This is a genomic window from Paraburkholderia sp. BR13444 (genome assembly GCF_040948755.1).
GTDB classification, from domain to species: Bacteria; Pseudomonadota; Gammaproteobacteria; order Burkholderiales; family Burkholderiaceae; genus Paraburkholderia; species Paraburkholderia youngii.
In genome coordinates this window covers 115,344-230,686 of record NZ_JBFPKM010000008.1, presented here as the reverse complement: position 1 = coordinate 230,686, position 115,343 = coordinate 115,344, and the positions used below count along the sequence as shown (strand labels likewise).

General features: G+C 62.5%; 104 protein-coding genes, 2 tRNA genes and 3 pseudogenes (2 of these 109 cut by a window edge). 58 read left to right on the top strand and 51 right to left on the bottom strand.

Translation table 11 applies throughout. The features are described from left to right. Nucleotides 1–232 carry the end of a cytochrome c gene (locus AB3X95_RS23330; RefSeq protein WP_176125048.1) on the top strand. It extends 575 nt beyond the left edge of the window, so 232 of the gene's 807 nt are visible here — the last part of the coding sequence; the start codon falls outside the window, past its left edge; its stop codon occupies nt 230–232. 37 nt (nt 233–269) lie between these two features. On the opposite strand, the gene AB3X95_RS23325 is transcribed toward AB3X95_RS23330, so the two are convergent. After that, nucleotides 270–1,916: a methyl-accepting chemotaxis protein gene (locus AB3X95_RS23325; protein WP_176125049.1), complete on the bottom strand. Its 1,647-nt coding sequence runs from the start codon at nt 1,914–1,916 to the stop codon at nt 270–272. A 261-nt stretch (nt 1,917–2,177) separates the two neighbouring features. Here AB3X95_RS23325 and AB3X95_RS23320 point away from each other — a divergent pair, with 261 nt between their 5' ends. Further along, a complete protein-coding gene (locus AB3X95_RS23320) occupies nt 2,178–2,978 on the top strand; it encodes a hypothetical protein (protein WP_176125050.1) in 801 nt (266 codons plus the stop codon). Nucleotides 2,979–3,124: 146 nt separating this feature from the next. On the opposite strand, the gene AB3X95_RS23315 is transcribed toward AB3X95_RS23320, so the two are convergent. Both AB3X95_RS23315 and AB3X95_RS23310 read right to left on the bottom strand, forming a co-directional pair. Next, complete coding sequence (locus AB3X95_RS23315) at nt 3,125–3,655, bottom strand: single-stranded DNA-binding protein (protein WP_152851823.1); 531 nt, start codon at nt 3,653–3,655, stop codon at nt 3,125–3,127. A 146-nt stretch (nt 3,656–3,801) separates the two neighbouring features. Further along, nucleotides 3,802–4,989, bottom strand: a complete 1,188-nt coding sequence (locus AB3X95_RS23310) for an MFS transporter (RefSeq protein ID WP_176368416.1) — start codon at nt 4,987–4,989, stop codon at nt 3,802–3,804. A gap of 309 nt (nt 4,990–5,298) precedes the next feature. On the opposite strand from AB3X95_RS23310, the gene uvrA reads away from it, so the two are divergent. From uvrA to AB3X95_RS23295, 3 genes are all read left to right on the top strand, one after another. Further along, nucleotides 5,299–8,172, top strand: coding sequence for an excinuclease ABC subunit UvrA (gene uvrA, locus AB3X95_RS23305; RefSeq protein WP_176125053.1), 2,874 nt, complete (start codon nt 5,299–5,301; stop codon nt 8,170–8,172). 35 nt (nt 8,173–8,207) lie between these two features. Then, nucleotides 8,208–9,293, top strand: coding sequence for an AI-2E family transporter (locus AB3X95_RS23300; RefSeq protein ID WP_176125054.1), 1,086 nt, complete (start codon nt 8,208–8,210; stop codon nt 9,291–9,293). Nucleotides 9,294–9,566: 273 nt separating this feature from the next. Next, entirely contained in the window at nt 9,567–10,793 is a 1,227-nt protein-coding gene (locus tag AB3X95_RS23295) for a PepSY-associated TM helix domain-containing protein (protein ID WP_368622665.1), read from the top strand. 58 nt (nt 10,794–10,851) lie between these two features. Here the strand turns inward: AB3X95_RS23295 and purU are convergent, their stop codons facing one another. The 5 genes from purU to AB3X95_RS23270 form a co-directional block, all read right to left on the bottom strand. Further along, complete coding sequence (gene purU, locus AB3X95_RS23290; protein ID WP_176125056.1) at nt 10,852–11,721, bottom strand: formyltetrahydrofolate deformylase; 870 nt, start codon at nt 11,719–11,721, stop codon at nt 10,852–10,854. Nucleotides 11,722–11,802: 81 nt separating this feature from the next. Continuing rightward, the gene (locus AB3X95_RS23285; protein WP_368622664.1) at nt 11,803–12,684 is read right to left on the bottom strand and encodes a DUF4743 domain-containing protein; all 882 of its coding nucleotides are present in this window, start codon (nt 12,682–12,684) and stop codon (nt 11,803–11,805) included. Between the two features lie 71 nt (nt 12,685–12,755). Then, a complete protein-coding gene (locus tag AB3X95_RS23280) occupies nt 12,756–13,370 on the bottom strand; it encodes a LysE family translocator (RefSeq protein WP_176109611.1) in 615 nt (204 codons plus the stop codon). A gap of 160 nt (nt 13,371–13,530) precedes the next feature. After that, complete coding sequence (locus AB3X95_RS23275) at nt 13,531–14,097, bottom strand: adenine phosphoribosyltransferase (protein ID WP_176125059.1); 567 nt, start codon at nt 14,095–14,097, stop codon at nt 13,531–13,533. 82 nt (nt 14,098–14,179) lie between these two features. Beyond that, nucleotides 14,180–16,177 (bottom strand): cation:proton antiporter, encoded by a 1,998-nt coding sequence (locus AB3X95_RS23270; protein ID WP_184226285.1) that lies wholly within the window; start codon nt 16,175–16,177, stop codon nt 14,180–14,182. Nucleotides 16,178–16,382: 205 nt separating this feature from the next. Here AB3X95_RS23270 and kdsD point away from each other — a divergent pair, with 205 nt between their 5' ends. From kdsD to AB3X95_RS23215, 11 genes are all read left to right on the top strand, one after another. Further along, nucleotides 16,383–17,366 (top strand): arabinose 5-phosphate isomerase KdsD, encoded by a 984-nt coding sequence (gene kdsD, locus AB3X95_RS23265; RefSeq protein WP_176368418.1) that lies wholly within the window; start codon nt 16,383–16,385, stop codon nt 17,364–17,366. Next, nucleotides 17,366–17,926, top strand: coding sequence for an HAD family hydrolase (locus tag AB3X95_RS23260; RefSeq protein WP_176109614.1), 561 nt, complete (start codon nt 17,366–17,368; stop codon nt 17,924–17,926). Before kdsD ends, AB3X95_RS23260 begins: the two co-directional genes overlap by 1 nt. Continuing rightward, entirely contained in the window at nt 17,923–18,510 is a 588-nt protein-coding gene (gene lptC, locus AB3X95_RS23255; RefSeq protein ID WP_368622663.1) for an LPS export ABC transporter periplasmic protein LptC, read from the top strand. Before AB3X95_RS23260 ends, lptC begins: the two co-directional genes overlap by 4 nt. A gap of 39 nt (nt 18,511–18,549) precedes the next feature. Beyond that, nucleotides 18,550–19,221 carry a lipopolysaccharide transport periplasmic protein LptA gene (lptA, locus tag AB3X95_RS23250; protein WP_176109615.1) on the top strand — a complete coding sequence of 224 codons (672 nt, stop codon included), beginning with the start codon at nt 18,550–18,552 and terminating at the stop codon, nt 19,219–19,221. A gap of 17 nt (nt 19,222–19,238) precedes the next feature. Beyond that, the gene (gene lptB / locus AB3X95_RS23245) at nt 19,239–20,015 is read left to right on the top strand and encodes an LPS export ABC transporter ATP-binding protein (protein ID WP_176110652.1); all 777 of its coding nucleotides are present in this window, start codon (nt 19,239–19,241) and stop codon (nt 20,013–20,015) included. A 191-nt stretch (nt 20,016–20,206) separates the two neighbouring features. Then, nucleotides 20,207–21,724: an RNA polymerase factor sigma-54 gene (locus tag AB3X95_RS23240; protein WP_176110653.1), complete on the top strand. Its 1,518-nt coding sequence runs from the start codon at nt 20,207–20,209 to the stop codon at nt 21,722–21,724. A gap of 170 nt (nt 21,725–21,894) precedes the next feature. Then, a complete protein-coding gene (gene raiA / locus AB3X95_RS23235; RefSeq protein WP_008921708.1) occupies nt 21,895–22,251 on the top strand; it encodes a ribosome-associated translation inhibitor RaiA in 357 nt (118 codons plus the stop codon). Nucleotides 22,252–22,593: 342 nt separating this feature from the next. Beyond that, nucleotides 22,594–23,109: a PTS sugar transporter subunit IIA gene (locus AB3X95_RS23230; RefSeq protein ID WP_368622662.1), complete on the top strand. Its 516-nt coding sequence runs from the start codon at nt 22,594–22,596 to the stop codon at nt 23,107–23,109. Nucleotides 23,110–23,189: 80 nt separating this feature from the next. Continuing rightward, nucleotides 23,190–24,158, top strand: a complete 969-nt coding sequence (gene hprK, locus AB3X95_RS23225; RefSeq protein WP_008921706.1) for an HPr(Ser) kinase/phosphatase — start codon at nt 23,190–23,192, stop codon at nt 24,156–24,158. 98 nt (nt 24,159–24,256) lie between these two features. After that, a complete protein-coding gene (rapZ, locus tag AB3X95_RS23220) occupies nt 24,257–25,150 on the top strand; it encodes an RNase adapter RapZ (RefSeq protein WP_041734268.1) in 894 nt (297 codons plus the stop codon). A gap of 39 nt (nt 25,151–25,189) precedes the next feature. Continuing rightward, entirely contained in the window at nt 25,190–25,825 is a 636-nt protein-coding gene (locus tag AB3X95_RS23215; protein ID WP_013088324.1) for an LON peptidase substrate-binding domain-containing protein, read from the top strand. 21 nt (nt 25,826–25,846) lie between these two features. On the opposite strand, the gene mutY is transcribed toward AB3X95_RS23215, so the two are convergent. After that, complete coding sequence (mutY, locus tag AB3X95_RS23210; RefSeq protein WP_368622661.1) at nt 25,847–26,980, bottom strand: A/G-specific adenine glycosylase; 1,134 nt, start codon at nt 26,978–26,980, stop codon at nt 25,847–25,849. Between the two features lie 7 nt (nt 26,981–26,987). Further along, nucleotides 26,988–27,818, bottom strand: a complete 831-nt coding sequence (mutM, locus tag AB3X95_RS23205) for a bifunctional DNA-formamidopyrimidine glycosylase/DNA-(apurinic or apyrimidinic site) lyase (RefSeq protein WP_176109617.1) — start codon at nt 27,816–27,818, stop codon at nt 26,988–26,990. Nucleotides 27,819–27,905: 87 nt separating this feature from the next. Here mutM and AB3X95_RS23200 point away from each other — a divergent pair, with 87 nt between their 5' ends. The 8 genes from AB3X95_RS23200 to hisC all read left to right on the top strand — a co-directional run bounded on the left by AB3X95_RS23200 (nt 27,906) and on the right by hisC (nt 35,173). After that, the gene (locus tag AB3X95_RS23200; protein ID WP_176382476.1) at nt 27,906–29,747 is read left to right on the top strand and encodes a tetratricopeptide repeat protein; all 1,842 of its coding nucleotides are present in this window, start codon (nt 27,906–27,908) and stop codon (nt 29,745–29,747) included. Next, a complete protein-coding gene (gene lolB, locus AB3X95_RS23195; protein WP_368622660.1) occupies nt 29,747–30,379 on the top strand; it encodes a lipoprotein insertase outer membrane protein LolB in 633 nt (210 codons plus the stop codon). Before AB3X95_RS23200 ends, lolB begins: the two co-directional genes overlap by 1 nt. 87 nt (nt 30,380–30,466) lie before the next feature. Beyond that, nucleotides 30,467–31,348, top strand: a complete 882-nt coding sequence (gene ispE, locus AB3X95_RS23190; protein ID WP_176368422.1) for a 4-(cytidine 5'-diphospho)-2-C-methyl-D-erythritol kinase — start codon at nt 30,467–30,469, stop codon at nt 31,346–31,348. Nucleotides 31,349–31,400: 52 nt separating this feature from the next. Then, nucleotides 31,401–31,477 (top strand) — tRNA-Gln (locus AB3X95_RS23185). Nucleotides 31,478–31,550: 73 nt separating this feature from the next. Next, nucleotides 31,551–32,507 (top strand): ribose-phosphate pyrophosphokinase, encoded by a 957-nt coding sequence (locus AB3X95_RS23180; protein WP_008921698.1) that lies wholly within the window; start codon nt 31,551–31,553, stop codon nt 32,505–32,507. 163 nt (nt 32,508–32,670) lie between these two features. Beyond that, complete coding sequence (locus AB3X95_RS23175) at nt 32,671–33,288, top strand: 50S ribosomal protein L25/general stress protein Ctc (RefSeq protein ID WP_368622659.1); 618 nt, start codon at nt 32,671–32,673, stop codon at nt 33,286–33,288. A gap of 149 nt (nt 33,289–33,437) precedes the next feature. Beyond that, nucleotides 33,438–34,043 carry an aminoacyl-tRNA hydrolase gene (gene pth / locus AB3X95_RS23170; RefSeq protein WP_176368423.1) on the top strand — a complete coding sequence of 202 codons (606 nt, stop codon included), beginning with the start codon at nt 33,438–33,440 and terminating at the stop codon, nt 34,041–34,043. A gap of 50 nt (nt 34,044–34,093) precedes the next feature. Beyond that, nucleotides 34,094–35,173: a histidinol-phosphate transaminase gene (hisC, locus tag AB3X95_RS23165; RefSeq protein ID WP_176125066.1), complete on the top strand. Its 1,080-nt coding sequence runs from the start codon at nt 34,094–34,096 to the stop codon at nt 35,171–35,173. Between the two features lie 77 nt (nt 35,174–35,250). Here the strand turns inward: hisC and AB3X95_RS23160 are convergent, their stop codons facing one another. Next, nucleotides 35,251–35,508 carry a YfhL family 4Fe-4S dicluster ferredoxin gene (locus AB3X95_RS23160; RefSeq protein WP_176125067.1) on the bottom strand — a complete coding sequence of 86 codons (258 nt, stop codon included), beginning with the start codon at nt 35,506–35,508 and terminating at the stop codon, nt 35,251–35,253. Between the two features lie 238 nt (nt 35,509–35,746). Between AB3X95_RS23160 and AB3X95_RS23155 the strand changes: the two are divergent. After that, nucleotides 35,747–36,014 (top strand): annotated as a pseudogene (locus AB3X95_RS23155) (winged helix-turn-helix domain-containing protein); the annotation flags it as partial. A gap of 57 nt (nt 36,015–36,071) precedes the next feature. On the opposite strand, the gene coaD reads toward AB3X95_RS23155, so the two are convergent. Beyond that, on the bottom strand, nt 36,072–36,581 hold the full coding sequence (coaD, locus tag AB3X95_RS23150) for a pantetheine-phosphate adenylyltransferase (RefSeq protein WP_176109624.1): 510 nt from the start codon (nt 36,579–36,581) through the stop codon (nt 36,072–36,074). Nucleotides 36,582–36,681: 100 nt separating this feature from the next. After that, the gene (gene rsmD / locus AB3X95_RS23145) at nt 36,682–37,296 is read right to left on the bottom strand and encodes a 16S rRNA (guanine(966)-N(2))-methyltransferase RsmD (RefSeq protein ID WP_176125068.1); all 615 of its coding nucleotides are present in this window, start codon (nt 37,294–37,296) and stop codon (nt 36,682–36,684) included. Nucleotides 37,297–37,545: 249 nt separating this feature from the next. Here rsmD and ftsY point away from each other — a divergent pair, with 249 nt between their 5' ends. Beyond that, a complete protein-coding gene (ftsY, locus tag AB3X95_RS23140) occupies nt 37,546–38,700 on the top strand; it encodes a signal recognition particle-docking protein FtsY (protein WP_368622658.1) in 1,155 nt (384 codons plus the stop codon). Between the two features lie 121 nt (nt 38,701–38,821). Here the strand turns inward: ftsY and maiA are convergent, their stop codons facing one another. Together maiA and AB3X95_RS23130 are read right to left on the bottom strand one after the other, a co-directional pair. Then, complete coding sequence (maiA, locus tag AB3X95_RS23135; protein ID WP_368622657.1) at nt 38,822–39,466, bottom strand: maleylacetoacetate isomerase; 645 nt, start codon at nt 39,464–39,466, stop codon at nt 38,822–38,824. A 34-nt stretch (nt 39,467–39,500) separates the two neighbouring features. Next, nucleotides 39,501–40,199 (bottom strand): fumarylacetoacetate hydrolase family protein, encoded by a 699-nt coding sequence (locus AB3X95_RS23130; protein WP_176368426.1) that lies wholly within the window; start codon nt 40,197–40,199, stop codon nt 39,501–39,503. A gap of 221 nt (nt 40,200–40,420) precedes the next feature. Here AB3X95_RS23130 and ybiB point away from each other — a divergent pair, with 221 nt between their 5' ends. Together ybiB and AB3X95_RS23120 are read left to right on the top strand one after the other, a co-directional pair. Beyond that, nucleotides 40,421–41,392, top strand: coding sequence for a DNA-binding protein YbiB (ybiB, locus tag AB3X95_RS23125; RefSeq protein ID WP_176368445.1), 972 nt, complete (start codon nt 40,421–40,423; stop codon nt 41,390–41,392). Between the two features lie 377 nt (nt 41,393–41,769). After that, nucleotides 41,770–42,756 (top strand): annotated as a pseudogene (locus tag AB3X95_RS23120) (2-isopropylmalate synthase); the annotation flags it as partial. 194 nt (nt 42,757–42,950) lie between these two features. Here AB3X95_RS23120 and AB3X95_RS23115 read toward each other — a convergent pair. Both AB3X95_RS23115 and AB3X95_RS23110 read right to left on the bottom strand, forming a co-directional pair. Then, nucleotides 42,951–43,334, bottom strand: coding sequence for a nuclear transport factor 2 family protein (locus tag AB3X95_RS23115; protein ID WP_008921685.1), 384 nt, complete (start codon nt 43,332–43,334; stop codon nt 42,951–42,953). Between the two features lie 41 nt (nt 43,335–43,375). Next, nucleotides 43,376–43,939, bottom strand: coding sequence for an acyloxyacyl hydrolase (locus AB3X95_RS23110; RefSeq protein WP_368622656.1), 564 nt, complete (start codon nt 43,937–43,939; stop codon nt 43,376–43,378). 353 nt (nt 43,940–44,292) lie between these two features. Here AB3X95_RS23110 and rpoH point away from each other — a divergent pair, with 353 nt between their 5' ends. From rpoH to cydB, 4 genes are all read left to right on the top strand, one after another. Continuing rightward, the gene (gene rpoH, locus AB3X95_RS23105) at nt 44,293–45,228 is read left to right on the top strand and encodes an RNA polymerase sigma factor RpoH (RefSeq protein WP_176125074.1); all 936 of its coding nucleotides are present in this window, start codon (nt 44,293–44,295) and stop codon (nt 45,226–45,228) included. A gap of 416 nt (nt 45,229–45,644) precedes the next feature. After that, entirely contained in the window at nt 45,645–45,905 is a 261-nt protein-coding gene (cydP, locus tag AB3X95_RS23100; RefSeq protein WP_368622655.1) for a cytochrome oxidase putative small subunit CydP, read from the top strand. After that, nucleotides 45,895–47,487, top strand: a complete 1,593-nt coding sequence (locus tag AB3X95_RS23095; protein WP_176368428.1) for a cytochrome ubiquinol oxidase subunit I — start codon at nt 45,895–45,897, stop codon at nt 47,485–47,487. The genes cydP and AB3X95_RS23095 overlap by 11 nt, the downstream gene beginning before the upstream one ends. A gap of 34 nt (nt 47,488–47,521) precedes the next feature. Next, the gene (cydB, locus tag AB3X95_RS23090; protein WP_368622654.1) at nt 47,522–48,658 is read left to right on the top strand and encodes a cytochrome d ubiquinol oxidase subunit II; all 1,137 of its coding nucleotides are present in this window, start codon (nt 47,522–47,524) and stop codon (nt 48,656–48,658) included. 124 nt (nt 48,659–48,782) lie between these two features. On the opposite strand, the gene nagE is transcribed toward cydB, so the two are convergent. The 5 genes from nagE to AB3X95_RS23065 all read right to left on the bottom strand — a co-directional run bounded on the left by nagE (nt 48,783) and on the right by AB3X95_RS23065 (nt 56,251). Beyond that, nucleotides 48,783–50,600, bottom strand: coding sequence for an N-acetylglucosamine-specific PTS transporter subunit IIBC (gene nagE, locus AB3X95_RS23085; protein WP_368622653.1), 1,818 nt, complete (start codon nt 50,598–50,600; stop codon nt 48,783–48,785). A gap of 131 nt (nt 50,601–50,731) precedes the next feature. Beyond that, nucleotides 50,732–53,326, bottom strand: coding sequence for a phosphoenolpyruvate--protein phosphotransferase (gene ptsP / locus AB3X95_RS23080; RefSeq protein WP_368622652.1), 2,595 nt, complete (start codon nt 53,324–53,326; stop codon nt 50,732–50,734). Between the two features lie 11 nt (nt 53,327–53,337). Further along, on the bottom strand, nt 53,338–54,354 hold the full coding sequence (locus AB3X95_RS23075; RefSeq protein WP_176125079.1) for an SIS domain-containing protein: 1,017 nt from the start codon (nt 54,352–54,354) through the stop codon (nt 53,338–53,340). Further along, a complete protein-coding gene (gene nagA, locus AB3X95_RS23070) occupies nt 54,338–55,441 on the bottom strand; it encodes an N-acetylglucosamine-6-phosphate deacetylase (protein ID WP_368622651.1) in 1,104 nt (367 codons plus the stop codon). The genes AB3X95_RS23075 and nagA overlap by 17 nt, the downstream gene beginning before the upstream one ends. A gap of 75 nt (nt 55,442–55,516) precedes the next feature. Further along, complete coding sequence (locus AB3X95_RS23065) at nt 55,517–56,251, bottom strand: GntR family transcriptional regulator (RefSeq protein WP_013088293.1); 735 nt, start codon at nt 56,249–56,251, stop codon at nt 55,517–55,519. A gap of 368 nt (nt 56,252–56,619) precedes the next feature. Here AB3X95_RS23065 and AB3X95_RS23060 point away from each other — a divergent pair, with 368 nt between their 5' ends. Then, nucleotides 56,620–57,546 (top strand): GNAT family N-acetyltransferase, encoded by a 927-nt coding sequence (locus tag AB3X95_RS23060; protein WP_368622650.1) that lies wholly within the window; start codon nt 56,620–56,622, stop codon nt 57,544–57,546. Nucleotides 57,547–57,623: 77 nt separating this feature from the next. Here AB3X95_RS23060 and AB3X95_RS23055 read toward each other — a convergent pair whose 3' ends face one another. Continuing rightward, nucleotides 57,624–58,436, bottom strand: a complete 813-nt coding sequence (locus tag AB3X95_RS23055) for a MetQ/NlpA family ABC transporter substrate-binding protein (protein WP_176125082.1) — start codon at nt 58,434–58,436, stop codon at nt 57,624–57,626. 271 nt (nt 58,437–58,707) lie between these two features. Here AB3X95_RS23055 and AB3X95_RS23050 point away from each other — a divergent pair, with 271 nt between their 5' ends. Beyond that, nucleotides 58,708–58,998 (top strand): YciI family protein, encoded by a 291-nt coding sequence (locus tag AB3X95_RS23050; RefSeq protein ID WP_176109643.1) that lies wholly within the window; start codon nt 58,708–58,710, stop codon nt 58,996–58,998. Between the two features lie 75 nt (nt 58,999–59,073). On the opposite strand, the gene AB3X95_RS23045 is transcribed toward AB3X95_RS23050, so the two are convergent. Genes AB3X95_RS23045 through AB3X95_RS23025 form a run of 5 tightly spaced genes read right to left on the bottom strand, consistent with a single transcriptional unit; the run spans nt 59,074 to nt 63,205 of the window. After that, nucleotides 59,074–59,703 (bottom strand): SCO family protein, encoded by a 630-nt coding sequence (locus tag AB3X95_RS23045; protein WP_368622649.1) that lies wholly within the window; start codon nt 59,701–59,703, stop codon nt 59,074–59,076. 4 nt (nt 59,704–59,707) lie between these two features. After that, nucleotides 59,708–60,613: a heme o synthase gene (gene cyoE, locus AB3X95_RS23040; protein WP_013088288.1), complete on the bottom strand. Its 906-nt coding sequence runs from the start codon at nt 60,611–60,613 to the stop codon at nt 59,708–59,710. Between the two features lie 5 nt (nt 60,614–60,618). After that, on the bottom strand, nt 60,619–61,728 hold the full coding sequence (locus tag AB3X95_RS23035) for a heme A synthase (RefSeq protein WP_368622648.1): 1,110 nt from the start codon (nt 61,726–61,728) through the stop codon (nt 60,619–60,621). Between the two features lie 22 nt (nt 61,729–61,750). Beyond that, a complete protein-coding gene (locus AB3X95_RS23030; protein ID WP_368622647.1) occupies nt 61,751–62,437 on the bottom strand; it encodes an SCO family protein in 687 nt (228 codons plus the stop codon). A gap of 51 nt (nt 62,438–62,488) precedes the next feature. Next, nucleotides 62,489–63,205, bottom strand: a complete 717-nt coding sequence (locus AB3X95_RS23025; RefSeq protein WP_368622646.1) for an SURF1 family protein — start codon at nt 63,203–63,205, stop codon at nt 62,489–62,491. A gap of 111 nt (nt 63,206–63,316) precedes the next feature. On the opposite strand from AB3X95_RS23025, the gene AB3X95_RS23020 reads away from it, so the two are divergent. Further along, nucleotides 63,317–63,526 (top strand): twin transmembrane helix small protein, encoded by a 210-nt coding sequence (locus tag AB3X95_RS23020; RefSeq protein WP_368622645.1) that lies wholly within the window; start codon nt 63,317–63,319, stop codon nt 63,524–63,526. 191 nt (nt 63,527–63,717) lie between these two features. Here the strand turns inward: AB3X95_RS23020 and AB3X95_RS23015 are convergent, their stop codons facing one another. The 8 genes from AB3X95_RS23015 to AB3X95_RS22980 all read right to left on the bottom strand — a co-directional run bounded on the left by AB3X95_RS23015 (nt 63,718) and on the right by AB3X95_RS22980 (nt 71,088). Next, on the bottom strand, nt 63,718–64,575 hold the full coding sequence (locus AB3X95_RS23015) for a cytochrome c oxidase subunit 3 (RefSeq protein ID WP_176109649.1): 858 nt from the start codon (nt 64,573–64,575) through the stop codon (nt 63,718–63,720). Nucleotides 64,576–64,700: 125 nt separating this feature from the next. Next, the gene (locus AB3X95_RS23010; RefSeq protein WP_018419310.1) at nt 64,701–64,910 is read right to left on the bottom strand and encodes a DUF2970 domain-containing protein; all 210 of its coding nucleotides are present in this window, start codon (nt 64,908–64,910) and stop codon (nt 64,701–64,703) included. Nucleotides 64,911–64,961: 51 nt separating this feature from the next. Next, a complete protein-coding gene (locus AB3X95_RS23005; RefSeq protein ID WP_176125089.1) occupies nt 64,962–65,588 on the bottom strand; it encodes a cytochrome c oxidase assembly protein in 627 nt (208 codons plus the stop codon). A 42-nt stretch (nt 65,589–65,630) separates the two neighbouring features. Beyond that, nucleotides 65,631–65,765, bottom strand: a complete 135-nt coding sequence (locus AB3X95_RS23000; protein ID WP_217710909.1) for a cytochrome oxidase small assembly protein — start codon at nt 65,763–65,765, stop codon at nt 65,631–65,633. A gap of 125 nt (nt 65,766–65,890) precedes the next feature. Beyond that, entirely contained in the window at nt 65,891–67,504 is a 1,614-nt protein-coding gene (gene ctaD / locus AB3X95_RS22995) for a cytochrome c oxidase subunit I (RefSeq protein ID WP_176125090.1), read from the bottom strand. Between the two features lie 44 nt (nt 67,505–67,548). Then, a complete protein-coding gene (coxB, locus tag AB3X95_RS22990) occupies nt 67,549–69,186 on the bottom strand; it encodes a cytochrome c oxidase subunit II (protein ID WP_368622644.1) in 1,638 nt (545 codons plus the stop codon). Between the two features lie 64 nt (nt 69,187–69,250). Continuing rightward, the gene (locus AB3X95_RS22985) at nt 69,251–69,727 is read right to left on the bottom strand and encodes a DUF2244 domain-containing protein (RefSeq protein ID WP_368622643.1); all 477 of its coding nucleotides are present in this window, start codon (nt 69,725–69,727) and stop codon (nt 69,251–69,253) included. Nucleotides 69,728–70,122: 395 nt separating this feature from the next. Further along, entirely contained in the window at nt 70,123–71,088 is a 966-nt protein-coding gene (locus AB3X95_RS22980) for a methyltransferase domain-containing protein (protein ID WP_184226066.1), read from the bottom strand. Nucleotides 71,089–71,170: 82 nt separating this feature from the next. Between AB3X95_RS22980 and AB3X95_RS22975 the strand changes: the two genes are divergently transcribed. Continuing rightward, complete coding sequence (locus tag AB3X95_RS22975) at nt 71,171–71,956, top strand: double zinc ribbon domain-containing protein (protein WP_368622642.1); 786 nt, start codon at nt 71,171–71,173, stop codon at nt 71,954–71,956. Nucleotides 71,957–71,974: 18 nt separating this feature from the next. Beyond that, nucleotides 71,975–72,445, top strand: a complete 471-nt coding sequence (gene trmL / locus AB3X95_RS22970) for a tRNA (uridine(34)/cytosine(34)/5-carboxymethylaminomethyluridine(34)-2'-O)-methyltransferase TrmL (RefSeq protein WP_176125095.1) — start codon at nt 71,975–71,977, stop codon at nt 72,443–72,445. Here trmL and AB3X95_RS22965 read toward each other — a convergent pair. The 5 genes from AB3X95_RS22965 to AB3X95_RS22945 all read right to left on the bottom strand — a co-directional run bounded on the left by AB3X95_RS22965 (nt 72,418) and on the right by AB3X95_RS22945 (nt 75,408). After that, the gene (locus AB3X95_RS22965; RefSeq protein WP_368622641.1) at nt 72,418–72,978 is read right to left on the bottom strand and encodes an O-acetyl-ADP-ribose deacetylase; all 561 of its coding nucleotides are present in this window, start codon (nt 72,976–72,978) and stop codon (nt 72,418–72,420) included. The two genes, trmL and AB3X95_RS22965, sit on opposite strands and share 28 nt — an antisense overlap. Nucleotides 72,979–73,075: 97 nt before the next feature. Continuing rightward, nucleotides 73,076–74,074, bottom strand: a complete 999-nt coding sequence (locus AB3X95_RS22960) for an NAD(P)H-dependent glycerol-3-phosphate dehydrogenase (RefSeq protein ID WP_368622640.1) — start codon at nt 74,072–74,074, stop codon at nt 73,076–73,078. A gap of 22 nt (nt 74,075–74,096) precedes the next feature. Then, nucleotides 74,097–74,576 carry a protein-export chaperone SecB gene (gene secB, locus AB3X95_RS22955; protein ID WP_176109659.1) on the bottom strand — a complete coding sequence of 160 codons (480 nt, stop codon included), beginning with the start codon at nt 74,574–74,576 and terminating at the stop codon, nt 74,097–74,099. A gap of 149 nt (nt 74,577–74,725) precedes the next feature. Continuing rightward, a complete protein-coding gene (gene grxC, locus AB3X95_RS22950; protein WP_013088272.1) occupies nt 74,726–74,986 on the bottom strand; it encodes a glutaredoxin 3 in 261 nt (86 codons plus the stop codon). Further along, nucleotides 74,983–75,408, bottom strand: a complete 426-nt coding sequence (locus AB3X95_RS22945; RefSeq protein WP_129963020.1) for a rhodanese-like domain-containing protein — start codon at nt 75,406–75,408, stop codon at nt 74,983–74,985. Before AB3X95_RS22945 ends, grxC begins: the two co-directional genes overlap by 4 nt. Nucleotides 75,409–75,545: 137 nt before the next feature. On the opposite strand from AB3X95_RS22945, the gene gpmA reads away from it, so the two are divergent. The 3 genes from gpmA to AB3X95_RS22930 all read left to right on the top strand — a co-directional run bounded on the left by gpmA (nt 75,546) and on the right by AB3X95_RS22930 (nt 79,135). Further along, complete coding sequence (gpmA, locus tag AB3X95_RS22940; protein ID WP_176368442.1) at nt 75,546–76,292, top strand: 2,3-diphosphoglycerate-dependent phosphoglycerate mutase; 747 nt, start codon at nt 75,546–75,548, stop codon at nt 76,290–76,292. A 262-nt stretch (nt 76,293–76,554) separates the two neighbouring features. Further along, entirely contained in the window at nt 76,555–78,132 is a 1,578-nt protein-coding gene (locus tag AB3X95_RS22935; protein ID WP_176125098.1) for a S41 family peptidase, read from the top strand. 244 nt (nt 78,133–78,376) lie between these two features. After that, nucleotides 78,377–79,135 (top strand): molybdopterin-synthase adenylyltransferase MoeB, encoded by a 759-nt coding sequence (locus AB3X95_RS22930; protein ID WP_176125099.1) that lies wholly within the window; start codon nt 78,377–78,379, stop codon nt 79,133–79,135. Nucleotides 79,136–79,236: 101 nt separating this feature from the next. On the opposite strand, the gene ptsP (AB3X95_RS22925) is transcribed toward AB3X95_RS22930, so the two are convergent. The 7 genes from ptsP (AB3X95_RS22925) to AB3X95_RS22895 form a co-directional block, all read right to left on the bottom strand. Next, nucleotides 79,237–80,982, bottom strand: coding sequence for a phosphoenolpyruvate--protein phosphotransferase (ptsP, locus tag AB3X95_RS22925; protein ID WP_176126623.1), 1,746 nt, complete (start codon nt 80,980–80,982; stop codon nt 79,237–79,239). Nucleotides 80,983–81,367: 385 nt separating this feature from the next. Next, nucleotides 81,368–81,637 carry an HPr family phosphocarrier protein gene (locus AB3X95_RS22920; RefSeq protein WP_013088266.1) on the bottom strand — a complete coding sequence of 90 codons (270 nt, stop codon included), beginning with the start codon at nt 81,635–81,637 and terminating at the stop codon, nt 81,368–81,370. 124 nt (nt 81,638–81,761) lie between these two features. Then, on the bottom strand, nt 81,762–82,280 hold the full coding sequence (locus AB3X95_RS22915) for a PTS sugar transporter subunit IIA (protein WP_368622639.1): 519 nt from the start codon (nt 82,278–82,280) through the stop codon (nt 81,762–81,764). A gap of 227 nt (nt 82,281–82,507) precedes the next feature. Continuing rightward, the gene (gene gshB / locus AB3X95_RS22910) at nt 82,508–83,464 is read right to left on the bottom strand and encodes a glutathione synthase (protein WP_368622638.1); all 957 of its coding nucleotides are present in this window, start codon (nt 83,462–83,464) and stop codon (nt 82,508–82,510) included. Between the two features lie 103 nt (nt 83,465–83,567). Then, the gene (gshA, locus tag AB3X95_RS22905; protein ID WP_018434736.1) at nt 83,568–84,857 is read right to left on the bottom strand and encodes a glutamate--cysteine ligase; all 1,290 of its coding nucleotides are present in this window, start codon (nt 84,855–84,857) and stop codon (nt 83,568–83,570) included. A gap of 248 nt (nt 84,858–85,105) precedes the next feature. After that, entirely contained in the window at nt 85,106–86,617 is a 1,512-nt protein-coding gene (locus AB3X95_RS22900) for an ammonium transporter (RefSeq protein WP_184226070.1), read from the bottom strand. 46 nt (nt 86,618–86,663) lie between these two features. Further along, complete coding sequence (locus AB3X95_RS22895; RefSeq protein ID WP_013088261.1) at nt 86,664–87,002, bottom strand: P-II family nitrogen regulator; 339 nt, start codon at nt 87,000–87,002, stop codon at nt 86,664–86,666. A gap of 387 nt (nt 87,003–87,389) precedes the next feature. On the opposite strand from AB3X95_RS22895, the gene AB3X95_RS22890 reads away from it, so the two are divergent. The 6 genes from AB3X95_RS22890 (at nt 87,390) to AB3X95_RS22865 (ending at nt 94,372) form a co-directional block, all read left to right on the top strand. Next, nucleotides 87,390–87,644, top strand: coding sequence for an accessory factor UbiK family protein (locus AB3X95_RS22890; RefSeq protein ID WP_176109667.1), 255 nt, complete (start codon nt 87,390–87,392; stop codon nt 87,642–87,644). A gap of 120 nt (nt 87,645–87,764) precedes the next feature. Further along, nucleotides 87,765–88,022, top strand: a complete 258-nt coding sequence (locus tag AB3X95_RS22885) for a magnesium chelatase domain-containing protein (protein WP_368622637.1) — start codon at nt 87,765–87,767, stop codon at nt 88,020–88,022. Between the two features lie 76 nt (nt 88,023–88,098). Next, nucleotides 88,099–90,129, top strand: coding sequence for a hypothetical protein (locus AB3X95_RS22880; protein WP_368622636.1), 2,031 nt, complete (start codon nt 88,099–88,101; stop codon nt 90,127–90,129). A 28-nt stretch (nt 90,130–90,157) separates the two neighbouring features. Continuing rightward, nucleotides 90,158–92,308, top strand: a complete 2,151-nt coding sequence (locus AB3X95_RS22875; protein WP_368622635.1) for a hypothetical protein — start codon at nt 90,158–90,160, stop codon at nt 92,306–92,308. Nucleotide 92,309: 1 nt separating this feature from the next. Further along, a complete protein-coding gene (locus AB3X95_RS22870) occupies nt 92,310–92,843 on the top strand; it encodes a hypothetical protein (protein ID WP_368622634.1) in 534 nt (177 codons plus the stop codon). 257 nt (nt 92,844–93,100) lie between these two features. After that, on the top strand, nt 93,101–94,372 hold the full coding sequence (locus AB3X95_RS22865; RefSeq protein WP_368622633.1) for a tyrosine-type recombinase/integrase: 1,272 nt from the start codon (nt 93,101–93,103) through the stop codon (nt 94,370–94,372). A 97-nt stretch (nt 94,373–94,469) separates the two neighbouring features. Here AB3X95_RS22865 and AB3X95_RS22860 read toward each other — a convergent pair whose 3' ends face one another. Further along, nucleotides 94,470–94,598, bottom strand: coding sequence for a hypothetical protein (locus tag AB3X95_RS22860; RefSeq protein WP_368622632.1), 129 nt, complete (start codon nt 94,596–94,598; stop codon nt 94,470–94,472). Between the two features lie 149 nt (nt 94,599–94,747). Here AB3X95_RS22860 and AB3X95_RS22855 point away from each other — a divergent pair, with 149 nt between their 5' ends. Next, on the top strand, nt 94,748–96,070 hold the full coding sequence (locus tag AB3X95_RS22855) for an IS5 family transposase (protein ID WP_368622631.1): 1,323 nt from the start codon (nt 94,748–94,750) through the stop codon (nt 96,068–96,070). A gap of 161 nt (nt 96,071–96,231) precedes the next feature. Here AB3X95_RS22855 and AB3X95_RS22850 read toward each other — a convergent pair whose 3' ends face one another. Both AB3X95_RS22850 and AB3X95_RS22845 read right to left on the bottom strand, forming a co-directional pair. Continuing rightward, on the bottom strand, nt 96,232–96,810 hold the full coding sequence (locus AB3X95_RS22850; protein WP_368622630.1) for an HAD domain-containing protein: 579 nt from the start codon (nt 96,808–96,810) through the stop codon (nt 96,232–96,234). A 12-nt stretch (nt 96,811–96,822) separates the two neighbouring features. Further along, the gene (locus tag AB3X95_RS22845; protein WP_368622629.1) at nt 96,823–97,299 is read right to left on the bottom strand and encodes a hypothetical protein; all 477 of its coding nucleotides are present in this window, start codon (nt 97,297–97,299) and stop codon (nt 96,823–96,825) included. Between the two features lie 328 nt (nt 97,300–97,627). Between AB3X95_RS22845 and AB3X95_RS22840 the strand changes: the two genes are divergently transcribed. From AB3X95_RS22840 to AB3X95_RS22790, 11 genes and pseudogenes are all read left to right on the top strand, one after another. Next, on the top strand, nt 97,628–97,852 hold the full coding sequence (locus tag AB3X95_RS22840) for a helix-turn-helix domain-containing protein (RefSeq protein ID WP_368622628.1): 225 nt from the start codon (nt 97,628–97,630) through the stop codon (nt 97,850–97,852). Between the two features lie 1,172 nt (nt 97,853–99,024). Beyond that, complete coding sequence (locus AB3X95_RS22835; protein WP_368622627.1) at nt 99,025–100,221, top strand: hypothetical protein; 1,197 nt, start codon at nt 99,025–99,027, stop codon at nt 100,219–100,221. A gap of 96 nt (nt 100,222–100,317) precedes the next feature. Further along, nucleotides 100,318–100,393 (top strand) — tRNA-Ala (locus AB3X95_RS22830). 377 nt (nt 100,394–100,770) lie between these two features. Next, complete coding sequence (locus AB3X95_RS22825; RefSeq protein WP_368622626.1) at nt 100,771–101,175, top strand: hypothetical protein; 405 nt, start codon at nt 100,771–100,773, stop codon at nt 101,173–101,175. A 34-nt stretch (nt 101,176–101,209) separates the two neighbouring features. Next, nucleotides 101,210–101,425 (top strand): annotated as a pseudogene (locus AB3X95_RS22820) (hypothetical protein). 344 nt (nt 101,426–101,769) lie between these two features. Then, a complete protein-coding gene (locus AB3X95_RS22815; RefSeq protein ID WP_368622625.1) occupies nt 101,770–103,761 on the top strand; it encodes a UvrD-helicase domain-containing protein in 1,992 nt (663 codons plus the stop codon). Next, nucleotides 103,755–107,090: a helicase-related protein gene (locus AB3X95_RS22810; protein WP_368622624.1), complete on the top strand. Its 3,336-nt coding sequence runs from the start codon at nt 103,755–103,757 to the stop codon at nt 107,088–107,090. Before AB3X95_RS22815 ends, AB3X95_RS22810 begins: the two co-directional genes overlap by 7 nt. After that, entirely contained in the window at nt 107,090–108,991 is a 1,902-nt protein-coding gene (gene drmB / locus AB3X95_RS22805; protein ID WP_368622623.1) for a DrmB family protein, read from the top strand. Before AB3X95_RS22810 ends, drmB begins: the two co-directional genes overlap by 1 nt. A 7-nt stretch (nt 108,992–108,998) precedes the next feature. Continuing rightward, entirely contained in the window at nt 108,999–110,732 is a 1,734-nt protein-coding gene (locus tag AB3X95_RS22800) for an NERD domain-containing protein (RefSeq protein ID WP_368622622.1), read from the top strand. 57 nt (nt 110,733–110,789) lie between these two features. Then, entirely contained in the window at nt 110,790–113,921 is a 3,132-nt protein-coding gene (locus AB3X95_RS22795) for an SNF2-related protein (protein ID WP_368622621.1), read from the top strand. Nucleotides 113,922–113,956: 35 nt separating this feature from the next. Further along, nucleotides 113,957–115,343 carry the 5' portion of a hypothetical protein gene (locus AB3X95_RS22790; RefSeq protein WP_368622620.1) on the top strand. Its footprint extends 374 nt past the window's final position, so the window shows 1,387 of its 1,761 coding nt (coding positions 1–1,387); the start codon lies at nt 113,957–113,959; its stop codon lies beyond the right edge, outside the window.

Below are 115,343 nucleotides of genomic sequence, written 5' to 3'. Positions count from 1 at the left end.
CGATCCGCAACGCAATATCGCGCCGTGCGCGGCGTGTCATGGACAGCTAGACCGCAAAGGCGCGGCACCGTGGCTCGGCGGACTGGCGGCGGCCTATCTGAGCGCGCAGTTGCAAGCGTTCGCTTCGGGCGCTCGGCACAACGACATCAACGAGCAGATGCGCCATGTCGCGCGGCAGATGACGCCCGAGGAAATGGACGCCGTGTCGAGGTATTACGCGGCCATGCAGTAGTAGGAAGATGCGCGGTGACGCAGCGCAACGGCTCGCGTCACGCCGCCACAAACTCGCTATCCAGGCTCCGCGCGCCGACACCGCCCGCGCGCTTCGTGCCCGGCGCCGCAACACCGCCGCGCGACTCGCTGCCGGTCCGGAACACCGCCACCGCCGCCGACAGGCGCCGTGCCTGATCTTCCAGCGAACTCGCCGCCGCGGCCGCCTGCTCGACGAGCGCCGCGTTCTGCTGGGTGACCTCGTCCATCTGACCGACCGCGCGATTGACCTGATCGATGCCGGTGCTCTGTTCGAGCGCTGCCGCCGCGATTTCGTTCATGATCGAACTGACGCGCGCGATCGCGCCGACGATGTCGTTCATCGTCGTGCCCGAGCGTTCGACGAGCTGCGAGCCCTGCTCCACGCGCGCGGTCGACGCATCGATCAAGCCCTTGATCTCCTTGGCCGCCGCCGCGCTGCGCTGGGCGAGCGAGCGCACTTCGCTCGCGACGACCGCGAAGCCGCGTCCCTGCTCGCCGGCGCGCGCCGCCTCGACCGCGGCGTTCAGCGCGAGGATGTTGGTCTGGAACGCGATCCCCTCGATCACACCGACGATATCGGCGATCCGCCGCGAATCGTCGACGATGCCGTGCATCGTGCCGACCACCTGCTCGGTCAACTCGCCGCCCTGCGCGGCCAGCGTCGAGGCGCCCTGCGCGAGCGTGCTCGCCTGCTTCGCGTTGTCGGCCGTCTGCTTGACCGTCGAGGTCAGCTCTTCGATGCTGGCGGCCGTTTCCTCGAGCGCCGCGGCCTGCTCCTCGGTACGTTGCGACAGATCGGCATTGCCCGCTGCGATCTCGGTGACACCGGTATCGATCGATTCGGTGCCTTGACGAACCGCGTTGACGGTCGCGATCAGCGACTCCTGCATCTTGCGCAGCGCGGCCGCGAGACGACCCATTTCGTTGCCACCGAGCACTTCGACGCGGCCGCTCAGGTCGCCGTTGGCGATGCGCTGGAACTGCGCGATCGTCGCATCGACCGGCGCGACGATCGCGCGCACGAGCACGAAGCGGGCGAGCAAGCCGCCGACCAGCGACAGCGCAATGCCGATCGCCACCGCGGTGCAGATCGCGTAGAACAGCTCCTGCGCATCCTGATAGCGCTGTGCGCCATGATCGAGCTGCAACTGCTCGAGCGCGAGCATGGCCTTCTCGTACGCGCTGTACAGCGACGGCAGCTTATGCGCCTGCAATTGCTGGAAGGCGTTGGTGTCGGCCGACTTCAGCGCGGCGAGCGTCGGATCGACGCCATCGCGCAGAAACGCGTCGCGCTTTTGCTGCATGTCGGCGATCAGACGCTGCTCATCGGCATCCGTGCCCGCATGGCTCAAATAGTGGGCAAGCCGCTCGTCGGAGGCTTTGCGGTACTGATCGAAGCGCTTGAGCACCGCGCTCGCGCCGTCCTGGTCGTTAAGCGCGACGAGCGACGCGTAGGTCGCAAGCGCCAGACGCAGGCGCAGCAGCTGGCCGGAGCTGCCTTCGAGGTCCGCGACGGCGGGCGTGTCGACCGTGTACATCTGCTGCAGCGACGCGTTCGACGAGCGCAGCGACAACAATCCCGCAGCCGCGCCGAGCAGCAGCACGATGCCGAAGAACACGATCATCAGAGTGAGGCTGGTGCGAATCGACAGCTTTTTCAACATCGGACTGGTCTCCTTGGGCTGCCCGGCCGATGGTTCCGTATCGTTGACGATAGCTGCATGGCCACGCAGGCTGCGCCCACGCCGTTCGGCCCGGTCCGCAACTTGTCTGAAAATTAAGCAAACAGCACATTGAGGACAACGGCGTATCGGTCGAAAACTTTATGGTTGATCGCTCGCCCCGCTTGCGTTACATCAATGAAGTCTCGAAGCCCGTTTGCTGCAGCCTTTTTGTCGAAGCCCCTTCCCGCCCGGAGCGCGCCCATGTCGGAAATCGGTTCGGCCGTACTCGTGTTCGCGCTGCTGCTGATCGCCACCGGCCTCGGCGTCGGGGTGCGGCCGCTACTGCCGGAGGAGCACAAGGCGCACGAGACCGTACAGCTCGTGCAGCTCGTGATCGGCATGCTGGTGACGTTCGCCGCGCTGGTGCTGGGTTTGATGACGGCATCGGCGAAATCGAGCTTCGATACGGCGTCGAACGATATGCGCACCTATGCGGCCGAGCTGATCGAATTCGACACGACGCTGCGCGAGCTCGGCAGCGCGGCCGACGAGTCGCGGCGCCTGTTGCGCCAGTACACGGCGGCGGCGATCGCGTCGACGTGGCCGCGCGAGCCCGCGCCGAGCGGCGATTACCCGCGCGATCTTGGTTCGCCCGACAATTCGCAGCAACTCGAAAACGTCCGTCTGGGCGACATGCTGACGACGGTGGGGAGGCAATTGCGACAACTGCGCACGCAGGATGCGTTGCAACAACGCGCGCTCGATGACGCGTTGATTCAGTACCGGCGCGTCATCGACGCGCGCTGGAAGATCATCGAGGAAGCGCACAGCTCGATTTCGCGGCCGTTCTTCAAGACGCTGACGTTCTGGCTAGGCGTGATCTTTCTGAGCTTCGGGTTGATCGCGCCGCGCAATGCGTTGGCGCTGGTGACGATCACGCTGGGAGCGGTGTCGATTGCTTCGGCGGTTTATGTGATCGTCGATCTGGATACGCCGTTCACCGGGCCGATCGTGATTTCGAGTCTGCCGTTGCGGGACACGTTGGAGCATTTGAGCAGGTGACTTTCGGCGGGCAGGCAGGCTCCGTGCGCGCGTGTAACGTAAAAAATGCCGGCAAACAGAAGGCCCGCTTTCTTCACAGAAAAGCGGGCCTTTCTCGTTGTGTCGATCAGCGGGACGCTGGTCGGGTCGGCATTGAGCCGGAACGATCAGAACGGGATATCGTCGTCCATCTCGTCGAAGCCGCCGCCAGCCGGCGCGCTCGGACGGCTCGCGCCGCCACCGCCACTGCCTCCACGCGAGCCGCCGCCCGACGACATGCCGCGACCACCACCGCCGCCGCTACGCTCCGACGGCTCGCCACGGCTATAACCGCCTTCGTCGCCGCCACCCATCGAAGCGCCGCCTCGGCCGCCGAGCATTTGCATTTGTTCCGCGACGATCTCGGTCGAGTAACGATCGGTGCCGTCCTGGGCTTGCCACTTGCGTGTGCGGATGCGCCCTTCAAGGTACACCGACGAGCCCTTCTTCAGATATTCCGCCACGATTTCCGCCAGGCGGCCGAAGAACGCGACGCGGTGCCACTCGGTGGCTTCCTTCATCTCGCCCGACGCTTTGTCCTTGTAGCGGTCCGTCGTCGCAAGGCGGATGTTCGCCACTGCGTCGCCGCTCGGAAGATAACGGACTTCCGGATCGGCGCCGAGGTTGCCGACCAGAATGACCTTGTTCACGGATGCCATGAATTTCTCCTGTTGATTCCTGTTGCAGGCGGCGCGGCACTACGCGGTTCACGTCTCATGGCCGGCGGGCCCGAGACCAGAAGAGCGCCTCTGCCCGCCGCCGGGTGAGTTCTGGATGATTCGGGAAGTGCCCCGAGTACGCTGCGTTATGCCTTGCGCGGCGGCTGTTTCATCTTTGCGGCGATTATAAGCCAGCAAAATACCAGCCCGGAGCAGGCGAAGAAAACCGCGCTCTGGCCGTTCATTTTCAGCAGCCAGCCGCCGACCAACCCGCCCAGCGCAAGACCGATCGACTGCGTGGTGTTGTACACGCCGGCCGCGGCTCCCTTGCGGGTACCGGGCGCGAGCTTCGATACCAGCGAAGGCTGCGACGCTTCGAGAATATTGAAGCCGAGAAAGTACACGAACAGGATCGCCGCCACACTCAGAATCGTATGCGGAGCAACGCCCAATAACAACTGGCCGATCAGGATAAGGGCGATCGCCGACAACAGTACGATCTTCATCTTGCCGCGCTTCTCGGCGGCGATGATCGCCGGCACCATCATCACGAACGACAGCCCCATTACCGGCAAATACACCTTCCAGTGCGACGCGACCGGCAGCCCGCCCGCTTCGAGAATGCGCGGCACGACGAGGAACAGCGCGGTTTGCGTCGCGTGCAGCACGAGCACGCCGAAATTCAAGCGCAGCAGCTCGACGTTGTGCAGCACTTCGGCGAACGGCGCGCGCACGTGCACCGGCTTCGGCGCATCGGGCACGACCCACACCACCACACCGATCGCGAGGATCGCGAACACGCCGACCAGCGTGAAGAGCCCGCTCATGCCGAGCCAGTGGAACACGATCGGCGCGCCCACGATCGCGACCGCGAACGACACGCCGATGCTGCCGCCGACCATCGCCATCGCCTTCGTGCGATGTTCCTCCGCGGTCAGATCGGCGATGAACGCGATCACCGCCGACGACACCGCCCCCATTCCCTGAATCACCCGGCCGACGATGATCCACGTCATGTCGTGCGCGGCCGCCGCGACGAAGCTGCCGATCGCGAAGATCAGCAGGCCCGTCGCAATCACCGGCTTGCGGCCGACCTTGTCGGAGATCCAGCCGTAGAAAATGTAGAGCATCGACTGCGTGACGCCGTACGCGCCGAGCGCGATGCCGACGAGCAGCACGTTCTCGCCACCGGGGATGGTCTTCGCGTAGATCGAGAACACCGGCATGATCATGAAGAGACCCAGCATGCGCAGCGCGAAGATGGCGGCAAGCGACACGGTCGCGCGCAATTCGGGCGCGCTCATGCGTGTGGAGATGGCGGACGGATTGGACATCGAAGCGTTGTTTGAATGAACCGGGCGGCGAGCCCGTGGGGACAGCCTTGAGCGCCGGCACAGTGGAGCAGGACGAACAGGCGGGCGGCTAGCCCCGGCATATCGGCAGGTCCGCGCCGAAGAGACATCGCAATGCGCAAAGCCCGTGCCCTACCGTCCCCGCCGACGCTCGCGGCATCTTGTACTCACGGAAAACGGCCCCAGCTACGCCTCTTTCCCGCTGTCAGCACGCCGTAACGGCGGTCTGGAAAAGTCGTTATAGTAGCAGGTTTGGCCTCTTTCCCTTTCCGCAGTTCATGGAATAAATCCGTGGAACAAATCCGTATTCGTGGGGCTCGCACCCACAACCTGAAGAACGTCAATCTCGACCTACCGCGTCACAAGCTCGTCGTTATCACGGGGCTTTCGGGCTCCGGCAAATCGTCGCTGGCGTTCGATACGCTGTATGCGGAAGGACAGCGGCGCTACGTCGAAAGTCTGTCCGCCTATGCACGGCAGTTCCTGCAACTGATGGAAAAGCCCGACGTCGACCTGATCGAAGGGTTGTCGCCGGCTATCTCGATCGAACAGAAGGCGACCTCGCACAATCCGCGTTCGACGGTCGGCACCGTCACCGAAATCCACGATTATCTGCGTCTGCTGTTCGCGCGCGTCGGCACGCCCTACTGCCCCGATCACGAGATTCCGCTTGAAGCGCAAAGCGTGTCGCAGATGGTCGACGCGGCGCTCGCACTGCCTGAAGAAACGCGCGTGATGATCCTCGCGCCAGTCGTCAGCGATCGCAAGGGCGAGCACACGGATCTGTTCGAGGACATGCAGGCGCAAGGCTTCGTGCGCTTTCGCGTGCGCTCGGGCGGCGGTACCGCCAACGAAGGCAGCGCGAAGATCTACGAAGTCGACTCGCTGCCGAAGCTGAAGAAAAACGACAAGCATACGATCGACGTCGTGATCGACCGTCTGCGCGTGCGTCCCGACATGAAGCAGCGTCTCGCCGAATCGTTCGAAACGGCACTGCGTCTCGCCGACGGCCGCGCGATCGCGCTCGAAATGGATACGGACAAGGAGCACCTGTTCAGCTCGAAGTTCGCCTGCCCGATCTGCTCGTATTCGCTGCAGGAACTCGAGCCACGCCTGTTCTCGTTCAACAACCCGATGGGTGCGTGCCCCGAATGCGACGGCCTCGGCCAGATCACGTTCTTCGATCCGAAACGGGTGGTCGCGCATCCGTCGCTGTCGCTCGCGGCGGGCGCGGTGAAGGGCTGGGACCGGCGCAACCAGTTCTACTTCCAGATGCTGCAGAGCCTCGCGGCGTTCTACGACTTCGACATCGACACCGCGTTCGAGGACCTGCCAGAGAAAGTCCGCAAGATCCTGCTGTACGGTTCTGGCAAGCAGGAAATTCCGTTCTCGTACATCAACGAGCGCGGCCGCACGTCGGTGCGCGAGCACGTGTTCGAAGGGATCATCCCGAATCTGGAGCGGCGCTACCGCGAAACCGATTCGTCCGCGGTACGCGAAGAGCTCGCCAAGTATCAGAACAACCAGCCGTGCCCGGCGTGCGCGGGCACGCGGTTGCGTCGCGAGGCGCGCTTCGTGCGCATCGGCGCCGACAGCGACGCGCGCGGCATCTTCGAGATCAGCGGCTGGCCGTTGCGCGATGCGCTCGGCTACTTCCAGACGCTGCGCCTCGAGGGCTCGAAGCGCGAGATCGCCGACAAGGTCGTGAAGGAAATCGTCGCGCGTCTGATGTTCCTGAACAACGTCGGGCTCGATTATCTGTCGCTCGAACGCAGCGCGGAAACGCTGTCGGGCGGCGAAGCGCAGCGTATTCGCCTCGCCTCGCAAATCGGCTCGGGGCTGACCGGCGTAATGTACGTGCTCGATGAACCGTCGATCGGCCTGCATCAGCGCGACAACGACCGCCTGATCTCGACGCTCAAGCATCTGCGCGATCTCGGCAACTCGGTGATCGTCGTCGAGCACGACGAGGACATGATCCGCATGGCCGACTACGTGGTCGACATGGGCCCGGGCGCCGGCGAACACGGCGGCATGGTGATCGCGGAGGGCACGCCCAAAGAGATACAGAAGAACGCGGCGTCGCTGACGGGCCAGTACATGTCGGGCGCGCGCACGATCGAATACCCGGACGAGCGCAAGGAACCCGACGAGCGGCATCTGCGCATCGTCGAGGCCCACGGCAACAATCTGCACCACGTAACGCTCGATCTGCCGGTAGGTTTGCTGACCTGCGTGACCGGCGTGTCCGGCTCGGGCAAGTCGACGCTGATCAACGACACGCTGTACCAGGCGGTCGCGCATCATCTGTACGGCTCGGCCACGGAGCCGGCCCCGTACGAGTCGATCGAAGGCCTCGAACATTTCGACAAGGTGATCAACGTCGATCAGTCGCCGATCGGCCGCACGCCTCGCTCGAACCCGGCGACCTACACAGGCCTTTTCACGCCGATCCGCGAGTTGTTCGCGGGGGTGCCGGCCGCCAAGGAGCGCGGCTACGATCCGGGCCGCTTCTCGTTCAACGTGAAGGGCGGGCGCTGCGAATCGTGCCAGGGCGACGGCGTGCTGAAGGTCGAAATGCACTTCCTGCCCGATGTGTACGTGCCGTGCGACGTGTGCCACGGCAAGCGCTACAACCGCGAAACACTCGACATCCAGTACAAAGGCAGCAACATCAGCGAAGTGCTCGACATGACGGTCGAGCACGCGTATGAGTTCTTCAAGGCCGTGCCGGTCGTCGCGCGCAAGCTGAAAACCTTACTGGACGTGGGTCTAGGCTATATCCGCCTGGGTCAGTCGGCGACCACGCTATCGGGCGGCGAGGCGCAGCGTGTGAAACTATCGCTGGAACTGAGCAAGCGCGATACCGGTCGCACGCTATACATTCTTGACGAACCGACCACCGGCCTGCACTTTCACGATATCGCGCTGTTGCTGGAAGTCATCCACCGGTTACGTGACCAGGGTAATACCGTCGTGATCATCGAACATAATCTCGATGTAATCAAAACCGCGGACTGGGTCATCGATCTTGGCCCCGAAGGCGGCGCCGGCGGCGGGCAGATCATCGCCCAGGGCACGCCTGAGCAGATCGCGAAGTCGAAGGCCAGTTTTACCGGACAATATCTGGCGCCGCTGCTCAAGCGCGCCGCCAGCACAAAATAACGCTGCACTATCGAGGTTTGGAGACGGGATAAGCCATGACCAAGCGTAATCAGGCGCGCGAAGAAGATCGGGTGCAGGACCTGCGCCCGCGCCCGGTCAGGCTGACCAGCGACATGAGTCTGCCGAAGCTGTCGGCGGTCGAGATTGGCAGCTACGTCGTGATGCTGTTCGGCATGTGGGCGGTCATCGAACTGAAGCTGCTCGGCGCGCTGCTCGCCGGGCTGCTGGTGTTTCAGCTCGTGCAAATGATCGCGCCGCGCATCGAGCGCCACATGTCGAGCAGGCGGGCACGCTGGCTCGCGGTGGTGCTCCTGTCGACGGTGATCGTCGGCGCGCTGACGGGGCTCACGCTCGGCATCATCTCGCATTTCGAGAACGACGTGCCCAGCGTGCAGACGCTGCTCGATCAGGCCATGCAACTGATCGACCAGGCGCGCGGCAGGATTCCGCAGTTCGTCGCGAACTATCTGCCGGTCGACACCGAACAGATGAAGACTAAGGCCGCGGAACTGATGCACACGCACGCGAACATGCTGCAGCAAGGCGGCACGACCGCCGCGCGCGCGTTCACTCACGTGCTGATCGGCATGATCATCGGCGCGATCATCGCGGTCGGCGCGCAGAAGCATATGCAGCGGCTGCCGCTGTCCACGGCGTTTGTCACGCGCGTCACGCGTTTTGCCGAAGCGTTTCGCCGCATCGTGTTCGCGCAGGTGAAGATTTCCGCGCTCAACGCGGTATTCACGGCGATATTCCTGCTCGTGATCCTGCCGACCTTCCACGACCGGCTGCCGCTGTCGAAGACGCTCGTGCTCGTCACGTTCATCGTGGGTCTGCTGCCGGTGATCGGCAATCTGATCTCGAACACGATCATCGTCGCGGTCGCGCTGTCGGTCAGTTTTCCGGCGGCGATCATGTCGCTCGTGTTCCTGATCCTGATTCACAAGCTCGAGTACTTCCTGAACGCGCGGATCGTCGGCGGGCAAATCGAGGCGCGCGCGTGGGAACTGCTGATCGCGATGCTGGTGATGGAAGCCGCGTTCGGCATCGCCGGGGTCATTGCGGCGCCGATTTTTTATGCGTACATCAAGCGTGAGCTGATTTATTTGCGGTTGGTGTGAGCGAGGCTGGGTTGGGCTTCAAAGTCAGCGCTCACTAGCGCTCATCGGCATGCACGCCCTGCAGTCCACACAGGCGACGGAAGCGAAAGCGGCACTTCGGCGCCGCTTTTTTTTATGCTTCTCGCGACGCGGCACCGTCGTCGGCTGCTGACAGGAAAGGAAACTTGCAGCCGAACGCGCCAGCCCCTAAGATGCGAACAATTCCTATTTACGCTCAGTCCGCATCGTGACGTTTCAGCTGATTTCCCGCCCGCGATTCCGCCTGGCTCGCGCATGAGACGCCAGCTTGTCCGCCTGCACCGCTGGTTCGGCGTCGCGACTGCACTGTTTCTGTTCGTCGCGGGACTGACCGGTGCGATCATCGCGTGGGACCACGAGCTGGATGCCGCGCTGAATCCGTCGTTCTACCTGGCTCGCACGGCTGGGCCGACGCTGCCCGGCCTCGAACTGGCGAATCGCGTCGAAGCCGCCGATCCGCGTCTTCGGGTGACCTATTTACCGCTCGAGGTCGAACCGGGTCACGCGCTGCAAATGATGGTGCTGCCGCGCACAGACCCGGCGACGAAGCAGCCCTATCCGCTCGATTTCAACCAGATCGCCGTTGATCCCGTCACCGGCAAGATCCAGGGACGCCGCGAATGGGGCGCCGTGTCGCTCGCGCGGCTCAACCTGATTCCGTTCATCTACAAGCTGCACTACACGCTGCAGCTGCCGTTCACCGGCGGCGTTGACATCGGCACGTGGTTGATGGGGATCGTCGGCATCGTGTGGCTGTTCGATAGCGTGATTGCACTGTGCCTGTCGTTTCCGAGCCTAAAGGCCTGGCGCAAGTCGTTCGCGTTCCGCCTAAAACGCGGCGGCTATGCGCTGACGTTCGATCTGCACCGCTCCGGAGGCGTATGGATCTGGGGCCTGCTGGCAATCGTCGCGCTGACGTCGATTTCGATGAATCTGTCGTCGCAGGTGGTGCGGCCGATCGTGTCACGACTGTCGACATTGACGCCCGATCCATTCAGCAACCCCGAAATCCTTCGCGCACCGCAACCGGGCGATCAGATGCTGAGCCGCGAGCGCATCGTCGAACTCGCCGGGCAAGCCGGCAAGGAAATGCATGTCGCCGCGCCACCGGGCGGGCTCTACTACGCCGAATTCATGCATGCGTATGGCGTCGGCTTCTACACGGCCGGCGACGACCACGGCGCCGCCGGCCTCGGCAACCCGTGGATGTATTGGGACGCCGCCACCGGCCAGCGGCTCGCCACGCGGATTCCCGGTCAGGGCACGTCCGGCGATATCTTCCTGCAGATGCAGTATCCGCTGCACTCGGGGCGCATTCTCGGACTCGGCGGGCGGATTCTGATCAGCGCGGTGGGGGTAGCGGTGGCCGTGCTGAGCGTCACGGGCCTGCTGATCTGGCTGAAGAAGCTGAGCGCGCGCCGCCGTTCCGCGCAAAACGCGAATCTCGGGAAAAGCACGGGCGGCGCGGCAGCGCGTTCGTAACGCAAGCGGGGAAAGGACCGCGCCGGCCTCGACCGGCGCGGTGTTAGCGGTGCAATTTTTAGCGGAACACCACCGTCTTGCTGCCGTTCAGCACGACACGATGCTCGACGTGCCACTTCACGGCACGCGCGAGCGTCACGCACTCGACGTCGCGACCGATCGCCGTCAGTTGTTCCGGTGTCATGCTGTGGTCCACACGCTCGACTTCCTGCTCGATGATCGGACCTTCGTCGAGATCGGTCGTCACATAGTGAGCCGTCGCGCCGATCAGCTTCACGCCGCGGTCGAACGCCTGGTAGTACGGCTTCGCACCCTTGAAGCTCGGCAGGAACGAGTGATGGATGTTGATCGCGCGTCCGGCGAGCGCCTCGCACAGGTTCGGCGACAGAATCTGCATGTAGCGCGCGAGCACCACGAGATCAGCCTGATGCTCGCTGATCACTTCGAGCACGCGCGCTTCCTGCGCGTTTTTCGCTTCGGGCGTGCCGCCGAGCAGCGGGAAGTGATGGAACGGGATGTCGTAACTCGCGGCGAGCTGGTAGAACTCCTTGTGGTTCGAGATGATCGCCGGGATGTCGATGTTCAGCTGACCGGTACGGTAGCGAAACAGCAGATCGTTCAGGCAGTGGCCGATCTTCGACACCATGATCACGACGCGGGGCTTCACGTTCGCGTCGTGCAGCTCCCAGCTCATGCCGAACTGCTCGGCGAGTGCCACGAACGACGCGCGCAGCGCGTCGAGCCCCGGATCGCCGCCCACCTGCTGAAAATGCACGCGCATGAAGAACTCGCCGGTGCGGCTGTCGCCGAACTGCGCGGAGTCGAGAATATTGCTGCCGCGCTCGAACAGAAAGCCCGACACGGCGTGAACGATGCCGGGCCGGTCGGCGCACGACAGTTTGAGGATAAAGCTGTGATCGGTCGACATGACCTCGGTGACTCCCTTCTTCAATGCGTGGTTTGTTTCAGTGGTACTGGCTGCGGGGCGGGCCCGACCGATGAGCCTCGGTTAGCCCAGCGGCGGCGGCGCGAACAGCGCGTCGATGCCCTCGCACGCGTCCTCGTCGATCCAGCGGCGGCGCAGCAGGCAATCGAGCGTCGCGAGGCTGGCGTCGACGGTTAGCGCGCCTTCCTCGATCCAGCGTGCGACTTCGTCGACGCGCGCGAGCCGGTGTTCGCCCACTTCGCCGTCCTGGTTGCGCGGCGCGAAGTCGGCGGGCAGCGCGAGGTCGTAGATGAAGATCTGCTCGGCCTGGGTGCCTTCCGGCAGCGATTGCAGCACGTGCGCGGTGCGGCCCGCGACCGCGCCCGCCGCGATCTCCGCTGGAATGCCCGCTTCTTCCCAGCACTCCTTGACGATCGTTTCGGCGATACCGAAGCCCCAGCCGATCCCGCCCGCGACGACATTGTCGAGCATGCCGGGGTCGGTGGCCTTCGTGTCGCTGCGGCGCGCGATCCACAATTGCGGCGCTCCGCCAAAGGGCGCTCCGCCAAAGGGCGCTCCGCCTTCCGCATATTCTACGACGCCGTTCAGATGCACCGCGTAGGTCATCGTGCCGAAGAAGCGCGACGCCGCGCGCTCGATGTACGCGAGCGGCGGCGCGTCGAACGCATTTCGGATCGCGTAGGTTTCGTTGCGCCAGCCGGGGATGCGGCCATCGGCGGCGAGCGCGCCGATCACGGAAGCGAGCGCCGCGCTGCGCAGATGGACGCTATCGAAGGTGGCGGAGAGCGTCACGCCGTCGTTCGCGATCTCGAACACGTCGGGCCAGCGCGCGAGCAGCGGCACGTCGCGCTCGCGAATCCAGCCGACCTGTACGGCGCCGATCAGAAACGGCCGATGCGCGTTCGCGTCGAAGCGGCGCGCGGCGGTGATGCAAGGCAAAGTCATCGAAAACTCCAAACTGTCCGACGTCGTGGCGAACCTGGCAAAGCGGAAGCGGACGGGTTGCGTGACGCGCGTCAGTCGCGCAGTGCGACGCGAATCCCGATCGCGATAAACGTCGCGCCGGCCACGCGATCGAGCCACAGGCCGACACGCGGCCGCCGTCTGAGCCAGCTGCCGATGATCCCCGCGCACACGCCGAACAGCGAAAACACCACGACGGTCTGCAGCATGAACAGCGCGCCGAGCTCGAGCATCTGCACGGTCACGCTCTGCGCGCCGCCGGGCTGCACGAACTGCGGCAGAAACACGACGAAGAACAGCGTGACTTTCGGATTCATCAGATTGCCGAGCACGCTCTGGCGAAACACTGCCGAAAGCGGCTGCGGCGCACGCTCGTGCGCGGTCGCGAGCCCCTGGCTGCGCAGCGCCTTGATACCGATCCACACCAGATACGCGGCGCCGGCGAGCTTGATCGCTTCGAACGCGAGCGGCGACGAACGCAGCAGCGCGGCGACGCCGAGCGCCGCGAGCGTCGTATGAAACGTGATGCCGGCGGCAAAGCCGAGCGCGGCGACGAGGCCGGCCGCGCGGCCCTGCGAGATGCCGCGCGCGAGCACCTGTAGATTGTCCGGGCCGGGCGCCACGGTGATCGCAATCGAAGTGGCGAGAAACAGCAGGAAATTGGGCATCGTGGTGGCCTTCTGGGTTGGGCGGCTGGTGAGCCCTGGCGGTGAGCCATGTCGTTGAACCCGGTTGGGCCTTGTGCGGCCAACGGAGCCTGTGCGACTTTAACTGCTGGTACGGCGAGAAACCCGACCGTCACGGCGCACGCCGTAACGGCCTCCGGGTTCAGTGACCGTCGAAACTCGTCACTGTATAGAGCGCAAGACCGCCCTCGCACAGCAGCTTCGAACCGCCCAGGTCCGGCAGATCGACGATCGCCGCACCTTCCACGACGACCGCGCCGAGCCGCTCGAGCAGCAGCTTGCCGGCCATCATCGTGCCGCCGGTCGCGATCAGGTCGTCGATGATCACGACGCGATCGCCCGGCTCGCACGCATCCTCGTGAATCTCGACAGTCGCGGTGCCGTATTCCAGTTCATACGATTGCGAGATCCGCTTGTACGGCAGCTTGCCCGCCTTGCGAATCGGGATGAAGCCGATACTCAGCTCGTGCGCGACGATCGGCCCGATGATGAAGCCGCGCGCATCGAGCCCGGCGATGTAATCGAGCTTCGCATCGATATAGCGCTGCACGAACAGGTCGATCAGCACGCGCAGCGACTTCGGCTCGCGCAAGAGCGGCGTGATGTCGCGGAACTGCACGCCCGGCTGCGGCCAGTCGGGCACCGTGCGAATGTGACTTCTGATGTAGTCGGCCGCATCGAGCGGCGCGCTCGCGAGCGCGTTGGACATGATGTCTCCGGATGGACCTCGACAGGTCCGGTGAAAAGCTTGAATCAGTGGCCGCCCGCCAGAACGGGCCAGGTTCACGGGTTCAGGCCGCGGCGGCGCGGCGATGCTTCGACAGCCGCTCCTCGGCCTGCGCCAGTTGCTCGGGCAGACCGCGCAGCACCACGATGTCGCTCGCGCGCAATTTCGTCGACGGGTCCGGTTCGACGCCGCGGATGCCGTGCCGGCGGATCGCGGTCACTTCGATACCGAGTTCGTACAGGCCCACCTCGGCGAGCGTACGGCCGACCGCGTCGGCGCTCTCGTCGACCGGCACCGATTGTAGCCGCACCTGCTCGTGGCCGTCGTCGTCGTCGATGTCGTCGGCGCCGTGGAAATAGCCGCGCAACAGCGAGTAGCGTTCGTCGCGCATCTCCTCGACGCGCCGCACCACGCGCCGCATCGGCACGCCCATCACGACGAGCGTGTGCGACGCGAGCATCAGGCTGCCCTCGACGATCTCCGGAATCACCTCGGTCGCCCCGGCGGCGAGCAGTTTCTCCAGATCGGCGTCGTCGACGGTACGCACGATGACCGGCAGCGTCGGCTCCATCTCGTGAATGTTGTGCAGCACGCGCATTGCCGACGGCGTGTTCGCGTAGGTGATCGCGATCGCGCCCGCGCGATGCAGGCCCGCGGCCAGCAGCGACTCGCGCCGCCCCGCGTCGCCGAACACGACCGATTCACCGGCCGCCGCGGCCGCCGCGACGCGGTCGGGATCGAGGTCGAGCGCGACATACGAGAGCCCTTCATGCTCGAGCATGCGCGCGAGGTTCTGTCCGGCGCGCCCATAGCCGCAGATGATCACGTGGCCGCTCTGCTTCAGGCTCTGCGTCGCGATGCGTGTCATCTGCAACGACTGCATCATCCATTCGGTCGACGACAGCCGCAGCACGACGCGGTCCGCGTTCTGGATCATGAACGGCGCGGCGAGCATCGACAGCAGCATCGCGGCGAGAATCGTCTGCAACAGCGTCGCGTCGACCAGATGCCGGTCGAGGATCAGGTTCAGCAGCACGAAGCCGAACTCGCCCGCCTGCGCGAGACCGATGCCGGTGCGCATCGCGACGCCCGGCGTCGCGCCGAAAAGCCGCGCGAGGCCGGTAATCATGACCATCTTCAGCAGCACCGGGCCGACGAAAAACGCCAGCACGACGAGGGGATGCTCCCAGATCACGCGCGGATTGAGCAGCATGCCGGTAGTCACGAAGAAGAGCCCGAGCAGCACGTCGCGAAACGGCTTGATGTCCTCTTCCACCTGATGCCGGTACGGCGTCTCGGCGATCAGCATGCCGGCAATGAACGCGCCGAGCGCGAGCGACAGCCCGAATTTGTCGGTGATGAACGCGGCGCCAAGCGTCACCAGCAGCAGATTGAGGATGAACAGCTCCTGCGAGCGGCGCCGCGCGACCACGTTGAACCAGCGCGTCATGAAGCGCTGGCCGACGATCAGCAGCAGCGCGAGGGCCACGACGATCTTGATCGCCGCGATGCCGAGCGCGCTGGCCAGATTCTCCGAGCGGCCGCCGAGCGCCGAAATGATGATCAACAGCGGCACCACCGCGAGATCCTGGAACAGCAGCACGCCGAAGATATTCCGGCCGTGCTCGGTTTCGATCTCGAGCCGCTCCGCCAGCATCTTGCTGACGATCGCGGTCGACGACATCGCCAGCGCGCCGCCCAGCGCGACGCACGCCTGCCAGGTGATATGCACCCAGCGCTCCAGCACGAAGCCGAGCGACACCGCCACCGCGACCGTGCCGATCACCTGCAGCAAGCCGAGTCCGAACACGAGCCGGCGCATCGTGCGCAACTTGGCCAGCGAAAACTCCAGCCCGATCGAGAACATCAGGAACACGACGCCGAATTCCGCGAGGTTCTGCGCGCCCGCCGAATCGGGAATCAGCCCGAACGCATGCGGCCCGACGACGATGCCGACCGTCAGATAGCCGAGCATCGGCGGCAGATTCAGGAAACGAAAGATCACCACGCCCGCCACCGATGCCAGCAGCAGAAACAGCGTCATTTCGAGCGGGGAAATCATCGGCAAAAACGCATGGGTGAAGCGTCCTCGTTCGTCAGCGGAACCGCGCACGAGAACGCCGTGCGACATAATGGATTGGGCCGGAAAAAAGCTGCTAAAGAGCTGCAAAGCAGCTGCAAATGAGACTATCGACAGGCCGACGAAGACAGCGGCCCGGCACAGCAGGCCCGGCGCGGCGAACAGGCGCCTTTGCTATACTCCGCGCATGATAGCGAAAATCAATGGCGACAGGGCACTCACGCTTGCTCGCGACGTACTCGACATCGAAGCGGACGCCGTGCGCGCGCTTCGCGACCAGCTCGACGGCAGTTTTGTCGGCGCGGTCGATTTCATCCTGGGTTGCCGTGGGCGCGTGGTCGTCTCCGGCATCGGCAAATCAGGCCACATAGCCCGCAAGCTGGCGGCCACGCTGGCAAGCACCGGCACACCCGCGTTCTTCGTGCATCCGGCGGAAGCCAGTCACGGCGACCTCGGCATGGTCACCGCCGACGACGTCTTCCTCGCGCTGTCCAATTCTGGCGAAACCGAAGAGTTGATGGCGATCCTGCCGCTCATCAAGCGGATCGGCGCGAAGCTGATCGCGATGACGGGCCGCCCCGCCTCCAGCCTCGCGCAACTCGCGGACGTGCATCTGAATTCCGGCGTCGCGAAGGAAGCCTGTCCGATGAATCTCGCGCCCACCGCCAGCACCACCGCCGCGCTCGCGCTCGGCGACGCGCTCGCGGTCGCGGTGCTCGACGCGCGCGGCTTCGGCCGCGACGACTTCGCGCGCTCGCATCCGGGCGGCGCGCTCGGTCGACGCCTGCTTACCTATGTGCGCGACGTAATGCGCACCGGCGACCAGTTGCCGCAGGTCACACCCGAGGCGACCGTCAGCGATGCCCTCTTCCAGCTGACCGCGAAACGCATGGGCATGACCTCGGTCGTCGACCACGAAGGCCGTGTGACGGGCATCTTCACGGATGGCGACCTGCGCCGCGTGCTCGAACGCGACGGCGATTTTCGCCAGTTGCCGATCGGTTCGGTGATGACCGCGAGCCCGCGCACGATCGGGCCGGATCAACTCGCGGTCGAAGCCGTGGAACTGATGGAGCGCTATCGCATCAATCAGATGCTGGTCGTCGACGAATCGGGCAAGCTAATCGGCGCGCTCAACATGCACGACCTGTTTTCGAAGAAGGTGATCTGATGGCAGTTGCTCCCCCTACCGCTACCGAACGCGCAAGCCGCGTGAAGCTGATGATTTTCGACGTCGACGGCGTACTGACCGACGGCGGCCTGCTGTTCACGGCGGAAGGCGACACGATGAAAGGCTTCAACTCGATGGACGGCCACGGCATGAAGCTGCTGCGCCAGGCCGGCATCGAAACGGCCATCATCACCGGGCGCCAGTCCGGCATCGTGGCGGCGCGGGTGAAAGAATTGAACATCACGCACGTCTACCAGGGCGTGCAGGACAAGCCGCAGGCGTTCGCCGACCTGCTGCGGCAAACCGGCCTCACCGCCGAGGAATGCGGCTACATGGGCGACGACTGGGTAGATCTCGCGGTAATGCTGCGCGTCGGCTTCGCGGCTGCGCCGGCCAATTCGCATCCCGAAGTGATCGCGCGTGCACATTGGGTCAGCGAGGCGCGCGGCGGCCACGGCGCGGCACGCGAAGTGGTCGATACGCTGCTGCGCGCGCAGCACAAATATGAAGCACTGCTTGCGGCGGCGTGCAGCGGCGAGCAACGGGGCCTCGTGGGATGAACCAGTTTCGCCTGACTTCGCTGATCCCGCTCATCGCGATGGCGGCGCTCGCCGGCATCACGTGGTGGCTGCTGCAAGCCACGTTGCCGCGCAAGACCGACAACGAGGTGCACCCGAAAGAGCACACGCCGGACTACTTCGCGGACAACTTCTCGGTGTCCGAGCTCGACCAGTCGGGCGCGACGCAGTACCGGCTGACCGCGCAGTCGCTGATCCATTACGAGGACGACGAAATGAGCGACCTCGTCAAACCAGCGATGCGCGCGTTCCAGCCCGGCAAGCCGATCGTCACCGCGACCGGCGATACCGGCACGGTCAACGCGGATGCGTCGATCGTCAATCTGTACCAGAACGCCCGCATCCTGCGTGCGCCCGGCGGTGGCGATCCGCAGATGCAGGCCGATTCCGAGCATTTCAGGGTCCTCGTCAACGACGATGTGATCGAGACTGAAAAGCCAGTTAAACTTCAGCGCGGCATGTCGGTGATGACTGCCAGCGGCATGAAATACAACAATGTCACCCGGTTTATGCAATTGTTCGGCAATGTAAGAGGCGCAATCGCCGCGTCCGATTCCGGCCACTAAGCCAACGCATACCGGGTAATCCATTCCAGGCGTGACTGCATGAACGAATCGCTCCCCCGTTTTGATACCGGCCGTTCGCGCGCGCTGTCCGCGTGCCGCGCCGCACTCGCTGCGCTCGTCGTCGCGTTGCCGCTTGTCGGCTTCGCGCCGCTCGCGCACGCGGACCGCGCCGACAAGGACAAGCCGCTGAACATCGAAGCTGACAACATGACTTACGACGACCTGCGGCAGGTCAGCATCTTTACCGGCCACGTGGTGGCGACCAAAGGGACGATCCTGATCAAGGCCGATCGCGTCGAAGTGTCGCAAGACCCGCAGGGCTACCAGTTCGCGACCGGCACCTCGAGCGGCAACAATCTGTCGTATTTCCGCCAGAAGCGCGAAGGGCTCGATGAATACATCGAGGGTACGGCCATCCGTATCGATTACGACGGCAAGCAGGATCTGACCACGCTGACCACCAACGCGACGGTGCGCCGCCTGCAGAGCATGACGACGCTGCTCGACCAGGTGCACGGCAGCGTGATCACCTACGACGGCCAGAACGACTTCTACACCGCCAAGGCGGGCAAGGACGTCGCCGGTCCGGGCAACCCCACCGGCCGCGTGCGCGCGATGCTGTCGCCGCGCAATGCGGGCGCCGCGCCGCTGACCGGCGCGTCGGCCACGCTCACGCCGTCCAACTCCATTCAGGGAGCGCCGAACCAGTGAGCACCGTAAGCAGCACCATCACGCCGCTCCCCCATCGCAAGCCGGCCGGCACCAGCAGTTCGCTGGTCGTGCGTAATCTGAAGAAGCGCTATGGCTCGCGCACGGTCGTCAAGGACGTGTCGCTCGACGTGAAGAGCGGCGAAGTGGTCGGCCTGCTCGGCCCGAACGGTGCCGGCAAGACCACGTCGTTCTACATGATCGTCGGCCTCGTGCCGCTCGACGCCGGCGAAATCGATCTGGATGGCAAGTCGATCAGCCTTCTGCCCATTCACAAGCGCGCTTCGCTCGGCTTGTCGTATCTGCCGCAGGAAGCGTCGGTGTTCCGCAAGTTGACCGTCGAGCAGAATATTCGCGCGGTGCTGGAACTGCAGCATGACGAAAACGGCAAGCGCCTCGGCAAAGACGCGATCACGTCGCGCACCGAAGCGCTGCTCGACGAGCTTCAGATCGCGCATCTGCGTGAAAATCCGGCGCTGTCGCTGTCGGGCGGCGAGCGTCGTCGGGTTGAAATTGCGCGCGCGCTGGCAACCAATCCGAGCTTCATTCTGCTCGACGAACCGTTCGCCGGCGTCGACCCGATCGCGGTGCTGGAAATCCAGAAAATCGTCAAGTTTTTGAAGCAACGCAATATTGGCGTCCTGATTACCGACCACAACGTGCGCGAAACACTCGGTATCTGCGATCACGCGTACATTATCAGCGACGGCAGCGTGCTAGCCGCCGGCGCGCCTAGCGACATCATCGAAAACGAAAGCGTGCGGCGCGTCTATCTGGGCGAGCACTTCCGCATGTAAGCACACACGGCGTCCCCGGCCACGCGAGCGCGCGCGGCCGGCCGCGGCGCCAATTTTGCGGCACCGCACATTCGCTGTCAGACGGCGCAGGCTGGCGCCGGGCGGTGCGCCATTTCGGCGTACCCAAAAATTGCGTGTGCCGCAAGGTATCGCGGTCGTGGCAAACTCTCTACAATGAATCTCAACTTGCCATGAAAGCCAGCCTCCAACTCCGCCTATCGCAGCATCTTGCGCTGACGCCGCAACTGCAACAGTCCATCCGGCTGCTGCAGTTGTCGACGCTCGAATTGCAGCAGGAAGTCGCCATGGCGATCTCGCAGAATCCACTCCTCGAAAACGAAGACGAGTGGATTGCGAGCCCGTTGCGGGTTGCGGCCGATGGCTCCGTGATCGCCCAGACACCGGGCTCCTCGGCGCCGGCCGACCCGATGGCCGGAAACGGTTCGGCATCGTCCGAGGGCAGCGGCGAGCGAGCCGAAAGCGGCGAACCGCAGGGTGTCGATGAATACAACGGCCTTTCAGGCGACGGCGGCGGCGACACGTCACAGTGGAACCTCGACGACTACGGCCGCTCCGGCAACGCGTCGGACGACGACGACCTGCCCCCGCTGCAAATCCACGAATCGAGCACATCGCTTCGCGACCACCTGATGGCGCAACTACGTGTCACCCAGGCGAGCCAGCGCGACCGCGCGCTCATCACGTTCCTGATCGAATCGCTCGACGACGACGGCTATCTCGCCGCCACGCTCGAAGAAGTGCTGGCCGACCTGCCCGAAGAACTCGAAGTCGATGTCGACGAACTGAACGCCGCGCTTGCGCTGCTGCATAGCTTCGACCCGCCCGGCGTCGGCGCGCGGTCCGCGTCCGAATGTCTGAAGCTGCAGTTGCTGCGGCTCGAGCCATCGCCCACGCGCACGCTTGCGCTAGACATTGTCGGCCATTACCTGGAGTTGCTCGCCGCGCGCGATTTCACGCGGCTGCGCAAGCACCTGAAGGCCAGCGACGACGATCTGCGCGACGCGCATGTGCTGATCCGCTCGCTCGAACCATTTCCGGGCGCCGCCTACGGCAAGGCCGAAGCGGACTACGTTGTGCCTGACATCATGGTGCGCAAAACGGCACAGGGCTGGCAGGCGGAGCTGAATCCCGAGGTGGTGCCGAAGCTGCGGATTAACCATCTGTACGCGAATATTCTGCGCAATAACCGCGGCGATCCGGGCAGTGGTTCGTTGCGCCAGCAACTGCAGGAAGCACGCTGGCTGATCAAAAATATCCAGCAGCGTTTCGAGACGATCCTGCGAGTTGCGCAGGCAATTGTCGAGCGTCAGAAGAGCTTTTTCGTGCACGGCGAAATCGCCATGCGCCCCTTGGTTTTGCGGGAAATAGCTGATACGCTGGGCCTACACGAGTCGACTGTCTCGCGTGTGACAACCGGTAAATACATGCTTACCCCTTTCGGGACGCTGGAATTCAAGTACTTTTTCGGCTCGCACGTTTCGACGGACACCGGCGGCGCGGCCTCCTCCACGGCCATTCGCGCGCTGATCAAACAACTGATAGGAGCGGAAAACCCGAAATCGCCACTTTCAGACAGTCGCATAGCCGAACTGCTGGCGGAACAGGGCTTCGTGGTCGCACGTCGTACCGTTGCGAAATACCGTGAGGCGCTCAAAATCCCGGCAGTCAACCTGCGCAAGTCTCTGTAGCTCGCCGCGTTTTGCAGCGGGCATTTACCGGCCGCTCCGCACCTGACGGACAGGCCGGCCGCTGCGACCTGCCAGATGTCCGTCACCGGGGGGCGACACAGGCAAGCCGTCAGATCGACCGGACCTTTGTCATTGTGCGGACCAAGCGGCCATTAGCTTGGAGAAGCACTATGAATCTCAAGATCAGTGGACACCACCTCGAAGTAACGCCTGCGTTGCGCGAATACGTGATCACCAAACTGGATAGGGTGCTAAGACATTTCGATCAGGTCATCGACGGCAGTGTGGTCCTCTCGGTCGACAACCATAAGGAAAAGGAGAAGCGTCAAAAGGTGGAAATCAACCTCCACCTGAAGGGCAAGGATATTTTCGTCGAGAGTTGTGACAGTGATTTGTACGCTGCGATCGATCTGATGATCGACAAGCTCGACAGACAGGTGATACGCCACAAGGATCGTCTGCAAGGCCATCAGCACGAAGCGATCAAGTATCAGCCGGCGCCGCAGCTGGACGTGCCGCCGCAATAGGAGAAACTCGAGGGAATTGCTGATTTCTCTGGGACTCGTCAAGCCGCCCGCAACTGGGCGGTTTTTCGTTTCAGCGCCGGGCGCGCGCTCTGCGCCGGTGCGCCCTCGCCGAGGCTAAGCTCAATCATTCGCGCAGATGTTTGCGCAGCGCGACATATTCCGCGCCGCAAGCAGTGAAAAACCTGATATGCATAGATGGCGCGCCGCACCATCGGCTGTCACCCTGTTCTATAATGTTCCGGTTACCATCGGGGTCAAGCCAGTTCTGATGAAGTACGGCCGGTCGAAATCTCGCGCTTTCCCGATCGACTCTCACCGTCCGCCTTCGCCAGCATCGAACGAATGGAACGTCACTCAACCGCCCCGGTGGGGAGAACTCAGGCCACGTTTTCGCCTGTCAACATGAATCGTTTAGCCAAATTTCTTCCCCTCGAGAACGTCGTCATCGGACTATCGGTCACCAGCAAGAAACGCGTGTTCGAGCAAGCGGGCCTGATCTTCGAGAACCAGAACGGCATCGCCCGCAGTACCGTCACAGACAATCTTTTTGCGCGAGAACGACTCGGCTCGACCGGGCTCGGCGAAGGCGTCGCGATTCCGCACGGGCGGATCAAGGGCCTCAAGCAACCGCTCGCCGCATTCGTCAGACTCGCGGAATCCATCCCCTTCGAAGCGCCGGACGGCCAGCCGGTCTCGCTGCTGATCTTCCTGCTCGTCCCCGAGCAGGCCACTCAACAGCACCTCGAAATTCTTTCCGAGATCGCGCAATTGCTGTCCGATCGCGACGCCCGCGAGCGGCTGCACACTGAAGAAGACCGCGAATCGTTGCATCGCCTGCTTACTCAGTGGCAACCTTGAGGCAATGGCGGCGGTAGTACATACGCGCGCGCACACGCAGGTAAGGCCCGGCAAGCGGCTAACACTGGAGTCACTGACTCATGGATACGTCCAGCATCAACGCCCAGAGCATTTTCGACGACAACGCCGCCATGCTGAAGCTCAGCTGGCTCACGGGGCATGAAGGCTGGGAGCGCGGCTTCTCTTCGGAATCGGTCGCCAATGCCACGTCGAGCGCCGACCTCGTCGGCCACCTGAACCTGATCCACCCGAACCGGATCCAGGTGCTCGGCGATGCGGAAATCGACTACTACAAACGTCAGACCGATGAAGACCGCTCGCGCCACATGGCCGAACTGATCGCGCTGGAGCCACCGTTTCTCGTCGTCGCGGGCGGCGTCGCGGCGCCGCCTGAGCTAGTGCTGCGCTGCACGCGCTCGTCGACGCCGCTGTTCACGACGCCGACATCGGCGGCGGCGGTGATCGATAGTCTGCGTCTTTACATGTCGCGCATTCTCGCGCCGCGCGCGACGCTGCACGGCGTTTTTCTCGACATCCTCGGCATGGGTGTGCTGCTGACCGGCGACTCGGGTCTCGGCAAGAGCGAGCTCGGCCTCGAACTGATCAGCCGCGGCCATGGTCTCGTCGCCGACGACGCGGTCGACTTCGTGCGCCTCGGCCCCGACTTCGTCGAAGGACGCTGCCCGCCGCTGCTGCAGAACCTGCTGGAAGTGCGCGGCCTCGGTCTGCTCGACATCAAGACGATCTTCGGCGAAACGGCGGTGCGCCGCAAAATGAAACTGAAGCTGATCGTGCAACTGGTGCGCCGGCCCGATGGCGAATTCCAGCGACTGCCGCTGGAAAGCCAGACCGTCGACGTGCTCGGCCTGCCGATCAGCAAGGTGACGATCCAGGTGGCCGCGGGCCGCAACCTCGCGGTGCTGGTCGAAGCGGCCGTGCGCAATACGATCCTGCAGTTGCGCGGTATCGACACGCTGCGCGATTTCATGGATCGGCAACGTCTCGCCATGCAGGATCCCGATAGCCAGTTTCCCGGCAAGCTGATCTGAAGCCGACCACAGCGCCATGAAGCGCCCGCGGAAGGCAGGACGCGGGCGCGCGCATGGAGGCCAGATGCTATGATGAAATCTACGCTTTCGACGACTCCATGCGCATAATCCTGATCACCGGTATCTCCGGCTCCGGCAAATCGGTTGCCCTGAACGCGCTCGAAGACGCGGGTTATTACTGCGTCGACAATCTGCCGCCGCGTTTTCTGCAGCAACTCGCCACCTACCTCGCCGCTGACGGCCAGGACCGTCTCGCGGTCGCGATCGACGCGCGCTCCGGTTCGTCGCTCGACGAAATGCCCGCGATGATCCGCGACCTCAAGCGCTCGCACGACGTGCGCGTGCTGTTCCTGAGCGCGAGCACGCAGTCGCTGATTCAACGCTTTTCCGAAACGCGCCGCCGCCATCCGTTGTCCGGCTCGCCCGCGCACGACGCGGACGTTGGCCTGCTCACGTCGCTGGCCGAAGCGATCGAACGCGAGCGCGAACTGGTCGCGGGACTTGCCGAATTCGGCCATCAGATCGACACGAGCAATCTGCGCGCGAACGTGCTGCGCGCATGGGTCAAACGCTTCATCGAGCAAGAGGACGCGGGGCTCGTGCTGATGTTCGAGTCGTTCGGTTTCAAGCGCGGCGTACCGCTCGACGCGGATTTCGTATTCGACGTACGCACGCTGCCGAACCCATACTACGATCATGAATTGAGGCCGCTCACCGGGCTCGATAAACCGGTGATGGATTTTCTCGATGCGCAGCCGGTCGTCCACGAGATGATCGACGACATCGAAAAGTATCTGTCCAAGTGGCTGCCGCATTTCCGCGACGACAATCGCAGTTATCTGACCGTCGCAATCGGTTGCACGGGCGGCCAGCACCGCTCGGTATTCATCGCGGAGACGCTTGCCGCGCGTCTCGCGACATCGGCGAATGTGATCGTGCGGCACCGTGATGCGCCGGTCGACGTCGGCGAATCATCGAAGCTGGTGGCTTAACCGGCCGCATCGCGCGGCCTTAACCCGAAGCGTTGCGCCATGTCCTCTACGCCTACTGTGTACGCCGATTTGCCGCTGTTTCCGCTGCATACGGTGCTATTTCCCGATGGCTTGCTGCCGCTAAAAATCTTCGAAGCGCGCTACCTCGACATGGCGCGTGACTGCCTGCGCGAAAAAACACCGTTCGGCGTGTGCATGCTGAAAAGCGGTGCCGAAGTCGCGCGTGAGGAAGAACCTTCGGTGCCCGAAACGATCGGCTGTCTCGCCGAAATCGACGAGTGCGACGTCGAGGCATTCGGCATGTTGCTGATTCGCGCACGCGGCACGAAGCGCTTTCGTCTGTTGTCGCATCGCGTCGAAGCGAGCGGTCTGCTGGTCGGCATGGCCGAGCCGCTCGCCGACGACCTGCCGCTCGAAGGCAACGAGCTATTGGCCAAATTCGGCGCGTGCGCGGAAGTGCTCGAACGGATCATCGCGACGATCCGCGAACGCGATCCGGACAGCCTGCCGTTTGCGGAACCGTTCCGGCTCGACGATCCGTCGTGGGTGTCCAACCGTCTCGCCGAGGTGCTGCCAATCGCGTTGCGCGCGCGGCAAAAGCTGATGGAACTGACCGATGCCGGCGCGCGCATCGACGTCGTGCATCACTACATGCAGCAGCATCAGTTGCTGTGAAATCCTGAAGTCGTCCTTCCGCTAGAGTAACGAACCATGCAGGCTGGCGAGCAGCTTGCGCACCGGGGCCGGCACGCCGAACGAATCCAGATCGCTGAGCGCAACCCAGGCGGTGTCCGCGTCGTTGAGCGCGGCCAGGGCGCCGACACCGCGATCGAGTTCGGCAAGCCGCGGTTCGATGTCGAGCTTGAAATGCGTGAACACGTGGGAGAACGACGCAAGCGCCGACACTTCACCGTCGCTGCCGAACGCGCGTGCCCGCTCGACGAGCTTCGCTTCGTCGGCGGCTTCGGGCAGACTCCACAGACCGCCCCAGATGCCCGACGGCGGACGCCGCTCGAGCATCACCGCGTTGCCGTCGCGCAGCACCAGCATCCACGTGCGGCGCGTCGGCACCGCTTTCTTCGGGCGCGCGGTCGGCAATTCGCGCTGACGTCCGGTGACGTTGGCGACGCAGTCCGGCGCGAACGGACAGCGCGTGCAGTCGGGTTTGCCGCGCACGCACAAGGTCGCGCCGAGATCCATCAAGCCCTGCGTGTAGGCGCTGACCTCCGCCTTCGACGCATTCGACGGCAATAGTGATTCCGCGAGCGTCCACATTGCGTTCTCGACTTTCTTCTCGCCCGGAAAACCTTCGACGCCGAACACGCGCGCGAGCACGCGCTTTACGTTGCCATCGAGAATCGTCGCGCGCGCACCGAACGCGAACGACGCGATCGCCGCGGCCGTCGAGCGGCCAATGCCGGGCAACTCGGCGAGTTCATCAACCGACGCGGGAAACGCGCCGCCATGCTGCTCGACGACGACCTGCGCGCAGCGATGCAGATTGCGTGCGCGCGTGTAGTAGCCGAGGCCTGCCCACATTGCCATCACGTCATCGGACGGCGCCGCGCCGAGCGCGGCGACATCCGGGAAACGCGCGAGGAATTTCGCGTAGTACGGAATCACCGTCGAGACCTGGGTCTGCTGCAGCATGATTTCGGACAGCCAGATTCGATACGGGTCCCGCGTGTTCTGCCACGGCAGATCGTGGCGGCCATGCTGACGCTGCCATGCGATCAGGCGCGCGGAAAAATCGGATATCGGCGTGAATGCGGGCGTGGTGTCGGACGCGCTGGAGCGCGTGGCGATCGTTGGAGTCAGGCGGGAAGGCATCGAGAATCTAGCGCTGGCAAGTGGGACAGAAGTACGTGGAGCGTTGTCCCTGCACGATCTGTTTGATTGGCGTTGCACACACACGGCATGGCAGGCCCGCGCGATCATAGACGAAGTAGTCGAGCTGGAAATAGCCGCTTTCGCCGTTGCTGCCGACGAAATCGCGCAGCGTGCTGCCACCCTTGTCGATCGCGGCGGCGAGCGTCACGCGCACGGCATCGGCCAGCAGTTCATAACGCACGAGCGACACGCGGCCGGCCGCGGTGGTCGGCCGTATGCCTGCGCGAAAGAGACTTTCCGACGCGTAGATGTTGCCCACGCCGACCACGATGTCGCCTGCCAGCAAAGCCTGCTTCACCGACACCTTGCGCCCGCGCGTCAGCCGATGCATCAGTGCGCCCGAAAACGCCGGCGAGAAAGGCTCGACGCCAAGGCTCGCGAGCAGCGGATGCTCGAGGATGTCGCCTTCCTCGCGCGGATGCCACAGCACCGCGCCGAAGCGGCGCGGATCACGGTAGCGCAGGATGAAGTCGTCGAAGATCCAGTCGACATGATCGTGCTTCGCGGCGGCAGGCGGATGCGGCACATGACGCAGAACGCGCAACGTGCCCGTCATGCCGAGGTGCACGATGAACCACCCTGCGTCGATTTCGAACAGCAGATACTTGCCGCGTCGCTCGACTTTGCGCACCACATGGCCACGCAAGGTTTTCGCAAGGTCGGCCGGAATCGGCCAGCGCAGCGCGGCCGTCCGCACGTCGACGCGCTCAACCTTGCGCCCGGACACATACGGTTCGATCCCTCGTCGGGTAACCTCGACTTCTGGCAACTCTGGCATGGCTGATTGGTCTGCTACTTGCGTGAGTGGTTGTGCGCGTATTGTAGCGAGCGCGTTACAATCGACTGAAACATTGAACGGATTTCCATGAACGTGTCCTTCGTGAAGCTGCTTTCAAAGCGCCGCGCGCGCGTGTCCAACGTGCCGCTCGCCGTGTCCGCTCGCCGGATGCTTGGTGCGGGTGCGCTCGCATTGTGGGCGCTCGCCGCCGTGCCCGCGCATGCGCAGGACCCGTCGCCAGATTCCGACGACACGTCGGTCACGATGCCGGACCCGCTGGGTCCGTCAACCCCTCAAGACGAAAAGTCTTTGCCCGGGGTGCCTCTATCGAGCCAGATCGTCTTCCAGGTGCTGGCCGCCGAGATCGCGCTGCAGCGTGATCAGCCAGCACCGGCCTATCAGACTTATCTCGCGCTCGCGCGCGACACGCACGACCCGCGCATGGCGCAACGCGCCACCGAGATCGCGCTGGCCGCGCAGAGCCCATCGGACGCTCTCGCCGCCGCGCAATTGTGGCAACAGTACGCGCCCGGTTCGGAACGCGCCGCGCAACTCGACGCGTCGCTGCTCGTGCTGTCCGGCAAGCCCGACGACGCGTCGCCGATCCTGTCGCAGGAACTCGCGAAGGTACCTGAGGAAAATCGCGGCAGCGCAATCCTCGCGCTGCAATTGCTGTTGTCGCGCGGCCCGAACCGCGTCGGTGGCCTGCACGTGTTGCAGGACCTGCTGAAGAACGACATGAACCGACCGGAAGCGCAACTGGCCGTCGCACGCCAGCAGCTGCTGGCCGACGACGCGCCGGGTGCGCGCAAGTCGCTCGAGCAGGCGCTCACGATCAAGCCCGACTATCTGCCCGCGGCGTTGGTGCTGTCGCAGATGGGCCCAGAGGAGCGCAAGGAAGGCATCGCGTCGCTCGAAAAGTACGTGCAGCAGAATCCGAAATCGCATGACGCGCGGCTCGCGCTCGCGCAGATGTATCTCGCGAGCGACCGTCTCGACGACGCGCAGAAGCAGTTCGAGATCATGCGCAAGGCAAACGCCAACGACCTGACGCCGTTGATGGCGCTCGCGCTGATCAAGATCCAGCAGAAGAAACTCCCCGAAGCGCAGACCTATCTGATTCAATACGCGCAGCAGGCCGAGAAGACGCCGGGCGCCGATGCGGGCCAGGCCTACATCTATCTCGCGCAGCTAGCGCTCGAACAGAAGAATGAGGCAGCCGCGAGCGACTGGCTGAACAAGATCTCGCCGGCGAGTCAGCAATACCTGGCCGCGCAGATCACGCGCGCGCAACTGCTCGCGAAGCAGGGCAAGACCGAGGAGGCGCGCCAGTTGCTCGCCAACTTGCAGACCTCGGATCCGCGTGACGTGGCGCTGATCGCGCGCACCGATGCAGCGGTCCTGTTCGACGCGAAGCGCTACCCGGAGGCCGAAGCGCGTCTGCAGCAAGCCACGGCGAACTTTCCCGACGACCCCGACCTCACCTACGACTACGCGATGGCCGCCGAGAAGACCGGCCATTACGACGTCATGGAAGCGCAGTTGCGCAAGCTGATCCAGACGCAGCCGGACAATCCGCAGGCGTATAACGCGCTCGGCTATTCGCTCGCCGATCGCAACCAGCGCCTGCCGGAGGCGGACATGCTGGTCGAGAAGGCCTCGGCCCTTGCACCGAACGATGCGTTCATCATGGACAGCGTCGGCTGGGTCAAGTACCGGATGGGTAACACGGCCGATGCGATCAAGCTGCTGCGCAAGGCATACAGCCTCCAGCCGAACGCCGAGATCGGCGCGCACCTCGGCGAGGTGCTGTGGAAGGCCGGCGAACAGGAACAGGCGCGCGCCGCGTTCCGCGAGGCGCGCAAGCTCGAACCCAACAACGAGACTCTCGTCAAAACGTTGCAACGTCTTCAGGTAAACGATCTTTGATGCGTCTTTCCCGTTTGATTTCTTTTTCCATGGCGCCGCGCGGCATCGCGCTTGGTTGCGCGGCGGCAGCGGTTGTCGCGTTGGGCGGCTGCGCATCGGTGAAGCCGCAGGGGCCGTCCACGTCGAACGCCGCGACCGAAGTTACCGCGCAAACCAGCCGCTCGTATCAGGGCCGCTTCGCGATCCAGTACAACGATCAGAACGGCCAGCAGCGCAACGCCTACGGCAATTTCTCGTGGCAGGAAACCGGCGACACTGTCACGCTGCAATTGCGCAATCCGCTCGGCCAGACCCTGGCCATCGTGACCTCGTCACCGGCTTCGGCGACGCTCGAGTTGCCGAACCGCCAGCCGCTCACCGCTGATAATGTGTCGACGCTGATGCAAAACGCGCTCGGCTTCACGCTGCCGGTCGAAGGGTTACGCTACTGGCTGCAGCCGTCGCCGGCGCCGACCTCGCGCGCGCAGACCGAGAAGGATCCGGAGCAACCGTCGCGCCTGAAGCAGATCACCCAGGATGGCTGGACGATCGACTATGTCGCCTATGCCGATGCGCCGGCCACCGGCGTGAAGCGCGTCAATCTGAGTCGCTCGGAGCCGCCGCTCGACATCAAGCTCGTGCTGGATCAGTGAGTCGTCGTTGCTGCTGTTTGTCCCGGCATCCGCTCACGTAACCTTGCCACCCGTTTGGCGCCACCGTGGCGCATGTAGCCTTCACTCATGATCGAAACAACCGATTCGCTGCGCGACTGTCTCGCGCCAGCGAAACTCAATCTCTTCCTGCACATCACCGGCCGTCGGCCGGATGGTTATCACACGCTGCAAACGGTCTTCCAGTTGCTCGACTGGGGCGACACGCTGCACTTCACGCGACGCGATGACGGCCTCATCACGCGCCGCACCGAAATCGCCGACGTGCCGCCCGAGCACGACCTGACCGTACGGGCCGCGACATTGCTGAAGTCGCATATGGGCTCTCGCGAAGGTGTCGATATCGAAATCGACAAGCGCCTGCCGATGGGCGCGGGCCTCGGCGGCGGCAGTTCCGACGCCGCGACGACGCTCCTCGCGCTCAATCGCCTGTGGAAGCTCGATCTGCCGCGTCAGGAGTTGCAGGATCTTGCGTTGAAGCTCGGCGCGGACGTGCCTTTCTTTGTATTTGGAAAAAATGCGTTTGCAGAGGGTGTCGGAGAATCATTAGACGTTGTACAATTGCCGCCGCGTCACTTTCTGGTAGTGACGCCGAGGGTGCAGGTTCCAACTGCAGCGATTTTTTCCGAAAAAGCGTTGACAAGAGATACAAAGCCCCTCATAATTACGGACTTTCCTGCAGAACATAGCTGCAACACTGAATGGCCGGAAAGCTTCGGCCGGAATGACATGCAGCAGGTTGTAGTAGGAAAGTACGCGGAAGTAGCGCAAGTGTTGCGGTGGTTTGAGAGCATCGCACCAGCGCGGATGTCCGGATCGGGTGCCAGTGTTTTTGCAGCGTTCCGTAGCAAAGCTGAAGCAGAAGCGGCGCAAGCCAAGCTGCCCGGCGAATGGAGCAGCGCAGTAGCCGCGGGCTTGGATCAGCATCCACTCTTTGCTTTCGCGTCATAAGTTTTGCATCGTCGAACGAAACTCCACGTTCGGCGGAGCTCAAAGTTAGTGTAGGGGAGTCGCCAAGCTGGTTAAGGCACCGGATTTTGATTCCGGCATGCAAAGGTTCGAATCCTTTCTCCCCTGCCAAAAATTCTCGTAGTTCGCTGTAGTTCGCCGCAGTAATTCACATTCTCCCGCCCCAGCCTGAAGTAGGTGCATGATGAGCAGCCATGACGGCCTGATGGTTTTTACTGGCAACGCAAATCCCGCGCTTGCACAGGAAGTCGTCAAAAACCTCGGTATTCCCCTCGGCAAAGCAATGGTTAGCCGTTTCTCGGACGGTGAAATCCAGGTCGAGATTCAGGAAAATGTGCGCGGCAAGGATGTCTTCGTCCTGCAATCCACGTGCGCGCCGACTAACGACAATCTGATGGAACTGATGATCATGGTCGATGCGCTCAAGCGCGCATCCGCTGGCCGGATCACCGCAGCCATCCCTTACTTCGGTTATGCCCGTCAGGATCGTCGCCCGCGTTCGGCGCGTGTCGCCATCTCGGCGAAGGTCGTGGCGAACATGCTGGAAATCGCCGGCGTCGAGCGGATCATCACGATGGATCTGCACGCCGACCAGATTCAAGGCTTCTTCGACATCCCGGTCGACAACATCTACGCAACGCCCGTGCTGCTCGGCGATCTGCGCAAGCAGAACTACGACAACCTGATGGTTGTTTCGCCGGACGTCGGCGGTGTGGTCCGCGCCCGTGCATTGGCGAAGCAACTCAATTGCGACCTCGCGATCATCGACAAGCGTCGTCCGAAGGCGAACGTAGCCGAAGTGATGAACATCATCGGTGAAGTCGAAGGCCGCACCTGCGTGATCATGGACGACATGGTCGACACTGCAGGCACGCTGTGCAAGGCCGCGCAAGTTCTGAAGGAACGCGGCGCGAAGCAGGTATTCGCGTACGCCACCCACCCGGTTCTGTCGGGCGGCGCGGGCGAGCGTATCGCCGCCTCCGCACTCGACGAACTCGTAGTCACGGACACGATCCCGCTCGGCGAAGAAGCCCGTTCGTGTGCGAAGATCCGTTCGCTGACGAGCGCCGGTTTGCTGGCCGAAACGTTCTCGCGCATCCGCCGCGGCGATTCGGTGATGTCGCTGTTCGCTGAAAGTTAAGCATTTGCGAAGACGCCGCGTACCGCTTGATGCGACACGCGGCGTTTTTGCACAATCGGCATGAACGAACGAAGGTTCTTGCCGCGATCCCGGGCCTCAGCCATTACGGCTTCGAGGCCCTGTTTTTACTGCCTGGTCGCGGGCAGTGCATTGGAGATTCAACATGAAAGTAGTCGCTTTCGAGCGTTCCCAGCAAGGTACGGGTGCGAGCCGCCGCCTGCGTAACTCGGGCAAGACCCCGGGTATCGTTTATGGCGCTGGTGCTGACACGCAACTGATCGAACTCGATCACAACGCCCTGTGGCACGCGCTGAAGAAGGAAGTATTCCACTCGTCGATCCTCGATCTGGAAGTGGCAGGCAAGTCGCAACAGGTTCTGCTGCGCGACGTGCAATACCACCCGTTCCGTCAGCTCGTGCTGCACGTGGACTTCCAGCGCGTCGACGCGTCGAAGAAGCTGCACACCAAGGTGCCGCTGCACTTCCTGAACCAGGAAACCAACCCGGCAGTGAAGCTGTCGAGCGCGGTGATCTCGCACGTCATCAACGAAATCGAAATCGAGTGCCTGCCGTCGGCACTCCCGGAATTCATCGAAGTTGACCTCGCGAAGATCGAAGCTGGTCAATCGGTTCACGCGAAGGACATCCCGCTGCCGGCAGGTGTGGCGCTCGTCGCCCACGTCGACGCGGAAAACCCGGTGGTCGCTGCTGCAACGATCCCGGCTGGCGCAATCGCTGAAGACGCTGCTGCTGCTGAAGGCGGCGAAACGTCGGCTGCTTAAGAGCCTTTCGGTTCGAAGCAAGCAATCCTCTCGATCCGTTTCCGATGAAACGGTCGATGTGACCCGCCGAGGTTCGCCTTGGCGGGTTTTTTTTCGGCTTTTTTTAGTCCGGTGCATTTCACTTCCGGACTTGGTGGACTCACGCAATCATGATCAAGCTGATCGTCGGGCTCGGCAATCCGGGCGCCGAATACACCGCGACGCGTCACAACGCCGGCTTCTGGCTGGTCGATCAACTCGCACGCGAGGCTGGCACGACGCTGCGCGACGAGCGGCGCTTTCACGGCTTTTACGCGAAGGCGCGGTTGCATGGCGAGGAACTGCATCTGCTCGAGCCGCAGACCTACATGAACCGTTCTGGTCAGTCGGTCGTCGCGCTTGCGCAATTCTTCAAGATTCTTCCCGACGAGATCCTCGTCGCGCACGACGAGCTCGACATGCCGCCCGGCAGCGTAAAGCTGAAGCTCGGGGGCGGCAGCGGCGGGCATAATGGCCTGAAGGACATCAGCGCGCATTTGTCGTCGCAGCAATACTGGCGGCTGCGGATCGGCATCGGTCATCCGCGTGATCTGATTCCCGAAAGCGCGCGCGCCGGCGCGAAGCCGGACGTCGCGAACTATGTGCTGAAGCCGCCGCGGCGAGAAGAGCAAGAGGTCATCGACGCGTCGATCGAGCGCGCGCTCGCGGTGATGCCGCAGATCGTCAAGGGCGAGCTCGAACGCGCAATGATGCAATTGCATCGCAATAACAGCTGACGCGCGCCACATCCTTCGAAACCCGCAATCGACCCCGCGAGGAGAATCGCTTGAGCCGCTACTGGAGCGACATCGTTCACCGTCTGACGCCGTACGTGCCGGGCGAGCAGCCCGCGCTCGCGCATCCGGTGAAGCTGAACACCAATGAGAATCCGTATCCGCCGTCGCCGCGCGTGCTCGACGCGATCCGCCGCGAGCTCGGCGACACGGCCGACGCACTGCGCCGCTATCCCGATCCGAGCGCACGCAAGCTGCGCGAAACGGTCGCCGCGTATCACGGCATCCGCGCCGACCAGGTATTCGCGGGCAACGGCTCGGACGAAGTGCTCGCGCTGACATTCCAGGCTTTGCTGAAGCACGACAAGCCGCTGCTGTTTCCCGATATCACGTACAGCTTCTATCCGACCTATGCGAAGCTGTTCGAGGTCGACTACCGCACCGTCCCGCTCGACGGGGGTTTCGCGATCAACGTGGACGACTACGCGGTGCCCAATGGCGCCATCCTGTTTCCGAATCCGAACGCGCCGACCGGCCGGCCGCTGGCGCTGGCGGAAATCGAACGCCTCGTCGCCAGCCATCCTGATTCGGTCGTGGTGATCGACGAAGCCTATGTCGACTTCGGCGCCGAGTCGGCGATTGCGTTGATCGACCGCTATCCGAATCTGCTCGTCGTGCAGACCGTGTCGAAGTCACGTTCGCTCGCCGGCATGCGCGTCGGGTTCGCGTTCGGCGATGCGGCGCTGATCGATGCGCTCAATCGCGTGAAGGACAGCTTCAATTCGTACCCGCTCGACCGCCTGGCGCAAGCCGCTGCCACCGCCGCGTACGAAGACGACGCGTGGTTTCGCGAATGCTGCGCGAAGGTGATCGCGAGCCGTGAACGGCTCGCGGCGGAATTGACCGCGCTCGGCTTCGAGGTGGTGCCGTCGGCCGCGAATCTGCTGTTCGCGCGGCATCCAGGGTACGACGCGGCGACGCTCGCGTCGCGGCTGCGGGAAAAGGAAATTTTCGTGCGGCACTTCAATGCACCGCGGATTGACCAGCATCTGCGGATCTCGGTCGGCACCGACGCCGAGTGCGACATTCTGCTCGACGCGTTGCGGGGTATTTTCAGCGCTTACGTCGGATAACCGAAACGCCGCCGCAAAAGGAAACGGCGAAGGCCCGCTGGCCTTCGCCGTTTCCTTTTGCGCGTCACCCGCGCACGTCAGGTGCCTTTGGCGGCCTGCAACGCGTGATATTTCGCGATCAAACCCTCAGGCGTTTCGAGGTGGTTCGGGTCACGCGGAATGCACTCGACCGGGCACACCTGGATACACTGCGGCTCGTCGAAATGCCCGACGCACTCGGTGCACTTCTTCGGATCGATCACATAGATTTCCGGGCCCATCGAAATCGCGTCGTTCGGGCACTCAGGCTCGCAGACGTCGCAGTTGATGCACTCGTCGGTAATCATCAGGGCCATGCTGCCACCAACTTTGCTAGATAAAACAACACATTATAGCTTTTTCGCCCCCGCGCGGTCGTGCAATCCCGCGCCGGCACCATGGGCGACTGCGCTTCCTGGTTAGGTAGATTTCGTTGCCAACTGGTTGGCGTATGCGCTGTTCAACGCCAACTGAATGCTAAACATGCCGACATGCGGGAATTGCCGGGCTGTTTCGGTGACAAGGCCTTTGTGCCGGGTTCGACAAGAATGTAGAGTCGATCCGCTCGAAGAAAAGATCCTGGAGTTCGTTGCTCGCATGAGGCAAAAAACGAACGCCTGTCGGTTCGAGACATGATGGCCCAAAGTGCGCTCGGGCCTCCGGCCACCTTGCATGCCCGGATCACGTCAATGCGCGAAAAAGGCTGGCTGCTGCTCCACGTCACCGAAGATGCTCGCCGCAACAGGTCGAGCTAACGCCCGCCGCCCTCCGACTCTTCGACAAACTTGCCGCGGCATTCGCCAAGGCCGCGAAGGGTAGCTGACATTGCACTGCGTCGGATAAATGATCCGTCAGAATCGGCCATTCGCGCGACTCAGGCTCACGTCCCCTGGGCACCGCCCTGCGGGTCCAGCGACGCGACCTTCTCCTTCAGCCATTTTTCGACCGACGGGAATACGAACTTGCTGACGTCGCCGCCCAATTGCGCAATCTCCCGCACGATCGTGCCCGAGATGAACTGATACTGATCAGACGGCGTCATGAACATCGTCTCGACGTCCGGAAGCAGATAGCGGTTCATGCCCGCCATCTGGAACTCGTACTCGAAGTCCGACACCGCGCGCAGACCCCTGACGATCACCCGCGCGTTGTTGCTCCGCACGAAGTCCTTCAGCAGTCCCTTGAAGCTCATCACCTGGACGTTCGGATAGTGGCCGAGCACCTCGTGCGCAATCGCGAGGCGCTCCTGGAGAGTGAAAAACGGCTTCTTGGCACGGCTGTCGGCCACACCGACCACCAGCGTGTCGAAAATGCTCGACGCGCGCCGAACGAGGTCTTCGTGACCGCGCGTCAGCGGATCGAACGTGCCCGGGTACACGGCGACTACCATGAGACTTCTCCTCTTTTCAGACAAAAGGGCACGTCCAAGCGACGCATTTCGCACCGGCGCGGATGACGATAAACCGCCCGGCCCTTTTTTGGAACGCGCATTATTCCTTATTTTCGCGCTGCAGCAAATGAAAGTGCACTGCGCCCGCCTTGCCCTGCCGCACGACCTCCCAGCCCGCAAGCGACTGATGAGCGGTCGGTTCGAGCGCTTCGCCGGCCTCGACATAAAGATAGCCGTCGGGGCGCACGAGCGGCACGGCCACCGCGAGCGCCTTGCCGAGCAGGTCGGCATCGAACGGTGGATCGAGGAACACTACGTCGAACGAGCCTGGGGCGAGGCTCGCCGCAAGACGCAAGCCGTCCGCCTCGGCGATTTCGATCATGCGTGCATCGAGCCGCTGCTGATTCGCGCGCAACTGGCCGGCGGCGCGCGCATGACGCTCCACCATCAGCACGCGCGCCGCGCCGCGCGACGCAGCTTCGAAGCCGAGCGCGCCGCTACCGGCGAACAGATCGAGACAGTGCTGGCCGTCCAGGCGCTGGCCGAGCCAGTTGAACAGCGTTTCGCGGACGCGGTCGGGCGTCGGGCGCAGGCCGTCCAGATCGAGCACGGGCAGCGGCGTGCGTTTCCAGTCGCCGCCGATGATGCGAATGGCATGCGGCTTGCCGCCTTTGGACGAGGCGCCAGCGGCGCGTGAAGGTGCTAAACGAGGCATGCAGTATCGTGCAGTTTCAGCGAGGTGTTGAATACACCCGCGGCGCCGGTGCGCGCGGGCCGGAGCGCCCACGTTACCACAGGGGCGGCGCGCGTCCAGCTTGCCGGGCGGCCAATACGACGCACCGCGGCACGCCTGATAAAATGTGCGGCTGCCAGCGCCCCGCCTTTTCGCATCCCGGCGCTGCCCACCGCTTCGCCGGTCCCGTGCCGGCTGCGCGCATCGGCGCGCTCTCCCATACGTCAGATCATGTTCAGCTTTTTCAAACGATTCAAGGGTTCGAAAGAGTCCGATACCGCCGCAGACGAATCGCTGGCGGCGCAAGACGGCGCGACGCCCGAGGCCGAGGCCGTCGAGCCGGTTTCGCCCGCCAAATCCGTCGAGCCCACGCCGGCCGCCGTTCCGCCTGTGGTCACGACCATCATCGAGCCGCAGCCCGAGCCGCAAGACGCCGCGCTCGACAGCGTGGAAATCGTCCCGCCGCCCATGCAGGACGCCGGCGCAAAACGCTCGTGGCTCACGCGCCTGAAGAGCGGCCTCGCGAAAACCAGTTCGAACCTGACTGGCATCTTCGTCGGCACGAAGATCGACGAGGACCTGTACGAGGAACTCGAAACCGCGCTGCTGATGTCGGACGCCGGCGTCGAGGCGACCGAATTCCTGCTCGAATCGCTGCGCGAGAAAGTGCGCACCGAGCGCCTGACGGACCCGCAGCAGGTCAAAACCGCATTGCGCACGCTGCTCGTCGAGTTGCTGAAGCCGCTCGAAAAATCGCTGATGCTCGGCCGCGCGCAGCCGCTCGTAATGATGATCGCCGGCGTCAACGGCGCGGGCAAAACCACCAGCATCGGCAAGCTCGCGAAGCATCTGCAGAGCTTTCACCAGTCGGTGCTGCTCGCTGCCGGCGACACGTTCCGCGCCGCCGCGCGCGAACAGCTTGCCGTCTGGGGCCAGCGCAACAACGTGACCGTGGTCGCGCAAGAAAGCGGCGATCCGGCTGCGGTGATCTTCGACGCGGTCGGCGCCGCGCGCGCGCGCAAGATCGACGTGATGATGGCCGACACGGCTGGCCGCCTGCCCACGCAGTTGCATCTGATGGAAGAACTGCGCAAGGTGAAGCGCGTGATCGGCAAGGCGCAAGACGGCGCGCCGCACGAAGTGCTGCTCGTGATCGACGCTAACACCGGCCAGAACGCGCTCACGCAGGTCAAGGCGTTCGACGACGCGCTCGGCCTCACCGGCCTGATCGTCACCAAGCTCGACGGCACCGCGAAGGGCGGCATCCTCGCGGCGATCGCGCGGCAGCGGCCGATTCCGGTGTACTTCATCGGCGTCGGCGAAAGGGTCGAGGATCTGCAGCCGTTCAGCGCGGAGGAGTTTTCGGACGCGCTGCTGGGCGGCTGATCCCGCAATCGCTTGACCGCCGCGGCGCTCGCCGCTCGCGGCGCGCAAAAAGGAAAAGGGCACTCCGCGGGGTGCCCTTCTTCGTTTCGAGTCGCCGTCAACGCTTCAAGCGATCCCGCGATCACTCCGCGTCCGGCTGCACGCCCGGCGCAGCGCGGGCGAACGCATCGAGTTGCATCGCGTGGTCGTAGATGCGCTGGATCGTCGGAAACTTTGCGGTGTCGACCTTGAAGCGCTGTGCGTTGAAAACCTGCGGAATCAGGCACGCGTCGGCAAGTGTCGGTGTGTCGCCGAAACACAGTTTGCCGGTGCGCGCGTCGCCGGCGAGACGCGCTTCCAGCGTCGCGAAGCCCGCGTCGATCCAGTGCCGGTACCACGCGTCCTTCGCGTCGTCGTCGACTCGCAGCGTGTGCTTTAGATAGCGCAGCACGCGCAGATTGTTCAGCGGATGAATCTCACACGCGACCTGCAGCGCCACCGAGCGCACATAGGCGCGATCGAGCGGCGCCTTCGGCAGCAGCGGCGGCTCCGGATGCGTCTCCTCGAGATACTCGATGATCGCGAGCGACTGCGGCAGCAAATGATTGCCGTCGGCGAGCGTCGGCACGATGCAGTCCGCGTTGATCTTGCGATACTCGGGCTTTAGTTGCTCGCCGCCTTCGCGCACCAGGTGCACGGGCACGTAGTCGTACGTCAGGTTCTTCACGTTCAGCGCGATGCGCACGCGATACGACGCCGAGCTACGAAAATAGCTGTAGAGCTTCATGTTGTCTGCCTCCTCCACCTGCCCGCAAGCCGTCTCAAACGACGCGTACGCTGAATTCGCCGAGTCCGTCCACGCCGCCCCTCATCAGGTCACCCTTCACGACCGCGCCGACGCCTTCCGGCGTGCCGGTGAAAATCAGGTCGCCGGGCTGCAGTTCGAACAGCGTCGATAGATACGCGATCGTCTCCGCCACCGACCAGATCAGCTGCGACACGTCCGCGCGCTGCTTGTCCTCGCCGTTCACCGACAGCCAGATCGCGCCCTTGCCGATGTGACCAACAGCCGAAGCCGGATGGATCGGGCCGAGCGGCGCCGAGTGATCGAAGCCCTTGGCGGTGTCCCACGGACGACCCATTTTCTTCGCTTCGCCTTGCAGGTCTCGGCGCGTCATGTCGAGACCGAGCGCGTAGCCGTAGACGTGGTCGAGCGCGCGCTCGACGGGGATGTCTTTGCCGCCCTCGCCGATCGCCGCGACCATTTCCATTTCGAAATGGACGTTCTTCGTCTGCGACGGATATGGGAATTCGCCGGTGGTGCCCGGCGCGACGTAGACGACCGCATCGGCCGGCTTCGAGAAGAAGAACGGCGGTTCGCGGTCCGGGTCGTGGCCCATTTCGCGCGCATGCGCTTCGTAGTTGCGCCCCACGCAGTAGATGCGGCGCACCGCGAACTGCTCGCTCGACCCCACGACCGGCACCGCGACCTGCGGTGCGGGTGCAAACACGTAACTCATCCCGTTCTCCGTTTTTCGATGGGCGCCGCCGAGGCGGCGAGAAACATCGAGTGTAACGCGCGGCACGGCGCGGGTGCATGTGAGGCGGGCCGTCGCGCGTCACCGCGTGCCAGCTTCGCCGCTGTTCGCCCGCTCGCCATAGATGCGATACTCACACCGAATAGCTTCCCGAATGCCGTAGCCGACGCCCAAGCGCGGCACGCCACCGCCTCTTGCGCACGATGACCGACTCGACCAATACGACTTCTCCCTTCCCCTGCGCCCGCTTCATCAAGGAAATCGGCCGCGGCCCGAACGGCGCCCGCGCGCTGACCGCCGACGACACCCGCGCGCTCTACACCGCGATGCTCGACGGCCGCGTCGACGATCTCGAGCTCGGCGCGGTGCTGCTCGCGTATCGCGTGAAAGGCGAAACCGCCGACGAACTCGCCGCGATGCTGGCCGCCGCGCATACGTCGTTCGAGCCGGTGCGGCTGCCCCACGGCGCGTTTCGGCCCGTTTCGATTCCGTCGTACAACGGCGCACGCAAGCAGCCGAACCTCGTGCCGCTGCTCGCACTGCTGCTCGCGCGCGAAGGCGTGCCGGTGCTCGTGCACGGCGTCACCGAAGATCCGGGTCGCGTGACGAGCGCGGAAATCTTCACGCATCTGCGCATCGCCCAGGCGCAGTCGCACGCGCAGATCGAAGCAGGTCTCGCCGAGCGTCGCGTCGCGTTCGCGTCGATCGACGTACTCGCGCCCAAGCTCGCTCGCCTGCTCGCGCTGCGCCGGCGCATGGGCGTGCGCAACTCGACGCATACGCTCGTGAAGCTGCTGCAGCCATTCGCGCCCGCGGGGCTGCGGCTCGTGAATTACACGCATCCGCCGTATCGCGACAGTCTCACGCAGCTGTTCATCACGCATCCCGATGCGGCCGTCGGCGGTGCGCTGCTCGCGCGCGGCACCGAAGGCGAGGCGGTCGCCGATACGCGCCGCCAGGTGCAAGTCGACTGGCTGCATGACGGCATCTGCGAGACGCGGCTGCCGCACGAGCGCTCGTCGCCCGATGCGCCCGAAGTCGAGCTGCCCGAAGCGCGCGACGCGGCGACCACGGCCGCCTGGATCGACGCCGTGCTGCGCGGCGAAGCACCGGTGCCGGGCGCGATCGAGCGGCAGGTCGAGCTGATCGTCGATATCGCGAAGACGGCGGCCTGACGGCCGCGGGTTGACAGGCCAACGCCCGCCGTCATACATTTGGCCCCATGCGTTCCCTCCCGAACACCCTCCGAATTATCTCCGGCCGCCTAGCGCGGCCCCTATCGCTACGCCTGGCGTAAGTCACGCGTAGCGCCGCGCGCTGGCAGCTCCGGTTGCCGTCGGCGGTCCTCCCGGTAGTTCCCGCAGTCTCGCTTCACCCCCGTCGTAGTTCTCCACAACCTGTCGTCGTTTGCATTCGTCCGTTTACCGCGCGGGCGAAGCGAGAGGATCACATGCACGTTGCCTCGGGCATCCGCACCGAGCATGCGTGACAGTCGGCCAACCGCTCGACGTCCCACCCTCCGCCGACGACACCACGAATGAGGCACCTCACCATGTTGCGCAATCCCGCTGAAAAGTACCGTCCCTTTCCCGCCGTGCGGCTGACCGGCCGCAAATGGCCGAGTCGCACGATCGACGCCGCGCCCGTCTGGATGAGCACCGACCTGCGCGACGGCAACCAGGCGCTGATCGAACCGATGAACGCCGCGCAAAAGCTCGAGTACTTCGAGATGCTGGTCGCGATCGGTTTCAGGGAAATCGAAGTGGGCTTTCCGTCGGCCTCGCAGACCGATTTCGACTTCGTGCGCAAGCTGATCGACGAGCGGCGCATTCCCGACGACGTCACGATCGAAGTCTTCGTACCGTCGCGCGCGGAGCTGATCGCACGCACGTTCGAAGCGCTCGAAGGCGCGCCGCGCGCGATCGTGCATCTGTATAACGCGATCTGCCCGTCGTTTCGGCGCATCGTGTTCCAGCAATCGAAGGACGAGATCAAGGCGCTCGCAGTCGAAGGCACGCGCGTCATCAAGGAACATGCGCAGGCGCGGCCGGGAACGCACTGGACCTTCCAGTACTCGCCCGAGACCTTCAACACGACCGAGCTGCCGTTCGCGCGCGAGGTATGCGACGCGGTCGCGCAAACGTGGCGGCCGACGCGCAATCACAAGATGATCGTCAACCTGCCGGCAAGCGTCGAAGCGGCCACGCCGAACGTATTCGCCGACCAGATCGAATGGATGCACCGCAACCTCGGCTACCGCGACAGCATCGTGCTGTCGGTGCATCCGCACAACGATCGCGGCACCGCCGTGGCCGCGGCACAGCTCGCGCTGCTGGCGGGCGCCGATCGCATCGAAGGCTGTCTGTTCGGCAATGGCGAACGCACCGGCAACGTCGACCTCGTCACGCTCGCGGTGAACCTCGACGCGATGGGTATCGACAGCGGTCTGGATTTCTCGGATCTAGCGGCGATCCGGCGCGTGGCGGAGCGCTGCACGCGGCTTCCAGTGGCCGCGCGGCATCCGTATGCGGGAGAAGTGGCGATGCGCGGCTCACGCGCGGCGCGCGACGCGGATGCCGAGCGCGATGAATACGGCGCAAACAGCCGCGATAAAGCTGAGGATTGCGCAACCGCGTAAATCCGACTTGAGCTTGCGGCGGCGGAGTGCGCACCCCGCCGCATTCGGCTGCCGGGACGGGCGCGCTCGCAAGGCGCGCCCGCGCGATGAAAATCTCACTCCAGCGCGCAACGCGTCGCCTGCCATGCGATCAGCCGCCACTGGCCGTCTTCGTGTGTGTGAATCGCGGTGTACGCAATCGGGAACAGCAGCGCGCCGTTGTTCGCTTCCATCTCGATCAGCGCGCGGCCCGTGACCACGTAGGTCTCGCGCCCGGCCGGCAGGACGTCTTGCGACTGCACCTCGATTTGCCGATAACGACGGCGCCCCGCGGTGATCCCGTCGATGAACTGTCGCTTCGTCTCGCGCTTGCCGTTCGTATGAACGTAGCTCACGTTGTCAGCGAGCAGCGTGTCGAGCGACTGCCCATCGCCGTCGACCATCGCGCGAAATCGCTCTCGCTCGAGCCCGCGAATCGCTTCGATCATCTTTGCCGCCATTGCAGAGCCCCTGGAACACCGCGAGCCGCAAGGGGCCACGGTCAGAAGTGATATTGCAAATATAGCTGGCTGAAATTTATACCAGGATTCGGCTCTTTGATACCGCCATTGGAAACATGCTGGAAGCGGTAGCCGGCGACATACTGCTGATGAGCGCCGAACCGCAGCCCGACGCCCGCCATCTCGGAGAACTGGAACGCGGTGCCCAACGTGAAGTCGGAAGAAATGCGCGGGCTGGTCAGCAGCCCGACGCCGGCACCCACCTCGATGAATGGCCGCACCAAGCCCGACGACTTGACGAAGCGGATCACCGGCGTCACACCGATCTCGCCGATGTTGTCGTGAACGTTTCCTTCATTGGTGTGCCACCACGCGACGTGCGCCTCGCCGATCAGCGCGAAATGCCAGTCGCCGATCTGCCACCAGGTGAGGTTGGGGTCCCAGACCACGCCGAGATCGAGCCTCTTGACGTGACGATCACCGACGCCGGCGGCCACCTGCACGCCGAACTGGTCAGCCCGGGACGCGCCCGCCGCACCCAGCAGCAGAACGGCCAACGCACTTTTTAGAGTAAGTCCACGGATCACAAGGTTCTTGTTGTTCATTCAGCCCCCATCCTGGTGACTATTAAGCGAGCGCCCCCTTTGTTCCGAGCACGATTTAGGGGCAAGTATGTTCCAGGTTATGCGCCCAAACAGCAATTATTCACTTTAGAACAGAACGATGTCAGTCGATCATGAGGCGGCAGCCGCCTCGAACGGTAATTTGTACAGGTTCAACGCACAGTGCAAATAGAGCGTATGATGACTATCAGAACTCAAGACTCCATAGGATTTTCCGGAACTTGGATACCCCTGCGACATCTAAGTATTAGCACTCGGCAGATCTGAGTGCTAACATCCATCGCTGGAGTCGTTTACTGAGTACGCTATTGTCTGATTCCAAAGGAGCTTCACACGTGAGCCATGCAATGACCCTTCCGAGTACTTTGAGCCCGTCGTCGGCTAAGGCCGCTCCGGCAGGTGCACTGGCGCTCTCGCATTCCTCGCTGCTGTCCGGTCAACTGGGCAACATCGACGCCTATATTCAGGCGGTCAACCGGATTCCGATGCTGACGCCGGCGGAAGAACGCCAGTTCGCCATTGAATTGCGCGAACATGACAATCTGGAGGCGGCGCGCCGCCTCGTGCTGTCGCACCTGCGGCTCGTCGTGTCGATCGCGCGTAACTACCTCGGTTACGGGTTGCCGCACGCCGACCTGATCCAGGAAGGCAACATCGGCCTGATGAAGGCGGTCAAGCGCTTCGACCCCGAGCAAAACGTGCGCCTCGTGTCGTACGCGATGCACTGGATCAAGGCCGAGATCCACGAATACATCCTGCGCAACTGGCGCATGGTGAAGGTCGCCACCACGAAGGCGCAGCGCAAGCTGTTCTTCAACCTGCGCAGCCACAAGCAGGGCCTCGGCGCGTTCACGCCGGACGAGATCGAAGGTCTCGCGAAGGAACTGAACGTGAAGCGCGAAGAGGTCGCGGAGATGGAAACGCGTCTGTCGGGCGGCGATATCGCGCTCGAAGGTCAGGTCGAAGACGGTGAAGAGTCGTACGCGCCGATCGCCTATCTGGCCGACTCGCATAGCGAGCCGACCGCCGTGCTGGCTTCGCGTCAGCGCGACCGGCTGCAAAGCGACGGCATCGCAAGCGCGCTCGACGCGCTCGATCCGCGCAGCCGCCGCATCATCGAAGCGCGCTGGCTGAAGGTGGCCGACGACGGCTCGGGCGGCTCCACGTTGCACGAGCTGGCCGACGAGTTCGGCGTGTCGGCCGAACGTATCCGCCAGATCGAAGCCAGCGCGATGAAGAAGATGCGCGGCGCACTGACCGAATACGCGTAAAAACGTCGAAGCCATGCGCGCGTCAATTGTGTCCCGCCGACGACGTGGGTAAAAGCGACACACGGTAACCGGTCGCGTACTATTTAGCGACCATCGCGCTCAAGCCCCGCCCTCGCAAGACGGCGGGGCTTTTTCATTCCTTTCGTCCATTCGTGCGTCTCCCGGCCGCAGCGCATTCGCGTAGGCCTGTCCCCAAGCCGGCCTGTCGAGCCCGGTAAGCCTTTCTTGACGTATCGCGAGTCCGGTAGCAATACTGCACAGACGCGGCAAGTTTCGCGACGTGATGCCGCATGGCTAACCCTGAGCGCGCGAGGTTCTCCCTCCTACTGTCGGCATGCATTCGCCAGACAGCCTGACGGCAAGGGCGGTCTGGATCCGGCCGGACTCTCCGGCGTGAAGTCGTCTTTCGACCGATCATGACCCTAGCCCTCAATCGCAGCAGCACTGTCCGGTCGCGCTTGCGCGGCGGGTTCACCAGGTGGGTGCGCGGTCCAACCCTGGCGCGCGATATCGCCATCATCCTCGTCATCAAGTTCGCCCTGCTGATGACGCTCAAATTCGCATTCTTCAATCATCCGCAGGCGGAGCAGATGATGCTGCCGTCTCAGCAGGTCGCGCAGGCACTGCTGTCGGTGCCCGCCCCGCACCCGTCCGGAGGTGATCAACATGCCCGTTAGCGAAGTCGTAGAACTGTCGCGGCTCCAGTTCGCCATCACGGCGCTTTATCACTTTCTGTTCGTGCCGCTCACGCTCGGCCTCGCCTGGTTGCTCGTCATCATGGAGTCGGTCTACGTGATGACCGGCAAGCAGATCTACAAGGACATGACGCAGTTCTGGGGCAAGCTGTTCGGGATCAACTTCGCAATGGGCGTCGCGACTGGCCTCACGCTCGAATTTCAGTTCGGCACCAACTGGGCCTATTACTCCCATTACGTCGGCGACATTTTCGGCGTGCCGCTCGCCGTCGAAGGACTGATGGCGTTCTTCCTCGAATCGACGTTCGTCGGTCTGTTCTTCTTCGGCTGGAACAGATTGTCAAAAGTGCAGCATCTGATCGTCACGTTCTGTGTCGCGCTCGGATCGAACCTGTCGGCGCTGTGGATTCTGATCGCCAACGGTTGGATGAACAATCCGGTCGGCGCGACGTTCAACTACCAGACGATGCGCATGGAGCTCGACAACATCGGCTCGGTGATCTTCAACCCGGTCGCACAGGTGAAGTTCGTGCACACGGTGTCGGCCGGTTACGTGACCGCGGCGATGTTCGTGCTCGGGGTGTCGTCGTGGTATCTGTTGAAGCGCCGCGACACCGAGTTCGCGCTGCGCTCGTTCGCGATCGCCGCCGGTTTCGGCCTCGCGTCGGCGCTGTGCGTAATCGTGCTCGGCGACGAATCCGGCTATCGCACCGGTGAAGTCCAGCAGGTCAAGCTCGCCGCAATCGAATCCGAATGGGAGACCGCGCCCGCGCCAGCGCCGTTCACGGTATTCGGTATTCCCAATCAAAAGGAGCAGCGCACCGACTACGCGATCCGCGTGCCGTACGCGCTCGGCATCATCGCGACCCGCTCGCTGAGCGAACCCGTGGTCGGCCTGCGCGACCTGATCGTCGAAAACGAGGGGCGTATCAAGAACGGCATGCTCGCCTACTCGGCGCTGCAGAAGTTGAAAGGCGGCGACTCGAGCGACGAAGCGCACGCCGCGTTCGACAAGTACAAGGAAGATCTCGGCTACGGCCTGCTGCTCAAGCGGTTCGCGCCGAACGTCACCGATGCGACGCCAGACCAGATCGCGGCCGCGGCAAAAAGCACGATTCCGCCAGTGCTGCCGCTGTTCTTCTCGTTCCGCATGATGGTCGGCCTCGGCCTGCTGTTCCTCGCGACCTTCGTGCTCGCGTTCTGGTTCTGCGCGCAGCGCACGCTGCTGCTCGAAAAGCGTCGCTGGTTCCTGCGCTGGGCGGTCATCGCGATTCCACTGCCGTGGCTCGCCGCCGAGCTCGGTTGGATCGTCGCCGAAATGGGCCGCCAGCCGTGGAGCATCGCGGGCATTCTGCCGACCAACCTGGCCGCATCGACACTGACGCCGCGCGATCTGTATCTGAGCATCGGCGGCTTCGTGCTGTTCTACACGGGGCTGTTCGTCATCGAGATCATGCTGATGCTCAAGTACGCACGGCTCGGCCCTTCGTCGCTGCATACCGGCCGCTATCACCACGAGAACGACCAGCAGGTGACTCAGCCGCTGTCGAACACGGCCGCGTGACGCGCCGCCACACCGCTTCAGAGGAATAAGCCATATGGACTACGCAGCTCTCAGACTGATCTGGTGGGTATTGATAGGTGTACTGCTGATCGGCTTCGCGCTCACCGACGGCTTCGACATGGGCGCGGCGATCCTGCTGCCGTTCATCGCCAGGACGGACGCCGAGCGCCGCATCGTCGTGAACACGGTCGGCGCGACGTGGGAAGGCAACCAGGTCTGGTTCGTGACCGCGGGCGGCGCGATGTTCGCGGCGTGGCCGCTCGCCTACGCGGCATCGTTCTCGGGCTTCTACTTCGCGATGCTGCTGGTGCTGTTCGCGCTGTTCTTCCGTCCGGTCGGGTTCGACTATCGCGGCAAGCGCGAGGATCCGCGCTGGCGCAACGCGTGGGACTGGGGTCTCTTCATCGGCGGCTTCGTACCGGCGCTGGTGTTCGGCATCGCGTTCGGCAATCTGCTGCAAGGCGTGCCGTTCTCGTTCGATACCGATCTGCGCGTCACCTATCACGGCAGTTTCTTCGACCTGCTCAATCCGTTCGCGCTGCTGACGGGTCTCGTCAGCGTGTCGATGCTGGCCGCGCACGGCGCGGCGTTCGTCAAGTGGAAGACCGATGGCGAGGTTCACGAGCGCGCGTCGAAGGCGCTGCGGCTCTCGGCGCTATGCGCGGTGGTGCTGTTTCTCATCGCGGGCGCGCTCGTCGCGACGATGATCGGCGGCTATCAGATCGTCGACATGCCGCCGCTCGACGCGGTCTCCAATCCTTTGATGAAAACCGTGATCGGCGCGCCGGGTTTGTGGCTGAACAACTACGCGCTCTATCCGTGGATGGCGATCGCGCCGCTCGCGGGTTTGGTCGGCGGGGTGCTCGCGGTGCTGCTCGCACGCTCGCGCTTCGAGGCGACGGCGTTTCTGTCGACGTCGCTGATGGTCGTCGGCGTGATCCTGACCGCGGGCTTCTCGATGTTCCCGTTCATCATGCCTTCGTCACTCGACGGCCGCAGCAGCCTGACCATGTGGGATTCGACGTCGAGTCAGATGACGCTCGAAATCATGCTGTTCGCGGTGATCCTGTTCCTGCCGATCATCCTCCTCTATACCGGCTGGGTTTATCGCGTGATGCGCGGCAAGGTGACCGCCGCTGCGATCAAGGAAAACCACCATTCGATGTATTGAGCGGGACCATAAGCGGGTGGCTCGCCTGGCCGCACGCTTTGGTCGTAGACGCGAAAGCGGCACCTTGGGATGGGACAAGGTGCCGTTTTTTTTCTCTCAACAGTGCCCAACAGCCATCAGCCGATCAAGCGGGTACCGGCGCCGCGCCCGCGCCACCGCCTTGCGACGACAGCCGCTCGGCCAGCTTCTGCGCATAGCGCTGCGCGGCCTCGCCGACGACGATATGGAACGTGTTGGTCGACACCCACGCGGTATCGAGCGACGCGAGGCGCTGACGATCGATCGCCGCCGCATCGCGCACGACCACGCGCAGACGCGTCGCCGCGACCGCATCGAGCGAGACCACGTTGCCCGCGCCGCCGAACACGGCGAGCCAACGCAGCGGATCGGGGTCGAGCGGACCGCCTTGCGCGTCGTCGGCGTGCCCGGCGTTTCGCGCGGCCGGCGCGGCAGCGGTAGCCGGCGCGGCAGCGGTAGCCGGCGCCGACACGGCAGCACTCGCCACCTTCACTGCGTCGCCCTGACCCTGCGCGATCGCCGTACGCATCTCATCGGCGATGATGTCGGCTTCCGGTCCGATGATCACCTGCACGTTGTTCGCGCCGCGCTTGAGCACGCCACGCGCGCCGATCGACTTCAGTTCGCTTTCGGAGACCTTGTCCGCATCGACGACCGACAGGCGCAGACGCGTCGTGCACGCATCCACGACCGACAGGTTCGCTGCGCCACCGAGCGCCACGATATAACGCTGCGCACGCGGCACGGCCGCACCGGCCGCCGGCGCGACGAAACCACCCTCCGCGAACGACTCGACCTGCTCTTCCGCAGCGGCGGGCTCACGGCCCGGCGTCGCCATATTGAACTTGCGGATGAAGAAGCGGAACAGACCGTAGTACACGACCGAGTACACGATGCCGAGCGGAATCGCCCACCAGCCCTTCGTCGACAGACCGAAGTTCAGCACGTAGTCGATGAAGCCCGCCGAGAAGGTGAAGCCGAGGTGAATGCCGAGCGCCGAGCAGATCGCAAGCGACAGCCCCGTCAGCAGCGCGTGGATCGCATACAGCACCGGCGCAAGGAACATGAAGCTGAACTCGATCGGCTCGGTCACGCCGGTCAGGAACGACGTGAGCGCCATCGAGAACAGCAGGCCGCCGGCCACCGCGCGACGCTCCTTCGGCACCTCGTGGAACATCGCGAGACACGCGGCCGGCAGGCCGAACATCATCACCGGGAAGAAGCCGGTCATGAAAGTGCCCGCGGTCGGGTCGCCGGCGAAGAAGCGGTGCAGGTCGCCCGTGACCGCCGCGCCGCCGGCCGGCGTGAAGCTGCCGAACACGAACCACGTCAGCGAGTTCAGGATGTGATGCAGGCCCGTGACGAGCAGCAAGCGGTTCAGCACACCGAACACGAAGGCGCCGAGCGCGCCGGCCGTCGTGAGCCAGTGGCCGGCCAGATCGATCGCGCTCTGCACCGGCGCCCACACGTGGCCGAATATGATGCCTAGCACCACGCAGACCACGCCTGTCACGATCGGCACGAAGCGTTTGCCGCCGAAGAACGCCAGGTAGTCGGGCAGCTTGATGTCCTTGTAGCGGTTGTACAGCAGTCCCGCGACGATCCCCGCGATGATCCCCGACAGCACGCCCATGTTGAGCTTGTCGTTGATGTCCTTCATCACCGCGGTCTGCACCAGATAGCCGATCGCGCCAGCCAGACCCGCGACGCCGTTATTGTCTTTGGCGAAGCCGACCGCCACACCGATCGCGAACAGTAGCGGCAGGTTGTCGAAGATCGCGCCGCCCGCATCGGCGATCATCTTGATGTTGAACACGTCGGGCTGGCCGAGCCGCAGCAGCAGGCCGGCGACCGGTAGCACCGCGATCGGCAGCATCAGCGCGCGTCCCAGGCGCTGTATCTTCAGAAACGGATTTGCATCCATCGGTATCTCCAATTTTGTCTCGTGGGGTAAGTCTTCGGTGAGTAGTGCAGCAATGCGGAGAATCGCGCCGCGCGTGAAGGCAGCCGTACTGCCGGACGCACGGCGTTGGAGTTCTCCATTTGATTAATCTTTCAATCGAGCGGCCACGTCGCGCGGCTTGCGGCTCGAACCGCCTGCGCCGAGTCGAGCGCGAGCGCCTCGCGAGCGCGCTGGCGGCACAACTGATAGTCGAGCGTGCGCACGCGTGCCTTGATGCCGGGCACCGAGACCGGATCGACCGATAGCTCGGTCACACCCAGGCCCACCAGCAGCGGCATCGCGAGCGGGTCGCCGGCGAGCGCGCCGCACACGCCGACCCATTTGCCATGCTTCGCGGCGCCTTCGACGGTCGCCGCGATCAGCCGCAGCACCGCCGGATGCAGGCCGTCCGCCTGCGCCGCGAGATCGGGCTGGCAGCGGTCCATCGCGAGCGTGTATTGGGTCAGGTCGTTGGTGCCGATCGACAGAAAATCGGCGTGCTGGGCGAGCTGATCGGCGAGCAATGCGGCCGACGGCACTTCGATCATCACACCCACTTCGACCGGCTCGGTGCTGCCCGCTTCGCGTGCCAGTTCGTCGATACGCTTGCGGATGCGGATCAGTTCGCCCGCATCGGTGACCATCGGCAGCAGGATGCGCACCGCGCCGATCGGACGCACCGCGAGCAGGCCACGCAGCTGGTCGTCGAGCAGATCGGGGCGCACCTGCGCGAGGCGCACGCCGCGCAGGCCGAGCGCGGGATTCGGCTCGGGCGGCAGCGTCAGATAGTCGACTTCCTTGTCCGCGCCGACGTCGAGCGTGCGGATGATCGCGCTGCGGCCGCGCAACGCATCGACGATCTCCTGATAGCTGTGGCGGTGCTCGTCCGCGCTCGGCGCGGCCGGGCGGTGGATGAACAGCAGCTCGGTGCGCAACAGGCCGACCGAGTCGGCGCCGTTGTCGACCGCGGCGTTCGCGTCGTCGAGTGTGGCGATGTTGGCGGCCACTTCGATTGCGCGGCCGTCGGCGGTCGCCGCTGCCTGTTGCGAGGTGCGGCGATTCGCTTCGCGCACGTCGGCGAGGCGGCTGCGTTCGCACCGGGCGCGCTCGACGTCGAGTTCGGTCGGCGCGAATTCGAGCCGGCCGGTGCTCGCGTTCACCACCACCTGCGTGCCATCGGGAATCGCATGCAACGCGTCGCCGACCGCGACCAGCGCCGGGATGCCCGCCTGACGCGCGAGAATCGCCGCGTGCGAGGTCGCGCCGCCACGTGCCATCACGAGCGCGGTCACACGCGTGCGGTCGAGCGACGACAGATCCGACGGCGTGAATTCGTCGGCCGCGAGCACCGCCTCGTCCGGCAGCGTGCGGGCGGCGCTGCTCGTGTAGCCGAGCGCGCGCTGCACACGCTTTTCGATGTCGCGCAGATCGGCGGCCCGCTCGGCGAGCAGTGCGTCTTCGACATTACTCAGGATGTCTATTTGCGCGCGGATCGCCTCGCGCCACGCAAAACCCGCGCTCTTGCCGAGGCTGATCAGATCGCGCGCGGCGTCGAGCAGCGTCGGATCTTCGAGCAGCACGCGATGCACCGCGAAGATTCCCGCCTCGCCGACCGCCCCGCGTTGCGACGCATCGCGCACGATCGTGTCGAGATCGGCGTCGACGGTCGCGATCGCCTTGTCGAGCAGACGGCTTTCCGCCGCCGACGTGCCGCTCGCCTGCTCGGGCGGATCGATATCCGCGTCGTCCCAGCGCACCAGCTTGCCGACGGCGACGCCCGGCGCAGCGCATACACCCGCGAGCGTATTCGGCGCGAGCGGCTCGCCCGCGGCGGGCGTGGCAACCACGGTCGTCGGTGCTGTCGCCGGCCGCGCGGGCTTGTGTTCCACCTCACCGTGCGCTTCGCGCGTCAGTTCATCGGCGACAGCATCGACCGCCGCCTGCGCGTGCGGACCGACGCCGAGCAGCTCGACGCTCGCGCCTTCGCCGGCACCGAGTCCCAGCAGACCCACCACGCTTTCGATCGGCGCCTTGCGCCCGTCGTAGCGCACTTCGACGCGCGCGTCGAAGCCGCGCGCCGCTTCGCGCGCTCGCGCCGCGGGCCGCGCATGCAAACCGCCCGCGTGCGTCAACGTGATCTGCCGGCGCGCTTCGTCCATCACCTGCGCGGCGCACGCCTCGCGCGCCGCGTCATGGCTGACGCCTTCGCGCGCGCGCAGCACCAGCAGCGGCGTTGCGCCGGCCTTGACGTGACCGTCCGGGGCCCGCTCGATGATCTCGAACGCATCCGAATTCGCGATCGCGACCACCGACACGAGGCTCGGCGCGTTCAGCGCGACCTGATCCTGATCGAACTCGATCAGCACGTCACCGGCGCGCACCTTGGCGCCCTGCGCGACCATCGGCGCAAAACCCTTGCCGTTCAGTCCGACCGTGTCGATACCGATATGCAGCAGAATCTGCGCGCCTTCGGCGCTCTCGAGCGTCACCGCGTGGCCGGTGCGCGCGAGATGCGCGACGACGCCGTCGCACGGCGCGACGAGCCGCCCCTCGAGCGGATCGACGCCGATGCCGTCGCCGAACATGCCGCCCGCAAAAACCGGGTCCGGCACCTTCGCGAGCGGCACCACCGGACCGGTCAGCGGTGCAAGCAAAACAATGTGATCTTCGGAATGGCTCATCAGGTTGGACTTCTCGACACGTCGCATCGTCGTTCTCGTCAGTGAGTTTCGGTGACTTTGTTCAGATGGCGTGGCGCGTCGGGATTGCGCCCACGCGCGGCGGCAAGATCCGCGGCCATCACGTAAAAGGACAGGATGGCGGCGATCGGATCGAGCGCCGCGTGTGCGGTGGCGACGAGCGGCAGCGAAGCTTCCGCAACGTCATCGGGTGCCGCGAGCAGCACGCGCGCGCCGCGCGCGCGCATGTCGTGCGCGAGTTGCAGCAGACCCGCCTGCTCCGGCCCGCGCGGTGCGAACACGAGCAGCGGATAGTCGCGGTCGATCAGCTCCATCGGACCATGACGCACTTCCGCGCTCGAAAACGCTTCGGCCTGGATGCCGGAAGTTTCCTTCAGCTTGAGCGCGGCTTCCTGCGCGATCGCGAGGCCAAGGCCGCGGCCGATCACGATCATCCGCTCGATGCCGCGCAACTCGTTGACGGCCATCGACCAGTCGAGCCGGCCCGCGCGTTCCAGCGCGTCGGGCAGCGTATTCAGTCCAGCGAGCAACTCGGCGTCGTTCTGCCAATGCGCGACCAGTTGCGCGGAGATCGACAGCATCGCGATGTAGCTCTTGGTCGCGGCAACGCTCAGCTCGGGACCGGCGACGAGCGGCAGATGCCACTCGCACGCGTCGGCGAGCGGTGAGCTCGGGGCGTTGACGGCGGCGACCGTCAGCGCGCCGGCTGCTCGCAACGCGTTCATCGTGCCGACGAGGTCGGGGCTCTTGCCCGATTGCGAAAACGCGAGCGCAAGCTGATCGCGCACCTGCAGCGGCGCCTGCTGCAGCGTCGCGACCGACATCGGCAGCGACGCGACCGGCACGCCCAGGCGGCTCATCGTCAGAGAGGCAAAGTAACTGGCGGCGTGGTCCGAGCTGCCGCGCGCGACGGTCAGCGCGACGTGGCGCGGCTGTTGCGCGAGCTTCGCGGCGAGCGCCGCGACGCGCGAGGTGTCCTTGAGCTGCTCGGCGACCGCTGCGGCGGACGCGAGCGCTTCTTTAAGCATATTCGACAATGGCTTCTCCTTCGACGTAGGTTGCGCTAAGCGCCAGCTCGCGGTCGAAGACGACCACGTCGGCCCACGCACCGCGCGCGATGCGGCCGCGGTCCTCGATGCCGAGATAGTCGGCGGCGTAGCGCGACAAACGGTGGGATACATCGGCGATCGGCAGGCCGATCGAGACAAGATTGCGCAGCGCCTGATCCATCGTCAGCGTGCTGCCCGCGAGCGTGCCGTCGGCCAACCGTACGCCGCCCAGACACTTGGTCACGTGCTGGCTGCCGAGGCGGTACTCGCCGTCGGGCATGCCGGTGGCCGACGTGCTGTCCGTCACCACGTACAGGCGCGGAATCGCGCGCAGCGCGGTGCGGATCGCACCCGGATGCACGTGCAGCAGGTCGGGAATGATTTCGGCGTATTCGGCGTGCGCGAGCGCCGCGCCGACGAGGCCAGGGTTGCGGTGATGCAGCGGCGACATCGCGTTGAACAGATGCGTGAAGCCGCACGCGCCGTGCTGGAGCGCGGCGACCGCGTCGTCGTAGGTGCCGAGCGAATGGCCGAGCTGCACGCGCACGCCGCGCGCCGCCATCTCGGAGATGATCTCCATGTGGCCGGCGATCTCGGGCGCCAGCGTGACGACGCGGATCGGCGCGATCGACAGATACTTGAGCACCTCGTCCATCACCGCCGATACCGCCGCGTCGGGCTGCGCGCCGAGCTTGCCGGGGTTGATGTACGGCCCTTCCAGATGCACGCCGAGCACTCGCGCGCAGCCCGGCGTGCGCGCCCGCGTGACGGTGCCGAGCCCGGCGACGACGTTCATCAGTTCGTCGCGCGGCGCGGTCATCGTCGTTGCGAGGAGGCTCGTGGTGCCGTAGCGCGCATGCGTGCGGGTGATCGTTTCGATCGCGTCGCCGGCTTCCATGACGTCGGCGCCGCCGCCGCCATGCACGTGCAGATCGATGAAGCCGGGCAGGATGTACGGTGCGTCGTTCGTCGACGGATCGACGCGCTCGCCTGACAGCGCCGTGATGCGGCCGTTTTCGTATTCGAGCGTGCCGTGGATCCACCCTTCGGTGGTGAGTATGTTTCCGGTCAGCATGGGTCTCTCTGGTGCGTGATACGTATGCGGCAAAAGTGCGTTCGCCGGACTTGCGGCCTATGCGGCCCGCGCAGTTCAGGTGCGCAATTCAGCGACGAAGTCGTAGTAGTCGTCGCGGCAATAGGTGTCGGTCAGCTCGATCGCGCGCTGATCCGCGCTGTAGCCGATACGGGTAATGACCAGCAGTGCGGTGCGCGGTTCGATGTCCATCAGCGCGGCGATTTCGCTCGACGCGTTGACCGCGCGGAAGTGCTGCAACGCGCGTACGACAGCCGCGCCGCGTTGCTCGAGATAGCTGTACAGCGAGTCACCGATCACGAGCGGGTCGGGCACGATCGCGACCGGCAGCGCCGAATGCTCGACCGCCATCACGATGCCGTCCGCGCGCCGCAGCCGCCGCAGGCTCGCGACGGCCGCCCCCGGCGACAGGCCGAGGTGCAGCAGTTCGTCGCGATTGGCAGCGCGCACATCGCGTTCGAGCCATACCGAATCTGGGCGGAACCCGCGCTGCTGCATCTTCTTCGTGAAGCCGGTGAGACGCGACAGCGGGTCTTCGACGCGCGGCGTGATGAAACTGCCGGCGCCGCGCGAGCGTCGGATCAGTCCCTGCTCGACCAGCAGCTCGATCGCCTTGCGCGCGGTGATGCGCGATACGCCGATCGCGTCGGACAGCGTGCGCTCGGAGGGCAGAGCCTCGCCGGCCGACCAGACGCCGCAATGGATCGCCGTCGCCAGGTTGCGCGCGAGCTGCAGGTAGAGCGGCGTGACGTTGCGCACGTCAGGCATCAATGCGGACCAGCGAGTTTCCATGGGACTCCAGGGACGCCGCGAGCAGCACGGCCTCGAAAAATGAGAGCCCATTATATAACCAACATAATACCAGTCAACGGACTGGTTCCATGTTGGTCAGGACGGCCGGAAAGCCTTACCAGGTAGGGTTAAGATGCGAATTTAAGCGCTGTTGCGAAAGGGATTCGCGGACCAGGACTTTCCCGAATGGGGCCAATTGACGATACCAGCGAGCTGCGACCGGGCTTTAGTGGTATCAAAACACCCTCGATGATCAATACCTGTTTAATACCAATTGGCGCCAGGCTGCGATGGACTGGTTTTGTAAATAAGGGGCGTGCCGATATAGTGCGCTGTACCGACCACAAAAAGTTTCGGGGGAGCCGTCCTTGACTGATTCCGAGGCGCTGCGGCGCGCTCAGGCCGTCCGCCATTTCAATCGCTTCTATACCCAGTGCATCGGCGCCCTGCACGAACATCTGGCGCGAAGCGAGTTCTCGCTGACGGAAGTGCGCGTGCTGCACGAGCTATCGTGTGCCCGTGCGCAGACAGCATCGGTGCTCGGGCGCGCACTCGGCCTCGATAGTGGCTATCTGAGCCGCTTGCTGACCAGTTTCGAGCGACGCAACCTGATCTCGCGCCGCCCGTCCGACACCGACGCGCGCCAGTCGCTGATCGCGCTCACCGAGCACGGCCACGCCACCTACGCACCGCTCGACGCCGCCGCCATCCACGAAGCACTCGGCCTGCTCGACAGACTCAGCGCGCTATCGCAGGAGCAGTTGATCGCCGCGATGAAGCTGATCGAGCGGCTGCTCGGCGACAAGCCGAAGCATGAGCTCGTGGTGCTGCGTCAGCCGCGCGCCGGCGAATGCGGCTGGCTCGTGCATCGGCAGGCGCAGTGGTTCGCCGCCCAATACGGTTGGGATCACACGTTCGAGGGCTTGCTCGCGCGCGTCGTCGCCGAGTACGCGCAGCGCAACGACCCAGTGCGCGAGAAGTGCTGGATCGCCGAACAGGAAGGTCTGGTGGTCGGCTCGGTTTGCCTCGTGGGTGTCTCGACGACGGTCGCGGGCATACGCCTGCTGTGGGTCGAACCGGACGTGCGGCGGCTCGGCATCGGCACGCAGCTGATCAGCGAATGCGTGCGCTTCGCGCGGCGCGCGGGCTACACGAAGCTGACGCTGACCACCGCGAGTGCATTGGCGGAGCCGCGGCGGCTTTGTGAGCGCGCTGGATTCAAGCTGGCCGACAGCGCGACGCAGCGCCGCTTCGGCCACGATCTGATGATCGAAAGATGGGAGTTGGAGCTATAAAAAAAGCACGCGCCAGTGCGGCGCGTGCTTTTTGCGATGCCATGCGGCTGCGCGTGGGATCGCGCTGAACGCGTCGCTTAGAACGACGGCACCATCGAACCCTTGAACTGCGTCTTGATGAACTGGCGCACGTCTTCCGACTGATACGCGGCAACCAGCTTCTTCACCCACGGCTGATCCTTGTCCTTCGTGCGCACGGCGATCAGGTTCGCGTACGGGCTGTGGATGTCTTCGAGCGCGATCGCGTCCTTGGTCGGCTGCAGGCCGGCCGCCAACGCGAAGTTCGTGTTGATGACGGCAGCATCGACGTCGGCGAGCGAACGCGGCAGTTGCGCAGCATCCAGCTCGACGAACTTGATCTTCTTCGGATTGTCGACGACGTCGAGCGGCGTCGCGTTGTTGCCGCCCATGGCCGCGCCGTCCTTCAGCTTGATCAGGCCTTGCGCCTGCAGCAACAGCAGCGCGCGATTTTCGTTCGACGGATCGTTCGGCACCGCGACCTTCGCGCCTTGCGGCAGATCCTTCAGCGACTTCAGCTTCTTCGAGTACGCGCCGAGCGGCGAGATGTACGTGAGGCCCGCGTTGACGAGCTTGTAGCCGCGCTGCTTGGTCTGGCTATCGAGGTACGGCTGGTGCTGGAAGCTGTTGGCGTCGAGGTCGCCGGCATCGAGCGCGGCGTTCGGCTGGATGTAGTCGTTGAACTCGACGACCTTCACGTTCAAGCCTTCGCGCTTCGCAACCTTGGTGACGACTTCCCAGATCTGCGCGTCCGGGCCGCCGATCGTGCCGACCTTGATGACCTTGTCGTCGGCGTGCGCGCCGAAGCTGGTCAGGATCGCCGCACCGGCGACGACTGCGGTGAGGGCTTTGAGGATATTTCTGCGCTGCATGTGTTTCTCGCTGTTGCGGTTCGACTTTTTGAGTCGATGGCTCCGATGGATGCCGGAGTCGGATGAAAATGGGCGGCGCTCCGGTTCGTGCTGGCGCGCCGTCGGCCAAGCCCGAAATTGTTTCATACGGGCGACAAGTTGGAAAATACCCTTAGCGCATATGGATATGCAGAGCGCGAGCGCGCTGGCTAGCGCGACGCAAGACCGCAGCTAACCGATAATCCGGAGCCGTGGCCTCGCACGGCCCACTCAACCGCCACTGAGAACGACCATGTATGTGATCAACCTTATCTACACCGCCCCGCTCGATCGTATCGACGACGCGCTCGACGCGCATCGCGCGTTTCTCGCCAAGCAGTTCGACGCTGGCATCTTCGTCGCGGCTGGGCCGAAAGTGCCGCGCGACGGCGGCATCATCCTCGCGGTGCGTATCGAGCGCGACAGGCTGGATCGCATTCTCGCGAGCGATCCGTTCGCCGAGCAACAGCTCGCGCGCTACGAGGTGACGGAGTTCAAGACAACGCGTATCGCGCCGGGGCTGAATCTGCCGACCCCGGTTTGAGCGCGAGTTGCGAAGAAGAGATCGATGCGAGGACGCGTAAGCGGCGGCGCGACAAAAAGCCGCCTGCGACACGCGTCAATCGAGCAAAAGCTTGAAGTCGTGCACCCACGGCGTCGCGCCCTGACCATCGCGCGCGAACAGACGCAGCTTGCCGTCCGTGTCGAACACATAGCTCGCGGCCGTGTGGTCCATCGTGTAGCTGTCGGGCGTTTTGCCCGGCATCTTCGCGTAGTAGACGCGGAAGTCTTTCGCGAGCTTCGCGAGCTGCTCTTCGCTGGCAGGACGCAAGCCCACGAAGCTCGGATTGAACGCCGGCACGTATTGCGCGAGCAACTGCGGGGTGTCGCGCTCGGGGTCGAGTGTGACGAACAGCACCTGCACACGCTTCGCGTCTTCCGGGCCGAGTTGCTGCAATGCCTGTGACAGGTCGGCCATCGTCGTCGGGCAGACGTCCGGGCAATGCGTATAGCCGAAGAACAGCACGACGACCTTGCCTTTGTAGTCGGCAAGCGTGCGAATCTTGCCGGACGTGTCGGGCAACGAGAAATCGCTGGCGAATTGTGTATTGCCGGTGATGTCGAGATTCGTAAAAGCCGGCGGCTGCTTGCCGCAACCGGTCATCAGCAGTGTGCCGCCCAGCGCGGCGCCGAGCGCGCAAGCGATCACAGCGGCGCGCGCGACGCGCGCAAAGCGGTTGTTGAGCATGGTGTTACGCGCCGATTACGACGCGCGCATAGTGGTCGATCAGCAGCGCGGCGAACAGCAGCGACAGATAGACGATCGAATAACGGAAGGTTTTGCGCGCGAGCTCGTCCGAATACTCCCGGTAGATCTTCCACGCATACGCGAGAAACACGGCGCCCAGTAGCACCGCCGACGCGAGATATACGACGCCGCTCATGCCGGAGATGAACGGCATCAGGGTGACCGCGAACAGAATGACCGTGTAGAGCAGGATATGCAGGCGCGTGTACTTTTCGCCGTGCGTGTTCGGCAGCATCGGCAGGCCGGCGTTTTCGTAGTCCTTGCGGCGATACAGAGCGAGCGCCCAGAAATGCGGCGGTGTCCATACGAAGATGATCAACACCAGGATCCATGCGTCGCCGGGCACGTGGCCGGTGACCGCTGCCCAGCCGAGCGCCGGCGGCATCGCGCCCGACGCGCCGCCGATCACGATGTTCTGCGGCGTGGCCGGCTTCAGCAGCAGCGTATAGATGACCGCATAGCCGACGAACGTGGCGAGCGTCAGCCACATGGTCAGCGGATTGGCGAACGTGTACAGCGTCCACATGCCGAGGCCGCCGAGCACGGCCGAGAACAGCAGGATTTGCGGGGTAGTGATTTCGCCGCGCGCCGACGGACGCCACGACGTGCGGCGCATTTTCGCGTCGATCTGCTGCTCGACGAGGCAATTGATCGCGAACGCAGCGCCGGCCAACAGCCAGATGCCGACGGTGCCGCCGATCAGGACCGTCCACGGCACCATGCCCGGCGTCGACAGGAACATGCCGATGACCGCGCAGAACACCGCGAGCTGCGTAACACGCGGCTTGGTCAGTGCGAGATATTGGGAGACCCGGCTGCCGGGCGATTGGGAGAGTGTTGTGCTGTCCATGTGAGTCACGCTGGCGCGGCTTCGCGCGCAGGGAGCGTGGCGCGGCCGGGACGGCTATAAGCGATTCGAAAGTTTAACATAACGAGCAGTAGCAGCAGGATCGCGGCCCCGCCGTTATGGGCGACCGCGATCGGCAACGGCCATTGCAGCACGATGTTCGACAAGCCGGTGATGAACTGGATTAGCACCACCAGCAGCACGCCGTTGGCGGGTCGCCGCAGCGACTCGAAACGGCGCATCTTCACGGCGAACCACACCAGATAGGCGATCACGGCGAATGCGAACGTGCGATGTGTCCAGTGAATCGCGACCAGCGCATCCTGCGTGATCACGTCGCCGTCGCCGGTCATGCCGAGCGCGCGCCACAGGTGAAAGCCGTGCGCGAAGTCCATCGGCGGAATCCATTGGCCGTTGCAGGTCGGGAAGTCGGTGCACGCGAGCACCGCGTAGTTCGTGCTGACCCAGCCGCCGAGCGCGATCTGCAGTACCAGCAGTCCAAGACCCGCGAGCGCCGCCGCGCGCCAGCGCGCGGCTTCCGGCTCGTAGGCGGGCAGCGGCGTCAAGCGCGCCGCGAGCCAGCCGAGCGTGCCGAGCAGCGCGAGGCCGAGCAGCAGATGCGTGGTCACGATGATCGGCTGCAGCTTCATCGTCACGGTCCACGCGCCGAACGCGCCTTGCACGACGATCAGGAGCAGCAGCGAAGTCGGCCACCACGGTGACACGTGCAGCGGACGACGCTTGAGGCGCGCCGTCCACGCAATGATCGTCTGCGCGATGATCAGCACGCCGATCGCCATCGCGAAGTAGCGGTGGATCATTTCGATCCACGCCTTCGTCATGCTGACGGGGCCGCTCGGCATCGCCTGATAGGCGGCGGAGATCGCCGCGTGCGCGATGAACGGCGACGACGTGCCGTAGCAGCCGGGCCAGTCCGGGCAGCCGAGGCCCGAATCGGTGAGACGCGTGAAGCCGCCGAACATCACGAGATCGAGCGTCAGGAAGGTGGTGAGCCAGACCAGCTTGCGGAATTTGTTGTCGTCGGCCTTGACCCATACGTAGGACAGCGGCAGCAACGCGATACACAAGCCGATCAGGCCCAGTTGCAATACGAACATCTCGTTTACCCAGGTTGCGGCGTCAGCCGATGGTCGACCACTTGAGCAGCTTGGTCAGGTCGCCTTTGATCTTGCTCGGGTTCGCGTCTTTCGGAAAACGCATCATCAGATTGCCGTTCGGATCGACCAGGTAGATGTGGTCGGTGATCCGCGTGCCGGTGTCGGCGGGCAGCCACGCGGCAACCTGCGCCGGATCGGCGATCAGCATGCCGGTGTTGGGGTAGGCGCTTTGTATCACATCGGCGACCTTGTCCGCATCGGTGCGCAGCCACACCTCCATGACGCGCTCGCGTTCAGGGCCTTGCGCTGCGCGGATTTGTCGCATGAAGTACAGCTTTGTCACGCAGGCTTTGTCGCATGCGCTGTTGTCGACCGAGATCATCAGCCAGCGGCCGTGCAGCGACGCGAGCTTCAGCGGGTTACCGTCCTCGCCGGTGACCAGGAGCGAGTCGGGGATCGGCCGTTGCGGGTCGATCAGCGAGCCGTAGTTCGTGCTGCCGCCGGTCGGCTTGATGACGTAGTACATGAAGGACGAGATCGCGATCGGCGCCGCACAGATCACCGCGAGCAGCAGCAGCACCCAGCGGCCGCGCCGCCACGAGCCCGGGCCGTTCGGTTGGCCGGGCATCGGCCTGGCCGCGGCGGGTTTGCCGGCGGCTTTGCCAGCGGGTTTGCCAACTTCCGGCGAACGGGGAGTATGAGTCGACACTACGGAACCTCTTTCAATGTTTGGACGACGGCGAGCCGTGCCTTGCGTTCCTCACGCGCCCGGCGCGTGTTCTTTTTTGCCCGCGCGGCGCGCCGCGTACAGACCGAACGCGAGCGCCGCGGCGGCCATGCCCCACCACTGCAGCATGTAGCCGTAGTTGCGCTCGACGCCGGTGGTCGGCGCGGGCCAGTCGCGCACCAGACCGTCGTGCCCGTCGCCGATCTGCTGGATCACGAACGATTGCAGCGGCAATCCGGTCTCCGCCGCGTACGCGGCGACATCGAGATTCTGCCTGATCAGGTGATGCGCGGCCGATCCACCCTCGCCGAGCTCGAACGCGCGTGACGCGTCGACTCGCGCAATCCCTTCGATCTCGACCTCGCCCGACGGCGTCGTGTACGGCGCGATGGTCTCGCGATTGCTCAGGTTGCGCGGCAGCCAGCCGCGATTGACGAGCACGTAGCCGCCGTCGGCGAGTTTAAAAGGCATCACGACGTAAAAGCCCGGCTGATCGTTATACGGACGATTATCGAGGTACACGACCTTGTCCGCGACGAAACTGCCGCGCGCTTTCACCCGATGAAACTCCACGTCTTTCAGGGCGAGCGGCGCCGCGCTGACCGGCAGCGCAGGCGCGTTTTCGAACTGCGTGATGCGCGCCTCGAGCGCTTCCTTCTGATGCGCACGATCGCGCTGCCAGAAACCGAGCCGCACCGTCACGACGACGACCAGCAGGATCAGCAGCACGGGAATCAGGCGAAACTTCATTGCAGGTACTCCGTCATCGCGTGCAGGGCCGCCGGGAACCTGCGGCAGACGCCCGCGCGCGGTGCGATAATGAGTGTCTTGCCACTGCGCTTTCCGGTTTCAGTTGGTTCCATGCACATTATCGTTCCCATCGCCTTTGCTCTGATCATCGCCAGCATGGTGTCGGCGCTGTATTTCATGATGCACGACAAAGGCAAGACCAAGCGGATGGTCTGGTCGCTCGCCACGCGCGTGGGCCTGTCGATCTCGCTGTTCGTGTTCATCCTGTTCGCACACTGGATGGGCTGGATTCAGTCGACCGGGATTCCGTACGGGCGCTGACGCTCGCGGACAGGTCGCCGGCGCAAAGCGTCGGCGGCAAAATTTTCACGCCACCAAACAAAACGCCGCCCTGACAGGTCGAGGGCGGCGCTGCATTCATCCTTGCATACTGCTCGTGCGCGCCGCCTGACAGGTGTTGCGCGCACGTCCCGCGCCTGCGCCGACGAGCGGCGCGCGCGGGTCTGACTGCATTACAGCCAGTACACGACGACGTACAGACCGAGCCACACGACGTCGACGAAGTGCCAGTACCAGGCCGCGCCTTCGAATGCGAAATGATGTTCCGGCGTGAAGTGGCCACGAATCAGGCGCGCCAGCACGACGGCGAGCATCGTGCCACCGAGGAACACGTGAAAGCCGTGGAAGCCGGTCAGCAGGAAGAACGTCGAACCGTAGATGCCCGAAGCCAGCGTGAGGTTCAACTCGTGGTATGCATGGAAGTATTCGAAACCCTGCAGGAACAGGAAGCACACGCCCAGCACGAGGGTCGCCGCGAGCCACGCGATCGCCTTCTTGCGATGGTTGTCGCGCAGCGCGTGGTGCGACACCGTCAGCGTCGCACCCGACGACAGCAGCAGCGCCGTGTTGATGGTCGGCACCGGCCACGGCTGCATCGACTTGTAGGTGCCCACGAGTTCGGCCGGGCCGTTGTTCGGCCACACTGCCGTGAAGTCCGGCCAGATCAGCTTGTAGTCGAGGCTGCCCAATTGATGCATCGCGATTTCGCGAGCATAGAACAGCGCGCCGAAGAATGCGCCGAAGAACATCACTTCGGAGAAGATGAACCAGCTCATGCTCCAGCGGTACGAGCGGTCGACGTTCTTGCCGTACATGCCGCCTTCCGACTCGGCGATCGCGTCGCCGAACCAGTGCCACAGCGTAAAGAGCAGCCACAGCAGACCGATGAGCACGCCGAGCGGCGCCCACGTGTGGTCATTGATCCAGGCCGCAAGCGATCCGAGCATGACCAGCAACCCGGTAGCGGCGCTGATCGGATGCCGCGACGGATGCGGTACGAAATAGTACGGGCTCTCGTTTTGACCGCTCATTCTTGATTCTCCACTTCAGTCCAGTTGTTCCGGAATCTCCGGCTGTATCTTCGGCGGCGCGTCGATACCGCACCGCTTCTCTCTAATTCGCGGGCTCTTCGGTGCTGCTGTGCCCTGCTACTGCCTCAACCGACCACGAGGCGCACGACCAGAATCAGCACCCCGATCAGGACCGCCGCGCCGATCAGCGCCGCCACGATCACATGCAGCGGGTTCAGCTGCGTCGCGTCCGCCTCGAGATCGCGGCGCTTGCGCACGCCGAAAAACGACCAGAACACCGCGCGCATCGACTGACCGAAACTGCTCTTGCGCGGACTGCCGCCGTTATCGTTCATCTCGCTTCGTCTTCCTTCGTTCGTCCGTGGCTCGCGCCGTCAAATCTGCTTTCAGGCCGGCTTCGCGGGAGTGGCTGCCGCGTTGTTCACTGCATTCGCCTTCGGCGCCGCGTCATCCGCGCTGGCCGCCGCCGGTGTGTTCAACTCGAAAAACGTGTACGACAGCGTGATCGTCTTCACGTCCTTCGGCAACTTCGGATCGACCACGAACACCACCGGCATCCGCTTCGTCTCGTTCGCGTTCAACGTCTGCTGCGTGAAACAGAAACACTCGATCTTCCTGAAGTACTCGGTCGCCTGCTTCGGCGCGTAGCTCGGAATCGCCTGCGCACGGATCGTGCGCGACTGCCCGTTGCTGACGTCGTACATGACGGTCGTCACTTCGCCCGGATGCACGTCGAGACTGCGCTGCTCCGGCTTGAAACCCAACAGGCCGCGCGCGTTCGCATCGAATTCGATCGAAATCGTGCGGCTCATGTCGACCTGCGTATTCTTCGCCTCGCGCGCCGAAACGTCGCGCTGCACGAGGTTGTTCACGCCGGTGATCTGGCAGATCGCGCGATACATCGGCACCAGCGCGAAACCGAAACCGAACATCATCAAAGCGACGACGAACAGCTTGATCAGCATCGAACGGTTGAAAGAGCGGTCGGCCTCGGCCGGCGGTTGCGTCGACATCTGAATCCTCAACAAACCTGCATACGGACTGCGACTGCGGCGTTAGCTGAACCAGCACTGCTTCAGAATGACGCTCGCGAAAAACACCGCGGCGATCGCGAACATCACCAACCCTATCCGCCTGTTGCCCGCGCGAATCTGCTCCGGCGTACGTCTTTCCTGTGGATTGCGCGTCATGCTCGACTTTCTGAATACGGTTCTTGACTGGTGAGACCGCCCGACTGCAGCCGCCTCGCGAAGCGCCCGGTTCCGGTAGCGGCATGTGTCGCGCCGCCGGAACCCGGCACTTCGCCGGGACAGGCTTACTCGACGGTAGGCGGATGCTCGAACGTGTGGAACGGAGCCGGGCTCGGCACGGTCCACTCGAGGCCCGTTGCGCCGTCCCACGGCTTGTCGCCCGCCTCGACGAGCTCACCGCCACCACGGTACGCCGGCAGCGCCACCGCGAACAGGAAGTAGACCTGCGACAGACCGAAGCCGAATGCGCCGATCGAGATCACCTGGTTCCAGTCGGTGAACTGTGCCGGGTAGTCCGCATAGCGACGCGGCATGCCCGCGAGACCGACGAAGTGCATCGGCAGGAACGCGAGGTTGAAGAAGAACATCGACGCCCAGAAGTGGATCTTGCCGCGGGTTTCGTTGTACATCCAGCCGGTCCACTTCGGTGCCCAGTAGTACCAGCCGGCGAACAGCGCGAACAGCGAGCCCGCCACCAGCACGTAATGGAAGTGCGCGACCACGAAATAAGTGCCGTGATACTGGATGTCGAGCGGCGCCATCGCGAGCATCAGACCCGACAGGCCGCCGAACGTGAACACGATCAGGAAGCCCACCGCGAACAGCATCGGCGTTTCGAACGACAGCGCGCCGCGCCACATCGTCGCGACCCAGTTGAACACCTTCACGCCGGTCGGCACCGCGATCAGCATCGTCGCGTACATGAAGAACAGCTGGCCCGTCACCGGCATGCCGGTCACGAACATGTGGTGCGCCCAGACCATGAACGACAGGATCGCAATCGACGCCGTTGCGTACACCATCGAGCTATAGCCGAACAGCGGCTTGCGCGAGAACGCCGGAATCACCTGCGAGACGATCCCGAAGGCCGGCAAGATCATGATGTACACCTCGGGGTGCCCGAAGAACCAGAAGATGTGCTGGTACATGACCGGGTCGCCGCCGCCTGCCGCATTGAAGAACGACGTGCCGAAGTGACGGTCGAACAGCACCATCGTGATCGCGCCCGCGAGAACCGGCATCACGGCGATCAGCAGGTACGCGGTGATGAGCCAGGTCCAGACGAACATCGGCATCTTCATCAGCGTGAGGCCGGGTGCGCGCATGTTCAGGATCGTCACGACGATGTTGATACCGCCCATGATCGACGACGCACCCATCAGGTGGACCGCGAAAATCGCGAAGTCCATGCCCGGGCCCATCTGCGTGGACAGCGGCGCATACAGCGTCCAGCCCGCGGCGGTCGCGCCGCCTGGCGAGAAGAACGAGCCGACCAGCAGAACAGCCGCGACTGGCAGCAGCCAGAAGCTGAAGTTGTTCATCCGCGCGAAGGCCATGTCCGATGCACCGATCTGCAGCGGCACCATCCAGTTCGCGAAGCCGACGAACGCCGGCATGATCGCGCCGAACACCATGATCAGCCCGTGCATGGTGGTCAACTGGTTGAAGAACTCGGGACGCATGATCTGCAGGCCCGGCTCGAACAGTTCGGCACGGATCATCAGCGCCATCACGCCCCCGGACAGGAACATGGTGAACGAGAAGATCAGGTACAGCGTACCGATGTCCTTGTGGTTGGTTGCGAACAGCCAGCGACGCCAGCCATGCGGCGTTTCGTGGGCATGGTCGCCGTGCACGTGCTCGTGGCCCGCGACTACATCGTGTCCGATGCTAGACATGAATATCTCCTAAAGCGAATTCTGCGGTGCTGACCAGGAACACGTCAGGCTGCCGGGCTGATCTGAACGCGCCGGGCTTCCTTCGCGTCGGTGCCGCCGGTGATCGTTTCCGGCTTCTTCAAAATAATATGGTCTTCGGCAATGCCAGCTGCTTTCAGCGCGTCGCGAACGGCTTCGGCACGACTCTTCGCAAGCTTCGCGTTGACGTCGGCGGAGCCGGTTGCGTCGGTGAAGCCCGACAGCGTGAATTTCGCGTCCGGATGCGCTTTCGCGTAGGCCGCGGCCGCGTCGACCGCCGCTTTCGCGTCGGCCGGCAGCGTGCTCTTGCCGGTCTCGAAGTAGATGCTCGCCGGCAGCGTGGCCTCTGCGCTATTCGCAGCGGCCGCGCCAGCGTCATTGCCCGATGCAGCCGCCGGTGCGGAAGCCGCTTCCGCACCCGATGCCGCAGCGGCGCCGCTTGCCGCGGCACCCGCTTCGGCCAGATGGTCGCCGCCTTCGGGCAGCTTGCCGTTGCGCGCGTCGGTGACCTGCTTCGGCTGCAGGATATCGCCCGTATGATTGCCCCACGAGTTACGTTCGTACGTGACCACCGAGGCGATTTCGACGTCATTCAGCGTCGGCGCCCACGAAGGCATCGCGTTCTTGCCCTTCAACACGAGGCTCACGTGCTGGCCGATCGGACCGTTGGCGATCTTGCTGCCGTCGAGCGCCGGGAATGCGCCCGCGCCCTTGCCGGTCGGCTGGTGGCAGACTGCGCAGTTCGCCGCGTAGACCTTGCCGCCGCGCTCCATCAGTTCGGCCATCGTGTAGGTCTTGTTCGGATCGTCCTGGCCGGCGGCCATTTTCTTCTTCTCCGTGTCGACCCACTTGGCGTAGTCGTCGTCAGAAAGGACTTCGACGACGACCGGCATGAACGCGTGTTCCTTGCCGCACAGCTCGGTACAGAAGCCGCGGAACGTGCCGGTGCGGTTAGCCTTGAACCACGTGTCGCGCACGAAGCCGGGGATCGCGTCCTGCTTCACGCCGAAGGCCGGCACGTACCAGGAGTGGACCACGTCGTTGGCGGTGGTGATGATGCGGATTTTCTTGTTGACCGGCACCACGAGCGGGTTGTCGACCTCCTGCAGATACAGCGTGGAGATCGGCTCGCGGCCTTCGGTTTGCGCGCGCGGCGTGGCGAGTGTGGACAGGAAGCCGATGCCCTCGCCCGGACCCTTCACGTAGTCGTAGCCCCACTTCCACTGGTAGCCGGTGACCTTGATCGTGAGGTCGGCGTTCGAGGTGTCCTTCATCGCGACGACGGCCTTGGTAGCGGGCAGCGCCATCAACACGACGATGATGAACGGCACGATCGTCCAGATGATTTCGACGGTGGTGCTCTCGTGGAAATTGGCTGCCTGGTGGCCCTTCGATTTGCGGTGCGCGAAGATCGAATAGAACATCACACCGAATACACCGACGAAGATCACGGTGCAAAGGAGCAGCATGAACATGTGGAGGTCGAACAGCTCCTGAGCGATTCTCGATGCAGGCGGCTGGAGATTGATCGCGTTGACGGCTGGGCCGCCCGGAGCATCGCCCACTGCCAGGGCGGCACCGGCGAAAAGCAGTCCGCTCGTCGCCAGCACGCTCATGAGCGCTCGCTTGATTGTTTTCATAGCTTCCTTACCCAAATTTTCCATTCAAACCCCTCGACCCCGCTGGCAGCGTGTCGCGCGCCCTTGAACGCCGCGTGTCCGGCACCATCTAACAACGTACCAGCCACATTCGCAGTTCGCCTGCGAACTGCGCGCGCCGATTTTGCGCGAGATGTTGCCCGATCATGATCGTCTGCCCGCGCGAGACCAGCTTGATCTGATCGCGCGGCGTTGCGCCCGGCTCTATCCGCACCCAGCGCGGATTGAATTCGAACTGCGTGATCTGCTCGGCGCTGACCTGCTCGATCACGAGCCGGTTCGGAAACAACCGGATGCGCTCGTAATCGACAGCATGACGCGCATATATTGCAAACGCGATACCTACCGCCAGCAATTCGATTCCGGTGAACGGCAACACCAGCCAGGCGCCGATCAGAACCAGAATGAATGCAATTGCCAACGAGAACAACGCAAGCGACGCGTACAGACAAACGAACTGCCGCGGCGATATCGAACAGTTGCGCTTCATGGTCCAGTCCCTGAGGACCGGTTCTGAATCCGCCAGCAGATGATCTGATGCGCCCATCGCTGCCTCCTGCGAATCGTCGCGTCCGGCCTGCCTTCTTTTACTTCCGGATGCATCTCGCGGCCGCCGCTCGTATCACTGTGTACAGCATCACTCGCGACCGCGCCAACCCCTACCGCATCACTTCATTTTGCAGCCCTGCGCCTCAGGCTTGCCACCCCAAATGTGGGAACGTCGGGCGACAAACTGACGCATTATAGGCGCGATCCATAGCATCGACAAGCAAGCCCCGATCGGCCCACAAGCCCGGCGCGACAAGCCTTCGCGCCATTTTGCCCGGCATTTTGCGGCTCTTTCGGAGGGCAAATCCCAGGCATAACGGATGTCCTCTTTACCGCTTTTGCAACACGTCAACCGCACCGTCGGCAAGCAGTTGATGACCGCGCCGCAATCTGCTACCCACGCTTGCCCGGACCTCGTCCGATGTCCTCGAGCCGCACGATGCCATGTCCTTCGGCCGTGGTACGCGGCACGGCTTTCCATGCGTGTCCGTAGATCACCTCGAAGGTCAGCGCGATCGTGCCGTCGGCGCGCCGGCGCGCTTCGAGCGCGGCGAGCAGGGCTTTGTGCAACCGACGCGCAAGCGCGCCGTCATGCGCATCGCGCTCGAACGGGTATGCACCCCAGCGGCGCACGTCCGCGAGCAGCGACTCGGGCGACTTGTAGGTGATCGTCAGCGTCTCCTGGTCCATCACCGGGATCTCGAAGCCGGCCTCGACGAGCATGTCGCCGAGATCATGCATGTCGACGAAGTCGATCACATGCTTGCGCGACGCGACGCCGTGCGCGGCCTCGATCTCGGCGTAGGCGCCGCGCAATTCCTTCAGCGTATCGGGGCCGAGCGTACTGAACATCAGCAGGCCGTTGACCTTCAACACCCGCTGCCATTCGGGAAAGACCAGATCGGGCCGCGAGTGCCAGTGCAGCGCAAGGTTGGACCAGATGAATTCGAATGCGCCGGCCGCGAATGGCAGCGCGGAGAAATCGGCTTGCGCGAAGCGCGGGCCACGCGCGCCGAGCGCCTTGCCGAGCGAGGCGGGAAGAAAGCGTCGCCAACTGGTGTTGCCGGCATCGTGACGCAGCGCGCGGCGCAGCATGCCATGCGACAGATCGGCGCCGAACACCGGCGCCTCGGGAAAGCGAGCGCGCAATGCGGGGATGTCTTCGCCCGCACCGCATCCGGCGTCGAGCACGCTCGAGGGCGCCACCTTGATGTAATCGAGACGCTCGCGCATGCGCTGCGCAATCTCGCGCGGCAGGAATGCAACCTCGTCGAAGGTAGCGGCGCGACGGTCGAAAATACGCCTGAGGCGCCGTGAATCGTAGGCCGGACGGCCAGATTGAGCGGATGTTGGGGACATGTGTGTCGTGCTGGCGTGAGCTCGAAGTATACTCGTTCGTTCCCCTCCATTCAGCGTGAACGGCATTCAGCGGCGCTCACCCGTGCGATTCAAGTCATTTTCTTCGTCGTGTCGAAATCAGGCCGCGCGTTTTGTGCGCGGTCTGCATTCGGCATGGCCGCGGGCTTTGAACGTCGCGCTGCCGAACCTGTGCGCGTTGTGCGGCAATATGTCGCATAAGACGCTGTGCGACGGTTGCGACGCGGCCTACTGGAACGAGAGCCGCCTGCGCTGCACCGTTTGCGCGGTGCCGTTGCCGACGTCACGCTGGGTCGCTCAGGCGCAATATCGCTGCGCCGATTGCGTCGCCGAGCCGCCGCCGTTCGACGCGAGCTTCGCGCTCGCCGACTATCGCGCGCCGCTGGATACCCTCGCGGTCGGCCTAAAATTCCGCGCCCGGCTGATGCTTGCGCGCGATTTCGCGCAACGTCTCGCGTGGCTTGCTCAGGACAACTGGCACGACGCGGCCGAGCGGCCCGACGTGATTGCGCCAGTGCCGCTCGCCGGTCGCCGTCTTGTCGAGCGCGGCTACAACCAGGCCTGGCAGATCGCGCGGCCGCTTGCCCGGGCGCTCGACGTGCGCAGCGACGCGACGCTGCTCGAACGAACGCGAAACACCGCGCCGCAATCGCGCCTCGATCTCGATGCGCGCCGGCACAACGTCGGCCGCGCGTTTTGTGTTGCGCGCCCGGTGCGCGGCCTGCACGTCGGCATCGTCGACGACGTGATGACGAGCGGCGCGACGCTCGAAGCGCTCGCGCATACGCTGAAGGCGGCCGGCGCGCGACGGGTCACGAACTTCGTCGCGTTGCGCACTCCGAAAAACTAGCTTTTACGTGGTCCCCTTATGTTCAACGTTGTTCTCGTAGAACCGGAAATTCCGCCCAACACCGGCAACGTGATTCGCCTGTGCGCGAATACCGGTGCCCGACTGCACCTGATCGAGCCGCTCGGCTTCCCTCTCGACGACACCAAGATGCGGCGCGCCGGCCTCGACTATCACGAGTACGCGGAAATGAACGTGCACGCCGATTGGGACGCGTTCATCGCGAATGAAACGCCCGACTCGTCGCGCATGTTCGCGTTCACCACACGCGGCTCGGGGCGCTTTCACGACCACGCTTTTCGACCGGGCGACTGGTTCGTGTTCGGCGCCGAAACGCGCGGTCTGCCCGATACGGTGCTCGAGCGCTTTGCGAACGAACAGCGCGTGCGTCTGCCGATGCGTCCTGGCAATCGCAGTCTGAATCTGTCGAACACGGTGGCGGTCGTGGTGTTCGAAGCGTGGCGTCAGGCCGGCTTCGAGGGCGGCGCCTGACGGCGTTCGAGTTCGGCCTCGTAGCGCGCGAACATCGCGTCGTCGAAGCACGCGAACGTGACGTGCTTCATGTGCGGTGTGCGCGGCAACGTGTCGAGCACGGTTCCGACCGCGATGCTCACCGCATAGTCGGCGGGGAAACGGTAGATGCCGCAACTGATCGCGGGAAACGCAATGCTCGTGCAATGAGTCTCGCGCGCGACTTCGAGCGAGCGCTGATAGCACGATGCGAGCAAGTCGGCTTCGCCGTGCGCGCCGCCCCGCCACACTGGACCGACAGCATGGATCACATGCTTCGCGGGCAGCCGATAACCGGCGGTGATCTTGGCGTCGCCGGTCGCGCAGCCGCCGAGCTTTTCGCATTCGCGCAGCAACTCCTTGCCGGCCGCGCGATGAATCGCGCCATCCACACCGCCGCCGCCGAGCAGCGAAGTATTCGCGGCATTGACGATCGCATCGACGGCGAGCGTCGTGATATCGACCACGCGCGCTTCGAGCGTGCACGTGCCGTGACTGAGATTGAAGGTGGGCATGAAAACCTCGCTGACCTGAGTCTCGCTCAAGAAGTGGACAGCCAGGTGAGGCAGCCGTTCAACGCGAATTTGCGCTAAACGGCTGAAAGAAAAGACTTTATTCGGCCTTCGAATCGCGCCGCAGCAGCGCGCTGACCGCATCGCGCGGCGCCACGCCGTCGAACAGCACCGCGCAGACCGCTTGGGTGATCGGCATTTCGATTGCATGGGCGCGTGCGATCGAAAGGACCGCCTTCGCGCAGCGCACGCCTTCGGCCACGTGACCAAGGCCGCCGAGGATGTCGTCGAGTGTGCGGCCGGTGGCGAGCTGCAAGCCCACAGTGCGGTTGCGCGATAGATCGCCGGTCGCGGTCAGGATCAGATCGCCGAGGCCGGTCAGCCCGGTAAAGGTTTCCGCGCGCCCACCAAGCGTGACGCCAAGACGCGACATTTCGGCGAGTCCGCGGGTGATCAGCGCCGCGCGTGCATTGAGGCCGAGGCCGAGGCCATCGGCGATGCCCGTCGCGATGGCGAGCACGTTTTTCACCGCGCCGCCCACTTCGACGCCGACGACGTCGTCGCCGGTATAGATGCGCATCGCACCGTGATGGAACGCCGCGACCGTGCGTTCGCGGCACACCGCCGACGAACTCGCGATCGTCAACGCAACCGGCAGTCCCTGCCCGACTTCGCGCGCGAAGCTCGGCCCGGACAACACGCCGTTGCTCGCATGCTCGGGCAATTCCGCCGCGACCGCCTGATGCGGCAACAACTGCGAATCCGCCTCGAAACCCTTGCACAGCCACACGATATGCGCGGGCACCTTGCCGGCATCGCGCATCGCTCGCAACAGACCGCGCAGGCCAGCCACGGGAGTCGCGACCACGCACAGCGCAGCGTCGGCGAGCGCGTGATCGAGCGCCGCACGTAGATCCGCTTCGTAGCGGAGCGCGGGCGGCAACGCGACGCCCGCCAGATAGCGGGCGTTTTCGTGCGAAGTGGAAAGCTCGGTGATGAGCGCGGACTCGCGCGCCCACAACACCGTGTCGTGCCTGACGGCCAGATGGCCAGCGAGGGCGGTGCCCCAGGCGCCAGCGCCGAGAACGGCGACCTTCATAGCCGGCACTGCGCGCGGCGCCTTAATGCGTGACGCCGCTTTGCGCCGCGCCGTCGCCCTGCTGGGCCGCGCTCATTTGCGCGAGACGCTGCTCGTACAGCGCCTGGAAGTTGATCTCGGCGAGGTGGATCGGCGGGAAGCCGGCGCGGGTGATCGCGTCGGCGATGTTGGAACGCAGGTACGGGAACAGGATGGTCGGGCAGGCGATGCCAACGAGCGGATCGATCTGCTCGGCAGGAATGTTGCGAATGTCAAAAATGCCAGCCTGTTTCGCTTCGATCAGGAACGCGACCTTGTCCGACACCTTGGCCGTAACCGTGCCCGTCACGAGGATTTCGAACACGGATTCTGCGAGGCGCTCGGCCTTCACGTCGACTTCGACTTCGACCGACGGCATTTCCTGCTCGAGGAAGATTGCCGGCGAATTCGGCTGCTCGAGCGACATGTCCTTCAGATAGATGCGCTGGATGTTGAAGAACGGCTGGTTATTCTCGTCGGACATGATGGTGATTCCTGATAGGTATGCGTGGCGGCGGCCGATGCATGCATGGGCCGCCAGATTATTGCGCCGGCTCGCCGGCCCCACGAGGAGCGCGCACGCGCCGGCTTATCGAGTGGTCCGCCCGCTCGCGCGGCGCGGAACGCGCGAACTCAGGCTGCTTCGAGCAGCGGCGTCAGACCGCCCGCGCGATCGAGCGCGGAAAGGTCATCATAGCCGCCGACATGCGTCTCGCCGATGAACACCTGCGGCACCGTGCGACGCCCGGTCCGGGTCATCATCTCCTCACGGCGGGCCGGGTCTTTATCGATCAGTACTTTCTCAACGTGCTCGACGCCGCGCGACTTTAAAAGACGCTCGGCCATCTGGCAATACGGGCACACCTGGGTGCTGTACATGATCACTTTGTTCACTTGGCTGCTCCTTGTTTCACAACCGGCATACCGGCTTTCTGCCAGGCGTCGACGCCGCCCTCGAGAACATGGACTTCCGCGTATCCCGCTTCCTGCACGATACGCGCAGCCTTGTTCGACTGCTGGCCGGTCTGGCATACCAGCAGCACCGGGTTGCTCTTGTTCTTCGCGAGTTGCGCGACTTTCGCCTGCAACTCCGCGAATTCGAAATGCCGTGCCGAGGGCAGGTGCCCCTTGGCGTAATCGGCGGACGGCCGCAGATCGATGACCGCCGCGTTGCGCCGGTTGATCAGTTGGGTGGCTTCGGCGGCCGACAGGCCGCCACGTCCACGCCGACTGATGGTCGGCCACAGCAGCAACCCACCGGAGATAAGGACGATTGCGATCAGGACAAGGTTTGTGTATTCGGTGAAAAACTTCACGGAAGATCCGCCGGAAAGAGAGAAATCGAAAAGGTCAACCCGAGCATTATAAAATAACCGTTTGACGCGATGGCGATGCGCCGCCGAAGGCGCCGCACAGCGCGAGACCGCTTCCTCACTACCGACCGGCAATTCTTATGTACAAACTCGTTCTCATCCGCCACGGCGAATCGACGTGGAACAAGGAAAACCGCTTCACCGGCTGGATCGACGTCGACCTCACCGAGCAGGGCAGCCTCGAGGCGCAGCAGGCGGGCGTGCTGCTCAAGGAGTCGGGCTATACGTTCGACATCGCCTATACGTCGGTGCTCAAGCGCGCGATCCGCACGCTGTGGCACGTGCAGGACAAGATGGATCTGATGTACCTGCCCGTCGTGCATTCATGGCGCCTGAACGAACGCCACTACGGCGCGCTGTCGGGTCTGAACAAGGCCGAAACGGCAGCCAAATTCGGCGACGAGCAGGTGCTGGTCTGGCGCCGCAGCTACGACACGCCGCCGCCCGCGCTCGAGCCGACCGACGAGCGCGCGCCGTACACCGATCCGCGCTACGCCAAGGTGCCGCGCGACCAACTGCCGCTGACCGAGTGCCTGAAAGACACGGTCGCGCGCGTGCTGCCGCTGTGGAACGAGTCGATTGCGCCGGCCATCAAGTCGGGGCGCAGCATCCTGATCGCCGCGCACGGCAACTCGATCCGCGCGCTGGTCAAGTACCTCGACAACATCTCGGACAGCGACATCGTCGGCCTGAACATCCCGAACGGCGTGCCGCTCGTCTATGAACTCGACGAGGACCTGAAGCCGATCAAGCACTACTATCTCGGCGACCAGGACGCGATCGCAAAAGCGCAAGCCGCGGTCGCGAGCCAAGGCAAGGCGGGCTGATCGCGCGTTTCCGGCCGCGGCCCCACGCCACGGGAAGGCCCGGGGCCGCACGGAGACAACCGGCCCGGCAGGAAATACTGTATTGCGCCGCGCGACGTATCGCACGGACCGCCATCCGCGGGCCGGTTCGCAAGAACCAGGACCTTCCCGTACTGTCGAAGCACGATTGCCTGCACGCGCCCTGAGCAGGCGGGTGTGCAGTTATACTTGTCCGTCCAATCTTTATCGACGCTGCCACGCGCTTCCGACCGCAATAGACTCTATGCGAAAGAACCTGAAAAATATCGGCCTGATTGCCGCGGGCCTTGCTACCGGTGTCCTTGCCACCCTGCAATTCTCCGCCTCGGCCCAGCAACCCGCTAGCGCCGCGGTCGCCCCACTGCCGCTAGACCAGCTCAGGCTCTTCGCCGAAGTGTTCGGGCAGATCAAGCACGAATACGTCGAACCGGTCGACGACAAGAAGCTTCTCACCTCCGCGATCAAGGGCATGGTGTCGAGCCTCGACCCGCACTCGTCGTACCTCGACAAGACCGATTACGAAGAGCTGCAGGAGCAGACCAAGGGCCGCTTCGCGGGCCTCGGCATCGAAATTTCGTCGGAAGACGGCCTGATCAAGGTGATTTCGCCAATCGAAGACACGCCCGCGTTCCGCGCCGGCATCCGTCCGGGCGACCTGATCACGCGCATCAACGACAAGCCCGTGCGCGGCATGACGCTCGACCAGGCGGTCAAGCAGATGCGCGGCGAGCCGGGCACCAAGGTCACGCTGACCATTTTCCGCAAGACCGACGACCGCACGTTCCCGCTGACCGTCACGCGCGCGATCATCAGGGTTCAGTCGGTGAAGGGCAAGATCGTTGCGCCGGGCTTCGCGTACGTGCGCATCACGAGCTTCCAGGAACGCACCACGCCTGACCTCGCGGCCAAGCTGCAGGATCTGGCGCGCCAGGAGCCGAACCTGAAGGGCCTCATCCTCGACCTGCGCAACAACGGCGGCGGTCTGCTGCAAAGCGCGGTCGGCGTCGCGGGCGCGTTCCTGCCGCCGAATTCGGTGGTGGTGTCGACCAACGGCCAGATTCCGGATTCGAAGCAGATCTATCGCGACACCTACGATAACTACCGTCTGCAATCGTTCGACAGCGATCCGCTGAAAGACGTCCCGGCCATCTTCAGGACCGTGCCGATGATCGTGCTGACCAACGCCTACTCGGCGTCGGCATCGGAAATCGTCGCGGGCGCGCTGCAGGATCAGCACCGCGCGCTGATTCTCGGCAAGACCACGTTCGGCAAGGGTTCGGTGCAAACCGTACGCCCCATGACGGCGGACACCGCGCTGCGCCTGACCACCGCGTATTACTACACGCCGAGCGGCCGTTCGATCCAGAACAAGGGCATCCGCCCCGACCTTCCGGTCGATCAATACGCGGACGGCGATCCGGACGACGCGCTCGTCACTCGCGAAGTCGACTACTCGAATCACCTTGCGAACACGCAGGACCCGAACGAGAAGAAGGAAGCCGAGCAGCGCGAGTCGGAGCGCATGGAGCAGTTGCGTCAGCTCGAAGAGCAGAACGACAAGAAGACGCCGGAGCAGCGCCAGAAGGAACGCGAACGCAAGCCGGTCGAGTTCGGTTCCAACGACGACTTCATGATGCAACAGGCGGTCGGCAAGCTCGAAGGCAAGCCGGTTCAGGAATCCAAGTCGCTGATGGAACGCCGTCTCGCGCAGAACAAGCCGGGCACGTCGGCCTCCGCGCCGGTCGCGGTGAAGCCGACGCAACCGGTGCCGGGCGCATCGGGACCGGCGCCGGCTTCGGCACCGGCTCCCGCTGGAAAGTAAGACGGCAAATAAGCTGGCCAATAAGCAGCGAACCCGCGCGTGTCTTCGCAGCACGATAGTCTGCGAAGACACGCCGCAGCAGTTTCAGCACAGGCCGCCGCTTAACCGGCGGCGTCTCACGGCAAGCCGCAGCAGCCACCCTCCCCGCGCGATTAAAATAACAGCCACGAATGCGCGCCGCGGCCCTCCGGCCTGCCTCTCCTTGCGCGACACCGCGACATAGCGACACACCACGCGCCCCGCCATGAATGACGATCAACTCCTTCGCTACTCCCGCCATATCCTCGTCGACGAAATCGGCATCGAGGCGCAGCAGCGTTTTATCGACGCCCACGCGATCGTCGTCGGCGCGGGCGGGCTCGGTTCGCCGGCCGCAATGTATCTCGCGGCGGCGGGCGTCGGCCGTCTGACGCTCGTCGATGCCGATACCGTCGACCTGACCAATCTGCAGCGCCAGATCCTGCACGTCACCGCGTCGGTTGGACGCAGCAAGGTCGAGTCCGGGCGCGACACGCTCGCGCAGATCAATCCCGAGGTCGTCGTCAGCGCGGTCGCCGAGCGCGTCGACGATGCATGGCTCGATCGCGAGGTGCCGCACGCGAGTGTCGTGCTCGATTGCACCGACAACTTCGCGACGCGTCACGCGATCAACCGCGCGTGCGTCAAGCATCGCGTGCCGCTCGTGTCGGGCGCGGCGCTGCGCTTCGACGGCCAGATCAGCACCTTCGATTTCCGCGACGAAGCGTCGCCATGCTACGCGTGCGTGTTTCCCGAAGACCAGCCGTTCGAGGAAGTCGCATGCTCGACGATGGGCGTGTTCGCTCCGACGGTCGGCATCATCGGTTCGATGCAGGCTGCCGAAGCGCTGAAGGTGATCGGCGCAATCGGCACGCCGCTCGTGGGCCGCCTGACGATGCTCGATTCGCTGCGGATGGAATGGAACACGATGCGCATCGGACGCCAGCCGGATTGCCCGGTGTGCGGCCATGCGCACGGCTCTTGAGGCGGTTCCCCACTACCCGTCCGAACGACGCCGAAATAGAAAAACGCCGCATCATGTGCGGCGTTTTTTCGTTCAACGAGGCGCGACTGAGCGCGTCGGATTCACACCAGCGCGACCCGCTTGAGCGCCGCCTGCACCTCTTCCGGCTCGAACGAAGCCAGCACGTCGGCCACGGGCTTTTCGAGCGTTTTCAGATGCGAGCGCAGCACCTCCTGCTTGACCTCGAGCAGTTGGCTCGGATGCATCGAAAACTCGGTCAGGCCCATGCCGAGCAACAGACGCGTCAACGCCGGATCGCCCGCCATCTCACCGCACACCGACACCGGCACGCCCGCGCGCTTCGCCTCGCGCAGCGTGAACGCGATCAGATGGAGCACCGCCGGATGCAGCGGGTCGTACAGATGCGCGACCGAGTTGTCCGCGCGATCGATCGCGAGCGTGTACTGGATCAGATCGTTGGTGCCGATCGACAGGAAATCGAGCCGCTTCAGAAACAGCGGCAACGCGATCGCGGCGGCCGGAATCTCGATCATCGCGCCGACCTGCACGTTCGGATCATAAGCAATGCCCGCGTCGTCGAGTTGGCGCTTGGCTTCGCGGATCAGATCGAGCGTCTGGTCGATTTCCTGCGCGTGCGCGAGCATCGGGATCAGGATCTTCACCTTGCCGAACGCCGACGCGCGCAGGATCGCGCGCAGCTGCGTGAGGAACATCTGCGGCTCGGACAGGCTCCAGCGAATTGCGCGCAAACCGAGCGCCGGATTCACGGCGGTCTCGTAGCCGTCGCCGCCGGCCATCGAATCGAGCGGTTTGTCGGCGCCGACGTCGATCGTGCGGATCGTGACCGGCAAGCCGTTCATCAGTTCGACCGCGCGACGATATGCGCTGAACTGCTCCTCCTCTTCGGCCATCCGGTCCTTGTGATTCATGAACAGAAACTCGGTGCGAAACAGACCCACGCCGGTCGCGCCCGATTCGATCGCCGCGCGCGCGTCGTCCGGCAACTCGATGTTCGCGCACAGTTCGATGCGCGTGCCGCACAGCGTTTGCGTCGGCGAGAACTTGAGCCGCTGCAGCTTGCGCTGCTCGAGCTCCTTCTCGCTTTGCCGATACGAGTATTCCTCGAGCACGATCGGCGCGGGATCGACGATCACGATGCCGTGGTCGCCATCGACGATGATCAGATCGTCCTGGCGGATCAGCGCGCTCGCATGCTGCACGCCGACCGCGGCCGGAATGCCGAGGCTGCGCGCGACGATCGCGGTATGCGACGTGCGCCCGCCGAGATCGGTGACGAAGCCCTGGAACGTCTGCGTCTTGAACTGCATCATGTCGGCCGGCGCGATGTCGTGCGCGACGACGATCATTTCATCGCACGCGCCATGCACGTTGTCGACGATGCCCGGCGCACCCGCGAGCGCCTTCAGCACACGTTCGACGACCTGTTCGATGTCGGCTTTGCGTTCACGCAGGTATTCGTCTTCGATATCGTCGAAATGGCGCGAGAGTCTTTCGAGCTGTTCGGTCAGCGCCCACTCGACGTTGTAGCGGCGCGTGCGGATCAGGTCGATGGTTTCCTGAACCAGCATCACGTCGTTCAGGATCATCGTGTGAACGTCGATGAACGCGCCCATTTCACTGGGGGCATCCGCGGCGAGATCGGCGCGCAGCACGTTGAGTTCTTCATGCACGCGTTGCTGAGCCGCGCGAAAGCGCCCGACCTCCCCTTCGATCTGGGCGGGTTCGATCAGATAGTGGTCTACGTCGAGTGCTGCCGGGGCGATCAGATAGGCCCGCCCGATGGCGATACCGCGCGAGACGGGAATTCCATGCAGCGTGAATGACACGCGCACCTCCTCTAGTTGTGTGATGCCGCGGCAAACCGCTGCAATGCTCTCAGACTGTACCTGGCATTATAAATTCCGCGCCTTTTTGACGTATGTCGGCGGTGTGTGCAGCGCAGCACGAGTTATCGCAATCAGGTGTCCTCGTACACAGCGAAGCTGCGCTTTATACGCGTCGCGCAAAATATATGGTTTAAACATTGAAAACGCGTGTCGCCCTACGCGCATGTCGCCTTACGCACTCTTCCTCGCGGCTTTCGCGCCGCTTCTACAAGCCTTAATGTCGATTAGCAGCGGGCCTCTTCTGATATTCAAATGTCGGCGGCGAAAAAAAGCCGCGGACTGAGCCGCGGCATTTTCGGGTTTGTCGAACACAAAGCGCGCGGCGTTATTGACCTTCGCCAAATTTATCGGCGATCAGTTTCAACAGCGCGTCCATCGCTTCCTGTTCGTCGGTACCTTCCGTTTCGATCAGCACGGTACTGCCGATGCCCGCGGCCAGCATCATCACGCCCATGATGCTCTTTGCGTTGATACGACGGCCATTGCGGCTCATCCAGATTTCCGCCTGGTAGTTGCCCGCGAGTTGCGTCAACTTGGCCGACGCGCGCGCGTGCAGCCCCAGCTTGTTCACAATTGTCGTTTCTTGTTGCAGCATGTGATGGTCCGAAGCGCGGGTGAATGAAATGGTGAAAAGTCAAACTGCAAAGCGGCTGCAATGCGCTTGGCGCCGTTGCGAAACCGCTTGAATCCGTCGAAGCTTGCCTGCGAACCAGCCCGATTTACAGGCCGGGCGCGTCCGGCTTCTGCGTCAGATCGGCATCGGCGGGCAACGCGGGAACACAGTCGGCGGGCGCCGCGTCAGCCGGCAGGCAATCGGCCGGGCAGGTTGACGCCGCGACCGGTTCCGGCGCCGCCGGTCCGATCGAGTGCACGCCCTTGGTCGCGCCGGCGAGCGCCTTGTCGACGAGCGTGTCGAGTGGCGTCGCGCGATAGCAGACCGCACGCACCAGCATCGGCAGATTGACGCCGCACAGCACGCGCACATCCGGCTCGGTGGCGAGCCGGCCCGCGATGTTGGCCGGCGTCGCGCCGAACATATCGGTCAGCACGAGCGCGCCGTTCTCTTCCTTCAACCGCGCGACTTCCGAATTCGCGAACGCGACGACCTGCGCGGGATCGCAATCCGGCGACACATCGATCACGCCGATACGCGCCGGCAAACCGCCATAGATGTGGGAAATGCAATCGCGCAACGCGGTGGCGAATGGAGCGTGCGCAATGATCAGAATGCCTGCCATGTCAGCCTTACTGCGATAGAACGGCCCCAAAACCGTGGACCGGGACTCGAGCCCGGTTCGCCATCGCCCCGGACCGGCCGTGGGTCGCGAGGACGGAAATGCATCGTCGGACGAGCGGGCATTGTAGCAGCCTCATTTTCGCGCCAATCCCGACGGCGCGCCTGATGCGGATTTACTACACAGATTGGGGGTGCGGCCGGGCAATCAAGGCCGCTAGAGTCGGCGCGTCAGCCGACCGCGCGCTCCAGCGCGTCGACGAACATCGCGGCGACGTCGAAGCCGGTCTGATCCATGATCTCGCGGAAACACGTCGGGCTCGTGACGTTGACTTCGGTGAGCCAGTCGCCGATCGCATCGAGTCCGACCAGCAGCAAGCCGCGCGCCGCCAGCACCGGTGCGAGCGTATTGGCGATCTTGCGGTCCTGCTCGCTGAGCGGCCGCGCGACACCCAGACCACCGGCCGCCAGGTTGCCGCGCACCTCATTACCCTGAGGAATGCGTGCGAGCGAGTATGGCACCGCTTCGCCGCCGATCAGCAGGATGCGCTTGTCACCCTCCTTGATCTCGGGGATGAATTTCTGCGCCATCACCGAGCGTGCGCCGTCGTGGCTCAGCATTTCGACGATCGAGCCGAGGTTCATGCCGTCCGCCTTCACGCGAAACACGCCCATGCCGCCCATGCCGTCGAGCGGCTTCAGGATCACGTCGCCGTGCTGTTCGTGGAACGCGCGCAGACGCGCCGGATCGCGCGTGACCAGCGTCGGCGCGACGAACTGCGCGAACTCGCCTATCGCGAGCTTCTCCGAATGATCGCGGATCGCCTGCGGCTTGTTGAAGACGCGCGCGCCGCCACGCTGGGCCAGTTCGAGCAGCCACGTCGACGTCACGTATTCCATGTCGAACGGCGGGTCTTTGCGCATCACAACCGCGCCGAAGCTCGCAAGCGCGCGCGGCGCGGCGGCATCGGCGACGAACCAGACGTTACGATGCAGATCGGCGGTATCGCCGGTGATCGCAATGCGCTGCACGTTCGCTTCGACATCGCCGCCCGTCCACGCCAGATGCTTCGGCTCGCAGGTGTACACCGTGTGACCGCGGCGCGCCGCTTCGGCCATCATCGCGTAGGTCGAGTCTTTGTAAATCTTGAAATGGCTGAGCGGATCGGCGATGAAAAGAATGTCCATGAAAGTCCCGGTGCGCCCTGACGGGCGTGACATTGTTCGTCAATATAGTCTTTGAAGACGGCGATGGCGGCACGCATGCCGCCATCCTGCCGCGCGAGATGGCTTAGACCTGGATCGCTTCGGGATCGGTCTTTTCGAGTTCGACCGATGCGGCCAGCAACCCGAGCCGCGCCACGACGCCATACATATAGAAGCGGTTCGGCGGCGCCGCGCCGGGCTTCGCGTGCGCATCGGGCAGCGCCGTATGCTCGAAGCCGAGCGGCACGAAGTGCATGCCCGGCGCGTTCAGGTTCTGGTCGCGCTCGCGGCTGCCGTGCACGCGATAGAAGCCGCCCACCACGTAGCGGTCGATCATGTAGACGACCGGCTCGGCGACTTCCTCGCCGATGCGCTCGAACGTGTACACGCCTTCCTGCACGATCACGTCGTGCACTTCGAGGCCGTCTTTGGTCGCGGCCATGCGCGTGCGTTCGCGCTTCGTCAGCGCGGCGACTTCCGACGCGTCGTGCACGGTCATCACGCCCATGCCGTAAGTGCCCGCATCCGACTTGATCACGACATACGGTTTTTCGGAGATGCCGTACTCGCGATACTTGCGCGCAATTTTCTTCAGCACGCCGTCGATCGCATCGGCCAGCGCTTCCTCGCCGGTGCGCTGCTGGAAGTCGACGCCCTCGACGTGCGCGAAATACGGATTGATCATCCACGGATCGATCTCGACCATCTTTGCGAACTTCTTCGCGACGTCGTCATAACACGAGAAATGCGTCGACTTGCGGCGTACTGCCCAGCCCGCATGCAGCGGCGGCAGCAGGTACTGCTCGTGCAGATTTTCGAGCACAGGCGGAATGCCGCCGGACAGGTCGTTGTTCAGCAGAATCGAGCACGGGTCGAAGTTCTTCAGCCCCAAGCGCCGCTGCGAGCGCTCGAGCGGTTCGAGCACGAGCTTCTGGCCGTCGGATAGCGCGATCGTGACCGGGCCGTTGATGGTTTCGTCGAGCGTGCCGAAGCGTACGTTCAGGCCCGCCTGGCGCATGATCGACGCAAGCCGGGCGACGTTTTCGAGGTAGAACGCGTTGCGCGTGTGGCGCTCCGGAATCACGAGGAGATTCTTCGCGTCCGGGCAGATCTTTTCGATCGACGCCATCGCGGCCTGCACCGCGAGCGGCAGCACTTCCTGCGGCAAATTGTTGAATGCGCCGGGAAACAGGTTGGTGTCGACCGGCGCGAGCTTGAAGCCCGCGTTGCGCAGATCGACGGAGCAATAGAACGGCGGCGTGTGCTCCTGCCATTCAAGCCGGAACCAGCGTTCGATAGCGGGCGTGGCGTCGAGGATCTTCCGCTCGAGGTCGAGCAGCGGGCCGTTTAACGCCGTAACTAGGTGCGGAACCATTGATCACTCGCAGACTGGAGAAAAAAGATTGTAGAGCAAATGCTTTGTCCATTTGGGGACGGTTTCTCCATTCGCAAGCAGACTCGAATGCATTCTCCCTATCTCGATGATAGGCGCGGAAAATTGCCGTTCGCAACCCGATCAGCAAGAAAAAAGCCCGCCATGAAGGCGGGCGAATTTTGCTGCGCTCAGCTTTTTCCTGACTGGCGTGCCCGGGAGCGCGGGCCCGCAGCACAACAGGTTCTTCGTTATTCGACTTTCTCGCCGTGCAGGCTCACGTCGAGGCCTTCGCGCTCCTGCTCTTCGGTCACGCGGATGCCGATCACCAGGTCGATGATCTTCAGCAGCACGAAGCTCACCACGCCGCTGTAGATCAGCGTCGTCAGCACGCCCTTCGCCTGCAGGATCACGTTGCCGTCGAAGCCGCCGATGTCCTTGACCGCGAACACGCCGGTCAGGATCGCGCCGATGATGCCGCCGATGCAGTGCACGCCGAACGCGTCGAGCGAATCGTCGTAGCCGAGCTTGTGCTTGAGCCACGTGGCCGACCAGAAGCAGACCACGCCCGCGACGATGCCGATCACCAGCGCGCCTACCGTGCCGACGAAGCCCGACGCCGGCGTCACCGCCACCAGACCCGCGACCGCGCCCGACACGATACCGAGCACCGACGGCTTACCCTTGGCCGCCCATTCGGCGAACATCCACGCGAGCGCCGCCGCGGCGGTCGCCACCTGGGTCGCGAACATCGCGAAGCCGGCACGGCCGTCCGCCGCTACCGCCGAACCCGCGTTGAAGCCGAACCAGCCGACCCACAGCATCGCGCCACCGATCAGCGTCAGCGTCAGGTTGTGCGGCGCCATCGACTCCTTGCCGTAGCCGACGCGCTTGCCGAGCACCAGACAGCAGACCAGACCCGCGATACCCGCGTTGATGTGTACCACCGTGCCGCCCGCGAAGTCGAGGATGCCCGCGGTCGCCAGCCAGCCGCTCGGTTCCCACACCATGTGCGCGATCGGCGAGTAGACGATGACCGACCACAGCGTCATGAACACCAGCATCGCCGAGAACTTCATGCGGTCCGCGAACGCACCGGTGATCAGCGCCGGCGTGATGATCGCGAAAGTCATCTGGTAGACGAAGTAGACCGTCTCGGGGATCGTCGGCGCGAGATGGCTGACGGTCAGCGTCGTGGCCTTGTCGCCCTTGATGTAGTTCATGCCCGTCATGAACACGCGCGAGAAGCCGCCGATGAACGAGTTGCCCGGCGTGAACGCGAGGCTGTAGCCGACCACGGTCCAGACGATCGTCACCAGACAGGTGATCGCGAAGCTTTGCATCAGCGTCGCGAGCACGTTCTTCTTGCGGACCATGCCGCCGTAGAACAGTGCGAGGCCCGGGATCGTCATGAACAGCACCAGCGCGGTGGAAGTCAGCATCCACGCGGTGTCGCCGGAGTTGAGCTTCGACGAATCGACCGAGAACGGTGCGGTCGGCGCGGCCGGCGCGGCTGCGGCTGCGGCAGCCGATGCGTCGGTGGCGGCCGGTGCGCTTGCGGCCGGCGCGGCGGACGCTTCGGCGGCGGGAGCCGAAGCAGCTGGGGCAGCGACTGCGGCGGAGGCGTCCGGTGCGGGCGCGCTCGCCGTCGTATCGGGAGCGGAGGCGGCCGCGGGAGCGGACGCGTCGTCCGCGAGGGCGGTGCCGACACCGGCCGCGAGCAGCGAGCCGGCCATCAGCAGGGACATCATGAGTTTGCGCATCTTGGTTTTCCTCTTGTCGCGATCCGTGTCGCTATGCTTTGATTTTTTACAGTGCGTCCGCGCCGGTCTCGCCGGTGCGGATCCGAACCACCTGCTCGATCGGCGTGACGAAGATCTTGCCGTCGCCGATCTTGCCGGTTCGCGCCGCGCGCTCGAGCGCCTCGATCGCCTGATCCACGATGTCGTCCGATACCGCCGCTTCGATCTTCACCTTCGGCAGAAAATCGACCACGTATTCAGCGCCCCGATACAGCTCGGTGTGGCCCTTCTGCCGTCCGAAGCCTTTGACTTCGGTCACCGTGATGCCCGACACGCCGATCGCCGACAGGGCTTCGCGCGCTTCATCCAGCTTGAACGGCTTGATGATTGCGGTAATGAGTTTCATAAAATCCTCGCTAGTTGTTGCTGAACCGTTGCTGCCCCGTGGCGTACCCGTGACCGCGGTCTCCTGCGCTCCCGGTAAAAGTGTCCTGGCAGTGCGCGCGCGGCAGTAATAGCAACTCCTATGCCATATCGTGTCTGACTGCGCGTCGCGCGCGTGGCGCAGCGCGCCCGGGCGGCCTTGTCCGAACGGCCAGCGGCGCGGCCGGCGGTGGCGCGGCGGGGGGATCGTTGCTAGAGTGTTCGAACGTTCTGAACGCGAGGCGCGCACCAAACACGCTCACGAGGCCGCGGCAGCGAAGCAGCCGCGCGCACCAGGACCGCCCATTCGCCGCAACGGGGCACGGGCGCAATGAAACATGCACATTTTTTGTGCACCAAGGGGAACACGATGAAACAACCGAACGACGTTTTTAACGACTTCCAGGCTCGCGTCAGCGATCTGTTCAAGAATTCGCCGGCCAAGGATGTCGAACGCAACGTCAAAGCAATGCTGACGCAGGGCTTCTCGAAGCTCGATCTGGTCACGCGTGAGGAATTCGATACGCAGACCCAAGTGCTCGTGCGTACGCGCGCGCGCCTGGAGGAACTCGAGCGCCGCGTCGCCGAGCTCGAACAGAAGCTGCCGCTCACGCAGACGCCGTAAGCACCGGTTGCAGCCTTCGCGCTGCGCAGTGCCGCACATCGCCGGCAAGCGGGCCGTGACGTCATCAGCGTTTTAGGGGATTTGCGCGCGCAGTGAGCGCGCTGTCCGACGGGAGGGAATATGTCGCTTGCCGTGGTGCGCAGCCGCGCGCCGGCCGCTGGCCGTGCGCCCGAAGTGACCGTCGAGGTTCACCTCGCCAATGGACTGCCGTCCTTTTCGATCGTCGGCCTGCCCGACCTGGAAGTGCGCGAGAGCCGTGAGCGCGTGCGTGCGGCGCTGCAGAACTGCGGTTTTGATTTCCCGGTCCGCCGCATCATTGACCTTTTCCCGACTATACTTCTTGTCAATAGACCGGCCACCAAGAAAATGGCCCGGTGAAGTAATCACAGTCCCGGCCCCAATAGAATTGACAATACGAGACTGACAATGATGTATTGCTATCGTGGAGAAGAACGTGATAGCGCTTCAGATCTCAAAGGGCAGCTATTTGGCAATCGTGACGTCACATGACGGCCAAAAAGCGCGGGTCCGGTTGCCGCGACTATCCATAGCGTTTGGGCATGACGCCGAACGGCTCGCGCATGCGTTTATCGAGCATTTCAACAAGGCGTCATATCGAAGCCAGATCAGCGATCTCACGAGACTTAATGAGTTCTGCCGCATTGCCAGCCAAATAGGCCTCGGGCGCCTACCTGATTCAACTGATGAATGGCAGGAATTCCTGATTACCGTATTTACTGAATGGTTTAAGCGGGAAAAGTGCAGCCTTCGAACGCGTGTCTCCACCTGGCGGCATCTTGGCTATTTTCTGACCATTCTTCGCGACAGCAAAAGATTAATTCCGCAAGGAGTTGAAATTCCCATGTGCGGAGTAAACAAGTTGAGACTTGACGACGAGCCGAGTCCTCAGTTGCTTGGACAGCATCCGCTCCGTCTTGCTCCCAAAGAACACCAGAAAGTTCTAATGGAGATAAGCTTAGCGCGGAGTGATGCGGAATATTTCGATGAGGTTCGTGGAACATTGTCCAGCCGCCGCGCCGCACTGAATGAAGTCGCCACAGAATGGCTTGAAATGATCGACGCTCATTATCAATACGGGCAAAAGCTGATCGCCTCAGTTGATTACGAGAAAGAGATCAAACCCCATCTCAACGATCCGAGTTATTGGCGCGATTGGAGCGACCAAGGGCGCCACAAATGTAGCGGTCACACGGAAAAGTCTCTCGCAACATTGCTGGCGATTCTCCACCATAAGATCGAAATTGGTGAGTCGTTGACAATATGCTTGTTTGAAGAGAAAGGCCGATATTACCTACCATCCCACCCCACCCTCGACATCCCCCCGGATGCACCACAACCCGTGAGTCCTTTGGTTACGAAATTCGATCGCATTAGATGGATGCTCGGAAGTTTGACCAGTCATGACTATCTGTTTGCTCAGCTCTTTTTTACTATTCATCATCCTGTTTTTTTCGGATCGGCGTTCTCAGATGCAAAACTTGTAAGTCGGCAGGGCGAATCCATGATTTCTTTGGGCACGGGCGATCCAGTTGCGCGTCTGGTTAAGGGTCGAGCGCATGCACTGAAACAGACGCAACTTGACTCCGAATCAGAACGATTCTTGTCAATGATCTTCCAAATGACGAATAGAGCCAGACAGTATTTAAAAAAGAAAAATCCACTTATTGCCAATCGACTCGTTCTAATCACGAAACTCGGCAAATTAGCCGTCCCCGTATTAAATGCCTCAGCCTTTTTTCGAAAGGGGACAAATCCTGGTTGGATCGGCGGCTATTTTCCTCATATTGACAAATTATTTTCCGGCGAAGAGATTACCTTCCGAAAGGTTCGCGCAACAGAAGGAGTGCTAGAGTGGCTCAAGACGGGATCCCTTACTGCCGCCACCTTCCGACTGGGCAACAGTAAACAGATCTTTATTGAACATTATATCCCTCACGAACTACTTGTGTCATTTTACGCGCGGCAAGTTCGCCGGTATCACAATCTTTTTCTCGCAGCTGCCTGCCCTACCGACATCGATCTTTCGGACGTACTCGAATTTAAAACGCTTGATGAAATCCATGATTTCATCAAGAACAATCTTTTTATTGAGCCCTTTAAATCATCTCCGCTAGGTCAGATATTAGGCAAAAAACAACAACCCAAGACCCAAAGTTTCGAAGCACACTTTAAAGATCTCGTTCTTCCGGTTTCAACCAATTCAATCGCCACCCTGTATCTTTACCAAGAATGCGCACTTGCCGCCGGATTTAATAACTCAACACTTTCTCCCCATGCAAATTTCAGAATTGATGAAATAACGCCAGACGATATTATTGACCTCGCTGAACTTGCGCGCTTCAGATTACCGCATGATAAAGATCCTAAAATGCGAATCGCCCACTCCAGTGCACTGGAAAAATGCAAGGTGCTTCGAAAAAAATACGACTGGAGCAACCTCATGTTACTTGCGATGGAACATTAATCGCCGCTGTACCTGATGGAGGTTCACCGTGACAAGCACAAATACCCGCGTCGACACGGTTGTGAAGGGGTTCATCGCGGGCGCGCTCGCACAGCTTGGAGAATATCAGGGGCCGTGGACCGCGCCATGGCTCCGCGGCAAAGCGATCGGCGTCGCAACCTGGTCGCTCGTCACAAGACGCTCAAGAAAAGTTGGAAACGAGATCGTCGGCGATACGATCCTTCGATGGAATTTTTTACTTCCCGATGGCACTTATTTGGATTCTCCTGAAAACTCATATATTCAGGAAACCGCACAGAAGATCGCATTTCTCGTTCGGACACTTCCCGCATGGAACATAAGGGCTGCATCGACCCATCAAACTTTTGTGACAAATTTACATTTTGTAATTCGATGGCTGTTCGAATTTAAAGAAATATACAATCCACAGAAATATGCATTTTGTTTATTGGATAAGGCTGGAATAGATTGCATGCTTGGCGAGTATCTTCAGGGCGGTTCGTTATGGGCACTTCATGTTCCGCAGAAACTGCTGTCTAAACTATGTTCGCTACTTACGCCGCCGGGCGATCCAAGTCTGATAAAGAATATATTCGAGGTTCCAGTCCCCTTAAAACAATCTATCATTTCGTGGCTGCGGAATAATGATTTTTATGATCGTACGCCCGTCCGTGGCACCGTCACAGTATCTTTGAATCGTGGTCGGTTAAGTGAATTAGTAGGCCTCGATCATAAGCAGCTGAACACCCCGAAGTTTTCTGCGCTCCTGCGACAGTTCGAACCGGAGTTGTCCGAGGCCGGAGGACCGCTACTTATCATGGTGAACAGCCCCAGAACCGAATTTATTTCGCATAGGACCCAGCTTATCTGTGAGGTACAGGGCTCCAAATGCTCTACGGGAAAACTGAATACCTTGATTGGAGCATTGGATATTATCTTTCGCTTGCATCGAAAAATACCAAAAGGATGCCCGAAAAACGCAGTTGACTTTGCAAGCTATTATAAATGGGCAGAGCAGGAAGGCGCTCCAGAAGACAACACGCCTTTGATCCCAATTGACGTTGCAGTCAGATACGCATCAGAATCAATCAGGTGGGTCATCCAGTACGCCAAACCAGTCGTTGACTTCTACTTAGCCGCGGCAGCTTACTTTGTTGCTACTGGAGACATTAACGACAAACCGGCCGACAGCGGCAAAGCGGAAAAAAGGGCGAGACGCAACAAATGGATAGAAGCGAATCTACCCTCTGAATTAAAGGCGCTAAATATTAGTCGGTGGGGAACCGTATTTCATCATGGCAATACGCCACTTCCCCATGAGCATCTCCGCAGCGCGCCCGGCTTACATGACGTAATTGATATTTTAGTGGGTGCAACCTTATACCTATTGATCGAAACCTGTGACTTACGCGAGGGCGAGGTCGTCGCCCTACGCGTAGATGATCTGCTGATACAGGAAAAAGACGGCTATTGGCTACGACGCGGACAAGAGAAGGCGCACTTGCTTGACGAGCCTTCAAAGAAAAAGCGTCCTTGTCCTGGCATAGTCGCACGTGCACTGTTGGAAATCGTTCGTCTCAGGGACGGCCTCCAGGTTTTGAAGCCGTCCTCCGATCCGTATGAGCGCTCAAGCCTATTTTACATTCCGGACTCAGCCCACAATGCGGGTTTGACAGCGGCAGCTTTGAACAGACTGAGTCTGTCGCGCTGTCTAGAAGCGTTTTGCGACTATGTAGCCGCTCCTGTCGACGAACTTGGACGGCGCTGGTACGTCCGTCCACACGAGTGTCGAAAATCCTGCCTCGTCACATTTTTCTCCTGCACCGGATTTGCGGCCTTGGATACCGCCAGATGGATGGCAGGGCACAAGTCACTACACAGCATCTTCGTTTATCTGAAGAAAAACACGCCGCGGGACCGATTTCTCGCCATGGAAGCTAGTCTCGCATCGTCCGAGCTTTGGAGAATCGAGCTTGAGCAATCACCGACCGTTAGAAATGCGCCTTCGCTGTACGAAAACGTCTGCGCACGATTCGGCGTGAGTAGCATCGCGGCAATCGCGCGTGAAGAGCTCGATTCGTGGCTTAAAGACGCATTCGCACATAAGTTGTATGCGCTTGAGATCAAATCCGACGATGGTACGTTACGAGAGGAGATTGCATTTCTTATTGGAGAGTAGCATGGTTATCAAGACATCCGAGCAGACGAAAAGCTTCACTCAAAAAGCGCGCCAAGAAAGCGTCTTTAACCTTTTTCGCTATCTGAAAAAGGCCAGCACCCAGTCTCCCCCCCTCGCGGACACCTTAATGCGGGCATGTACCAACCAAGCTTCCCTCGCGAAATTCGAACTCGCGGATGAAGCCATAATCCCAATGTCTCTTAATACCCTGAAACGCACTGCGGATGAAATTCTCGGTGAAGGAGGATGGCAAAAGATCGACGTGCTAAGAATGATAGTTCGTCGTTCCGCAGCAAAGGAGACAGCTTCGAAACGCCTTTCACCTCTTGCAGCATCGAGAGCGCATACTGCTCGAATCGAAACGCGAAATGACGAGCAATTCCAGACGCGAGCTATTCTGTATCGCGCTTATAACGCGGCGGTCGATCTGCTTTATGAATTTGCCGATGACGAACCCGAACGACTGGAAAAAATAACCAGACTTCAAGCGCAGTACGCGGACATTTTTGACCTGCGGCTCACAGGGAGATCATGATGCAATCCGACTACAGTCGACTCCAACTTTTTAAACTTGTGAGAAACGTAAGCTTTCCATGTTATGCGACCCGCGACGTAACATCGCAAAAATGGGTAAGCCGGGTCAAAAAAGAGCAAACCTCAGTAGCATTTTACTGGCCCACTGGGGAACCGTGCATACCCGTAGAGATGTATCTCTTATACCGCTCACAACAGATAGCGTGCGATTCAAATCGGGGTGGGTCACTCCGAGCAGAAGCATCTGCAATTTCTCATATGGTTCGATTCTGTTTCTTATCGAAAAAACGATTTCGCGACATCACTGAAACTGATTTTTCTTTGTTTGTAGATCAGCTTGGCGAAGACGTTATAGAAAGATCCGACGGCTGGACGGCGAGAGGTGCGAACACTGTCAACACTATCATTGCAACCTGTCTGCGCTTTCTGGAATGGTATCAGGCTCGCTTCTCGTTGAAAGAAAAGCTGGTTGGCGACATCTCAGCACACGCCCGCATCACGCTTTTACGGCGTGAAGTACCACACTTTACGGGAAAGAAAATCTCGATCCTCTGCTACCCTAGCCGCCCGTCAGGCGATCCGCCGGTTTCCAAGCAACCAATGCCAGAAGAGAGAATTAGCGCGATATGGGAAGTAGTGTATCAGATGGCTGCGGAAAAACAACAGGCACCCGAATCAGAAATTCGTTCTATACAACAAGCGTATCTGTATTGTAGGCGGGTGCTAACCTTGAAGATAGCGGAAGAAACAGGCCTACGTCCGGGGGAGTTGTGTCTCATGAACCTCGAGCAGCATAAAAACATCGTCGTTACCCGTCAGTTACTCATACCTACTTTAAAAAGAAGAGAATCTCAACCGTACATCAGAACGTTACCCTGCACCCTCGAGCTTGCTTCTTCGATAAAACAACTTATTGACGCGAGATATAAGTTGCTTTCTCATTTGCCCCATAAAAACAAAGCAATAGCGGAAGAACACCAACTCCTGTTGATTACCATCAACGGTGGACGCTTAACCCCCGACGCTCTAGAGCGAGAATTCTCGAGGTTGGTCGCGCGCTTAAATCTAAAAAAACCCGATAAGGCCTGTCTTTCAATGTACAGGCATCGATTTATTACTCGACGTGTCGCCTTTTATATTAAAAGTTTCAAAGTTCCCATGATCAGCGTGGACATTCCTGACCTTCCGCTTACCGATAATATGACGATATTGGGTCGGGTCGCAGAACTCACTGGACACAAATCGCTGTACAGTCTGCGCCCATATATTGCATTAGGTTGGAAGGAATTGAACATCTTCGCCGACATTGAAGATGCCATCTCAGCGAATGACTCAATAAGAGCAGCGGTCCGTCATATCGAAACACTCAGTTCCCAGATTACCGATGCCGAAGACGAGGTGGGCAGAAAAAATGTGATGATGGACATCGATATACAAGCTAAACGCCTAACCGGGATGTTAAAAGAGTTTTATCGCAATCACAGCCAACGCAAGCAACTCGGTAGTACTCGCGCTAGTTTGAGCAGCTAATGCGGGTTGATGTCAGCGTTCTCCGTGGTGTGCCGCCGGCGCAACTCTGTTGAACTGTAGTTGTCGCTGCGCCGCAGCATGACCTCGTAGAGTTTGATCATAAGCGCGGAATCGAACGCCGGTTATCCCAGCGCAGACCAGCCGATGCGCCCGGGCCCGACAGGTCGTACAGGTCGACCACGGCCGCGCCGGTTGCGATGTCCCCCGCGAGGACCAGCATGTGCACATGGGACGGTGCGACCAGTCATAGCGAGTCCGTCCTGAACAATCCGTAGAGCCTTGAGTAGCTGGGCTTCCGGGTAGAAATCGTGTTGTTGGAATTGCAGAGACCTGGCATATTGCTTCACATAGCCTGCAAATTCTGACGAGGTTCAGATGGGTCCAAAGGCACCTGTAACGGAGAAGGATTTGTTCCGGCATCCACTGCGCGAACAGATCAATCTCAAGCATCCACTGGTACGGCTGGCCGAGCTGATCAACTGGGAGCGGCTAGGCGCGTCGATGAGCACGAGCTTCGTTTCGGGTAAAGGCAGACCTGCGAGTTCGCCTCGACTGATCGCCGGTCTGTTGTATCTGCAGCACGCCTTCGACCTGTCGGACGAGGATGTCGTGTGGCAATGGGTAGAGAACCCGTACTGGCAGGTTTTTACGGGTGAGACGTACCTGCAGACCGAGCCGCCGATCGATCCGTCCAGCCTTACGCGGTGGCGCAAACGGCTGGGCGAAGCCGGCGTTGAGGAGTTGCTGGCCGAGACGATCGACGCGGCGAAGCGTGCCGGAGTGATCAAGGCGTCGAGCGCGAAACGGGTTATCGTTGATACGACCGTGATGCCCAAGGCGATCGCACATCCGACTGACTCGCGGCTGCTGGAGCGCTGTCGTGAACACCTCGTGAAGGCAGCTGCGCGGCACGGCCTGAAGCTGCGGCAGAACTACAACCGCGAAGCGCCGCGTCTGGCCACCCAGATCAGCCGCTACGCACATGCGAAGCAGTACCGGCGGATGGGAAAGGCACTGCGCACCCTGCGCTCGCGGGTGGGTCGGGTCATGCGCGACGTCGAACGGCAACTCGACACGGTGGTTGATAACAGGCGAGCTGAGCTGCAGGAACTGATTGCCCGCACGAAGCGAATCCTGACGCAGAAGACGAAGGACAAAAATAAGCTGTATGCGCTGCACGCACCGGAAGTTGAATGTCTGGCGAAGGGCAAAGTTCGTACGCCGTACGAATTCGGCGTCAAGGTGTCGATCACGACGACGCATCGGGAGGGACTGGTGGTAGGTGCCCGCTCGATGCCGGGCAATCCGTACGACGGCCACACGCTGGAGGAAGCGCTGGAGCAGGCGGCGATCCTCAGTGACGTCAAACCGGAAATCGCGATCGTCGACCGTGGTTACCGGGGCGCTGAGCCGGACGGCGTGAAGGTCTACCACCCCGGTCTGCGGCGTGGTATCACGCGAACGTTGCGCGCGATGATCCGGCGGCGCAGTGCGATCGAACCGGCCATCGGTCATATGAAGGCCGATGGCAAACTCGACAGGAACTGGCTGAAGGGAGCGCTGGGCGATGCGATCAACGCCGTGCTTTGCGGCGCTGGCCACAACCTGCGCATGATCCTCAGAAAACTGCGGCGTTTTTGCGTCCTTGTGCTTGTGTCGTGGCTAAACCTCTGCGCCGCTTTCGCGTCGACACCGTGAGCGGTGCCGCCGAAAGCGAATTATTCAGACCGGACTAGCGAGGAAAACTCCGGTGCGGCGTTTCGCGCGATGCAAAATCGGACGCGATCTGGAGACGCATTCGGCATTCCACCGCGACGGCGATGCCGGCCCCTCCATGAAGTGCTGCCGAATGACAATTATCACGGCCGAGCCTTGCCGGACCGGTGCATCGCCGCGAGCCGCGCCTGCAGCTCGGTCAGGACCGCAGGCGCACTGAGGCCCAGCACCGGATCGGTGTGCAGCAGGTGAGGCCGGCACACCACCGGCCAGCCCGCCTCATCGTCGTCGAGCGCGAGCCACGCCTCGGGCCGCCGCCGGCACACGTCGCCCCAGACCTGCACGCCCCGAGGCACGGACTGGAACCACACCGGATCCATCCGGCGATGAAAGGTCGCGCCGACCACCCGCCGGTGCAGCTCAGGCGGCAAGCGACGGGTCACCTTGCGCACGCTGCGGAGCACCTGCACCCAGCTCGTGGACAGCACGATGCGCAGCGCGGGGTACGGCTCAAGACAGTCCGCCAGCAGCGCTGCGTGCTCGAACACCTCATGCCCTGGCGGACTTGCGACATACGGCCCAATGCCCGGACGGCGCCATACGTCCTCCGGATGCAGGACCCCGTCAAAATCGAGATATAGCACGATGCCGCCCCGCCAGCGCGGCAGACTGTCGGTCTCCTCGATGGCCCTGCCCGGTACCCTGTGCGGATATGCGTCCACGGCCGGCCAGACTCAGCAGTCGGCCGGTGCGGCTCGCTTCTTCGCCCGCCACAGGCGCCGGCCGCGCGCAGGACGCGTCGCCAGCGCCACCGGCACGAAGAACGTGCGCCCCGCCGCCGTGGTGTACCGGGTCACCGTCACCAGCCGCTCGCCCCCGCTGTACTCTTCGGGCTGGGTGACCCCAATCTGGATCTCGCTCAGTGGATCAAGGGTCCACTGCTCGACCTCCCGCCCCCGCCGTGTGCTCAGCACCGCGGCGCCACGCAGCAGGACCTCCCCGCCGACGAACTGCTCGAGGTACGGCGCCGTGGCAAACAGGTCGAGCATGATGATGCTCGGGACAGCCCGCGAGCGGGCCGGCGATACCCGCAGCATTAGCACGTCGCGCGGACTCAACTGCTCGATTGCCGCCCACACCGAGGCGCCCTCGTCTTTGGGTAGAAGCATTTCCCACGGTGCCAGCCGGTTTTTTTCACTTGTCACAAACATACAGCCACTACCTCAAACCTTTTCTTTTACTGACAAGCCAATCGACGATCACTCGACATTTGTTACGAAGTGGAGGAGCAGCCGTCGACAGCGACTAGCAACTGCGGCGACTCGGCCTGGCTCGCGTGCCACACTTCGTGCCCAACAACGAATCGACACCAAGCAAAGACGCGTCAGTTACATTTTGCACATTATAGAGTGTAGCTCAATGAAGTGCATCCAGTGACATTGCTCCTATTTGACCTCCGTGAGCAATCAGTCACTTCGCAAAGGCCTCGGGCAAGCGCTAAGAGCCGCCAGGCGATTCAAGAACGTATCCCAAGAGTCGATGACCGCGACAAGTAGGACCTACTTGAGTGCGCTCGAGAGGGGAAGGCAAAGCCCGACGCTAGACAAGCTGGAAAGCATTGCCGACGACATTGGCGTGCATCCGCTCACGCTTCTAATCTACGCGTACTCTGCGGATCTCTCCGACCAAGCGGTAGCAGTCGCGAAGTCGCGCATTCAGCGTGAACTCGAGGAACTCGCCCGCTATGATGTAAGTTCGCTGTAACGGTTCAAGCAGCCATCTTTTCCTCCCGCCTCCTTCTAGCGAAGTGCACCTCGGATTTCCGAAGGCGCACTCCTGATTCGCGCAACGAGTACATAGGAATACAGCGTTTCGACTGGCAAAAAGCGAAACATCAACTCTTAGACATGTGCAATGCACTTTCACAGAGCACTGGGTTGGCAGCCATGTACAAGGTCATCGCGGACCGAGTTGAACGCGCATTTGACGCCTTTGCCCGCTAACACCGAATAGCGTCAAGACAAAGGCACCTTTATTGGGCGCTCGTTACTGGGAAGCTCAAACTGGTTCTCGCGCGCGGAGGAATTCAGTCTTCAGCGTGTATTTCGAAAGTTCGTCCCGATCGCGGTCGCTCGCGCCGTCAGGAGCTCAACGGCGGGTAGCAGAGTGGCCCGGCCACTGCTTCGACTGGACAGGGGCTGAGCAGGAACAGAGTGTGGGCCTCGTTGCTGGATTCACACGTCACTCTACAAGCTCGGTCTGCGGCACCACACTGCGACTTGAGCGCATGCATGATTCGACAAAACTTCAACGGACTTAGGCCGCCAGAGCCGTTCGGAATTCGCGGGTGTATCGGAAAACAAGCACGAGGAGGTTTCAAGTCTGACTGCGACAAGTCCCGAGTCGGGTATCGGGCCCAGTGTCATCCGTACTGCAACGTCGTACCGGCTGTCGATTAGGTTCGGGGGCGTCCTGACTCAATTCGAATTCAACCGAAACGTACCGACAGCTCTTTTTTTTCTCAGATTCATAGATTTTCTTCGTTGGCGCGAGTCACTTCTGGTCCGGCCCGACCATGAGTGCTCCAACTCTCCCATGAATCGCTGTAGACCTAGATTGCCCAATGGTGCAAGGTTCGGGTATGGCATCCCATCATGGGACGGCACACGGCAAACGCGCGCTGAATCGAAGACGGCAGCCAGCGAGACATCAATTTTGCGCGGCCTTCTCGGCGACGGCATCCGGTGAACGGCCGATGCGCGAAGCTGCGTCCACCGCGTCGGCGCGATCGTTGAGTTCGCTTTTCATGGCCAGGTTATCAGCGAAATCAAGCGATCTTCAACTGAATCGACGGCGTAGGGCGGTGACAACATCAGCCTCGACGATCTCAAGCGGATCCACCTCCGAAATCTCATCCCAAGTCAGGGTTACTACTCATGGGTTATCTGTTCACGCGGCGGCAACTATATGAGCTGGTCTGGGCCGAACCGATCGTGGCGCTAGCGAAATCACTGGGCATTTCTGATGTGGGGCTCGCTAAGGCGTGCCGGCGTGGCGATATTCCGTTACCGCCGCGCGGCTACTGGGCTAGGCTGAACGCGGGAAAAAGCGTTATTCGTCCCCCACTGTCGCTTCGTGCACCAGGCGCTTCCGATCGCATTCACGTGGGACCGAACCGACCTCAGGCGTTCCGGCCGCATGGCGGCGATGAGAGCACGATAAGAGATCTCCCGCCACAGCCCCCGGTCTATGACGAGACGCTCGATGCCGTTGAGGCGCGGATTCAGCAGGGACTGCCCGCGAAACACCGCTTCGTGCGTGCGCTCGATAGCGCGCACCCGCAGGTTGCGCGGCTGCTGCGCGAAGATGACGAGCGCCGGGAAGCGATGACGAAGAACCGTTACACGTTTGACAAACCCCGCTTTGAGAACCGATTCGAGCGGCGGCGGCTCGCGTTCCTAAGCAACCTGTTTGTGCTACTGGGCCGACTCGAGGCACAGGGTTCGGCATACGGGCGCGATGGCCGCGAGCTCGGAGTTCATGTCGGCGACCAGTACGTCAGGTTCAAAGTAGAAACGCTAGCCACCCTGCGCCCGGGTAAACGGCCTACAGAAGCGAAAAGCGAACCGATGGCGATCGAGATAGAGGTCGCCCGCTGGCAGCATGGTGAACTCAGAGAACTGTTGTTCTGGAGCGACGGCGAAGACGGCCGGCTGGAGGACCGGCTGCCAGAGATTGGCGTCGCGATCGTGCTGGCCGGCGAGCGCCAGTACCGGAAATCAAGACAGTTTTCCTATGAGTGCGCGAGGCAGAGCTTCGAAGAAGAGGTGAAACGAGCGCGCATGGCTCGGGATGAAGCCGAGAGACGTGAGCGCGAAGCACGCCTGCAGGCCGAGCGCGACCGTATCACGCGGCTGCTTGCTCAGGTCAGCGCATGGCAACAGGCACAACAGATCCGCGCGTATGTTGAGGCAGTCCTCACCTCACCGGTCTCGGTACCAGGACGTGCGTTTGACGGTGAGCGCGACGCATGGGCCCATTGGGCTCGCGCAGTCGCCAACGGGCTCGACCCGCTTGCATCGTCCGAACCGGCCGCTCCGCACCCTGCCGACAAATGCAATCCGAATGGATGACATGCCCGGCCGCACCAACAGACCAGACACTCCTTGATAAGGTGGGTAATCTCCAATAACGCGGGAATAAATGCTGTGATACAGTTTCTACATATTGGGGGGGTAGCTCAGCTGGGAGAGCGTCGCGTTCGCAATGCGAAGGTCGGGAGTTCGATCCTCCTCCTCTCCACCAATAATTCCTTTAAAAACAACGCACTACGTCTTATGACGTAGCGCGTTGTTTTGCTTTGTGTCGCAGTTTTTGCACAACGGTTGTGGCAAATTGTGGCGACCTCTTTGTTCTGCGCGACGCAGGGACGAGGCGGATAAAATTTGTTAAAAAAATACCGTGATCGCGACGGCTGGACTGACGGACCTTGCATGCATTCGCAACCCACTGCGGCCAAGTGCATCATTCGCCTGGGCCCACCCTGGCCAACATGAAAGCGCTTCTCACCGCCGATCAACTATCTGAATACCTGCGAAAAGGTGTTACCAGCATTCGCAGCGACGCCACCCGCAATCCTGCTGCGCTTCGGCCGATATGCCATTCCGGGTACGAAGTGGCTCTTGTGGCGAGTCGAAGATGTCGAGCAGTGGCTGGCGAGTCACGTCTTAATCGGCGGCGTACCGCACAAGGCGCCGCCGCCAGTCGAGCCAGCGCGGCGCGGCCGCCCCACGAAGGCGGAGCAACTCGCAAGAAGAGAGCGGTTTTCCGAGATAAAGCCGACCGATTCGCAGACCACAGCGAGGGCTCAAGGTTGGGCCAATCTCGCGACAAAGTCGACCGCGGCGAGCAGACCGACGAGCCCCGCTGCCATGGCGATCTTTTTCTCGCAGTTCGACCTCTTCGGATTTGCGCTGAAAGCCGACGCGATTAGCATGGAAGTGCCGATCTTTTCGCTTTCCACGAAACCGGACCTTTCGATAGAGCAATGGACTAGCCAAGATCGAAAACGTCGGATACCAACGTAAATTTGCAGAAGCACTGAAAGCGGACGATGGTCTTGTGCTCTACGCCAAGCTGCCGAGTTGTTTCAAGGTGCCGACCCCGCTAGGGCCATACAACCGGGATTGGGCTATCCTGTTCGACCAGGAGGGCACTTAGCGCTTGTATTTCGTCGTGGAGACCAAGAACAGCCTATTCACCGATGACCTGCGCAGTAAGGAGGACGCCAAAATCGAGTGCGGCAATATGGACTTGCGCTTCTTGTGCGTCACGTGATTCGTGTATCTTGTGATCTCAAACAAACAAAGTATTACCATCAGAACGACTTAGGACCAGAGCACGTCGGCGACTACAACGTGGAACTTGCCGACCGGGGGGGGGGAATTGAAAGGCAATCCTTTATCGGGAGATGCGCTCGACCGGATTTATTCCTGGATTGTGCGTGGCTCAGCGCAGAACGCAGACCGCTGCGTGAATATCCATTTTGGCGGCCCGACTTGCTCAGCGTACGGGGCGGAAGTGCTCAGCGCGTTTTCTGGGCTTGCCCCGAGACAGATATCAAATGAACAGCCGTGCCGTTCAACAGATTGGCCTGCGACTGCTTCGCACGGGAAACTCCAATGAATAGCCGATGCGACATCGCCGCCGCTCAACAATTCCTTCCCAACCCCGAACAGCTTGCAGTGCTGGAAGCCCGTGCAGATGAATGGCTGCTTGTCGAGGCGGGGCCGGGAACTGGAAAAACCCAAATAGCCGCAATGCGTCTTGCATACCTGCTGCAACAAGGGCTTCAGCCGGCACAAATTCTGGTTCTCAGCTTCTCGCGAAGCGCCGTTGCCACGCTGACTCGCCGAATCGCCGGTCTAAGTATGGACAGCGACGGCGTCATCGAGGATTTGCGTCATCTCGCCATTCGCACTTTCGATTCTTGGGCGTTTCGCATGCTGCGTCAGAATGGCGTGCCAGTCGTTGATCTTTTGCGGCGATCCCACGACGCAAATATTGCGAGCGTGACGGACGAGTTGCACGCAGATACGGCATTCGGCGAGAGGCTTGCATCAATCCGACACGTAATTGTCGACGAGTTCCAGGATCTGCCTGGGGTGCGCGCGGAGATGGTGATCGCGCTGCTCCGACATCTCAATTCGAATCCTGGAAGACGGGTCGGCTTCACCGTTCTCGGTGATCCCGCGCAATCGATCTACCGCTTCGCTGCACGGGCAACTGGCGGGGTGGCACCGTCGGACGCATGGGCAGATTTGAAGAACCAGTTGGGACCGACTCTTCGCGAAATCGCGCTGATTCAGAACCACCGTGCAACGAAACAGCTTGCCGCGATGGCCGCAAAGCTGCGCAAAATCCTGGGCGATCCGGCTCTAGACCCCGAGAGGAAACTCGCGGCCATGAAGCGGTTCCTCACCGGCCTTCCGACTTCTGCTATCGATCTGAAGCTCGGGCCGGAGTGGCTGACCAAGTTGCCTCAGGGATCGCTGGCCATCCTTACGCGCACGAACGGCGAAGCACTCCGCGTTTGGCAAATGCTCCTTGGCCAATCCATCGAAACGCCTCAGGCGGATGTACGGCTTCGCCTCGCGGGAAGCACGCGACCAACGCCCGCATGGATTGCAGCCGTTCTATCCCGCTACAAGCCGCGAACCATTACGCGGATGGTCTTCGAGAAAGCGCATCAACGGCTTTGCTCTCTGCACGGGGCCGAGACTGTCGAAAGACTGCGCCTGCCAACCATCGAGACGGGATGGAAACGGCTCGCCCGGGCTTCCGGTGCGTCGGACATGGCGACCGTTATCGACCTCGAGATATTGGGTGCGCGGCTCGACTGGCCCGATTCCTTTCCAGAAGGCGATGCGAGTGCGCCGGCCGCGGTCCTTATCACTACGGTGCACCAAGCCAAAGGCATGGAGTTCGATAATGTCGCGTTGCTGGAGGCCAATCCCCGCAGTACGGAAAAGACACCTGTCGACTCGCTCGAAGAGGCGAACGTGGATTTTGTCGCAGTGACGAGAGCGGCGCGTTTCCTAGGTCGGCTGCCCGCATCGTGCATCTACACACCGCTTTCGAACCGAACTTTTTCTCAAGGGCGGGTGAGACAGGTTGACTGGAAACAAATGGTGAATGTACAGATGGGATTGCCCGGCGATATCGATGCGACGAGTTTCGTGGATCCTTCCATCCTCGGTGGCGGCGAAGCTTCGTCGGCGCTTCAAGACGATTTGCTGAAGCACGCGGCGGACTGGCGCGGACGCAAGGTGATCCTTCGAAAGGTCAGTGTAATCGCGGCCAAGAGCGACGCCTCCAAGAGCGACGTCCGGCGTGTCCAGTACGACATTTGCCTGCAGACCGCGGACGGAGAAGGTCCGCTTATCGGGAGAACGTCGGACCAGCTGACTCACGATCTGCTCGATCTGCTCTGGAGCCGCGGATACGAGCTCCCCAAGCGAATTTTCAACCTTCGCATCGCCGATGTGATCTCAGTTAGTGCTCACGGAGATCTGCCTGAAGCCATTCCTGATCCGTGGCGCTCGACCAGGCTGTGGCTCGGCATCATCCTCATGGGTTCCGGCGATTTCAAGACTTGGAGGCGCAAATGGTAAATAACGCACAGGACAAGCGCACCGTCCGCTCCGATTTGATCGAAACGACCCGGTCGTTGCTCGTCGGACCACTCGCCATCGATGAAGTAATCGAGTCCGCACCGGTCGATACGTATCTCACCGGCATTCTCTGGCCGCGCGGGACGAGTGCCGATGCCGTCGACGACGACGAAGGCAGCACCGGTGCCGGAGGCGACGATCCCAGCGCAGATTCTGCCGTTCCTGGATACCGTACGATCCGGCCGTGTTCCATCGGAATAACCCTCGCTGTCCGCGCCGGCGCCAGTCTGACGATCGATCTCGGCACGACCGCACGATACGAGCCGCGGGACGAAACCGCCACATCCGTGGAAGGCAAACGCGAAGCGCCCGATGCAACGAAGGCGCTGGTTCTCAAGACCGATTCTGTACAAGGCAACGCCGGCAGTGCAGCGGGCGGCCCGGACGGGCAACAAAAACCACGAAAGGTGTGGGCACGTCGTGAACTTGGCTATTCCCTCTCGCTTGCGGCGGACGGTGGCTCAAAGACGTACAGTGAAAAAAATTTCGACCGGCGTGATGGCACCAAAGTCGAGGATCGGGCACTGTCTGTCCATGTGCGTCGACGGGCCGGACCGAAGCAGTATGTCTTCACAATCACGCTCATCAACGAGGAAGACGACTCCCCTGGAGCGTCCTCGCGCCACGTGAAGTGTTTGTTCCAGGCCGAGCTCATCGTGCGCGCGCATATCGGTGAAGCGCCCGCAATCGAACCCAGACCGCTGCCGCCACCAGACAAGAGTGACCGGGAAGCGCTGGCGAACGCATTGCTCTATCGGGAGGTGCGCGAGTTCGCAGCAGGTCATGGAATCGCGGTGACGTGGGACGACGCCGCTCAGGACAATGTCATCGATGAAGTCAAGACATCGTGGATGCCCCGAACAGTCGTGCCCGGTACCAGCGCGGACGGCCATTCGTTGCTCGGCAGTTTTCGGAACGCATGGCCGGACGCGCTGCGTGCCGCGTGGCTCGGCGCAGAGACGGCACGAGAGTCCGTGACCCAAGCGCTGGACGCTTTCGCTGCGTGCTACGGGCAATGGATCAAAGCGTCGCTGGAACCTCGCATCGCACAGTTCGGCGAAGAGCTTGATTCCGCCGCACGCGCCAATTTCGATCGATGCGTTTCCGCACATATGAGGATTCGCGATGGCGTCACGGTCCTGCGCGAGAATCCCGCAGCGTGGACTGCTTTCGCGCTGGCAAACGCGGCGATGGATCGACAATCGAATTTTCCGGGCAAGGGCGACTCGCGCCGTCCGCTCGTTTGGCGGCCGTTTCAGCTCGCTTTCATGCTGCTGGTGATTCCGGGACTGGTCGATCCCGGTCGCGAAGATCGGGGCTGCATGGACCTTCTCTGGTTTCCGACGGGCGGCGGCAAGACGGAAGCCTACCTTGCCCTGACGGCGTTCCAGATATTTTATCGCCGACTCACGCACGAGTCTCGCCGTGCGGTTGGCGGCGTCGACGTACTGATGCGCTATACCTTGCGTCTGTTGACTGTCCAGCAGTTCCAGCGCGCGGCTGCGCTGATCTCAGCGTGCGACTTTATAAGGCAATCCGACAGCCGTCTCGGCGATGCGCGGATCACGCTGGGACTTTATGTCGGGGGCGACGCGACTCCGAACAACATGGAAGCGGCTCGCAAAGCAATCGCGGAAGAACATGCGAATCAGGCGCCGTCGTCAACGCCTCGGCAGCTGCTCCAGTGTCCAGTTTGCGGTTCGGATCTTCCAGCGACCGCCTTAGTCGCAGACGCCGTACAGCCAAAGGTCAACATCCGGTGCGTGAAGCCGGACTGCGAGACTGCGGGCAATCCGCTTCCGGTGCTCACCGTGGACGAAGAGATCTACGCCGCACCGCCGTCACTGTTGATCGGAACGGTGGACAAGTTCGCCCAGATCCCGCGACGTACGGACATTCGACGACTGTTCTCGCTGGACGGCGGTGAGCCGCCCGGCCTGATCATCCAGGATGAGCTGCATCTGATTTCGGGTCCGCTCGGCTCAATGGCGGGTCTTTACGAGACCGTCATCGACACCTTCTGTACGCGAGGCGAGGTTCGTCCGAAAGTTATTGGATCGACCGCGACGATCGGACATGCGGAACCACAGGTGCGCGCGCTGTTCGATCGAAGCGTGCTGCAGTTTCCGCCGCCCGGCTTCGACTCCTCAGACTCCTTTTATGCCGTGCGGGACACCGCGGGCCCCGATCGTATTTATGTCGGCGTTCCAACCGCTGGACGCAGCCCGAAGTTTGCGCTTCAGGCACTCGTATCCTCGTTATTGCAGGCCGCTTCGTATCTGAAGGAAAAGAAGGACGCCGAGCTCGGCAACATCGATCCTTACTGGACCTGCGTCGCCTACTTCAATAGTCTGCGCGAGCTAGGCGGCGCTTACGTGTTGATGCAGGATGACGTCCCGCGACAGATGCAGTTCCTGTCGAGTCGGCTCGACATGGGCCGACGTGAGCTCCAGAACCTCCCCGTCGAACTGAGCAGCCGGCGTTCGTCGCGCGAATTGCCGGAATTGCTGCAAGCACTTTCGGGAACACTCGAAGACTTCGAGGCAGACCCGCTCGAGAAGCCTGAACCTAAAGACACCGTCCTCGCCTCGAATATGATTTCTGTCGGCGTCGACGTGCCTCGTCTAGGACTCATGGTTGTAAATGGGCAACCGAAATCGACGGCTGAATACATTCAGGCGAGCAGCCGTGTCGGTCGCGGCATTCCCGGACTCGTGTTCACGCTTTGCAACTCGGGGCGGCCGCGTGACCTCTCGCACTTCGAGCACTTCCATTCCTATCACGGCGCGCTCTACAAGAGCGTCGAAGCGACGAGCGTGACGCCGTGGTCACCACGCGCGCGCGACAAGGCGCTACACGCGGTAGTGGCATCGCTTGTCCGACATTTGGTCACCGGCATGTCGGGCGACGAAGACGCGGTAAATTTCGACGGTTCTGATCCCATCGTCCAGCAATTGATCACCGACATTGTCCGGCGTGCCGCAACGGCCACCGACGCGCAGCAAGCCGAAGATACGGCAGAGGATCTCCAAGCCATCATCGACGAGTGGAGTCACCGCAGCGCCGACGCGAGGACGACGACGGGGCGGATGCGCTATTGGATCAAGAAGGCTCCGTTCGGCAAGACGGCGGACCACCTCATGTGCGCGGCCGAAGAGGCGGCTCCGGGAGGCTATCAGGCTTGGCCCACGCCGAATACCATGCGCGAAGTCGAGCCCTCCTCGGCGTTCGTACTGAGGACATTCAGATCAAAGCAGGAGGGCAAATAGTGGCCACCTCAAGAGGATTTTCGGCTCGCCGCAACGGCGGCGCGCCCGCGATCAACGCATCGCCTGGCGTCAAGCCGCTCGGCAAGGTGCGGCGCTCCCAGCTCATTTCTACGTATGGAATCGGGGCGATCATCGATCTCGAAAAGGGCTCCTTTATGCCGATGGGGCTGGAAGACTGGGATGCCGCGACCAACCTGCCAAATCTCACCATCGGTGAGTCGCGCCTTCAGGCGCAACTGGGCGTGAGCCATTTTCGCCTGCCGCCAGTCAGCGAAGAGATTCGGGGCACGCGCGGACGCGTGGACCCATTGCGCTCAGTGCCCGCAACGCGGTTTCCGGCGTGGCACGAGTGCCCGCAGTGCAATCGAATCGGTACGCTCGATGATCCGTTCGTGCTCGAAACTGACGGCGCGCAGCTCCAGTGCCTCGCGCATGGCAACCCCGTCAATACGGCGCCTGTTCGCTTCGTCGTGGCATGCAGAAGAGGTCACCTAGACGAGTTTCCATGGATATGGTGGACGCATCGCAGCAGGAAGACAGGCGTTTGCGAACGGCCTGTGCTTGAGCTCAAATCGCAGGGGAAATCGGCTTCACTCGGCGATTTGTACGTACGCTGTCGGAACTGCGGCGCATCCGAGTCCATGGGCGACGTATTCATGCGAGAAAGCGTGAAAGGACACGGTTGCCGAGGCTTCCGTCCGTGGTTGCATGACCGGCAGGAAGGGTGCACCGAAAATCCTCGAGTTCTTCAGCGTGGTGCATCCAACGTGCATTTCGGAGTGGTCGCATCGGCACTGTCGATTCCGCCGGTTTCTGAGGCAGTATTCCAGATCATCGAGCAATCCGCGCTCAACTTGGGCTCGCTGCCTGACGAAGCGATAGTTCACGTGCTGAGGCAACTCGCAACGCGATTTGGTGTGCCGGAGGAATCGTTGCGCATGGCTTATGCGGAAAAGCTGAAGATCGAAGGGAAGACAACCGACCTATCCGATGCCTTTTCGAGAGCGGAGGAATATGCCGCGCTCTCGACAGACCGAGACGATCCAATCGTCGGTGGCATTATTCCGCAGTTCCGCAACTTCGTGTCGGCGCCTCCCGTGAGCCTCTCCGAGTGGTTCGACAAGGTGGGCGCAGTCTCGCGGCTTCGGGAAGTGCGGGCGCTCGTCGGCTTTACACGTATCGAACCGTACCCTGTGAGTGTTGAGGGCATCCCCGCCGCGATTCGTGACGGCCACATCGCGCGGCTCTCGAAGACAAACAAGAACTGGCTCCCTGGCGCAGAGATTCGCGGCGAAGGTCTGTTTCTGCGTTTCAGGTCCGAGGCGATCGACGCCTGGCTTACGGAAAACCCTGCGATCGATGCGCGCGTTAAAGCGCTCGACAAACGCGCAGCCGCCATTGCGGCGGAACGGGAGCGCAAGCAGGAATATCCGATCACGGCAAGACTACTGCTCGTCCATTCCTTTGCACACGCGCTGATTCGGGCGATTTCGATCGACTGCGGCTACTCATCGTCGGCACTTCGCGAACGCCTTTACGTCAGCGACGCCACTGATAAACGCTCTGCCATGAACGGTGTTCTCATCTATACCGGCTCCCCGGATTCAGAAGGAAGTCTGGGCGGACTCGTGCAACTGGCAGATCCGGAAAAACTCGAACGTATCATCGGGCGCACGCTGAGTTCGATGAGATGGTGCGGCAGCGACCCAGTCTGCCTCGAAACTGATCCAGTCCAGTCGGGCGAAAGAATCAGCGGCGCCGCATGTCACTGCTGTCTTCTCGTGCCGGAAACCGCCTGCGAGAAGTTCAACAGGGAACTCGACCGGGCAATGCTGGTGGGATCGCCGGAAGGTATCGAGGGGCCGAGATGGAAGGGCTTCTTCGACAAATACGTGGATTGACCGAGCCATGGCAACCCTGATTCCCGAGCAGCCAAAAGAGTGCAGCTATGGCGAGCGCATCGTCTACGAGAAGCTCGGCCGTGACCTCGAACAAGGATGGATCATTCTTCATTCGCTCGGTCTGCATAGTCATGAGACGAAAATCTGGGGCGAGGCGGACATCGTCGTCCTATCGACCAAAGGCATATTCGCGCTTGAGGTGAAAGGCGGACGGGTTTCGTGTAAGGACGGCGTGTGGACGTTTGGCGATCCGGCCGGACGGTCCTATACCAAGCGCGAGGATCCATGGACTCAGGCCAAGACGACCATGTTCGCGGTGCAGAAGAAATTGCGCGACGCCGACCCGGTGTTCGCGCAGGTTCTCTTCGGCTTCGGCGTCGTTATGCCGATGGAAACCTTTTCGGCCTCAGGCGCGGAGATCGAACCGGCGGTGCTTCTTGACAAGACCCATTTCCGCAACCATCTGGGCATGTACATCGGCGCTCTGCAACGACACTGGACGGACAGCTATCAACAGAAGCACGACCGATGCTACCGGGCGCCAACGATCGAGGAAATCAGGCTGGCGCGCCGGATTCTGCGTCCGGACGTCGATTCGGCTTTTAGCCTCGGCAGCTATCTCACAGGCGTCGAATCGGCGCTCGTGCAATTGTCGACGGATCAGGTTCGGGCTTCTCGACGGATGGCGGCCAATCCACGCACTCTAGTGCGCGGCAGGGCGGGCACGGGCAAGACGGTGATCGCGATCGAACGAGCTCGCACTCTGGCGCGTCAGGGCTCCCGGGTACTCTATCTGTGCTTCAACCAGTTGCTCGCGCAGCATCTGAGCACCGCGCTCGCGAGTGATCCTGCCGCAGCCGGCATTGACGTTTGGCATGTCCACGCGCTCTACCACAAGGTCATTGCCAAGGCGGGCTTGCTGAACCGGCTCGAAGGCGTCACCGATTCGGCGGTTCTCTTCGGAGAAATTTTTCCTCGCGCATTCGTGGATGCCGCGCTCGAGATCGGCATCGACGCATGGGATGCGCTCGTAATCGACGAAGCGCAGGATCTGCTGACGCCGGAGAACATCGACGCGTTTGACCTCATGCTCGGCAATCCTGGTATCAATCAGGGGCGTTGGCACATTTTCTTCGACAACTTGCAGAACATCTATGGAGTCGATGTTCAGCAGCAGGTCGACAAGCGACTTGCTGAGGCGCAACCCGCTTTCGACGATCTCTTCGAAAACTGTCGCAATACGCAGGAGGTCGCGCTTCAGGCCTCCATCATCTCGGGAATCGATCTTGCGATAGAAGGAGCACCAAAGGGTCTTCCCTGTGACAACGTGTATTACCGAGACGTCCAGTCGTTCCACGCGCAGCTGCGAGATAAGGTGGCGCGTCTCCTTAGGCAGGACGTCCGCCCTCAGGACATTGCGGTACTTTCGACACGCAAGCGCGAGAATTCGCTTCTTGCGGGCGTCAGCGAAATCGCGGGAGTCCCGCTCGTCGACGCCGCCGAAGCAAAAGCAGGAGACATGGTTTTCTCGACGATGCACGCGTTCAAAGGCCTCGAGCGCGCGGTCATCTTGGCCGTGGACATGGAGCACATGGGGCTACCGGAGCAATCGATGCTGCACTACGCGGGCCTGTCTCGCGCACGCGGACTTCTGCACACCTTTCTGCCGGAGACATGCAAGCAGACGTACTCCAACCAGGCGACACACTGGACGCGACGCAGAACTCTCGAAATCCTCTGAAGACCGGGCAATGACACAAGAAGCGATACAGCGACGCAATCTCCGGAGACCGGAAGCATGACCATCAATTTTCATGCGGGGCTGAGAGTTCGGCTGAAGTCGAATCCGACCAGAACCGGCGTGCTGTCGGGCGAGAAGGCCGGAAATCCGGCTTCGCCCCGCTGGCAGGTGATCTTCCCAGAGCGCACGGAGTTCGTTCCGGGACTGGCGCTGGAAGCTTTGCCAACCGAGGGTGGAAACGTCTTCGACGACATGCGCAATCTGAGGTTCGGACACGCCAGAGAGCTGCGTTCTGCACTGACTCACGCCCGTCTGGGCGGAAAGCTCGCGGACCTTATCTACAGCCTGTACACAACGAACACTGACTTCTATGCCTATCAGTTCAAGCCGGTGCTGTCTTTTCTGGACTCGCCTTCCCGCGGTCTGCTTATCGCGGACGAGGTGGGTCTGGGCAAGACCATCGAAGCCGGACTGATCTGGACAGAACTGAGAAGCCGAGAAGACGCCCGAAGGCTTCTTGTCGTTTGTCCAGCCATGCTCAAGGAAAAATGGCGACACGAGCTCTCCGAGCGCTTTGGCGTCGACGCGCGCATCTGTAACGCTGAAGAAATGGTCGATCTGATCGAGCAGGCCCAAGGCAAAGCGCATGCCTCATTTGCTGTCATCGCTAGCATGCAAGGTCTGCGCGGCCTCGCCTCCGAATCCGACGACGAGGACGACCCCCGACCGCTTGCAGCTCGCATTCAGCGTCTTGCCGAGGACGGATTGGGCGAGACATCGCCACTCGATCTCGTCATCGTGGACGAAGCGCACTACATGCGTAATCCCGAAACGCAGACGGCGCGACTAGGCAAGCTTCTGCGTCGCATGACGGATAACCTCGTTTTACTGTCCGCGACTCCGGTTCATCTGCGAAATTCGGACCTCTTTCACCTGCTTAACTTGATCGACAGCGATTCCTTTCCGCATGAATGGTCGTTCGACCAAGCCATGCGCGAGAACGCGCCGCTGGTTGCGCTGAAGGATCTGCTGCTGAAGGGAATTCCCGACCTCGACGCCATCGGCGAGGCCATCGATGTGTTGCGCAGTTCGGCACTCGCGAAGCGCAGCGAAGAGCTGCGCTTCCTGCTGACTTCGCCTCCGTCTCCGGACGCACTGAAGTTGCCGGGGCAACGTCTCGCCATCGCCGAGCGCATCGAGCGAATCAATCCAATCACCAAGGTCGTGACGCGCACGCGAAAGCGCGACGTGCACGAACGACGAGTCGTTCGCCAACCAAAAGCTTTGTGCGCCGACATGAGTCCCGTAGAGCAAGAGTTCTACGAGCAGGTCACCGCGGCGGTCCGTAGCTACTGCCGCGGACTGGACATCGCCGAAGGGTTCCTTTTGACAATCCCTCAGCGGCAGATGTGCAGTTCGATGGCCGCGGCGTGCCGTGCATGGACAAATCGCACAAGTAGTCTTGAAGAAGAGATCGACGAGATTCTGTGGGACGCGTTCGGCGACGAAGCCTCTCTCGACGCGCCGGGCCGCAAGCGGCCAAACGCGGACACGCTAATTTCTCGGTTGTCCAGTATCGCGCGGGAAGTTGGCAGCTATGAAGCACTTCGACAGCAAGACACGAAGTTCGAAAGTCTTCGTGAGCAGCTGCTCGAATATTGGAAACGCACGCCGAGCGCGAAGGTCGTCGTTTTCGCATACTTCCGAGAGACGCTCCGCTATCTCTCGGAGCGGTTTGGCGAGATCTCCGTGCCCTCGGTGGTACTAATGGGCGGCATGGACAAGCAGGCAGCACTGGAGCGCTTCAAATCGGTGGATGGCCCGCGTCTGCTGCTAGCTTCCGAAGTGGCAAGCGAGGGCGTGGACCTTCAGTTTTCGTCGCTGCTTGTCAACTACGATCTGCCGTGGAACCCTATGCGCATCGAGCAGCGTATCGGGCGCATCGATCGCATCGGACAGAAAGCGGAGCGGATCGTCATTCTCAACCTGTTTCAGTCGGGAACGCTCGACGAGCGAGTCTATGTCCGGCTTTTCGAGCGGCTCCGGATCTTCGAACAGGCGCTGGGGGGCATCGAAGGCGTGCTGGGCGAGATGGTACGCGGTATGAGTTTCGATCTCCTGCGCCACGATCTGAGCGATGCGGAGGAAATCGACGTCATTGAGCAAACGCGAATGGCTGTCGAACACAAATCGCGCATTGAGGAAAATCTTGAGCAGGAAGCCGGGCGGCTCGTGGCGCACGGAGACTACCTGCAGCAGCGAATCGCGACCGCGCGACAGCTCAACCGGTACGTAACCTCAGATGATCTGTACGCGTACGTGAGCGATTTCATCGACGAGTACTGCGAGGGCGGACAACTGGTCAAGGTAAAGACAGGCGACCCGGACATATGGGAAGTCGATCTGGGCCCGGTCACGCGCGCCGATTTTGGTGAGTTTCTAGAACGGGAGCGCCTGCAGGGCCGCACGCGACTTGCAACCCCCGCGTCCGGTCGTCAGCCATGTGTGTTTGAGAATCTTCTTCGACGCAGCCGCGCAGACGCAGAGGTGATCTCTCAATATCATCCGTTGGTCTCGTTTGTGAGACGACGGCTCGACACCGAAGAGAGGCATCGTCATGCGACGCTCGCCGCCATTCAGGTGGATTCATCGATTACGGGCGAATTGCCGCCCGGCGAATACGTATTCGTGGTTTCCCGCTGGACATTGCGCGGCGAGCAGGAGTCGGAGCGGCTGGCGTTTGAGGCGAGAAGGATAGGCTCCGCTGTGGAATTGTCGGCGGAGGACGCAGAACGCCTTGTGACCACGACGGCCATGCAGGGTCAACCGTGGCCACACGCGTCCGGCCGTCTTGATGGCAACGCGGTGGGCAACGCTTTCGAGGAGATTGTCGACTCTCTCGATCGTCGTTATGAAGAGCATACGGCTGCCGCTAGCCGGGAAAACAAGGATCGGATTGCCTTTCAGCTTGATCAGGTCAACCGCCACGAGATGCGCGAGGTTCAACGAATACAGGAATTGATCGCAAGGCTCAGGGCGCAGAACAAGACGCGAACATTGAAAGCGAACGAAGGACGTATTATCAACGCGCGCCGACGCGCGGACGAGCGCAGAGCTCGCCTTGGCGGAAGAATCGATTTGCGGCACGAGTCCGCCTTGGTGTGCGCAGGCGTGATCTGTCTGCGATAGTCGGCTCGAGGAAAGTAAAAACATTGGGGACGAGGATGGGTACCAAACTGAGGGACGCGTTACGCGCGGCCGGACTTCGAGGCTCCGGAGATCGCACGAAGCACGACGAGCGGTCAGCATCACCAATTGCGCTCGTGCAAGACGATGCGTTCACGAACTGGCAGGACAAGGCTCTGTCGCCCAGCAAGGTACCGCTCAAGGGCGCGGTAGCACCGATAACGAAGTCCACTGGCGATCGGCGGCCCGAGAACCCGCTGCAGGCGGATAGTCGGCCGGGAATAGAGGCGAAGATTCAGCCGGTTCAGAAACCGCCCCGTCGGCTCGTCAAGTCGGGGCCCTTCAGCCCGCACGACGCTTTCCTTCCTGATCCTATGGAGACGGTCCCTCTTCCGTCCATCAGCCTGAATGGCATCGCGGCATCTTTGACGGCTGACCCGGAAAACGAAACCGACCTGATCGTCGGTCTCGACTTCGGAACTTCCTCGACCAAGGTTGTCGTTCGCGACGCTTATGCCGCTACCAGTATTTTTCCGGTGCAGCTCTGTGGTCAGCGTTCCGGAATCGAAAGCTTTCTGTTGCCGTCGCGCATCTTCAAAACGGGCAGCGTCTACTCGCTGCAACATGGAACGGAGAAGATTTCCGATTTGAAGCTCAGTCTGTTGAACTGTAGCGCTGCAAGCCCCGTGGACGAATTCAATGACTGCTGCGCCTTCTTGGCCCTCGTCATTCGGCGTACACGCGCGTGGTTTCTCACAGAGCATCGCGACATTTACTCGCGGCATGCTCTGAACTGGAAACTGAATCTCGGCCTTCCGGCCCGTTCATACGAAAACACGGAGATCGTGCAACTTTTCCGCCGCTTGGCGTGGGCGGCGGCCAACCTGGCTGGAGACAGCGAAGCGACGGATGTAACGCTCGAAAAGGCCAGCGAGTGGCGAATCCGATCGCATGAAATGGCCAAATTGGATAGCGCACTCCAGTCTCCCCCAACCGAGTTCGGTTGCAACGACGTCGATGTGGTACCCGAAGTAAGCGCGCAGTTGCAGGGATTCATGACTGCGGCCCGCTGGGACTGGCGCAATCGGCCGATCATGATGCTGGTCGACGTGGGCGCCGGAACAGTGGACTCGGCGCTTTTCCATGTCAGAGCACCCGACAACGGACACGGACAGCTGACGTTCTATTCGAGTAAGGTAGAACAAAACGGTGTCATGAATCTGCACCGTGCACGCGTGGCTTCCTTGAACGAGATGCTGCCGTGCGGCGAAGACCATCAGGAGGCGCGGGAGTACCTTCGGCTGATTTCGCAGCCCACTGACAGATTGAGGCCCATTCCGGAAACCATTGACCAATATCTGCCCGGCTACCAGGAGGCGGACGCCGGAATCGATACTTCATTCCGAATAGACCGCTATCGCAGAC

Excerpts from the sequence above, each read along its gene's own strand:
- ctaD (WP_176125090.1), bottom strand. The coding sequence starts at position 67,504 with ATGTCTAGCATCGGACACGATGTAGTCGCGGGCCACGAGCACGTGCAC.
- AB3X95_RS23280 (WP_176109611.1), bottom strand. The coding sequence starts at position 13,370 with ATGCCCAATTTCCTGCTGTTTCTCGCCACTTCGATTGCGATCACCGTG.
- AB3X95_RS22890 (WP_176109667.1), top strand. The coding sequence starts at position 87,390 with ATGAAACAACCGAACGACGTTTTTAACGACTTCCAGGCTCGCGTCAGC.
- AB3X95_RS22885 (WP_368622637.1), top strand. The coding sequence starts at position 87,765 with ATGTCGCTTGCCGTGGTGCGCAGCCGCGCGCCGGCCGCTGGCCGTGCG.
- cyoE (WP_013088288.1), bottom strand. The coding sequence starts at position 60,613 with ATGGACAGCACAACACTCTCCCAATCGCCCGGCAGCCGGGTCTCCCAA.
- gshB (WP_368622638.1), bottom strand. The coding sequence starts at position 83,464 with ATGGACATTCTTTTCATCGCCGATCCGCTCAGCCATTTCAAGATTTAC.
- AB3X95_RS22845 (WP_368622629.1), bottom strand. The coding sequence starts at position 97,299 with ATGTTTGTGACAAGTGAAAAAAACCGGCTGGCACCGTGGGAAATGCTT.
- AB3X95_RS23275 (WP_176125059.1), bottom strand. The coding sequence starts at position 14,097 with ATGTCCAACGCGCTCGCGAGCGCGCCGCTCGATGCGGCCGACTACATC.
- AB3X95_RS23130 (WP_176368426.1), bottom strand. The coding sequence starts at position 40,199 with ATGAGTTACGTGTTTGCACCCGCACCGCAGGTCGCGGTGCCGGTCGTG.
- AB3X95_RS22795 (WP_368622621.1), top strand. The coding sequence starts at position 110,790 with ATGACCATCAATTTTCATGCGGGGCTGAGAGTTCGGCTGAAGTCGAAT.
- AB3X95_RS22895 (WP_013088261.1), bottom strand. The coding sequence starts at position 87,002 with ATGAAACTCATTACCGCAATCATCAAGCCGTTCAAGCTGGATGAAGCG.
- AB3X95_RS23295 (WP_368622665.1), top strand. The coding sequence starts at position 9,567 with ATGAGACGCCAGCTTGTCCGCCTGCACCGCTGGTTCGGCGTCGCGACT.
- rapZ (WP_041734268.1), top strand. The coding sequence starts at position 24,257 with ATGCGCATAATCCTGATCACCGGTATCTCCGGCTCCGGCAAATCGGTT.
- AB3X95_RS23055 (WP_176125082.1), bottom strand. The coding sequence starts at position 58,436 with ATGCAGCGCAGAAATATCCTCAAAGCCCTCACCGCAGTCGTCGCCGGT.
- AB3X95_RS22930 (WP_176125099.1), top strand. The coding sequence starts at position 78,377 with ATGAATGACGATCAACTCCTTCGCTACTCCCGCCATATCCTCGTCGAC.
- lptA (WP_176109615.1), top strand. The coding sequence starts at position 18,550 with ATGAACGAATCGCTCCCCCGTTTTGATACCGGCCGTTCGCGCGCGCTG.
- AB3X95_RS23300 (WP_176125054.1), top strand. The coding sequence starts at position 8,208 with ATGACCAAGCGTAATCAGGCGCGCGAAGAAGATCGGGTGCAGGACCTG.
- AB3X95_RS23015 (WP_176109649.1), bottom strand. The coding sequence starts at position 64,575 with ATGAGCGGTCAAAACGAGAGCCCGTACTATTTCGTACCGCATCCGTCG.
- AB3X95_RS22815 (WP_368622625.1), top strand. The coding sequence starts at position 101,770 with ATGAATAGCCGATGCGACATCGCCGCCGCTCAACAATTCCTTCCCAAC.
- AB3X95_RS23320 (WP_176125050.1), top strand. The coding sequence starts at position 2,178 with ATGTCGGAAATCGGTTCGGCCGTACTCGTGTTCGCGCTGCTGCTGATC.
- AB3X95_RS23270 (WP_184226285.1), bottom strand. The coding sequence starts at position 16,177 with ATGATTTCCCCGCTCGAAATGACGCTGTTTCTGCTGCTGGCATCGGTG.
- trmL (WP_176125095.1), top strand. The coding sequence starts at position 71,975 with ATGTTCAACGTTGTTCTCGTAGAACCGGAAATTCCGCCCAACACCGGC.
- hprK (WP_008921706.1), top strand. The coding sequence starts at position 23,190 with ATGGATACGTCCAGCATCAACGCCCAGAGCATTTTCGACGACAACGCC.
- coxB (WP_368622644.1), bottom strand. The coding sequence starts at position 69,186 with ATGGAAAATTTGGGTAAGGAAGCTATGAAAACAATCAAGCGAGCGCTC.
- AB3X95_RS23005 (WP_176125089.1), bottom strand. The coding sequence starts at position 65,588 with ATGTCGACGCAACCGCCGGCCGAGGCCGACCGCTCTTTCAACCGTTCG.
- AB3X95_RS22800 (WP_368622622.1), top strand. The coding sequence starts at position 108,999 with ATGGCAACCCTGATTCCCGAGCAGCCAAAAGAGTGCAGCTATGGCGAG.
- AB3X95_RS23230 (WP_368622662.1), top strand. The coding sequence starts at position 22,594 with ATGGAACGTCACTCAACCGCCCCGGTGGGGAGAACTCAGGCCACGTTT.
- lptC (WP_368622663.1), top strand. The coding sequence starts at position 17,923 with ATGAACCAGTTTCGCCTGACTTCGCTGATCCCGCTCATCGCGATGGCG.
- gshA (WP_018434736.1), bottom strand. The coding sequence starts at position 84,857 with ATGGTTCCGCACCTAGTTACGGCGTTAAACGGCCCGCTGCTCGACCTC.
- AB3X95_RS22835 (WP_368622627.1), top strand. The coding sequence starts at position 99,025 with ATGGGTTATCTGTTCACGCGGCGGCAACTATATGAGCTGGTCTGGGCC.
- AB3X95_RS23310 (WP_176368416.1), bottom strand. The coding sequence starts at position 4,989 with ATGTCCAATCCGTCCGCCATCTCCACACGCATGAGCGCGCCCGAATTG.
- AB3X95_RS22810 (WP_368622624.1), top strand. The coding sequence starts at position 103,755 with ATGGTAAATAACGCACAGGACAAGCGCACCGTCCGCTCCGATTTGATC.
- AB3X95_RS22840 (WP_368622628.1), top strand. The coding sequence starts at position 97,628 with ATGACCGCGACAAGTAGGACCTACTTGAGTGCGCTCGAGAGGGGAAGG.
- AB3X95_RS22935 (WP_176125098.1), top strand. The coding sequence starts at position 76,555 with ATGCGAAAGAACCTGAAAAATATCGGCCTGATTGCCGCGGGCCTTGCT.
- gpmA (WP_176368442.1), top strand. The coding sequence starts at position 75,546 with ATGTACAAACTCGTTCTCATCCGCCACGGCGAATCGACGTGGAACAAG.
- AB3X95_RS23160 (WP_176125067.1), bottom strand. The coding sequence starts at position 35,508 with ATGGCCCTGATGATTACCGACGAGTGCATCAACTGCGACGTCTGCGAG.
- AB3X95_RS22855 (WP_368622631.1), top strand. The coding sequence starts at position 94,748 with ATGGGTCCAAAGGCACCTGTAACGGAGAAGGATTTGTTCCGGCATCCA.
- AB3X95_RS22985 (WP_368622643.1), bottom strand. The coding sequence starts at position 69,727 with ATGGGCGCATCAGATCATCTGCTGGCGGATTCAGAACCGGTCCTCAGG.
- AB3X95_RS22900 (WP_184226070.1), bottom strand. The coding sequence starts at position 86,617 with ATGCGCAAACTCATGATGTCCCTGCTGATGGCCGGCTCGCTGCTCGCG.
- AB3X95_RS23045 (WP_368622649.1), bottom strand. The coding sequence starts at position 59,703 with ATGCTCAACAACCGCTTTGCGCGCGTCGCGCGCGCCGCTGTGATCGCT.
- AB3X95_RS22960 (WP_368622640.1), bottom strand. The coding sequence starts at position 74,074 with ATGAAGGTCGCCGTTCTCGGCGCTGGCGCCTGGGGCACCGCCCTCGCT.
- AB3X95_RS23175 (WP_368622659.1), top strand. The coding sequence starts at position 32,671 with ATGAAAGTAGTCGCTTTCGAGCGTTCCCAGCAAGGTACGGGTGCGAGC.
- AB3X95_RS23010 (WP_018419310.1), bottom strand. The coding sequence starts at position 64,910 with ATGAACGATAACGGCGGCAGTCCGCGCAAGAGCAGTTTCGGTCAGTCG.
- mutY (WP_368622661.1), bottom strand. The coding sequence starts at position 26,980 with ATGCCTTCCCGCCTGACTCCAACGATCGCCACGCGCTCCAGCGCGTCC.
- kdsD (WP_176368418.1), top strand. The coding sequence starts at position 16,383 with ATGATAGCGAAAATCAATGGCGACAGGGCACTCACGCTTGCTCGCGAC.
- nagE (WP_368622653.1), bottom strand. The coding sequence starts at position 50,600 with ATGGATGCAAATCCGTTTCTGAAGATACAGCGCCTGGGACGCGCGCTG.
- cydB (WP_368622654.1), top strand. The coding sequence starts at position 47,522 with ATGGACTACGCAGCTCTCAGACTGATCTGGTGGGTATTGATAGGTGTA.
- AB3X95_RS22865 (WP_368622633.1), top strand. The coding sequence starts at position 93,101 with ATGGTTCGATTCTGTTTCTTATCGAAAAAACGATTTCGCGACATCACT.
- mutM (WP_176109617.1), bottom strand. The coding sequence starts at position 27,818 with ATGCCAGAGTTGCCAGAAGTCGAGGTTACCCGACGAGGGATCGAACCG.
- AB3X95_RS22920 (WP_013088266.1), bottom strand. The coding sequence starts at position 81,637 with ATGCTGCAACAAGAAACGACAATTGTGAACAAGCTGGGGCTGCACGCG.
- nagA (WP_368622651.1), bottom strand. The coding sequence starts at position 55,441 with ATGCTGACCGGAAACATACTCACCACCGAAGGGTGGATCCACGGCACG.
- rsmD (WP_176125068.1), bottom strand. The coding sequence starts at position 37,296 with ATGCCTCGTTTAGCACCTTCACGCGCCGCTGGCGCCTCGTCCAAAGGC.
- pth (WP_176368423.1), top strand. The coding sequence starts at position 33,438 with ATGATCAAGCTGATCGTCGGGCTCGGCAATCCGGGCGCCGAATACACC.
- AB3X95_RS23325 (WP_176125049.1), bottom strand. The coding sequence starts at position 1,916 with ATGTTGAAAAAGCTGTCGATTCGCACCAGCCTCACTCTGATGATCGTG.
- AB3X95_RS23215 (WP_013088324.1), top strand. The coding sequence starts at position 25,190 with ATGTCCTCTACGCCTACTGTGTACGCCGATTTGCCGCTGTTTCCGCTG.
- AB3X95_RS22965 (WP_368622641.1), bottom strand. The coding sequence starts at position 72,978 with ATGCCCACCTTCAATCTCAGTCACGGCACGTGCACGCTCGAAGCGCGC.
- ispE (WP_176368422.1), top strand. The coding sequence starts at position 30,467 with ATGATCGAAACAACCGATTCGCTGCGCGACTGTCTCGCGCCAGCGAAA.
- AB3X95_RS23110 (WP_368622656.1), bottom strand. The coding sequence starts at position 43,939 with ATGAACAACAAGAACCTTGTGATCCGTGGACTTACTCTAAAAAGTGCG.
- AB3X95_RS22870 (WP_368622634.1), top strand. The coding sequence starts at position 92,310 with ATGGTTATCAAGACATCCGAGCAGACGAAAAGCTTCACTCAAAAAGCG.
- lolB (WP_368622660.1), top strand. The coding sequence starts at position 29,747 with ATGCGTCTTTCCCGTTTGATTTCTTTTTCCATGGCGCCGCGCGGCATC.
- AB3X95_RS23180 (WP_008921698.1), top strand. The coding sequence starts at position 31,551 with ATGAGCAGCCATGACGGCCTGATGGTTTTTACTGGCAACGCAAATCCC.
- AB3X95_RS23065 (WP_013088293.1), bottom strand. The coding sequence starts at position 56,251 with ATGGAAACTCGCTGGTCCGCATTGATGCCTGACGTGCGCAACGTCACG.
- AB3X95_RS23050 (WP_176109643.1), top strand. The coding sequence starts at position 58,708 with ATGTATGTGATCAACCTTATCTACACCGCCCCGCTCGATCGTATCGAC.
- AB3X95_RS23260 (WP_176109614.1), top strand. The coding sequence starts at position 17,366 with ATGGCAGTTGCTCCCCCTACCGCTACCGAACGCGCAAGCCGCGTGAAG.
- cydP (WP_368622655.1), top strand. The coding sequence starts at position 45,645 with ATGACCCTAGCCCTCAATCGCAGCAGCACTGTCCGGTCGCGCTTGCGC.
- AB3X95_RS23115 (WP_008921685.1), bottom strand. The coding sequence starts at position 43,334 with ATGGCGGCAAAGATGATCGAAGCGATTCGCGGGCTCGAGCGAGAGCGA.
- AB3X95_RS22915 (WP_368622639.1), bottom strand. The coding sequence starts at position 82,280 with ATGGCAGGCATTCTGATCATTGCGCACGCTCCATTCGCCACCGCGTTG.
- ftsY (WP_368622658.1), top strand. The coding sequence starts at position 37,546 with ATGTTCAGCTTTTTCAAACGATTCAAGGGTTCGAAAGAGTCCGATACC.
- AB3X95_RS23000 (WP_217710909.1), bottom strand. The coding sequence starts at position 65,765 with ATGACGCGCAATCCACAGGAAAGACGTACGCCGGAGCAGATTCGCGCG.
- AB3X95_RS23025 (WP_368622646.1), bottom strand. The coding sequence starts at position 63,205 with ATGAAGTTTCGCCTGATTCCCGTGCTGCTGATCCTGCTGGTCGTCGTC.
- AB3X95_RS23240 (WP_176110653.1), top strand. The coding sequence starts at position 20,207 with ATGAAAGCCAGCCTCCAACTCCGCCTATCGCAGCATCTTGCGCTGACG.
- purU (WP_176125056.1), bottom strand. The coding sequence starts at position 11,721 with ATGTCGACCGATCACAGCTTTATCCTCAAACTGTCGTGCGCCGACCGG.
- ybiB (WP_176368445.1), top strand. The coding sequence starts at position 40,421 with ATGACCGACTCGACCAATACGACTTCTCCCTTCCCCTGCGCCCGCTTC.
- ptsP (WP_368622652.1), bottom strand. The coding sequence starts at position 53,326 with ATGCGACGTGTCGAGAAGTCCAACCTGATGAGCCATTCCGAAGATCAC.
- AB3X95_RS23285 (WP_368622664.1), bottom strand. The coding sequence starts at position 12,684 with ATGACTTTGCCTTGCATCACCGCCGCGCGCCGCTTCGACGCGAACGCG.
- AB3X95_RS23020 (WP_368622645.1), top strand. The coding sequence starts at position 63,317 with ATGCACATTATCGTTCCCATCGCCTTTGCTCTGATCATCGCCAGCATG.
- coaD (WP_176109624.1), bottom strand. The coding sequence starts at position 36,581 with ATGGTAGTCGCCGTGTACCCGGGCACGTTCGATCCGCTGACGCGCGGT.
- maiA (WP_368622657.1), bottom strand. The coding sequence starts at position 39,466 with ATGAAGCTCTACAGCTATTTTCGTAGCTCGGCGTCGTATCGCGTGCGC.
- AB3X95_RS23035 (WP_368622648.1), bottom strand. The coding sequence starts at position 61,728 with ATGTTCGTATTGCAACTGGGCCTGATCGGCTTGTGTATCGCGTTGCTG.
- AB3X95_RS23315 (WP_152851823.1), bottom strand. The coding sequence starts at position 3,655 with ATGGCATCCGTGAACAAGGTCATTCTGGTCGGCAACCTCGGCGCCGAT.
- AB3X95_RS22980 (WP_184226066.1), bottom strand. The coding sequence starts at position 71,088 with ATGTCCCCAACATCCGCTCAATCTGGCCGTCCGGCCTACGATTCACGG.
- AB3X95_RS23095 (WP_176368428.1), top strand. The coding sequence starts at position 45,895 with ATGCCCGTTAGCGAAGTCGTAGAACTGTCGCGGCTCCAGTTCGCCATC.
- raiA (WP_008921708.1), top strand. The coding sequence starts at position 21,895 with ATGAATCTCAAGATCAGTGGACACCACCTCGAAGTAACGCCTGCGTTG.
- AB3X95_RS23200 (WP_176382476.1), top strand. The coding sequence starts at position 27,906 with ATGAACGTGTCCTTCGTGAAGCTGCTTTCAAAGCGCCGCGCGCGCGTG.
- secB (WP_176109659.1), bottom strand. The coding sequence starts at position 74,576 with ATGTCCGACGAGAATAACCAGCCGTTCTTCAACATCCAGCGCATCTAT.